102 protein-coding genes, 1 pseudogene and 1 riboswitch (1 of these 104 only partly in view) are annotated in these 114423 nt (G+C 71.7%); of the genes and pseudogenes, 69 read left to right on the top strand and 34 right to left on the bottom strand.

The annotated features are described in order from the left end of the window. From gmd to ACIPYQ_RS20215, 4 genes are all read left to right on the top strand, one after another. Window positions 1–818 carry the 3' portion of a GDP-mannose 4,6-dehydratase gene (gene gmd / locus ACIPYQ_RS20230; protein WP_361755047.1) on the top strand. The gene continues 196 nt to the left of window position 1, outside the view, so the window shows 818 of its 1014 coding nt (coding positions 197–1014); its start codon lies beyond the left edge, outside the window; its stop codon occupies window positions 816–818. Window positions 819–1062: 244 nt separating this feature from the next. After that, the gene (locus ACIPYQ_RS20225; RefSeq protein WP_401252911.1) at window positions 1063–3840 is read left to right on the top strand and encodes a DNRLRE domain-containing protein; all 2778 of its coding nucleotides are present in this window, start codon (window positions 1063–1065) and stop codon (window positions 3838–3840) included. Between the two features lie 101 nt (window positions 3841–3941). Then, on the top strand, window positions 3942–4619 hold the full coding sequence (locus tag ACIPYQ_RS20220; protein ID WP_401252908.1) for a hypothetical protein: 678 nt from the start codon (window positions 3942–3944) through the stop codon (window positions 4617–4619). 125 nt (window positions 4620–4744) lie between these two features. Beyond that, entirely contained in the window at window positions 4745–4960 is a 216-nt protein-coding gene (locus ACIPYQ_RS20215; protein ID WP_361768468.1) for a DUF6458 family protein, read from the top strand. 15 nt (window positions 4961–4975) lie between these two features. On the opposite strand, the gene ACIPYQ_RS20210 is transcribed toward ACIPYQ_RS20215, so the two are convergent. Both ACIPYQ_RS20210 and ACIPYQ_RS20205 read right to left on the bottom strand, forming a co-directional pair. Next, entirely contained in the window at window positions 4976–6091 is a 1116-nt protein-coding gene (locus tag ACIPYQ_RS20210) for a glycosyltransferase (RefSeq protein ID WP_401253411.1), read from the bottom strand. Window positions 6092–6099: 8 nt separating this feature from the next. After that, complete coding sequence (locus ACIPYQ_RS20205; protein ID WP_361768466.1) at window positions 6100–6639, bottom strand: WcaF family extracellular polysaccharide biosynthesis acetyltransferase; 540 nt, start codon at window positions 6637–6639, stop codon at window positions 6100–6102. 96 nt (window positions 6640–6735) lie between these two features. On the opposite strand from ACIPYQ_RS20205, the gene ACIPYQ_RS20200 reads away from it, so the two are divergent. After that, complete coding sequence (locus tag ACIPYQ_RS20200; protein WP_361768464.1) at window positions 6736–8259, top strand: hypothetical protein; 1524 nt, start codon at window positions 6736–6738, stop codon at window positions 8257–8259. A 331-nt stretch (window positions 8260–8590) separates the two neighbouring features. Here ACIPYQ_RS20200 and ACIPYQ_RS20195 read toward each other — a convergent pair whose 3' ends face one another. Genes ACIPYQ_RS20195 through ACIPYQ_RS20185 form a run of 3 tightly spaced genes read right to left on the bottom strand, consistent with a single transcriptional unit; the run spans window position 8591 to window position 12770 of the window. Beyond that, entirely contained in the window at window positions 8591–9817 is a 1227-nt protein-coding gene (locus ACIPYQ_RS20195) for a hypothetical protein (protein WP_401252904.1), read from the bottom strand. Beyond that, complete coding sequence (locus ACIPYQ_RS20190; protein WP_361768460.1) at window positions 9814–11562, bottom strand: lipopolysaccharide biosynthesis protein; 1749 nt, start codon at window positions 11560–11562, stop codon at window positions 9814–9816. Before ACIPYQ_RS20190 ends, ACIPYQ_RS20195 begins: the two co-directional genes overlap by 4 nt. Then, the gene (locus ACIPYQ_RS20185; RefSeq protein ID WP_401253409.1) at window positions 11559–12770 is read right to left on the bottom strand and encodes a glycosyltransferase; all 1212 of its coding nucleotides are present in this window, start codon (window positions 12768–12770) and stop codon (window positions 11559–11561) included. Before ACIPYQ_RS20185 ends, ACIPYQ_RS20190 begins: the two co-directional genes overlap by 4 nt. A gap of 150 nt (window positions 12771–12920) precedes the next feature. On the opposite strand from ACIPYQ_RS20185, the gene ACIPYQ_RS20180 reads away from it, so the two are divergent. Further along, window positions 12921–13424 (top strand): adenylyltransferase/cytidyltransferase family protein, encoded by a 504-nt coding sequence (locus tag ACIPYQ_RS20180; protein ID WP_401252901.1) that lies wholly within the window; start codon window positions 12921–12923, stop codon window positions 13422–13424. On the opposite strand, the gene ACIPYQ_RS20175 is transcribed toward ACIPYQ_RS20180, so the two are convergent. Then, window positions 13405–14127 carry a CDP-alcohol phosphatidyltransferase family protein gene (locus tag ACIPYQ_RS20175; protein ID WP_361768456.1) on the bottom strand — a complete coding sequence of 241 codons (723 nt, stop codon included), beginning with the start codon at window positions 14125–14127 and terminating at the stop codon, window positions 13405–13407. The two genes, ACIPYQ_RS20180 and ACIPYQ_RS20175, sit on opposite strands and share 20 nt — an antisense overlap. A 158-nt stretch (window positions 14128–14285) precedes the next feature. Beyond that, window positions 14286–16658, bottom strand: coding sequence for a glycogen debranching protein GlgX (glgX, locus tag ACIPYQ_RS20170; protein WP_401252898.1), 2373 nt, complete (start codon window positions 16656–16658; stop codon window positions 14286–14288). A gap of 182 nt (window positions 16659–16840) precedes the next feature. Here glgX and ACIPYQ_RS20165 point away from each other — a divergent pair, with 182 nt between their 5' ends. The 6 genes from ACIPYQ_RS20165 (at window position 16841) to ACIPYQ_RS20140 (ending at window position 23548) form a co-directional block, all read left to right on the top strand. After that, a complete protein-coding gene (locus tag ACIPYQ_RS20165; protein ID WP_401253406.1) occupies window positions 16841–18061 on the top strand; it encodes an Ig-like domain-containing protein in 1221 nt (406 codons plus the stop codon). A 293-nt stretch (window positions 18062–18354) separates the two neighbouring features. After that, window positions 18355–19584, top strand: coding sequence for an Ig-like domain-containing protein (locus ACIPYQ_RS20160; protein WP_401252895.1), 1230 nt, complete (start codon window positions 18355–18357; stop codon window positions 19582–19584). A gap of 86 nt (window positions 19585–19670) precedes the next feature. Beyond that, window positions 19671–20438 carry an enoyl-CoA hydratase-related protein gene (locus tag ACIPYQ_RS20155; RefSeq protein ID WP_361768452.1) on the top strand — a complete coding sequence of 256 codons (768 nt, stop codon included), beginning with the start codon at window positions 19671–19673 and terminating at the stop codon, window positions 20436–20438. A gap of 241 nt (window positions 20439–20679) precedes the next feature. Beyond that, a complete protein-coding gene (locus tag ACIPYQ_RS20150) occupies window positions 20680–21192 on the top strand; it encodes an ATP-binding protein (RefSeq protein WP_319723615.1) in 513 nt (170 codons plus the stop codon). A 365-nt stretch (window positions 21193–21557) separates the two neighbouring features. Then, entirely contained in the window at window positions 21558–22364 is an 807-nt protein-coding gene (locus ACIPYQ_RS20145; protein ID WP_361768450.1) for a polysaccharide deacetylase family protein, read from the top strand. Then, window positions 22361–23548: a YncE family protein gene (locus tag ACIPYQ_RS20140; protein ID WP_401252890.1), complete on the top strand. Its 1188-nt coding sequence runs from the start codon at window positions 22361–22363 to the stop codon at window positions 23546–23548. The genes ACIPYQ_RS20145 and ACIPYQ_RS20140 overlap by 4 nt, the downstream gene beginning before the upstream one ends. 108 nt (window positions 23549–23656) lie before the next feature. Here the strand turns inward: ACIPYQ_RS20140 and ACIPYQ_RS20135 are convergent, their stop codons facing one another. Both ACIPYQ_RS20135 and ACIPYQ_RS20130 read right to left on the bottom strand, forming a co-directional pair. Continuing rightward, window positions 23657–24913 carry a cytochrome P450 gene (locus ACIPYQ_RS20135; RefSeq protein WP_401252888.1) on the bottom strand — a complete coding sequence of 419 codons (1257 nt, stop codon included), beginning with the start codon at window positions 24911–24913 and terminating at the stop codon, window positions 23657–23659. Next, window positions 24894–25649, bottom strand: coding sequence for a tRNA-dependent cyclodipeptide synthase (locus tag ACIPYQ_RS20130; RefSeq protein ID WP_401252885.1), 756 nt, complete (start codon window positions 25647–25649; stop codon window positions 24894–24896). The genes ACIPYQ_RS20135 and ACIPYQ_RS20130 overlap by 20 nt, the downstream gene beginning before the upstream one ends. Before the next feature lie 254 nt (window positions 25650–25903). Here ACIPYQ_RS20130 and ACIPYQ_RS20125 point away from each other — a divergent pair, with 254 nt between their 5' ends. Next, the gene (locus tag ACIPYQ_RS20125; protein ID WP_319722101.1) at window positions 25904–26116 is read left to right on the top strand and encodes an EF-hand domain-containing protein; all 213 of its coding nucleotides are present in this window, start codon (window positions 25904–25906) and stop codon (window positions 26114–26116) included. Between the two features lie 55 nt (window positions 26117–26171). On the opposite strand, the gene ACIPYQ_RS20120 is transcribed toward ACIPYQ_RS20125, so the two are convergent. Further along, window positions 26172–26720, bottom strand: coding sequence for a PadR family transcriptional regulator (locus ACIPYQ_RS20120; protein WP_361768442.1), 549 nt, complete (start codon window positions 26718–26720; stop codon window positions 26172–26174). 81 nt (window positions 26721–26801) lie between these two features. Between ACIPYQ_RS20120 and ACIPYQ_RS20115 the strand changes: the two genes are divergently transcribed. Together ACIPYQ_RS20115 and ACIPYQ_RS20110 are read left to right on the top strand one after the other, a co-directional pair. Continuing rightward, window positions 26802–27515: a flavodoxin family protein gene (locus ACIPYQ_RS20115; RefSeq protein ID WP_401252881.1), complete on the top strand. Its 714-nt coding sequence runs from the start codon at window positions 26802–26804 to the stop codon at window positions 27513–27515. 52 nt (window positions 27516–27567) lie between these two features. After that, window positions 27568–28212 (top strand): dihydrofolate reductase family protein, encoded by a 645-nt coding sequence (locus tag ACIPYQ_RS20110; protein ID WP_401252878.1) that lies wholly within the window; start codon window positions 27568–27570, stop codon window positions 28210–28212. A 66-nt stretch (window positions 28213–28278) separates the two neighbouring features. Here ACIPYQ_RS20110 and ACIPYQ_RS20105 read toward each other — a convergent pair whose 3' ends face one another. Then, entirely contained in the window at window positions 28279–28812 is a 534-nt protein-coding gene (locus ACIPYQ_RS20105; RefSeq protein WP_401252876.1) for a hypothetical protein, read from the bottom strand. Window positions 28813–28976: 164 nt separating this feature from the next. Here ACIPYQ_RS20105 and ACIPYQ_RS20100 point away from each other — a divergent pair, with 164 nt between their 5' ends. Continuing rightward, a complete protein-coding gene (locus ACIPYQ_RS20100) occupies window positions 28977–29597 on the top strand; it encodes a hypothetical protein (protein WP_401252873.1) in 621 nt (206 codons plus the stop codon). 76 nt (window positions 29598–29673) lie between these two features. Here the strand turns inward: ACIPYQ_RS20100 and ACIPYQ_RS20095 are convergent, their stop codons facing one another. The 4 genes from ACIPYQ_RS20095 to gcvT all read right to left on the bottom strand — a co-directional run bounded on the left by ACIPYQ_RS20095 (window position 29674) and on the right by gcvT (window position 34327). Continuing rightward, window positions 29674–31056: an L-serine ammonia-lyase gene (locus tag ACIPYQ_RS20095; RefSeq protein ID WP_401252871.1), complete on the bottom strand. Its 1383-nt coding sequence runs from the start codon at window positions 31054–31056 to the stop codon at window positions 29674–29676. Between the two features lie 390 nt (window positions 31057–31446). Beyond that, on the bottom strand, window positions 31447–32703 hold the full coding sequence (gene glyA / locus ACIPYQ_RS20090; RefSeq protein ID WP_401252868.1) for a serine hydroxymethyltransferase: 1257 nt from the start codon (window positions 32701–32703) through the stop codon (window positions 31447–31449). 15 nt (window positions 32704–32718) lie between these two features. Next, the gene (gcvH, locus tag ACIPYQ_RS20085; protein ID WP_361768428.1) at window positions 32719–33099 is read right to left on the bottom strand and encodes a glycine cleavage system protein GcvH; all 381 of its coding nucleotides are present in this window, start codon (window positions 33097–33099) and stop codon (window positions 32719–32721) included. Between the two features lie 112 nt (window positions 33100–33211). Further along, a complete protein-coding gene (gene gcvT / locus ACIPYQ_RS20080; protein WP_351584754.1) occupies window positions 33212–34327 on the bottom strand; it encodes a glycine cleavage system aminomethyltransferase GcvT in 1116 nt (371 codons plus the stop codon). 140 nt (window positions 34328–34467) lie between these two features. Then, a riboswitch (glycine riboswitch) is annotated at window positions 34468–34571 on the bottom strand. Between the two features lie 206 nt (window positions 34572–34777). Between gcvT and ACIPYQ_RS20075 the strand changes: the two genes are divergently transcribed. The 10 genes from ACIPYQ_RS20075 (at window position 34778) to ACIPYQ_RS20030 (ending at window position 45549) form a co-directional block, all read left to right on the top strand. Then, the gene (locus tag ACIPYQ_RS20075) at window positions 34778–35446 is read left to right on the top strand and encodes an AAA family ATPase (protein WP_401252864.1); all 669 of its coding nucleotides are present in this window, start codon (window positions 34778–34780) and stop codon (window positions 35444–35446) included. Window positions 35447–35656: 210 nt separating this feature from the next. Then, the gene (locus ACIPYQ_RS20070; RefSeq protein WP_361765130.1) at window positions 35657–36391 is read left to right on the top strand and encodes an enhanced serine sensitivity protein SseB; all 735 of its coding nucleotides are present in this window, start codon (window positions 35657–35659) and stop codon (window positions 36389–36391) included. Window positions 36392–36447: 56 nt separating this feature from the next. Continuing rightward, a complete protein-coding gene (locus ACIPYQ_RS20065; RefSeq protein ID WP_361765133.1) occupies window positions 36448–37188 on the top strand; it encodes an enhanced serine sensitivity protein SseB C-terminal domain-containing protein in 741 nt (246 codons plus the stop codon). A gap of 445 nt (window positions 37189–37633) precedes the next feature. Continuing rightward, a complete protein-coding gene (locus ACIPYQ_RS20060) occupies window positions 37634–38632 on the top strand; it encodes an ABC transporter permease (protein ID WP_319722088.1) in 999 nt (332 codons plus the stop codon). 131 nt (window positions 38633–38763) lie between these two features. After that, entirely contained in the window at window positions 38764–40464 is a 1701-nt protein-coding gene (locus ACIPYQ_RS20055; RefSeq protein WP_361765230.1) for an ABC transporter substrate-binding protein, read from the top strand. 141 nt (window positions 40465–40605) lie between these two features. Next, window positions 40606–41613, top strand: a complete 1008-nt coding sequence (locus tag ACIPYQ_RS20050; protein WP_361765137.1) for an ABC transporter permease — start codon at window positions 40606–40608, stop codon at window positions 41611–41613. Between the two features lie 131 nt (window positions 41614–41744). Beyond that, window positions 41745–42755 (top strand): ABC transporter ATP-binding protein, encoded by a 1011-nt coding sequence (locus tag ACIPYQ_RS20045; RefSeq protein ID WP_401253402.1) that lies wholly within the window; start codon window positions 41745–41747, stop codon window positions 42753–42755. Window positions 42756–42763: 8 nt separating this feature from the next. Further along, complete coding sequence (locus ACIPYQ_RS20040; RefSeq protein WP_401253399.1) at window positions 42764–43858, top strand: ABC transporter ATP-binding protein; 1095 nt, start codon at window positions 42764–42766, stop codon at window positions 43856–43858. A gap of 132 nt (window positions 43859–43990) precedes the next feature. Next, window positions 43991–44647 carry a trimeric intracellular cation channel family protein gene (locus ACIPYQ_RS20035; RefSeq protein ID WP_327416555.1) on the top strand — a complete coding sequence of 219 codons (657 nt, stop codon included), beginning with the start codon at window positions 43991–43993 and terminating at the stop codon, window positions 44645–44647. A 47-nt stretch (window positions 44648–44694) separates the two neighbouring features. Further along, entirely contained in the window at window positions 44695–45549 is an 855-nt protein-coding gene (locus tag ACIPYQ_RS20030; protein ID WP_401252859.1) for a thioesterase family protein, read from the top strand. Here the strand turns inward: ACIPYQ_RS20030 and ACIPYQ_RS20025 are convergent. Further along, on the bottom strand, window positions 45437–46435 hold the full coding sequence (locus ACIPYQ_RS20025; protein ID WP_401252856.1) for a BTAD domain-containing putative transcriptional regulator: 999 nt from the start codon (window positions 46433–46435) through the stop codon (window positions 45437–45439). The genes ACIPYQ_RS20030 and ACIPYQ_RS20025 overlap by 113 nt on opposite strands. A 193-nt stretch (window positions 46436–46628) precedes the next feature. Here ACIPYQ_RS20025 and ACIPYQ_RS20020 point away from each other — a divergent pair, with 193 nt between their 5' ends. Both ACIPYQ_RS20020 and ACIPYQ_RS20015 read left to right on the top strand, forming a co-directional pair. After that, window positions 46629–47543, top strand: coding sequence for a BTAD domain-containing putative transcriptional regulator (locus ACIPYQ_RS20020; protein ID WP_401252854.1), 915 nt, complete (start codon window positions 46629–46631; stop codon window positions 47541–47543). Beyond that, window positions 47458–48621 carry a cysteine desulfurase family protein gene (locus ACIPYQ_RS20015; protein ID WP_401252851.1) on the top strand — a complete coding sequence of 388 codons (1164 nt, stop codon included), beginning with the start codon at window positions 47458–47460 and terminating at the stop codon, window positions 48619–48621. Before ACIPYQ_RS20020 ends, ACIPYQ_RS20015 begins: the two co-directional genes overlap by 86 nt. On the opposite strand, the gene ACIPYQ_RS20010 is transcribed toward ACIPYQ_RS20015, so the two are convergent. Further along, on the bottom strand, window positions 48614–49285 hold the full coding sequence (locus ACIPYQ_RS20010; RefSeq protein ID WP_401252848.1) for an N-acetylmuramoyl-L-alanine amidase: 672 nt from the start codon (window positions 49283–49285) through the stop codon (window positions 48614–48616). The two genes, ACIPYQ_RS20015 and ACIPYQ_RS20010, sit on opposite strands and share 8 nt — an antisense overlap. Window positions 49286–49354: 69 nt before the next feature. On the opposite strand from ACIPYQ_RS20010, the gene mnmA reads away from it, so the two are divergent. After that, on the top strand, window positions 49355–50491 hold the full coding sequence (gene mnmA / locus ACIPYQ_RS20005; RefSeq protein ID WP_401252846.1) for a tRNA 2-thiouridine(34) synthase MnmA: 1137 nt from the start codon (window positions 49355–49357) through the stop codon (window positions 50489–50491). Window positions 50492–50501: 10 nt separating this feature from the next. On the opposite strand, the gene ACIPYQ_RS20000 is transcribed toward mnmA, so the two are convergent. Next, window positions 50502–51425: an NADP-dependent oxidoreductase gene (locus ACIPYQ_RS20000; RefSeq protein ID WP_401252843.1), complete on the bottom strand. Its 924-nt coding sequence runs from the start codon at window positions 51423–51425 to the stop codon at window positions 50502–50504. Window positions 51426–51552: 127 nt separating this feature from the next. Here ACIPYQ_RS20000 and ACIPYQ_RS19995 point away from each other — a divergent pair, with 127 nt between their 5' ends. The 12 genes from ACIPYQ_RS19995 to ACIPYQ_RS19940 all read left to right on the top strand — a co-directional run bounded on the left by ACIPYQ_RS19995 (window position 51553) and on the right by ACIPYQ_RS19940 (window position 65001). Further along, complete coding sequence (locus ACIPYQ_RS19995; protein ID WP_401252840.1) at window positions 51553–52578, top strand: GlxA family transcriptional regulator; 1026 nt, start codon at window positions 51553–51555, stop codon at window positions 52576–52578. Window positions 52579–52667: 89 nt separating this feature from the next. Further along, a complete protein-coding gene (locus tag ACIPYQ_RS19990) occupies window positions 52668–53015 on the top strand; it encodes a DUF1330 domain-containing protein (protein WP_401252838.1) in 348 nt (115 codons plus the stop codon). Next, window positions 53012–53965 (top strand): hypothetical protein, encoded by a 954-nt coding sequence (locus ACIPYQ_RS19985; protein WP_401252835.1) that lies wholly within the window; start codon window positions 53012–53014, stop codon window positions 53963–53965. Before ACIPYQ_RS19990 ends, ACIPYQ_RS19985 begins: the two co-directional genes overlap by 4 nt. Window positions 53966–53996: 31 nt before the next feature. After that, window positions 53997–54686, top strand: coding sequence for an SDR family oxidoreductase (locus ACIPYQ_RS19980; protein ID WP_401252832.1), 690 nt, complete (start codon window positions 53997–53999; stop codon window positions 54684–54686). Continuing rightward, window positions 54683–55666, top strand: a complete 984-nt coding sequence (locus tag ACIPYQ_RS19975) for a methionine synthase (protein WP_401252829.1) — start codon at window positions 54683–54685, stop codon at window positions 55664–55666. Before ACIPYQ_RS19980 ends, ACIPYQ_RS19975 begins: the two co-directional genes overlap by 4 nt. 30 nt (window positions 55667–55696) lie before the next feature. Beyond that, on the top strand, window positions 55697–57898 hold the full coding sequence (gene ligA / locus ACIPYQ_RS19970; protein ID WP_401252826.1) for an NAD-dependent DNA ligase LigA: 2202 nt from the start codon (window positions 55697–55699) through the stop codon (window positions 57896–57898). A gap of 407 nt (window positions 57899–58305) precedes the next feature. After that, on the top strand, window positions 58306–60486 hold the full coding sequence (locus tag ACIPYQ_RS19965) for a putative bifunctional diguanylate cyclase/phosphodiesterase (protein ID WP_401252823.1): 2181 nt from the start codon (window positions 58306–58308) through the stop codon (window positions 60484–60486). A 292-nt stretch (window positions 60487–60778) separates the two neighbouring features. Beyond that, window positions 60779–61075 (top strand): Asp-tRNA(Asn)/Glu-tRNA(Gln) amidotransferase subunit GatC, encoded by a 297-nt coding sequence (gene gatC / locus ACIPYQ_RS19960; protein ID WP_030010586.1) that lies wholly within the window; start codon window positions 60779–60781, stop codon window positions 61073–61075. Window positions 61076–61080: 5 nt separating this feature from the next. Beyond that, window positions 61081–62574 carry an Asp-tRNA(Asn)/Glu-tRNA(Gln) amidotransferase subunit GatA gene (gene gatA / locus ACIPYQ_RS19955; RefSeq protein ID WP_361763703.1) on the top strand — a complete coding sequence of 498 codons (1494 nt, stop codon included), beginning with the start codon at window positions 61081–61083 and terminating at the stop codon, window positions 62572–62574. Then, a complete protein-coding gene (locus tag ACIPYQ_RS19950) occupies window positions 62571–62816 on the top strand; it encodes a hypothetical protein (protein ID WP_361763700.1) in 246 nt (81 codons plus the stop codon). The genes gatA and ACIPYQ_RS19950 overlap by 4 nt, the downstream gene beginning before the upstream one ends. Before the next feature lie 16 nt (window positions 62817–62832). Next, complete coding sequence (gene gatB / locus ACIPYQ_RS19945; RefSeq protein WP_361763697.1) at window positions 62833–64344, top strand: Asp-tRNA(Asn)/Glu-tRNA(Gln) amidotransferase subunit GatB; 1512 nt, start codon at window positions 62833–62835, stop codon at window positions 64342–64344. A gap of 117 nt (window positions 64345–64461) precedes the next feature. Next, window positions 64462–65001: a hypothetical protein gene (locus ACIPYQ_RS19940; RefSeq protein WP_401252818.1), complete on the top strand. Its 540-nt coding sequence runs from the start codon at window positions 64462–64464 to the stop codon at window positions 64999–65001. On the opposite strand, the gene ACIPYQ_RS19935 is transcribed toward ACIPYQ_RS19940, so the two are convergent. Then, window positions 64991–66886: a protein kinase gene (locus ACIPYQ_RS19935; RefSeq protein ID WP_401252815.1), complete on the bottom strand. Its 1896-nt coding sequence runs from the start codon at window positions 66884–66886 to the stop codon at window positions 64991–64993. The genes ACIPYQ_RS19940 and ACIPYQ_RS19935 overlap by 11 nt on opposite strands. Window positions 66887–67022: 136 nt before the next feature. Here ACIPYQ_RS19935 and ACIPYQ_RS19930 point away from each other — a divergent pair, with 136 nt between their 5' ends. Then, window positions 67023–67835, top strand: coding sequence for an alpha/beta fold hydrolase (locus tag ACIPYQ_RS19930; RefSeq protein ID WP_401252812.1), 813 nt, complete (start codon window positions 67023–67025; stop codon window positions 67833–67835). On the opposite strand, the gene ACIPYQ_RS19925 is transcribed toward ACIPYQ_RS19930, so the two are convergent. Beyond that, window positions 67801–68412, bottom strand: a complete 612-nt coding sequence (locus tag ACIPYQ_RS19925) for a GNAT family N-acetyltransferase (protein ID WP_401252809.1) — start codon at window positions 68410–68412, stop codon at window positions 67801–67803. The two genes, ACIPYQ_RS19930 and ACIPYQ_RS19925, sit on opposite strands and share 35 nt — an antisense overlap. Then, window positions 68409–70550, bottom strand: coding sequence for a penicillin acylase family protein (locus tag ACIPYQ_RS19920; protein WP_401252806.1), 2142 nt, complete (start codon window positions 70548–70550; stop codon window positions 68409–68411). The genes ACIPYQ_RS19925 and ACIPYQ_RS19920 overlap by 4 nt, the downstream gene beginning before the upstream one ends. A gap of 76 nt (window positions 70551–70626) precedes the next feature. On the opposite strand from ACIPYQ_RS19920, the gene ACIPYQ_RS19915 reads away from it, so the two are divergent. Beyond that, the gene (locus ACIPYQ_RS19915) at window positions 70627–71367 is read left to right on the top strand and encodes a siderophore-interacting protein (RefSeq protein ID WP_401252804.1); all 741 of its coding nucleotides are present in this window, start codon (window positions 70627–70629) and stop codon (window positions 71365–71367) included. Window positions 71368–71439: 72 nt separating this feature from the next. Here the strand turns inward: ACIPYQ_RS19915 and ACIPYQ_RS19910 are convergent, their stop codons facing one another. After that, entirely contained in the window at window positions 71440–71940 is a 501-nt protein-coding gene (locus ACIPYQ_RS19910; protein WP_401252801.1) for a DinB family protein, read from the bottom strand. 107 nt (window positions 71941–72047) lie between these two features. After that, window positions 72048–72851 (bottom strand): GNAT family N-acetyltransferase, encoded by an 804-nt coding sequence (locus ACIPYQ_RS19905; protein ID WP_401252798.1) that lies wholly within the window; start codon window positions 72849–72851, stop codon window positions 72048–72050. Between the two features lie 60 nt (window positions 72852–72911). On the opposite strand from ACIPYQ_RS19905, the gene ACIPYQ_RS19900 reads away from it, so the two are divergent. From ACIPYQ_RS19900 to ACIPYQ_RS19875, 6 genes are all read left to right on the top strand, one after another. Then, complete coding sequence (locus ACIPYQ_RS19900) at window positions 72912–73307, top strand: signal peptidase I (protein WP_361763673.1); 396 nt, start codon at window positions 72912–72914, stop codon at window positions 73305–73307. A gap of 223 nt (window positions 73308–73530) precedes the next feature. Then, on the top strand, window positions 73531–75780 hold the full coding sequence (locus ACIPYQ_RS19895) for an MMPL family transporter (protein ID WP_401252795.1): 2250 nt from the start codon (window positions 73531–73533) through the stop codon (window positions 75778–75780). A 39-nt stretch (window positions 75781–75819) separates the two neighbouring features. Further along, a complete protein-coding gene (locus ACIPYQ_RS19890; RefSeq protein WP_401252793.1) occupies window positions 75820–76374 on the top strand; it encodes a GNAT family N-acetyltransferase in 555 nt (184 codons plus the stop codon). A 109-nt stretch (window positions 76375–76483) separates the two neighbouring features. Next, complete coding sequence (locus ACIPYQ_RS19885) at window positions 76484–77068, top strand: hypothetical protein (protein ID WP_361763664.1); 585 nt, start codon at window positions 76484–76486, stop codon at window positions 77066–77068. Window positions 77069–77235: 167 nt separating this feature from the next. Next, on the top strand, window positions 77236–77427 hold the full coding sequence (locus ACIPYQ_RS19880; protein WP_401252790.1) for a hypothetical protein: 192 nt from the start codon (window positions 77236–77238) through the stop codon (window positions 77425–77427). Between the two features lie 58 nt (window positions 77428–77485). Further along, on the top strand, window positions 77486–80554 hold the full coding sequence (locus ACIPYQ_RS19875; RefSeq protein ID WP_401253396.1) for an AAA family ATPase: 3069 nt from the start codon (window positions 77486–77488) through the stop codon (window positions 80552–80554). On the opposite strand, the gene ACIPYQ_RS19870 is transcribed toward ACIPYQ_RS19875, so the two are convergent. The 3 genes from ACIPYQ_RS19870 to ACIPYQ_RS19860 form a co-directional block, all read right to left on the bottom strand. Further along, window positions 80517–80687 (bottom strand): DUF6191 domain-containing protein, encoded by a 171-nt coding sequence (locus ACIPYQ_RS19870; RefSeq protein ID WP_361763709.1) that lies wholly within the window; start codon window positions 80685–80687, stop codon window positions 80517–80519. The genes ACIPYQ_RS19875 and ACIPYQ_RS19870 overlap by 38 nt on opposite strands. 51 nt (window positions 80688–80738) lie before the next feature. Beyond that, entirely contained in the window at window positions 80739–81971 is a 1233-nt protein-coding gene (locus ACIPYQ_RS19865) for a PQQ-dependent sugar dehydrogenase (RefSeq protein WP_401252787.1), read from the bottom strand. Between the two features lie 105 nt (window positions 81972–82076). After that, entirely contained in the window at window positions 82077–83084 is a 1008-nt protein-coding gene (locus ACIPYQ_RS19860; RefSeq protein ID WP_361763655.1) for an aldo/keto reductase, read from the bottom strand. A gap of 73 nt (window positions 83085–83157) precedes the next feature. Between ACIPYQ_RS19860 and ACIPYQ_RS19855 the strand changes: the two genes are divergently transcribed. The 6 genes from ACIPYQ_RS19855 to serA all read left to right on the top strand — a co-directional run bounded on the left by ACIPYQ_RS19855 (window position 83158) and on the right by serA (window position 92893). Then, entirely contained in the window at window positions 83158–84105 is a 948-nt protein-coding gene (locus tag ACIPYQ_RS19855; protein ID WP_401252784.1) for a 2-hydroxyacid dehydrogenase, read from the top strand. A 348-nt stretch (window positions 84106–84453) separates the two neighbouring features. Beyond that, on the top strand, window positions 84454–87285 hold the full coding sequence (locus ACIPYQ_RS19850; protein WP_401253393.1) for a putative bifunctional diguanylate cyclase/phosphodiesterase: 2832 nt from the start codon (window positions 84454–84456) through the stop codon (window positions 87283–87285). 204 nt (window positions 87286–87489) lie between these two features. Then, window positions 87490–89376: an acetolactate synthase large subunit gene (locus ACIPYQ_RS19845; protein WP_362238943.1), complete on the top strand. Its 1887-nt coding sequence runs from the start codon at window positions 87490–87492 to the stop codon at window positions 89374–89376. A gap of 31 nt (window positions 89377–89407) precedes the next feature. Beyond that, window positions 89408–89932, top strand: a complete 525-nt coding sequence (gene ilvN, locus ACIPYQ_RS19840; protein WP_030010002.1) for an acetolactate synthase small subunit — start codon at window positions 89408–89410, stop codon at window positions 89930–89932. Between the two features lie 128 nt (window positions 89933–90060). Further along, the gene (ilvC, locus tag ACIPYQ_RS19835; RefSeq protein ID WP_361763641.1) at window positions 90061–91062 is read left to right on the top strand and encodes a ketol-acid reductoisomerase; all 1002 of its coding nucleotides are present in this window, start codon (window positions 90061–90063) and stop codon (window positions 91060–91062) included. A 241-nt stretch (window positions 91063–91303) separates the two neighbouring features. After that, complete coding sequence (serA, locus tag ACIPYQ_RS19830) at window positions 91304–92893, top strand: phosphoglycerate dehydrogenase (RefSeq protein WP_361763638.1); 1590 nt, start codon at window positions 91304–91306, stop codon at window positions 92891–92893. A gap of 69 nt (window positions 92894–92962) precedes the next feature. Here the strand turns inward: serA and ACIPYQ_RS19825 are convergent, their stop codons facing one another. Then, entirely contained in the window at window positions 92963–94516 is a 1554-nt protein-coding gene (locus ACIPYQ_RS19825; protein WP_401252779.1) for an MFS transporter, read from the bottom strand. An 89-nt stretch (window positions 94517–94605) separates the two neighbouring features. On the opposite strand from ACIPYQ_RS19825, the gene ACIPYQ_RS19820 reads away from it, so the two are divergent. Both ACIPYQ_RS19820 and ACIPYQ_RS19815 read left to right on the top strand, forming a co-directional pair. Next, complete coding sequence (locus tag ACIPYQ_RS19820) at window positions 94606–95199, top strand: TetR/AcrR family transcriptional regulator (RefSeq protein ID WP_401252776.1); 594 nt, start codon at window positions 94606–94608, stop codon at window positions 95197–95199. A gap of 188 nt (window positions 95200–95387) precedes the next feature. Beyond that, on the top strand, window positions 95388–96263 hold the full coding sequence (locus ACIPYQ_RS19815) for a hypothetical protein (protein WP_401252774.1): 876 nt from the start codon (window positions 95388–95390) through the stop codon (window positions 96261–96263). Here the strand turns inward: ACIPYQ_RS19815 and ACIPYQ_RS19810 are convergent. Both ACIPYQ_RS19810 and ACIPYQ_RS19805 read right to left on the bottom strand, forming a co-directional pair. Next, window positions 96253–97227 (bottom strand): NAD(P)-dependent alcohol dehydrogenase, encoded by a 975-nt coding sequence (locus ACIPYQ_RS19810; RefSeq protein WP_401252771.1) that lies wholly within the window; start codon window positions 97225–97227, stop codon window positions 96253–96255. The two genes, ACIPYQ_RS19815 and ACIPYQ_RS19810, sit on opposite strands and share 11 nt — an antisense overlap. Before the next feature lie 155 nt (window positions 97228–97382). Then, a complete protein-coding gene (locus tag ACIPYQ_RS19805; RefSeq protein ID WP_401252768.1) occupies window positions 97383–98702 on the bottom strand; it encodes a PucR family transcriptional regulator in 1320 nt (439 codons plus the stop codon). A 160-nt stretch (window positions 98703–98862) separates the two neighbouring features. On the opposite strand from ACIPYQ_RS19805, the gene ACIPYQ_RS19800 reads away from it, so the two are divergent. From ACIPYQ_RS19800 to ACIPYQ_RS19785, 4 genes are all read left to right on the top strand, one after another. Then, the gene (locus tag ACIPYQ_RS19800; protein WP_361763620.1) at window positions 98863–99789 is read left to right on the top strand and encodes a proline dehydrogenase family protein; all 927 of its coding nucleotides are present in this window, start codon (window positions 98863–98865) and stop codon (window positions 99787–99789) included. Window positions 99790–99820: 31 nt separating this feature from the next. Next, a complete protein-coding gene (gene pruA, locus ACIPYQ_RS19795) occupies window positions 99821–101452 on the top strand; it encodes an L-glutamate gamma-semialdehyde dehydrogenase (protein ID WP_401252765.1) in 1632 nt (543 codons plus the stop codon). A 251-nt stretch (window positions 101453–101703) separates the two neighbouring features. After that, window positions 101704–102597: a hypothetical protein gene (locus ACIPYQ_RS19790; protein WP_401252762.1), complete on the top strand. Its 894-nt coding sequence runs from the start codon at window positions 101704–101706 to the stop codon at window positions 102595–102597. Then, window positions 102597–102812 carry a hypothetical protein gene (locus ACIPYQ_RS19785; RefSeq protein ID WP_362238700.1) on the top strand — a complete coding sequence of 72 codons (216 nt, stop codon included), beginning with the start codon at window positions 102597–102599 and terminating at the stop codon, window positions 102810–102812. The genes ACIPYQ_RS19790 and ACIPYQ_RS19785 overlap by 1 nt, the downstream gene beginning before the upstream one ends. Here ACIPYQ_RS19785 and ACIPYQ_RS19780 read toward each other — a convergent pair. Next, the gene (locus ACIPYQ_RS19780) at window positions 102796–103497 is read right to left on the bottom strand and encodes a nitroreductase family protein (protein ID WP_401252758.1); all 702 of its coding nucleotides are present in this window, start codon (window positions 103495–103497) and stop codon (window positions 102796–102798) included. The two genes, ACIPYQ_RS19785 and ACIPYQ_RS19780, sit on opposite strands and share 17 nt — an antisense overlap. 109 nt (window positions 103498–103606) lie before the next feature. On the opposite strand from ACIPYQ_RS19780, the gene ACIPYQ_RS19775 reads away from it, so the two are divergent. Together ACIPYQ_RS19775 and ACIPYQ_RS19770 are read left to right on the top strand one after the other, a co-directional pair. Beyond that, the gene (locus ACIPYQ_RS19775; protein ID WP_401252755.1) at window positions 103607–104125 is read left to right on the top strand and encodes an SMI1/KNR4 family protein; all 519 of its coding nucleotides are present in this window, start codon (window positions 103607–103609) and stop codon (window positions 104123–104125) included. Further along, entirely contained in the window at window positions 104122–104664 is a 543-nt protein-coding gene (locus ACIPYQ_RS19770; protein ID WP_401252752.1) for a GNAT family N-acetyltransferase, read from the top strand. Before ACIPYQ_RS19775 ends, ACIPYQ_RS19770 begins: the two co-directional genes overlap by 4 nt. Before the next feature lie 10 nt (window positions 104665–104674). Here the strand turns inward: ACIPYQ_RS19770 and ACIPYQ_RS19765 are convergent, their stop codons facing one another. Both ACIPYQ_RS19765 and ACIPYQ_RS19760 read right to left on the bottom strand, forming a co-directional pair. Then, entirely contained in the window at window positions 104675–106705 is a 2031-nt protein-coding gene (locus ACIPYQ_RS19765; RefSeq protein ID WP_401252749.1) for a phosphocholine-specific phospholipase C, read from the bottom strand. A gap of 119 nt (window positions 106706–106824) precedes the next feature. Next, complete coding sequence (locus tag ACIPYQ_RS19760; protein WP_401253390.1) at window positions 106825–107265, bottom strand: hypothetical protein; 441 nt, start codon at window positions 107263–107265, stop codon at window positions 106825–106827. Between ACIPYQ_RS19760 and ACIPYQ_RS19755 the strand changes: the two are divergent. The 4 genes and pseudogenes from ACIPYQ_RS19755 to ACIPYQ_RS19740 all read left to right on the top strand — a co-directional run. Continuing rightward, window positions 107209–107930: pseudogene (locus tag ACIPYQ_RS19755) on the top strand (LysR substrate-binding domain-containing protein); the annotation flags it as partial. The gene ACIPYQ_RS19760 and the pseudogene ACIPYQ_RS19755 overlap by 57 nt on opposite strands. Window positions 107931–108190: 260 nt before the next feature. Next, on the top strand, window positions 108191–108322 hold the full coding sequence (locus ACIPYQ_RS19750) for a hypothetical protein (RefSeq protein ID WP_361763596.1): 132 nt from the start codon (window positions 108191–108193) through the stop codon (window positions 108320–108322). Between the two features lie 78 nt (window positions 108323–108400). Continuing rightward, window positions 108401–109441 carry a 3-isopropylmalate dehydrogenase gene (locus ACIPYQ_RS19745; protein ID WP_319722205.1) on the top strand — a complete coding sequence of 347 codons (1041 nt, stop codon included), beginning with the start codon at window positions 108401–108403 and terminating at the stop codon, window positions 109439–109441. 229 nt (window positions 109442–109670) lie between these two features. Beyond that, the gene (locus ACIPYQ_RS19740) at window positions 109671–110756 is read left to right on the top strand and encodes a branched-chain amino acid aminotransferase (RefSeq protein WP_361763593.1); all 1086 of its coding nucleotides are present in this window, start codon (window positions 109671–109673) and stop codon (window positions 110754–110756) included. A 90-nt stretch (window positions 110757–110846) separates the two neighbouring features. Here ACIPYQ_RS19740 and ACIPYQ_RS19735 read toward each other — a convergent pair whose 3' ends face one another. Both ACIPYQ_RS19735 and ACIPYQ_RS19730 read right to left on the bottom strand, forming a co-directional pair. Further along, window positions 110847–110999, bottom strand: coding sequence for a hypothetical protein (locus tag ACIPYQ_RS19735; protein WP_401252744.1), 153 nt, complete (start codon window positions 110997–110999; stop codon window positions 110847–110849). Window positions 111000–111033: 34 nt separating this feature from the next. Next, on the bottom strand, window positions 111034–112461 hold the full coding sequence (locus ACIPYQ_RS19730; RefSeq protein WP_401252741.1) for a cytosine permease: 1428 nt from the start codon (window positions 112459–112461) through the stop codon (window positions 111034–111036). 155 nt (window positions 112462–112616) lie between these two features. On the opposite strand from ACIPYQ_RS19730, the gene ureA reads away from it, so the two are divergent. Next, window positions 112617–113390, top strand: a complete 774-nt coding sequence (gene ureA, locus ACIPYQ_RS19725; protein WP_401252738.1) for an urease subunit gamma — start codon at window positions 112617–112619, stop codon at window positions 113388–113390. 56 nt (window positions 113391–113446) lie between these two features. Beyond that, the coding region (locus tag ACIPYQ_RS19720) for an urease subunit alpha (RefSeq protein WP_401253388.1) at window positions 113447–114423 on the top strand (977 nt) is incomplete at its 3' end.

Below are 114423 nucleotides of genomic sequence, written 5' to 3'. Positions count from 1 at the left end.
CCGACGGCGTCGCGCTGGTGAACCTGCTCCGTGACATACGCCCCGACGAGGTCTACAACCTCGGCGCCCAGTCCCACGTCCGCGTCTCCTTCGACGCCCCGCTCTACACGGGCGACGTGACCGGCCTCGGCGCGCTGCGACTGCTGGAGGCCATCAGGGCCAGCGGCGTCGACACCCGCATCTACCAGGCCTCGTCCTCGGAGATGTTCGGGGCCACCCCGCCCCCGCAGAACGAGGGGACCCCGTTCCACCCGCGCAGCCCGTACGGCGCCGCGAAGGTCTTCGCGTACTGGACCACGGTGAACTACCGCGAGGCGTACGACATGTTCGCCGTCAACGGGATCCTCTTCAACCACGAGTCCCCGCGCCGCGGCGAGACCTTCGTGACGCGCAAGATCACCCGCGCGGTCGCCCGCATCAAGGCCGGTCTCCAGGACCACCTCTACCTCGGCAACCTCGACGCGGTGCGCGACTGGGGCTACGCCCCCGAGTACGTGGACGCCATGTGGCGGATGCTGCAGCAGGACGAGCCCACCGACTACGTCGTCGCCACCGGCGTGGCCGCGACCGTCCGCGAGTTCGTCGAGTCGTCCTTCTCGCACGCCGGCCTCGACTGGAACGAGCACGTGCGCTACGACGCCAAGTACGAGCGCCCCAGCGAGGTCGACGCCCTCATCGGCGACGCCTCGAAGGCCCACGACCTGCTTGGCTGGAAGCCATCGGTCCTGGTGGAGGAGCTGGCGCAGATCATGGTCGACGCGGACATCCGTCAGGTCGAGGACCAACTGGCGGGCGTGACGGTCCGAATCGACCGCTGAGGCCTTATATTTCCCCTACGATTTGCCGTGTCCCGGCCATTCGCGCACTTCTCTGCGGGTGTGGCCGGTTCAAACCTGCTATATGTCCGTTGTGCACCCTCCATGCTGAACCGTTGATTCCAAGTTGGTATGCAATGGGTCAAGAGAGGTGACCAGGCCCTCGCGTGAGCCCTAGTCTGCGCCCGTACATATGGCTGTTCGGATAGTTCCAGCCATCAAACCGGGCGATTGCCCTGGGGGGCTCATGCGTAGATCCAGAGGGCTGACTGCTGCCCTCGTCCTGTCACTGGCCGGTGCCGGCACAGGCATAGGCCTGGTGCTGATGCCTCAGGCGTCCGCCATCACGCCGCCGGTGGCATTCACCGCCGATGAGCTGCCCACCTGGCAGCCCGACGGCATCGTCTTTGCGATGGCCCAGGCGAACGGCACCGTCTTCGCCGGCGGCACCTTCTCGGCGGTCCGTCCGCCCGAGGGCGCCGCGGGAGCCGAGCAGGAGGCCGTGAACTTCGTCGCGCTCGACGCCGCGACGGGCAAGCCCACCGCCTGCAAGCTCGCCTTCACCGTCGGCGACGGCACGGCGACCGTGCGCACCCTGGTCGTCTCCAAGGACAACAAGACCCTGTACGCGGGCGGCTACTTCGGCGCCGTCAACGGCACCCCGGTCTCCAGCCTCGCGGCGATCGACATCGCGAGCTGCACCCCCAAGGCAGCGTTCCACCCGGGCTTCCCCGCCACCGTGCGCGGGCTCGCGGTCACCGACGACACCCTGTACGCGGCCGGCGACTTCAACGCCGTCGACGGCCAGACCCGCGAGCGGTTCGCCGCTGTGGACGCCGGCACCGGTGCGCTCAAGCCCTTCGTCGCCAACGTCGACGAGCCGGGCCGCGCGGTCGAGGTCACCCCCGACGGCAAGAACGTGCTGCTGGGCGGCGACTTCTTCACGGTCAACGGCACCAACAGCCACGCCCTGGCCGTGGTCAACGCCACCACCGGCGCGGTCACCAAGACGTACAGCAACATCCCCTCGAACTCGGTCGTCAAGGACATCTCCACCGACGACACGGGCTTCTACACGGGCCACGAGGGCTCCGGCGGCGGCGTCTTCGACGGCCGCATCGGCCTGCGCCTGAACGACTTCACCGAGAAGTGGCGCGACCGCTGCCTCGGTGCCACCCAGTTCGTCCTGCCGTACGAGGGAGTGCTCTACAGCTCCTCGCACGCGCACGACTGCTCCACCGAGCTGGAGTTCCCCGACGGCAAGCGGAACTTCCTGCTGGCCCAGCCGACCAACCACGAAGGCGCCGCCCCCGCGCCCGTGGACGGGTTCGTGCGCGGCCCCGGCAAGCTCGGCTGGCACCCCACGGCCAACGACGGCCTCGGCGAGGGCATCGGCCCGCGCGTCATGGCCGTGGCCGAGAAGAACGACGTCAAGTACATGTGGGTCGGCGGTGAGTTCACCCTCATCAACGGCAAGGCCCAGCAGGGTCTGACCCGCTTCGCCTCCACCGGCGACGTCGGCGCCCCGACCACCCCGGTGGCCAGCGCCTCGAGCGTCAAGCCCGGCGAGGCCCAGGTCCGCTGGCGCACCAGCTACGACGCGGACGACAGCAAGCTGACGTACCGCATCTACCGCAACGGCTCGGCCACCCCGGCCGCGACGGTCACCGCCAGCTCGCTGGAGTGGGAGCGCCCGCAGGCCTCCTGGACCGACGCCACGGTCAAGGCCGGCCAGTCGTACAGCTACCGGGTGACCGCGACCGACGACGCCGGCAACACCAGCGCCCTGTCGGCCGTCGCCTCGGTGACGATCCCGACCTCGGTCCAGTCGTACCCGAACCAGGTCCGCGCGGACGGCGCCAACCTGTACTGGCGCTACGACGACACCGTCAGCCCGTACGTGGCCGACTCCTCCACCGGTGGCAACTACAGCGGTGTCCAGGTCAACGCCCCGGCCCTGCGCCAGACGCCCGGCGCGGTCTCCGGCGCCGGCACGGCGATGGGCTTCAACGGGACCAGCCAGCAGGTGCACGGCGACCGCCGCCAGACGGTCGGCAACACCTTCACCGTCGAGACCTGGTTCAAGACGAACACCACGCGCGGCGGCAAGCTGATCGGCTTCGGCAACAACACCACGCGCAACAGCGGCTCGTACGACAAGCACATCTACATGACCAACACCGGTCGCCTCGTCTTCGGTGTCTACAACGGCTCGGCGCGGACCGTCTCCACGGGTCTGTTCGAGACGTACAACGACAACAAGTGGCACCACGTGGTCGGCACCCAGGGCCCCGGCGGCATCACGCTGTACGTCGACGGCCAGAACAAGGGCTCGCTGAACGCCGCCAGCAACGCCACCTACGCGGGCTACTGGCACGTCGGCGGTGACAACCTCTCCGGTTGGCCGACCCGCCCGACGAGCAACTTCTTCGCCGGTCAGCTCGACGAGACGGCCGTCTACCCGACGACGCTCACCCAGGCCCAGGTCAAGAACCACTTCGACCTGGCCAAGGCGCCCACCGACTCGGTCTCCGCGGTCAAGGCGACCGAGGACACCTACATCAACCAGGGCGCCCCGAGCACGGCCTACGGCACGTCCACCTCGCTCGCGGTGCGCGGCACCTCGGCGTACGAGACGTACCTGCGCTTCGACCTGCCGGCCGCCCCGGCCGGCCAGGTCCTGAAGTCCGCCTCGCTGCAGATCAAGACCTCCACGCAGGCGGGCGCCGGCACCGCCGACACCGTCTCCGTGGTCCCGGTCACCGGCACCTGGAGCGGCGCGGGCACCAGCTTCAACACCAAGCCCACCCTCGGCACCACCCCGCTCGGCAGCATCGCGGGCGTGCCGGACGGCTCGGCGGTGCACAGCGTCGAGCTGGACACCGCCGCGCTCTCCGCGGTACTGGGCGGCAGCTACAGCCTGGGCCTGACGAGCACGGGCACCGACCCGCTGTGGATCTGGTCCTCGGAGTCCACGGCGGCGGAGGGCACTCCGCAGCTGGTTCTGACCTTCGGCGCGAAGTAGCGACCACCGAAGCAACCGCCTGACGGCGTGCGGGGCCCGGCTCTACGTGGCCGGGCCCCGCTCGCCTGTCCCACCCCTGTAAGTAGTACGGGAGCCATCCGATGTACCGACGCTCCGCGGCGGCCGCTGTCCTGCTGACCGCCGCCCTGACCCTGACCGCCTGCAGTTCGGGCGGGGACGACTCCGGGGTGAAGGCGAAGCCTCCGGCCTCGTCGGCGGCCCCCGACCCCGCGGACACCCCGGCCACCCCGGCCGCGGCGGATCCCGCGGCCGACGCGAAGCCGACGGGCCCGGTCCTCCCCGACGCGAAGCTCACCCCGAAGACGGGCAGCTTCACGGAGCAGGAGAAGAAGTACCTGAGCGGGCGGGTCCCCGAGAAGATGGACCCGGCGGCCGTCCTGCAGACCGGCCAGGAGGCCTGCCAGCGGGTGGCGCGCACCGCGAAGCGCGACAAGGACGCCGCGACCGGCGCCGTCATCACCGGGGAGATCCCGGGGGCCAAGGACGCGATCACGCACCTGTGCCCGGACCAGAAGCCGGTCCTCGCCGCGGCGGAGAAGGGCTTCGCAGAAGGCCCCAGGAAGTCGCCCGCGGCGGGCAGCTACCGGGCGCTGACCCAGGCCACGAACTGCACCTGGGAGGCCAAGGGCAAGGACGGCGCCGTCCTCGCCTCGGGCCCCGAGACCCCGCTCAAGGCCGGCGACAAGATCACGGCGACGATCCCGGCGGGCACGGCGGAGTTCAACTCCTCCGGCTGCTACGCCTGGATCCCCGCGTAGCACCGCGAACGCCGCTGGAGCGCGAGAACGCCCCCGAGGACCGGACTCCCGGCCCCCGGGGGCGTTTTCGTGCTCCGGACCCGGGTACCCGCGCGGTCACAGCCACGACGGCGGAAGGCGGACTCATGGGCATCGGCGGATGCATCGGTTTGATCGTGGTGGGCGCCATCCTCACCTTCGCCAGCGACTGGGAGATGGAGAGCGTCAACCTCGACCTGGTCGGTCTGATCATGATGGCGGTGGGCGGGATCGGCCTTGCCGTCTACACCAGCATCTACAAGCGGCGCCGGACCGCGGGCGCGATACCCGTGGTGCAGGAACACCGCCGCGACGTCATCTGACGCCGCGGCGGGGACTCACCCGCGCAGCGCGCCCCCGTACACCGGGATCAGGGTGTCCAGGACCGCGTCCATGGAGAAGGAGTCCGCGGCCAGGGCGCGGGCCGCCAGCGAGGCCTCGCGGTTGGCCGCCGGGTCCAGCAGGGCCACGACGGCCGCGGCGACGCCCGCCGGACCGGGATCCACCGCGTGTCCCGCGCCGGCCCCCGCTAGGTCGCGGGCCAGGCCGTTGGAGTGCGTGACCACCGAGGGGACGCCCACCGAGAGCGCCTCCAGCACCGACATCGGGAACGGCTCGTCCACCGAGGGCAGTACGTACACGTGGGCCCGCCGCAGCTCCGCGAGGACCTCCGCGCTCGACAGCGCCCCCGTCACCGTGAACCGGTCCGTCAGGCCCAGCGCACCGATCCGGGCGCGTACGGCCCCCAGTTCGCCCTCGTCCGGGCCCGCGACCACGAAGTGCGCGTCCGGGTGCGCCGCCAGGACCGCCGGGGCCGCGTCCACGAAGTCCACCGGCCGCTTACGGGCCTGCAGGCGCGCCGAGTACAGGATCCGCGGCGGGCCGACCGGCTGCGGCCGCTCCTCCTGCGCCGGGGTCCCGTTGACCAGGCGGACCGCCTGCGCCAGCGGCGCACCCACCACCGCGTCCAGGCCCTCCCGCTCGTGCGGGGTCAGGTACAGCAGGGCGTCCGCGCCGCGCAGCAGCCGGCGCACGGCCACCGCGTCCAGCACCTTGGCGAGCAGCTTCTCGCTCGGGTCCACCATCCCGTGGGTCTGCAGCACCAGCGGCTTGCCCGCCCGCAGCGCGGCCAGGGCCACCGGCAGGGTCACCAGATCCCGGGCCAGGTGGACGTGGACGACGTCCGCGTCGCGCACGAGGCGCCCGGCCGAGGCCAGCAGCGCCGGCGAGGTCATCCCGCTGAAGCCGAGGGGGAGCAGGCGGCGGGCCGGGAACAGCTTCGCCGGCACGCCCTCCACCGAGGTGGGCCACGGGTCGAAGCCCTCGCCCAGCGCGAGCAGCCGGGCCTCGTGGCCCCGGGCGCGCAGCCCCTTCGCCAGGTTCAGCGCGACCCGGACCGGCCCGCCGAAGGCGTGCGAGGGGGAGTGCAGGGTGACGGCGTGCAGCACGCGCAGCGGGGTACTCACTTGGGCTCCTCCACCGGGCGGCGCTGCCCGTCCTGGGTCTGCAGGGTCAGCTCCGGCAGGTCCTTGTGCACGACCGAGCCCGCACCGGCGACCGCGCAGCGGCCCACCGTGACCCCGGCCAGCACGGTCGCCCGTACCGCCACCCACGCGCCGTCCTCGACGGTGACCGGGGCGTTGCGGTAGCGGAAGTCGGCGGCCCGGTGGTCGTGCGAGCCGGTGCACAGCATCGCCTCCTGCGAGAGGCACACGTGCGAACCGATCGTCACCGGCTCCAGGTTCAGCAGCCAGGCGCCCTCGCCTATCCAGGTGTGGTCCCCGACGGTGAGCTTCCACGGCCACAGCACGCGCACCCGGTGCCGGATCAGCACACCCTCGCCGATCTTCGCCCCGAAGGCCCGCAGCAGCGCCACCCGCAGCCGCGCCGGACAGAACCAGCTCATGAACAGCGTGTTCATCACGGCGAACCAGAGCGCCTGCGTCAGCAGCCCGCGCCCCTTGTCGTATCCGGCCAGCGTGAAGGCAGGAAGATCACGCAACAGAAGCCCCCATCGTGCTCTCGGCCACGGCCTCCCCGGGCGCGGCCCGCTCAGACTAGACTGCGCGCGGACCAGGCACATCGGGTGGGGGCGGCAGTGACGACGGACATACGCAAGCCGCCCGCGACGCCCGCGAAGCAGCCCGTCCCGTCCCCCTTCGAGGACGAGAGCCTGTGGGGCCGGGCCACCCTCCCGCGCACCCTGCTCTCGCGCGCGCTGTCCGTCCCGCTCGCGCTCGGATTCACCGTCTTCCTGCCGTTGTTCGTCGCCGTCCAGACCGGCGCGGGCGCCCGTGACGCGGCCTTCTGGCTCCAGCTGCTGCTCACCATGTACGCGGGCGCCCGGCTCTCCGCGATGGTGCTCACCAGCCGCCGCAAGCTGCTCCAGGGCTCCTTCTGGCTCTTCGTCTACATGGCCATGGGCGTGGCCCCGCTCGCCCAGGCCGTCCTCGGCCAGGTCCCGACGCCGGTCGTCGGCCCGCGCTCCGACCTGACCGCCGCCATCGGACTCGTCCTGCTCGGCTGCACGGCCTTCGACGTCGGCGTGCTGCTGGCCCGTCACCGGCCGGCCGGGCGCGCGGGCGGCTCCCAGAAGGAGTCGCGCCCGGTCATGGCGCACCGGCGCCGGCTCCAGCTCCTGACGGCCCTGTCGTTCCTGTGCAGCGCCGCCTTCATCATGAAGCTGGGCGGCCCGGCGGTCTTCTTCTCCAGCCGCCAGGAGATCATCGCCGGCATCGAGGAGGCGGGCGTCTCCAACGGCGACGGCCAGGCCGGGCAGGCCCTGCTGCGCGGCTTCGGCACCGTACCGGCCCTGCTCGCGCTGCTCCTCTACACCCGCTGGCTGATCACCTCGAAGTTCGCCCGCCGCAAGGTGTCGGTCATCGTCACGTGGGCTGCGCTCGCCGGCCTCAACCTGATCGTCAACAACCCGATCTCGAACCCTCGGTACTGGTTCCTGACGGTCATGTTCGCGCTGCTCTTCACCGTCTTCCCGGTGAGCGCGGCGATGTACCGGGTGGCGCTGTCGATGGCGGTGGTCGTCGCGCTCCTGATCTTCCCCTTCGCCGACCGCTTCCGGTACGACGAGAAGAACTACCGTCCGGTCGAGACCACGTCCTTCCTGGAGCCGATGGCCCTCAAGGACTACGACCAGATCGGCATGTTCGCGAACACCATCACCTTCTCGGAGTCGGGCCCCGGGCACTTCTACGGGCGCCAGCTGGCCGGGTCGATCCTGTTCGCCGTGCCGCGCTCGGTGTGGGCGGGCAAGCCGCGGGACACCGGCGTGATGGTCGGCCAGTGGATGGGCACGGTCAACACCAACCTCTCCTCCCCGATCTGGGCGGAGCTGTGGCTCGACTTCGGTCCGCTGGGGATGGGCGCCGGGCTGCTGGGCATGGGGTACGCCTCCGCCCGCGTCGACCGGCGCTACGCGAAACGGGCCACGCGGAGGTCTCCGCCGGGCAGCCTGATCTCGGTGGTCGTCCCGCTGGTCGCGGGCTACTCCTTCATCCTGCTGCGCGGACCGCTGCTCCAGGCGTCTGGGCGGGTGGCGATCGCCGCCCTCTGCCTCGCGCTGGTCGCCACACACCGCACGGACAAGTCCACCACCCTGCGCTGAGCGCGCCACCCCCACTGGGGCTCCGCCCCAGACCCCATACGGCGCTCCGCGCCCGCGCCTCAAACGCCGGCGAGGCTGAACTACCGGGGCTCCGCCCCGAACCCCGCGCCTCAAACGCCGGCGAGGCTGAAAGATCGCCTCAAACGCCGGCGGGGCTGTCTTTCAGCCCCTCCGGCGTTTGAGGAGCGGGGTCTGGGGCGGAGCCCCAGGGCTTTTCAGCCCGTCCGGCGTTTGAGGACCGGGTCCGGGCGGAGCCCGGGTGGGGGCCCCTCCCGGACGAAGTCTGGGGGAGGTGGAAGGGCGGGGCGGGGAGACGGCTCCGCGCAGCGGGTCAGTTCGCGGCGGGGGCGGGCTCGCGGTCCTGCGCAGCAGGGACTCGCAGGCGGGTGACGCGCCACCAGGCGGCCGCGGCCTTGAGGGCTGAGCCGGCCGCCAGGCCCCACGCGGCGCCCGCCACACCCCCCACCGCGTAGCCGCCCAGCAGCAGCCCCACGGACAGCAGCGAGAAGACCACCTGGAGGGAGAGGGTGGCCTTCGGCGCGAGGACCCGCAGGGTCAGCAGCGCGCAAGTGCCGAGGCCCATCACGGCGTACTGCGCCCCCGTCGCCGGCAACAGCCCGGCCGTCGCCGCCCAGGTGTCGCCGAGCAGCTGACGGCCCATCCGGTCGGGCAGTGCGTACAGCACGGCCCCCCAGCCCGCGCCGACCGCGGCCAGCACCAGGCCCAGCAGCGCGGTCGCCCGCACGGTGGCCCGCTTGCCGCCGAGCCGCCCGAGCACCGGCGGCCCGAAGGCGTTCGCGGAGTTGAACAGCACGTTCAGCGGCCCGAAGAGGGTGGTCGCGCCCCGCAGCGCGCCGACGGCCAGCGGCGTCGCGAAGACGCCGAGGCCCAGTACGGCGAGCTGGCTGGAGCCGTTGCCCACCGCGAACTCGACCACGAACCGCTGCCCGAGGTGACCCCGCCGCAGGTACGGCCGCAGGTCACCGCGCGCGCCGCGCACGTACGGCCGCAGCAGCCACAGCCCGAGCCCCAGCGCGGGCAGCGCGGAGAGCCCCCAGGCGAGGACCAGCCGCCCGGCCGAGGCCCCCTCGGGCTGCACGGCCAGCGCCGCGACCACGCACACCAGCCGCAGCGCGTCCGCGGCCAGCGCCCGCTCGGGGGCGCGCAGCGCGGAGAAGCAGTACCGCAGCCCGTCCTGGAGGAGCACCAGCGGCAGTACGAGACCCAGCGCGAGGAAGGCCCGTCCGGGCGTGCCGGGGAGCGCGAGGCCCACCACCACGAGCAGCGCGCCCACGCCGGCCGACGCGGCCCCGGTGAAGCCGACGGCGGAGCGGCACATCGCACCGAGGCCTTCGCCCTTCTCCAGGACCAGGCTCTGGCCGACGTAGGCCATGTTCAGACCGAGGAGCACGCTGAAGGTCACGTACACCATCGAGAAGTCGGCGAACCCGGCCGCCGAGGACAGCCGGGCGGCCAGCACCAGCACCAGGATGTTCGTGGCGCTGGAGGCGGCCTGGTCCAGGACCGACGCGACGGCGGCGAGGCCGCGTCGGCTCATCTGCGGCCCATGCGCACGGTGCGCAGCGCGACGGTGTCGGTGCCGTCACCGGGGATGTGCTGCTCGGGCTCGGCCACCTCGTACGGGATCGGCTGCGGCGGCTTCGGCCCGCCCGCCGGGGGGCCGGCGTCGGGGGCGGGGGCGGGGTTCTTGTCCTTGCCGCGGCCGCGCTTCTCGCCGGGCAGCGGGGCGTGCAGCACCGCGCCGAGCACCGTGCCGCCGGCGCCGCTGATCAGCTCGCGGATCCGGATCAGGTCGGTGCGGTGGACGCCGCGCGGGTTGCAGACGACGAGGACGCCGTCGACGCGGTCGACGAGGGCGAGGGCGTCGGCGTACGAGAGCACGGGCGGCGCGAGCACGACGACGGTCGCGTTGGGGGAGTCGGCCTCGGAGATCAGCCGGGTGGCGCGGGGGGAGGTCAGCGCGCGCGGCACGTTGCGCGCCCGCTCGCCGGGGATCAGGTCGAAGGAGCCGGACTCGCCGGCGTCCACGACGAGCTGGCGGCCGTCGGGCCACTCGGAGTCGGAGTGCCGTCCGCCGCCGCCCTTCTGGCCGCCCGGGGTCTGGCTCCAGCGCGGCCGGCCGCCGGCGTCCGTCGGCAACTGGCTGGCCAGGACCGGGGTGCGCAGGTCGGCCTCGATGAGCAGGACGTCCTTGCCGGTCTCCGCGAAGGAGGCGGCGAGGTTCACGGCCACCGCGGCGGCGGTCTCGCTGCTGCCGCGCGGGGCGACGACGAGCAGCCGGCGCCGGTCGGCGAAGCGGGCGTCGTAGGCGAGCCGGAAGGCCACCGAGCGGTACTCCTCGGCGAGGCGGGGATCGGCCTCGCCGGCGGCGAGCAGCGGCCCGCCGCCCGTGCGGTCCCGGGGCAGGTAGCCGAGCACGGGGGCGCGCAGGGCGCGTGCCACGTCGCCCTCGGAGCGGGGCGCCGGGTCGAAGACGAGCCGGACCCAGGCGGCGAGCAGGCCGAGGGCGAGGCCCACGGCGGCGCCGAGCGCGAGGGACATCAGGATGCCGGGGCCGTCGGCTCCGGGGGGCGCGGTCGCGGCGCTGGTGACGCGGCCCGGGGTCATGTCGAGGGCTTCGAGCTTGGTGATCTTGGTGTTGTACCCGCCGACCTCGCTCTGCAGGTCGGTCTTCGAGGAGGTGGCCGCGTCGCGCCCGGCGCCGGCGGGCATCCGTGCGATCTCCTTGGAGAGCTCGTCGAGCTGCTTGGCGATCGGGTCGCGCTGATCCTTGTAGCCCTTGACCATCTTGTCGCGGGTGGCGTCGAGGGACTCCTGCCGCTTGAGCAGGTACGCCTCGGTCATCGCGTTGGCGCGCTTGGCGGCCTCCTTGGGGGAGGACGCGGTGTAGGTGAAGCGCAGCACCATGGTCTGCGGCGGGTTGGTGACCTGCAGCCCGCTGCGCAGGGCGGCGAAGCCGGACGCGGTCACGCCGAGCTTCTTCGCCGCCTCGTTGGCTATGGAGGAGCTGAGCGCGACCTGGCGCTCCGAGCCGATGTTGATCGCCTTGTCGGGGGCGAGGCTCGGGTTGAACGGGTCGTCGGTGGGCGCGCGCAGCACGACGTCGGCCGTCGCGACATAGGTGTCGGCCGTGGAGATGCCGAGGTAGACGCCGCCCAGCAGGCCGATCCCGATGCCCGCGCCGATGAGCCTGCGGTAGCGCAGGAGCTGGCGGAACTGGTCTCTGAGGAGATCCGGTTCGTCGTCGGCCGGTGCCGCTGCAGGGCGGTTCGTCTCGATCACGGCCGGGGTCCCCCAAGTGCTTCGTCTATCAGTGCGTCGATGCGGGCCAGGCCCGCCTCACGGCTCAGATGGGCCGCCACGTGGCGGGGTCCGGCCGCTCCCAGTGCGTCCGCGCCTTCGGGGTCCTCGGCCAGGGCCCGTACGGCCTTCAGCAGGGCTTCGGGGTCCTCCGGCGGTACGAGCACCCCTGCGCCCGAGCGTTCCACCTCCTGGGCGGTGCCGCCCTCCGCCGCCACCGAGGCGACGACGGGACGGCCGGTCTGGAAGTAGGAGGTGAGTTTCGACGGCACGCTCATGTCCAGCACGGCAGCGTGCTGCGTGACCGCGAGTACGTCCGCCGCGGCGAGGATATCCGGGAACTCGCCGTCCGCGGCAGGGGGGATGATGTCCAGATTCGGCACATCGGCCGAGAGGTCGGCGAGCGCCCCGCGCTGACTGCCGTCTCCCATCAGGACGAAGCGGACATTCGGATCCAGGCGGGCGGCGCCCACGAGGACCTCCAGCCCCTGCTTGAGGCCCATGTTCCCGGAGTGCAGGACCACGGTCTCGCCGGGGCCCCAGCCGAGGTGGCGACGGGTCTCGCCGCGCGGCTTCGTGGGCACGGACACGTGGGACCAGTTGGGGACGAGGCGGATCTTCTCCGGGTCCACGCCCATGCCGACGACCCGGTCCACGAAGGTCTCGTGGATGACGCCGACGAGGGTGGCCCGCTTGAGGGCGTAGGCCTCGGCGCGGCCGGCGATCGCGGCCGCCTTGTCGCCGCCGCTGATACCGCTCTGCGCGGCGGCGGCCCCCATCAGGTCCTGGACGACCGGGACGTACGGGACCTTCCAGCGCGCCGCGAGCCGGGCGGCGAGCACCCCGCCGGCCAGGCTGGGCATCTGGGCGAGGACCGCGTCCGGCTTCGGCATCCGGGGCGGGGCCACGGCGCCGTGCAGCAGAATCGATCCTTCGAAAAGGGCCCGCTTCACGGCGGTCTGGCGCGGCGGAACGGTGTGCGCGCGCCGGTGCACGGTGACGCCCGCGCGCTGTTCCGTGCGCTGGAGCGCCCCCTTGTACTCCGGCTCGACCGACCATGCCGGGTAGTGCGGCATGCCGGCGAGGACGTGGGTCTCGTGGCCGAGATCCGCCCAGTGCTCCGCGATCTGGGTCGCATACGGGCCGATCCCCGCGTGCTCCGGAGCGTAATTGGTGGAAACCAGCAGCATGCGCCGCTGACCGGATCTGGACACCGAGCGTCCCCTCTTCCCCTGGATGATGCGCACGTCACCCTATTCGTTCACCCGCGTGCTGCGGAACGTGCACGCTATTGTCTGCTAATCAGCTGCACCGGGGGGTGCGGCCGCTGGGGATAAAAGATGACGGAGCACGAGATGTCCGACTTTGGCGTGCCAGGACGTAGACCGTACCGAGTCGGCTATGCGCCGGGAGCCTACGACCTGTTCCACATCGGACACCTCAACATCCTTCGGCACGCCCGCAGCCAGTGCGACTACCTCGTCGCGGGAGTGGTCTCCGACGAGATGGCCGAACTCGCCAAGGGGCGCCGCCCGATGATCCCGCTCGTCGAGCGGCTGGAGATCGTCCGCAGCGTGAAGTACGTCGACGCCGCCTTCGTCGAGACCGTCCCGGACAAGGTGGAGACCTGGAAGCAGGTCCGCTTCGACGTCATCTTCAAGGGCGACGACTGGCGCGGCACGCCCAAGGGCGACCGGCTGGAGAAGGACTTCGCCGCCCACGGCGTCGACGTCGTCTACTTCCCCTACACCGTGCACACCTCCAGCACCCAGCTGCGCCGGGCGCTGGACGCGCTCGCGGAACCCCCCGCCCTCCCCGGTCAGGTCACCGGGGAACGGCGCTGAGCTCCCGGAACCACTTCGCGAGGAACGCCAGCAGGAACAGCCCGGCGACCACGCCCAGCCCCGCGTACGTCCAGGCGAACAGCTTCCCGCCGCCGAGCAGCAGGAACACCAGGCAGAACACCCCGTAGTCCACGGGCAGCAGGGCCACCGCGCGCAGGGTCGACGGGGCGGCGGCGGGGCTGCCCGGGGCCGGCTTCGGCTTGAGCTTCTCGGTCAGCAGCCCGCCGAAGAAGGTGACGACCGAGGCGAACTGGAAGCCCAGCGGCACCAGCAGCCAGATGTCGGCCGTCGTTCCGTACTCCTCCGGGAACCGGTAGAAGGCGATCAGCACGCACGAGTGCAGCGCCGTGAGCTTGGCCGCGTCCACGACGTGGTCCAGCCACTCGCCGGCCGCGCTGCCGCCCCCGCGCAGCCGGGCCAGCTGCCCGTCCGCGGAGTCGAAGGCGAACCCGACGGCGAGCGCCGCCCATACGGCGATCCCCAGCCCCCACGAGGGCGCGCACAGGGCCACCGCGGCCACGGCGGCGAAGCTGAAGGCGGCACTGACCAGGGTCACCTGGTTCGGGGTGAGTCCGAGCGCGTACGAACCGGCGGCCAGGTACCGCCCGGCGGGCCGGTTGACGAACCGCGAATAGAGCGACACCCCCTTCGCCGACTTCTGCGCCCCGCGCAGTTCCTGCAGCGCGGTGTTGACTCTGCCCATGCAGGACCCCCTCAGAACGATGTCGAACACATCATCGCAGGGCGAACAGGGGTGTCGTTCCGGGTGTCCGCGGACGCGCGGAAGCGCCGCCGTCGGCTCCACGGCGGCGGGCGGGGCGGCGGCGGGCGGGGCGGCGCGCGGGGCGGGCCGCCGCCTCCTCACACGGCGGTCCCCCGCGGCGGGGACCCGCAGACCCGCAGCAGCAGGACCGAGCGGGCCGGGACCGTAAGCGTCTCCCCGCCACGGTGACGGGTGCGCGGCGCCGCGGACTGGCTCTCCAGGGAGGTGTCCAGGACGAGCTCGTACGCCTCCGCCCACGGCGCCCCCGGCAGGACCCACGCCAGCGGCCGGTCCCCGGTGTGCAGCAGCGCGAGGAAGCTGTCGTCCGTCACCTGCCGGCCCCGCTCGTCACGGCCCGGGATGTCCCGGCCCGACAGGAACATCCCCAGCGCGGCGGCCGGCGCGTACCAGTCCCGCTCCGTCATCTCCGCGCCCGCCGGCGTGAACCAGGCCAGGTCCCGCAGCCCGTCAGCCCCCTGCGGCCGCCCCGAGAAGAACGCCCGCCGGCGCAGCACCGGATGGGCCTGCCGCAGCGAGATCAGCCGCTCCGTCAGCGCGAACAGCTCCCGCCACGCCGGGTCCTCCAGCAGCGACCAGTCCACCCACCCCGTCTCGTTGTCCTGGCAGTAGGCGTTGTTGTTGCCGCCCTGCGTGCGCCCGAACTCGTCGCCCGCCACCAGCATCGGCACCCCCGTCGACAGCAGCAGGGTGGTCAGCAGGTTGCGCAGCTGGCGGCGGCGCAGCGCCCCGATCCGCGGGTCGTCGCTCTCGCCCTCGGCCCCGCAGTTCCACGAGCGGTTGTCATTGGTCCCGTCCCGGTTCGCCTCCCCGTTCTCCTCGTTGTGCTTGCGCTCGTAGGACACCAGGTCGCGCAGGGTGAAACCGTCGTGCGCGGTCACGAAGTTCACCGAGGCGTACGGGCGCCGCCCGCCCCAGGCGTACAGGTCGCTCGACCCCGACAGCCGGTACCCGAGATCCCGTACGTCGGGCAGCGCGCCCCGCCAGAAGTCCCGTACGGCGTCCCGGTAGCGGTCGTTCCACTCCGTCCACAGCGGGGGGAACGCGCCCACCTGGTAGCCGCCCGAGCCCACGTCCCACGGCTCGGCGATCAGCTTCACCCGCCGCAGCACCGGGTCCTGGGCGATCACCGCCAGGAACGGGGACAGCATGTCCACGTCGTGCATCGAGCGCGCCAGCGCCGCCGCCAGGTCGAAGCGGAAGCCGTCCACCCCCATCTCGGTCACCCAGTACCGCAGCGAGTCCGTGATCAGGCGGAGCACGTGCGGGCGCCCGGCGTGCAGGGTGTTCCCGCAGCCCGTGTAGTCGGCGTAGCGGCGCTGGTCGGACTGGAGCCGGTAGTAGCCCCGGTTGTCGATCCCGCGCAGCGACAGGGTCGGGCCCAGCTCGCCCGCCTCCGCCGTGTGGTTGTAGACCACGTCGAGGATCACCTCGATGCCCGCCGCGTGCAGGGCCCGGACCATCCGCTTGAACTCCCCGACCTGCTGGCCGGTCGTCCCGCTCGACGAGTACCCCGCGTGCGGGGCGAAGTAGCCGATCGAGTTGTAGCCCCAGTGGTTGCGCAGCCCCCGGCGCAGCAGGTGGTCCTCGTGCGCGAACTGGTGCACCGGCAGCAGTTCGACCGCCGTGACGCCCAGCTTCACCAGGTGCTCGACCGCCGCCGGATGGGCGAGTCCCGCGTAGGTGCCGCGCAGCTCCTCCGGAACACCCGGATGGCGCATCGTGAAGCCGCGCACGTGCAGCTCGTAGATCACCGAATCGGCCCACGGGGTCTTCGGCCGGACGTCGTCCGCCCAGTCGTCGTCATCGTGGACGACCACGCCCTTCGGGACGTGCGGCGCCGAGTCCCGGTCGTCGCGCACGGTGTCCGCGATGTACTGCTGAGGCCAGTCCCGGACGTGCCCGTACACCTCCGGCGGCAGGGTGAAGTCCCCGTCGACGGCCCGCGCGTACGGGTCCAGGAGCAGCTTCGCCGGATTGAACCGGGCGCCCGTCCAGGGGTCCCAGCGCCCGTGCACCCGGAATCCGTACCGCTGCCCGGGGCGCACACCCGGCACGAAGCCGTGCCAGATCTCGTGCGTGAGCTCGGTGAGCGAGCACCGGGTCTCCGCGCCCTCGGCGTCGAACAGGCACAGCTCCACCGCCTCCGCGCCCTGCGCCCACAGGGCGAAGTTGGTGCCCGCGGTCCCGTCCGGGCCACGGTGGAACCGGGCGCCCAAGGGATGCGAGGACCCCGGCCACACCGGTGGTCCCGGGCGCGTGGGGGTCCGTAACACCTGCCCCCTGACCTGGCCGTTCGGATGACCGCCCGGACGGCCGTTCGGATGACCGCCGTTCGGCCGCCCGTCCGGATGGCCGTCGACCTGCGGTACGGGCGCGGCCTGGCCGCCCCGCACCGCGTCGACGGCGTTGCCGACGGCTTCCACCGCCTCTTGCTCGGCTGCGCTCGACACTGCCCGCCTCCACGGCTCCTGGGTACCTGCGGGGGGAGGGGGAGTGCGGCCCCGGCGTCCCGGCCTGGGCCCGCCCCCGTCTGGTCCTTCACACTGTTCTGCCCGGACTGTTCTGCCCGGAACGTGCCACGCCCTCACGTTTCCCCCGGAGGGGCCCGGTCGTTGGAGGGATCGTGACACTTCTGACGAAGCGGGCAGGGGCGGGCTTGGCCGCCGTGGCGGCATGGGCGGGCCTGCTGGGCGGGCTGGCCGGATGCACCCAGGACGGCAAGTCGCCGGTCGAGATCCAGCTGCCCGGCAAACCCCGCTCGCCGGACGAGGCCATCCGCATCACCCCCGACGACAACGCCAAGGGGGTCCAGGCCGACGCGCGGCTGACGGTCACCGTGCCGGAGGGCCGGCTGGAGCGGGTCGTCGTCACCAAGGTGGAGGACGCGCAGCAGGAGGAGGTCCCCGGCGCCATCGCCGACGACGGGCTGAGCTGGAGCCCCGACCCGGCCTCCGGACGGCTCGCACTCGCGGCCAAGTACACCGTGGACGCCGTCGCCCTCGACGGCCACAACCGCCGCCAGGCCCGGCACACCACCTTCACCACCTACGTTCCCGAGGAGCGGTTCATCGGCTACTTCAAGCCCGAGAACCGCTCCACCGTCGGCACCGGCATGATCGTCTCCTTCAGGTTCAACCGCCCGATCGAACGCCGCGCGGAAGTGGAACGGGCCATCACCGTCACCTCCGACCCGGCCGTGCAGGTCGTCGGCCACTGGTTCGGCCGGGACCGGCTCGACTTCCGGCCCAAGGAGTACTGGAAGGCCGGCACCAAGGTCACCGTGAAGATGGACCTGCGCGACATCGAGGGCGCGCCCGGCTCGTACGGCATCCAGTCCAAGACCGTCACCTTCACCGTCGGCCGCTCCCAGATCTCCCGGGTGGACGCGGCCGCGCACACCATGGAGGTCCGCCGGGACGGGGAGCTGCTGTCGACCGTGCCGATCAGCGCCGGGGCGCCCAAGACCACGACGTACAACGGGAAGATGGTGGTGATGGAGCTCTTCGACGTCACCCGCATGAACGGCCAGACCGTCGGCTTCGGCGGCGAGTACGACATCCCCGACGTTCCGCACGCCATGCGGCTCACCTCCTCCGGCACCTTCCTGCACGGGAACTACTGGTCCAGCCCCGACACCTTCGGCACCACCAACGTGAGCCACGGCTGCGTGGGCCTGCGCGACGACAAGGGCGGCGGCTCCGACACCCCGGCCGGCTGGTTCTTCGACCGGACCCTGATCGGGGACGTGGTGGAGGTCGTCAACTCGCAGGACAAGACGGTCGCCGCCGACAACGGACTGGGCGGCTGGAACATGTCCTGGGCGGACTGGGTCGCCGGTTCCGCCATCGTCTGAACGCCGCACGGCGCCGCCGTACGAGTGACCCGTGCGGCGGGCGGCGACAGCCGCTACAACGTCGGGATCGTCGGCGCCGGATCGCTCGTGCCGCCGCCGAGCGGAGCCGACTTCCTCACCAACCCAGGACCGAGGACCGGCCCCGTCGGCCGTCCCCGGCGACCGAAGCGGCCGCTGATCAGCAGTTTGGGACGGAACGGTGACATGACCGTGGCTCATCGTGATCTGCCCATGTGATTTCCTGTCGACAAGCGCGCGATTGTCCGCGCGCGGGGGACATGGGGAGAACAAGAGTGAACCTGCAGCCGATACGCGGCCGCGCCCGCACCGGCCTGCCGGCCCTTCTGCTGGGGGCGGCCCTGCTGTTCACCACCGCCTGCAGCGGTGGTGGCGGGAGTAACAGCAGCGGCAGCGGCGGCGGCGACAACGCCGGGGGCGGCGCCAAGAACGGGACCGAGGCGTCGAAGGCGGTCGTCAGCATCAAGCCGGACGACGGGGCCAAGGAGGTCGCGACCAGCGGCGTCCTGAAGATTTCCAGCACCGGCGGCAAGCTGACCACGGTGACCGTCGCCGACACCAAGGGCAACGCGGTCGAGGGCAAGCTCACCGACGACGGGGCGAACTGGGAGCCGGCCCGTCACCTGGCCTCCGCCACCGAGTACAAGGTGCACGCGGTCGCCAAGGACGAGGCCGGCCGGGAGTCGGCCAAGGACACCACCTTCACCACGCTGACGCCGACCAACACCTTCGTGGGCCACTACACGCCCGAGGACGGCGCGACCGTCGGCGTGGGCATGCCGGTCTCGATCAACTTCACCCGCGGGATCACCAACCCCGAGGCCGTCGAGAAGGCGATCACCGTGACCGCCGAGCCGGCCGTGCCGGTCGAGGGCCACTGGTTCGGCAACGACCGCCTGGACTTCCGCCCGGAGAAGTACTGGGCCGCGGGCACCAAGGTCACCGTGAAGCTCGCCCTCGACGGAGTCGAAGGCCGCCCCGGCGTGTACGGCAAGCAGACCCGTACGGTCACCTTCAACATCGGCCGCTCCCAGGTCTCCACGGTGGACGCCAGCGAGAAGGAGATGCAGGTCGTCCGTGACGGCCAGGTCATCAAGACCATCCCGATCACCGCGGGCGCCCCGTCGACCACCACCTACAACGGGCAGATGGTCATCAGCGAGAAGTACAAGGTCACCCGCATGAACGGTGCGACCGTGGGCTTCGGCGGCGAGTACGACATCTCCGACGTCCCGCACGCGATGCGCCTGTCGCAGTCGGGCACCTTCGTCCACGGCAACTACTGGGCCTCCGCCGGCACCTTCGGCTCGGCGAACGTCAGCCACGGCTGCGTCGGCCTCAAGGACGTCCGCGGCGCCGGCGACAACGACCAGCCGGCCGCCTGGTTCTTCAACGAGTCCCTGATCGGCGACGTGGTCGTCGTGAAGAACTCCAAGGACAAGCAGATCGCCCCGGACAACGGCCTCAACGGCTGGAACATGGACTGGGCGGAGTGGATCAAGTAAGCGGGTCCCGTACCCCGTGAAGTGGCCCGGTGCTGTGACCCACAGCACCGGGCCACTTCACGTTAACCGGCGCTAACCTGACCCGTATGACCCTCTCTCTCGAAGTCTCCGAAGGCGTCGGCACCATCCGCCTGGACCGGCCGCCCATGAACGCCCTGGACATCGCCACCCAGGACCGGCTGCGCGAGCTCGCGGTGGAGGCGACCGACCGGGCCGACGTCCGCGCGGTCATCATCTACGGCGGCGAGAAGGTGTTCGCGGCGGGCGCGGACATCAAGGAGATGCAGACGATGGACCACGCGGCGATGGTCGCCCGGTCCCGCGCGCTCCAGGACGCCTTCACCGCCGTCGCCCGCATCCCCAAGCCGGTCGTCGCGGCTGTCACCGGGTACGCGCTGGGCGGCGGTTGCGAGCTCGCCCTCTGTGCCGACTACCGGATCGCCGCCGACAACGCGAAGCTCGGCCAGCCCGAGATCCTGCTCGGCCTGATCCCCGGCGCGGGCGGCACCCAGCGGCTGTCCCGGCTGATCGGCCCGTCCAAGGCCAAGGACCTGATCTTCACCGGACGCATGGTGAAGGCCGACGAGGCGCTCACCCTGGGCCTGGTCGACCGGGTCGTGCCCGCCGCCGAGGTGTACGAGCAGGCACACGCCTGGGCCGCGAAGCTGGCGCAGGGGCCGGCGATGGCGCTGCGCGCCGCCAAGGAGTGCGTGGATGCCGGCCTGGAGGCCGACATCGACACCGGTCTCACCATCGAACGCAACTGGTTCGCGGGCTTGTTCGCCACCGAGGACCGCGAGCGCGGCATGCGCAGCTTCGTCGAAGAGGGCCCGGGCAAGGCGAAGTTCGTCTGAGCGCGGCGCCGGTCCTCCCTGTGGGTGGATTAGCCAGGCCTTAAGGCAGCCTTAAGCGGAAATGGTGATCCACTCACGGTGATCAATTCCCTGCGGTGTGTCACCGCAGGTCAAACTGGGTATTGAGGCCCCCTTGTTGCCTCCCGCATATGACAGGGCGCCCCCTTGGATTCGTTGAATCCGGGGGGTGTTTTCCTCTGGAACGGCCCGGAGCGACAGGGCGGCCGTCCATGATGGGTGCATGGCGGGCCTGGAGGGTGTGGAACAGCCGCGGCAGCGCGGCAGCGCTTCGGCGGTACGGCTCACGGCGGCTCTTGAGGACGAACAGGGTCTCAAGGCGCTGGAGTTGTACGGGAATCCGGCCGAGGCGGAAGTGACACTGCCGTCCATGCCGGAGTCGGCGAGCACGGCGCGCCGGCTCACCCAGTGCGTGGTGATCCGCCTCTGGGGTCTCTCGCCGCAGATCGCCGAGCACGCCGTCCTGCTCGTCTCGGAACTCGTCGGCAACGCGGTGCGGCACACGGGGGCCCGCTCCTTCGGTTTACGCATGCTGCGCCGCCGCGGCTGGATCCGGGTGGAGGTGCGCGATCCCTCGCGCGGGCTGCCCTGTCTGATGCCGGTCCACGAACTCGACACCACCGGCCGCGGGCTCTTCCTCGTCGACAAGCTGTCCGACCGCTGGGGCGCCGACCTGCTGCCGCGCGGCAAGATCACCTGGTTCGAGATGCGGGTGGCCGACCGCCAGAACGCCTGAAGCCCCCGGGCGCCGTGATGGGGCGGTGTGGGGGCTTCATGGGTGCGCCGAGGATCGAAGGGGGTGTGATCCTCGGCGTGGCGACTTCGCTCGGGTCAATGGGGAAGTCGTGCTTCCGACTATGGCAGACGAGGGTCCAAACGCCAAAAGTCCCTAGTTGGACATAAGTGTGCAAATCGTAAGACTTTCTAGCTAAATCCTAGGTGAGGTGGGCCACTCACCTCGCAATCGATGAATAACTATCGAAACCTCTGAGTGAATCGTTGATCACATAGAGGATCGGCCACCCGTTCGGCCCCTTCTGATGAACGTCCCGAATTGGGTCAATCATTACCTTCCGGGTCATCCACCCCTTAAATGGGCAGGTGCTCTCACAACCAGGCCGCCGCGCGGCCCTGCGCGGGGCCCTGCGTGCGGCCGGTCTCGGAGCGGCCGGCGCTGCGGCGGCCGGTCTGACCGCCGCCTGCGGACCGGGCCGCCCCGCCACCCCGTCCTCCGCTCCGCCCCCCGGTCCGGCCCGGCCCGAGCGGCCCGCCAAGGCGGCCGCCGCCCCGCGCCGGTTCGCCGGGCAGCCCGTGGAGATCGGCCACGGCCCGCGCGACCGCCCCGCAGTCGCCCTCACCTTCCACGGCAACGGCGACCCCGCCCTCGCCAAGGCGGTCCTGGCCGAGGCCGAACGCGGGGGCGCGCGGGTCACCGTACTGGCGATCGGCAGCTGGCTCGACGCCCACCCGGACATGGCCCGCCGCGTCCTCGACGGCGGCCACGAGCTCGGCAACCACACCCAGCGCCACCTCGCGGTCAACGACCTCCCCGAGGCCGAGGCCTACGCCGAGATCACCGGCTGCGCCCAGCGGCTCAAGCGGCTCACCGGCTCCATCGGCACCTGGTTCCGTCCCTCCCAGACGCAGTACGCGACCCCGCTCGTCCAGAAACTGGCCCAGCGGGCCGGTTACCCGCACGTCCTCTCGTACGACGTGGACTCCCTCGACTTCACCTCGCCCGGCGCCGCGGCCGTCATCCGCACCGTCACCGGGACGATCCAAGGCGGATCGGTGGTGAGCCTGCACTTCGGCTACGCGGACACGGTCGACGCGATGCCTCCCCTCCTCGAAGAACTCGCGCGCCGCAAGCTGCGCGCGGTGACCACCACGGAGCTGCTGACCCAATGACGACCACCCGCCTTCCCCGGAAGGTCACCGTGCTGCTGGCCGGTCTGGTCCTCGCCGCCCTGGCCGGCTGCGGAGCAGCCGAAAAGGGGCCCGCCGAGGCGCTCGGCACCAAGGGACCGGCCAAGCCCGTCAAGGCCGTCCCGGCCCTCCCGCCCGGCCTGCCCGGCATGCCTCCGGTCCTCGATCCGAAAGACGTCTACGCGGCGGACCGGCCGAACAAGCTCTCCCCGGTGGTCAAGGACTTCCCGTCGCGCGTCTACGTGCCGAACACCAACTCCAACACGGTGTCCGTCATCGACCCGGTGACCTACAAGGTCATCGACACCATCCCGGTCGGCGTCCAGCCCCAGCACGTGGTGCCCTCCTGGGACATGAAGACCCTGTGGGTCAACAACAACCGCGGCCACACGCTCACCCCGATCAACCCGGCCACCGGCGAGGCCGGAAAGCCCGTCGAGGTGCACGACCCGTACAACCTGTACTTCACGCCGAACGGCAAGTACGCGATCGTCATGGCCTCGATGGACAAGGAGCTCGTCTTCCGCGACCCGCACACGATGGACCGCGTGAAGACCGTCCCGGTGACCTGCTACGGCGTCAACCACGCGGACTTCTCCGCCGACGGCCGCTACTTCATCGTGAGCTGCGAGTTCTCCGGCGAACTGCTCAAGGTCGACACCGAGCGGATGGAGGTCATCGGCCAGCAGAAGCTCCCGTTCGAGGGAGCGATGCCGCAGGACGTCAAGGTCTCCCCGGACGGCAAGACCTTCTACGTCGCGGACATGATGGCGCACGGCATGTGGGTGCTGAGCGGGGACAAGTTCGACATTCCCAAGCTGCTGCCCACCGGCAAGGGCTGCCACGGCCTGTACGTGAGCCGCGACTCCAAGGAGATGTACGTCTCCAACCGGGGCGAGGGCACGATCTCGGTCTTCAACTTCCCCGAGAACAAGCTCACCAAGAAGTGGACCTTGCCGGACGGCGGCAGCCCCGACATGGGCGGGGTCTCGGCCGACGGCAAGGTGCTGTGGCTGTCGGGCCGCTACAACTCCGAGGTGTACGCGATCGACACCGTGACCGGCGAGCAGCTCGCCCGGATCCCGGTCGGCGGCGGCCCGCACGGGCTCGCCGTCTACCCGCAGCCCGGCCGCTACTCGCTCGGCCACACCGGGATCTTCCGGTAGCCGAAGGCTGCGATGTCCGAAGGCTGCGCTGCCCGAAAGAAGTGACGACGGTGCCCCGGGAGCTCGCACGACTCCCGGGACACCGTCATCGACCCGTCGGGCCGCGGACTACCAGGCGACCGGAAGACGCTCCGGAAGTCGCTTGATGAAGCCCGTGCGCCAGACGAGGTTCTCGGCGGGCACCGCGAGGCGCAGCCCGGGCAGCCGCTCGACCAGCACCTCCAGCGCGATCTCGGCGTGTGCCCGGCCCAGCGCGGAGGCCGGGCAGAAGTGCCGCCCGGCGCCGAAGGCGAGATGGGCGTTCGGGCCCTCGCGCTCCAGGTCCAGCTCGTCCGGGTGCTCGAAGGCCGCCGGGTCGAAGTTGGCCCCCTCCAGGAGGACGAGGACGAGCTCGCCCTCCTTCACCAGCACGTCGCCGACCCGTACGTCCGCCAGGGCGATGCGCGGCAGGCCGTCGCCGACGGACAGGTTCCAGCGCAGCAGCTCGTCCACCGCCCTGCCCATCCGCTCCGGGTGCGCGCGCAGGTACCCGATCAGCTCGGGCCTCTGGAGCAGCGCGAGGACCGCGAGGGTGAGGAACGCCGAGGTGGAGACCGCGCCCGCGCCGAAGAGCGAGACGGCGACCGTCGCGAACATGTCGTCGGTCAGATGGGCCGACTCAGGGTCCGCCTCCTTCAGCCCGGCGAACCTCCCGAGGAGCCCCGTACGCTCCTCGGGGGCCAGCGCGAGCTGCACGCCCAGCTGCTTGGCGAAGTAGCCCACGTCCTTGTACCAGTTGAGGGCCGAGTCGGCGAACGGCTCGCGCGCGGTCATGAACGCGACGTCCAGCCCCGACATCAGCCGGCGCCAGTCCTCGAAGGGCACCCCGAGCACCTGGCAGTGCAGGGCCGCCGAGAAGGGGTCGGCGAACCCCGCCCGGAGGTCGGCCGGGCCGCCCTCGGCCACGATGCGGTCGACGAGCTCGCCGGCCTTGGCGCGCAGCAGGTCCTGCAGCCCCTTCTGGCGCGGGTTGAGCGCCTTCATCACGGCGTTGCGCAGGCCGGCGCTGTTGATGTTGCCCATGTTGTTGACGACCTCGGGCGGGATCGTCAGCGCGTACTGGCGCGGGACGCCGGCGTTCGCCGTGTCCTTGAGGCTGAAGCGCTCGTCCTCCAGCACCTGCTTGGCCAGTGCGTAGCTGCTCACCAGCCAGGCCGGGTCCCCGGTGAGGGTGCGGACCCGGGCGACCGGGGCCTTCTCGCGCAGCCACCCGCACTCCTCCGGGAGCACGTCACCGCGCCGCGAGAGCGGGAAGTCGAGGAGCGGCTGCGGCTGCGGCTGCTGCGGCTCCCGGTTCTCCCGGCCCTCAAGCTGCTCGACGCTCATCGGCGGTCCTTTCGGCAGGTGCGTGGTGGGGTGCGGCGGCCGCGGCCTGCTCGGGCCGCACGACGGCGTAGGCCTGGTTGCGGGTCGCGCGCAGGCCCCCGCCGCGTGCGAAGAGGACGTCGGTCAGCGGCATCTTGACGTGGTAGGCCGCCACCGAGGAGGGCACGTCGAGAATGCTCGGGGTGTCCACGAAGAAGGGCAGCTCGGCCGCCATGTAATCGAAACAGACCTGCAACTGGTCGTCTGTGATCGATTCACCTTCAGGCAACTTGGAGCCGATAAAATGCTGGGCCATCTCCTCGCAGCCCTTGCGGAATTCGGCGTCGGTTTCCAGGAAATGCAGGACGCGGCGGTGCAGCAGTTGGTACACCGGGTTCGACTGGAACTCCGACAGGGCCCGCACACGAATATCGGCCGGTCCGGGCCCTGATTCCTCCACGCCCTTGACGATCCGCCGCCGGACCGCCTTGATTTCCTTCGAGGCGCGCTTCTCCGCGTGCTCGCTGCTGTAGCCGAAGGCGGCGAACATCCGGTCCACGTGGAGGTCGGCGTAGACGAAGTCGACTTGTGCGAAGCGGGTCGTGGCCCACCGGGCGAGGCCGGCGATGCGCTCGGAACTGAAGTAGCTGTTTCCGGGACTCACTCCGATGAGCACATGGTCGCCGTCTTCCCAGATATGGCGGCAGGTGCGGGTGAAGGGCAGAACTTCGAATGATGCGTCAGCTGTGATCGTCACCTGTGTGATCGCCCTTGTTGCCGCTTGTCCCTGGGAGCCCTGCGCTCCTGGTGTGGCGGCAATGCCGTTACGTTATGCCGTGGCCCCGGAGCGTGACAAGTGGAAACCGGATTTGTTGTCCAGAATTATCACTTCCGTATTACGGAAGGGTAATTGAAGATATTTCTGCCGCTCGAACGGGACCCGCGGCGGGGGCCGGCGGGGCAGACCGCTACCCTGAGCCGGTCAACAGGCATCAAGAAGGAGTGGACCCAGTGGCGGACATCGAGAACGCACGGACGACGTTCGGCAAGTTCGACGTGAACGGTGACGGCTTCGTCACGGCCGACGAGTTCAAGGCGGCCATGGCGGCCATGGGCGACCCGTTCGTCACCGGCCCGGTCGCGGACGCCGTGATCGCCGCCAAGGACGCGAACGGCGACGGCCTGCTGAGCTTCGACGAGTTCTGGGCCTCCCTGAACAAGTAGTCCCTCCGCTCCCGCCCCGCCGACAGGCCGGGGCGGGAGCGCGCGTGAGCAGGCGTCAGGCCTCCGGCCCGGACATGTCCCCGACCTCGGCGAGGGCCTCCTCCAGCCAGGTCAGCCAGAACGTCTCCAGGGCGATCCCGCCGTGCAGGACGAGCCGGCGCAGCCGGTCCTCCACGGCGTCGCGCCCCGGCGGGAAGTCCTTCTCCTCGATGGCCTCGTACTGCGCCAGCTGGCGCCGGTGCAGGTCCAGATGGCGCCGCAGCTCAGGGCCGAGCCCCTGTGGCCCCACCACGCCCGCCGCCCGGATCCGCAGCAGCAGCGGGTCGCGCATCGGCTTCGGATCCTGGCTCTCACCGACCCACCGGGCCAGCTCCGCACTGCCGGCGGGCAGCACCTCGTACTCCTTCTTCTGCCCCCGCACCGGCACCTCGCTGGGCAGCGCGCGGATCAGCCCGGCCTCCTCCAGCCGCCCGAGCTCGCGGTAGATCTGCTGGTGCGTCGCCGACCAGAAGTACCCGATCGACTTGTCGAACCGCCGGGTCAGCTCCAGCCCCGACGAGGGCTTCTCGAGCAGGGCGGTGAGGATGGCATGCGGGAGGGACATGGCGCCATCCTAGATTTCCGGGCGCCCCCGGACGGCCGCCCCCGGCTGGCGGCCGGGTCCGGCGGTCCACAGGCTGGGGGAGTGTCCGCCGACTTCGAGTACCCCGACCTCACCGCCGTGTACGTGAACTGCACCCTCAAGCGCTCGCCCGAGACCAGCAACACCGAGGGCCTGATCGCGAAGAGCCGCGCGGTCATGGAGGCGGCCGGCGCCCGCACCTCGCTCATCCGGGCCGTCGACCACGACATCGCGACCGGCGTCTGGCCGGACATGACCGAGCACGGCTGGGATAGCGACCAGTGGCCGGTCCTCTACAGCCAGATCATGGACGCCGACATCCTCGTGCTGTGCGGCCCCATCTGGCTCGGCGACAACAGCTCCGTGATGAAGCAGGTCATCGAGCGGCTCTACGCCTGCTCCTCCCTGCTGAACGAGCAGGGCCAGTACGCGTACTACGGGCGGGTCGGCGGCGCGCTGATCACCGGCAACGAGGACGGCGTCAAGCACTGCGCCATGAACGTCCTCTACAGCCTCCAGCACCTCGGCTACGCGATCCCGCCGCAGGCCGACGCGGGCTGGATCGGCGAGGCCGGGCCCGGGCCCTCCTACCTCGACCCGGGCTCGGGCGGTCCCGAGAACGACTTCACCAACCGGAACACCACCTTCATGTCGTGGAACCTGATGCACCTGGCCGCCCTGCTCAAGCGCTCGGGAGGCATCCCGGCCCACGGCAACCAGCGCTCGCTCTGGGACGCCGGCTGCCGCTTCGACTTCCCCAACCCCGAGCACCGATGAGTTCTCCGCGTCCGGACGGTCTCATGAAGGAAGACACGACTGGAGGAAGCCCGTGGAGCAGTTGCTGAGAGTCCAGAACTTCACCGTTTCGCGCGACGGATTCGGCGCCGGCGAGCCCCAGAGCCTGGAGCGGCCCTTCGGCCACGCCGACCCCGGTGCCATGTTCGCCTGGGCCGGGGCCACGGCGAGCTGGCCGAACCGCACCGATCCCGGCGGCAGCCGGGGCCTGGACGACTACTTCACGCGCGACTTCGCGCACAACATCGGCGCCGAGATCATGGGCCGCAACAAGTTCGGGCCCCAGCGCGGGCCCTGGGCCGATCACGACTGGCGCGGCTGGTGGGGCGAGGAGCCCCCGTTCCACACCCCCGTCTTCGTCATGACCCACCACACGCGTCCCTCGTTCACGCTCTCGGACACCACCTTCCACTTCGTCGACGCCGACCCGGCGACGGTCCTCGACCGGGCGCGGGAAGCGGCGCAGGGCAAGGACGTCCGGCTCGGCGGCGGAGCCACCACCATCCGCGAGTTCCTCGACGCCGGCCTCGTCGACACCCTGCACGTGGCGGTCGCGCCCGTGGACCTCGGCTCCGGGGTGAGGCTCTGGAAGTCGCCCGAGGAGCTGCTCGACCGGTTCCACCTCGACGTCGTGCCCAGCCCCAGCGGTGTGACGCACCACCTGTTCTGGCGGAGGTGACGCAGGCGGCGGGCCCGGGGCGTGTGCGACGCCCCGGGCCCGTCGGCCCGTGGGCCGCAGTGCTCGTCACCGGGTGACGTGCGAGATGTCCACGACGAACCGCTCCGGGGAGTGCAGGGTGTAGGCCCGGTAGTACGGCACGGTGTCGAAGGCGGCGCCGAAGGTCACGTACCCCTCGTAGTCGCCGGTCAGGGCGATGCCCTTGAGCTTGCTGAGGTAGATCTTCTGGAGCTTGGGTCCCTGGTAGACGCTCTGGCCCGCGTCGTTGTGCGCGGCGGCGGGGTTGAAGCGGATCTCCAGGAAGTACTTCCCGGCCAGCGGCACGGGCTTTCCGGACCCGTCGTAGACCAGCTGCGGGACGGGAGTGACGGTCACGTCGGGGACGTACCCCTGCAGGTCGATGACGATCCGGTCGTACGTGGCGTGCCCGCCCCAGCGGGCATTGACGACGAGCGGGGTCTGGCTCTGGGCGACGGTGGCGGCGGTAGGGGCGGCGGCGGTGGAGGTGGCGGCCGAGGCAGGTGCGGCGAAGGAGAGGCAGGCGGCGAGCAGAGCGCCGGAGGCCAGGGCCACGATCTGCCGGAGACGTGCGTGGATCATGACGTCCCCTCGATTCCTGAGAGACGGGGACTGGTGGCACAGCCTAGGACGCCACGGCGGATACGGCGGTTCCCGTTCTCCTTTGGCCAATCCCCCGCTGCGCAACTGCCTTGGGTGGCAGGGTGGTCGACCGGGAACTGGCCCGCTCGACAGGAGTGAACCGGATGCGTCTTCACCGCTTTTCCCGTCAGGGAACGGTCGCCGTGGCCCTCGTCCTGGCGGCCACCGCCTGCGCCGGCGACGCGGACCGCGAGGTCTCGCAGGAAGGAAAGGGCGGCTACCGCTGGGTGGCCACGGACGAGATCTGCAACGTGCTCCCGTACGGCGAGCTCGCCGACCCGCTCGGGGCGCGCGAGGAGGCCGCGGACCGGGTCAAGCGGTCCGGTGAGGGGGCGCCCGGCATCAAGTGCGTCCAGCCGCTCGTCGAGACCGGCCCGGCGAAGTACGGCAACGTCAAGGTGGAACTGGACCTCGCCTACACGGAGAGCGTCGACTTCTCCAAGGACGTCTTCGCCCGGGCCCGCGCGAACACGGCCGAGGACATGCCGGACAGCGGGCTCACCGAGGTGAAGGGCGTCGGCAAGGAGGCCTACCGGTTCGCCTTCACCAAGCCGACCGAGCTGCGCCAGGTGCGCGCGCTGCGGCTGCGCGACAGCAACATGATGATCGACGTGACGGTCACGGCCGAGGCCCGCACCCCGCCCACCGCCGAGAGCCTGAAGGCGTACGACGCGTCCGTGGACGACTTCGCCAAGGGGGTCCTCAAGGCGCTGCGCCGCGGATAGCGGAGGGCAGCCGGCGGGAACGGAAAGGGGCCCGGCGCATACGGTGCGCCGGGCCCCTTCCGTCAGCTGTCGCCGATCAGCACTCGATGACGTTGACCGCGAGGCCGCCGCGGGCCGTCTCCTTGTACTTGACCTTCATGTCCGCGCCGGTCTCCTTCATGGTCTTGATGACCTTGTCGAGGGAGACCTTGTGGGTGCCGTCGCCGCGCATCGCCATCTTGGCGGCGGTGACGGCCTTGACCGCGGCCATGCCGTTGCGCTCGATGCAGGGGATCTGGACCAGGCCGCCGACCGGGTCGCAGGTCAGGCCCAGGTTGTGCTCCATGCCGATCTCGGCCGCGTTCTCGACCTGCTCCGGGGTGCCGCCGAGGACCTCGGCGAGCGCGCCGGCCGCCATCGAGCAGGCGGAGCCGACCTCGCCCTGGCAGCCGACCTCGGCGCCGGAGATCGAGGCGTTCTCCTTGAAGAGCATGCCGATCGCGCCCGCCGCGAGGAGGAAGCGGACCACGCCGTCCTCGTCCGCGCCCGGCACGAAGTTCATGTAGTAGTGGAGGACGGCCGGCAGGACGCCCGCGGCGCCGTTGGTCGGGGCGGTCACGACGCGGCCGCCCGCCGCGTTCTCCTCGTTGACCGCCATCGCGTAGATCGTGGCCCACTCGCTGCGGTGCAGCATCGGGTCGCCCTCGGTGCGCAGCTGGCGCGCCGTGGAGGCGGCCCGGCGCTTGACCCGCAGGCCGCCGGGGAGGATGCCCTCGCGGGACATGCCGCGCGAGACGCAGGACTGCATGACGCGCCAGATCTCCAGGAGGCCCTCGCGGATCTCCTCCTCCGTGCGCCAGGCCTTCTCGTTCTCCAGCATCAGCGAGGAGATCGACAGCCCGGTCTCGTTCGCGAGACGCAGCATCTCGTCGCCGGAGCGGAAGGGGTACTTCAGCACCGTGTCGTCGAGCTTGATCCGGTCCTCGCCGACCGCGTCCTCGTCCACGACGAAGCCGCCGCCGACCGAGTAGTACGTCTTCTCCAGCAGCGGGGCGCCGGCCTCGTCGTACGCGAAGAGCGTCATGCCGTTCGCGTGGTACGGCAGGGAGCGCCGGCGGTGGAGGATCAGCTGGTTCGGCTCGTCGAAGGCGATCTCGTGTCCATCGCCTATCTCCGCACCCAGCAGCCGCAGCCGGCCGCTCTTGCGGATGCGCTCCACCTCGTCGTCCGCCGTCTCGACGTTCACCGTGCGGGGGGAGTGGCCCTCCAGGCCCAGCAGGACCGCCTTGGGGGTGCCGTGTCCGTGGCCGGTCGCGCCGAGGGAGCCGAAGAGCTCGGCCCGGACGGAGGCGGTCTGGGCCAGCACGCCGTCCTTCTTCAGCCGCATGACGAACATCCGCGCGGCGCGCATCGGACCGACCGTGTGGGAGGAGGAGGGACCGATGCCGATGGAGAAGAGATCGAAGACGGAGATGGCCACGGTGGCGGACTCCCTTGTCTGCTCGTGGGGTGGGAGGGGGCAGGAGAGGTGGATTGATCGGATTTTGTCCGACAGACGAGCTTAACGCGGTGAGGTGAACGGCTCGGCTGCCGGACGAGGTGGGAAGGATTACGTGGACAGGTCGGGCGGGTGCCGACTCACACTCCGGAGCCGCCTCGTGGTCCCGTACGGCCGTGGCCGCGGCGGGCCCGCGCCGCCGGGCGGCGGAAGGGGTGGGGGAGGGCCCCTGCGCCGTGCGGGGGCTGGGGCCGGGGCAGGTGTGCAGGCGCGGCGACGGGGGTGCGGGGTGCCGTCCGCCTGGTACTCCTGCTGGTCATGGGAAGGGCCCGGCCCTGTCCGCGAACAAGACCGGGCCCTTCACGCCGTCGCTTAGAGCGACGGGTACAGCGGGAACTTCGCGGCGAGCGCCGAGACGCGCGCCTTGAGGGACTCGGCGTCGTACGTCGGCTTCAGCGCCTGCGCGATGATCTCGGCGACCTCGGTGAAGGCCTCGGCGTCGAAACCGCGGGTGGCGAGGGCCGGCGTACCGATCCGCAGACCCGAGGTGACCATCGGGGGCCGCGGGTCGTTCGGGATGGCGTTGCGGTTGACCGTGATGCCGACCTCGTGGAGGCGGTCCTCGGCCTGCTGACCGTCGAGCTCGGAGTTGCGCAGGTCGACCAGGACCAGGTGCACGTCGGTGCCGCCGGTGAGGACGTCCACGCCCACGGCCTTGACGTCGTCCTGGACCAGGCGGGCGGCGAGGATCTTCGCGCCCTCCAGGGTGCGCTCCTGGCGCTCCTTGAACTCGGGCGAGGCCGCGACCTTGAAGGAGACGGCCTTGGCCGCGATCACGTGCTCCAGCGGGCCGCCCTGCTGACCCGGGAAGACCGCGGAGTTGATCTTCTTGGCCAGCTCCTGCGTCGACAGGATGACACCGCCGCGCGGACCGCCGAGGGTCTTGTGCGTGGTGGTGGTGACGACGTGGGCGTGCGGCACCGGGTTCGGGTGCAGCCCCGCGGCGACCAGGCCGGCGAAGTGCGCCATGTCGACCATCAGGTACGCGCCGACCTCGTCCGCGATGCGGCGGAAGGCGGCGAAGTCCAGCTGGCGCGGGTACGCGGACCAGCCGGCGACGATCAGCTGCGGCTTGGACTCCTTGGCGAGGCGCTCGACCTCGGCCATGTCCACCTCGCCGGTCTCGTCGACGTGGTACGGGACCACGTTGTAGAGCTTGCCGGAGAAGTTGATCTTCATGCCGTGGGTCAGGTGACCGCCGTGGGCCAGGTTGAGGCCCATGATCGTGTCGCCCGGCTTCAGCAGCGCGAACATCGCGGCGGCGTTCGCCTGCGCACCCGAGTGGGGCTGCACGTTCGCGTGCTCGGCACCGAACAGCGCCTTGATGCGGTCGATCGCGATCTGCTCGACGACGTCGACGTGCTCGCAGCCGCCGTAGTAGCGGCGGCCCGGGTAGCCCTCGGCGTACTTGTTGGTCAGGACCGAGCCCTGGGCCTCCATGACGGCGACCGGAGCGAAGTTCTCCGACGCGATCATTTCCAGGGTGGACTGCTGGCGAACGAGCTCGGCGTCGACGGCGGCGGCGACGTCCGGGTCGAGCTCGTGGAGAGGGGTGTTCAGTACAGACATCAGGGTCCCCTGGGGTCAGTTACCGGCGGTGAGCTGGGTGTACTCCTCGAAGGACAGGGTGTCCTTCGGCTCCTCCGAGAGGCGCACCTTGAACAGCCAGCCGCCCTCGAACGGGGCCGTGTTCACGAGCGCCGGGTCCTCCACGACGTCCTGGTTGGCCTCGACGACCTCGCCGGAGACGGGGGAGTACAGGTCGCTGACCGACTTCGTCGACTCCAGCTCGCCGCAGGTCTCGCCCTCGGTCACGGTCTCGCCGACCTCGGGGAGCTGGGCGTAGACGACGTCACCGAGCGCGTTGGCCGCGAACTCCGTGATGCCGACCGTCGCGACGCCGTCCACGGCGTCCGACAGCCACTCGTGCTCCTTGGTGTAACGCAGCTTCTCGGGGTTGCTCATGACCTGATTCTCCTGGATGCGGGGGAGTGGATACGAACGGTGGTCTCGGGTACTGAGACGCTGCCGGACGGGGTTCCCGTACGGCTCGTGCACGGCTGGACCGTGTGCGGAACTACTTCTGCCGCTTGTAGAACGGCAGCGCCACGACCTCGTACGGCTCATGCGTACCGCGAATGTCGACGCCGACGCCGGAGGTGCCGGGCGCGGCGTGCGCCGCGTCCACGTACGCCATCGCGAGCGGCTTGCCCAGCGTCGGGGACGGGGCGCCCGAGGTGACCTCGCCGATGACCTGACCGTCGGCGACGACCGGGAAACCGGCGCGCGGGACGCGGCGGCCCTCGGCGATCAGGCCGACCAGCTTGCGCGGCGGGTTGGTGGCGGCGCGCTCGGCGGCGGCCTCCAGCGCGGCGCGGCCGACGAAGTCCCCCTCCTTCTCGAACTTCACGACCCGGCCCAGCCCCGCGTCGAAGGGGGTCAGGGAGGTGGTCAGCTCGTGCCCGTACAGCGGCATGCCCGCTTCCAGGCGCAGGGTGTCGCGGCAGGACAGGCCGGCCGGCACCAGGCCGACGCCCTCGCCCGCCTTGGTCAGCGCCTGCCACAGCTCCACGGCGTGTTCGGGGGCGACGAACAGCTCGAAGCCGTCCTCGCCGGTGTAGCCCGTACGCGCGATCAGCGCGGGCACGCCCGCGACGGTGCCCGGCAGGCCTGCGTAGTACTTGAGGCCGTCCAGATCGGCGTCCGTGAGGGACTTCAGGATGCCGGGGGACTCCGGGCCCTGCACCGCGAGCAGCGCGTACGCGTCGCGGTCGTCGCGGACCTCGGTGTCGAAGCCGGCGGCGCGCTCGGTCAGGGCGTCGAGGACGACCTGCGCGTTGGAGGCGTTGGCGACGACCATGAACTCGGTCTCGCCGAGGCGGTAGACGATCAGGTCGTCGACGATCCCGCCGTCCTCCTGACAGATGTGCGTGTAGCGGGCGCGGCCGACGCCGACGGTGGAGATGTTGCCGACCAGCGCGTAGTCGAGGGCCTTGACGGCCTCCGGGCCGGTCAGCGTGATCTCGCCCATGTGGGAGAGGTCGAAGAGACCGGCCTTGGTGCGTACGGCGTTGTGCTCGTCGCGCTCACTGGCGTACCGCAGCGGCATGTCCCAGCCCGCGAAATCGGTCATGGTCGCACCGAGCGAGCGGTGCAGCGCGTCGAGGGCGGTCAGACGGGGGGCAGTGCTCATGGGTGTGGCTCCCGAGTCCCAGGGCATGACATGACGAGGAGGGTCCTCCCCATCTGTCATCGGAACCTGAGAGGTTCGCCGAGAGTTCCTCGGCTTGCACCTTGGGTGGAGCTGCCGAGCAGCTCGCTTTTCAGATCTGCCTCATCCACGCGGTACGGGGCCTGAGAGATTCAAGGGAGGATCTTGCTCCTTCGGCGCCCGCGCACGGCCTTGCGGCGTGCCGGGACTCTCCCGCGCGGATTCAAGCGGCCGGTATGCAGTTGGTCCAGATGGCGCACATCATTGCACGCCATGCCCGTGATCGGGCGGAGGGGTCCGAAAGTTCGTACGGTACCCCGAGAGGACGGACCGGAACCGGGGCTGCCGGATTACCGTCTCTTTACACTCAGTGGGCAAGGGTCCTGGTGACCCGATTCGGGGGAGGCGAACACTGTGCGGAGATTCGGAGTGGTGACGACGACGGGAACCGTGGACGCGGTGCCGGCGCAGCGCGGCGCGCGCGGACGGGACCACGAGCGCGAGCGGGCGGCGGGCCCCGGCATCCGCCCCGTACGCGACCTGCGCGGCCCCGCCGTGCACGGTCCGCAGCGGCTCGCCTTCGCGGACGGGGACATCGTCGTGGTGTCCGGCCTGCCCGGCGGCGGCAAGAGCACGCTGATCAAGCGGGCGGCGGCCGAGGGCGGCGCCGTCGACTCCCAGGACACCCGTGAGCGCTGGGAGCGGCGGATGCCGGCCGCGCTGCCGTACGCGGTGTACCGGCCGCTGGTGCGCGCCGCGCACTACTGGGGGCTGGTGCGGCTCCTGCGCTCCGGAGCCTCCGTGGTCGTCCACGACTGCGGTACGCAGAGCTGGGTGCGCGGCCTGCTGGCGGCGGCCGCGCGGCGCCGGGGGCGGGCGCTGCACCTGCTACTCCTCGACAGCAGCCCCGAGGAGGCCCTCTCCGGGCAGGCCGCGCGGGGGCGGCGGGTCTCGGCCTACGCCTTCGCCCGCCACCGCGGAGCGGTGGGCCGCCTCCTGCGCGAAGCCGAGGCGGGCCGCCCGCCGCACGGCTGCGCCTCGGTGACCCTGCTGGACCGCCGCTCGGCCGCCGCCGTGACGGGCATCGCCTTCCACACGTGAGCCGGGCTGGATCATCCAGCCTCGCCGGCGGTTGAGGCGCGGGGTCTGGGGCGGGGCCCCGGGCTTTTCAGCCCCGCCGGCGATTGAGGCGCGGGGTTCGGGGCGGAGCCCCGGTCTTTTCGGCTCCGGCGGCCCCCCGGCGGCGGCGCGCCGCGCGGGGCCGGTACCCTGCGGGGCGACACGCGCGGGATCAGGCAAAGGCAGGGGCACATGCAGGGCAGCGGCTGGCCGGGGAATGAGCTGGAGCAGGTGCTCGGGGCGGCGCTCGGGCACCCGGACGCCGGCGGGCGGATCCTGGAAGTGCTCGGACGCAGCCAGGTGTGGGTCCCCCTGCCCGGCGGCGGCGGCCCGGACTCGGCCGATCTCACCCTGCCCACGATGGACATCGGCGGGGCGGCGTACGTCCCCGTCTACACCTCCGAGGCCCAGTTCCTCGCCTGTGCCGGCCCCGGCATGGCCTTCGCCGTGGCCCCGGCCGTGGAGTTCGCCCGCGGCCTGCCCCCGCAGCTCGGCATCGCGCTCAATCCCGACGGCGCCGTCGGCGTCCCGCTGCCCCCGCCCGCCGTCGCGGAGCTCTGCCGTACCGGCCGGACCCCGCTCGACGGCCCCTCCACCGGCGGCCGCGTCCGGCTCTACGAGCCCGACTGGCAGGAGGACCCGGTGGACTTCCTGGCCGCCGCCACCGAGGAGTTCCGGGCCACCGGCGTGGTCGCGGCCGCGCACCGCTGCCTCGCCAGCGTCGAGGGCGGGGCGCCGGAGCTGTTCATCGGTGTCCGCCTGGTGGGATGGGAACCCGAGATGCGCGAGGCCCCGATGGAGGCCCTCGGGCGGGCCCTGACCCGCGTCCCGCCGCAGTGGCCCGTGCAGTTGATCCTCCTCGACGCCGCCCAGGACCCGGTCACGGACTGGATTCGTGAGCGCGTACGCCCCTTCTACGTCCCGTAGGGCCGCTTAAGCTGAGGGGCACGCGTGGACGACGGGCGGACGAAGAGGGGTACCGGGTGAGTGCGTCAGGCACGGCCGCGGCCGGGCAGGTCGAGCACATGATGCGCCAGGTGACTCCCGGGCGCTATGAGAGCTACGAGTCACTCCTGCATGCCCTGTCCGAGGGCCGGCTCTGGATGCTGCTGTGGCAGGGGCAGCCGGGTTCCCCGGACGCCCAGTACGGCGGCATGGAGGTCGAGGGCCTCGGTTACGCGCCCTGCGTCACCTCCCCGCAGGAGCTGGCCGCCAGCGGCTGGAACCGGGGCTACGAGGTGGTCACCGGGCGGGACATCGCCCGCGCGCTCTACCCGGACCGCTGGGGCCTGTGGCTCAATCCGCACGCCCAGGGCGGCGGCCTCGGCGTGCCGTGGGCCGACCTGCGCCGGATCGCCACCGGCCTGGACCGGATGCCGGCCGGCCCGCTGCGGCTCTCCGAGCCCGCCATCGAGCTCCCGCAGTTCTACGGGCTGCTGACCCAGCACGCGCACCGCACGCCCGCCGTCCGGTCGTTGCGCCGCGCCTGGGTGCAGCCCGCGCTCGGGTCCCCGTACCTCGCGGTCGGGCTCGACCTGTACGACGCCTCCGCGCCCGCGCTGGAATCCGTACGGGAGATGATGCGGCAGTCCGTCGGGGTGGTCCCCGAGGGCGTTCCGGTGTGCACGGTCGCGCTGGCCGACGAGCACGACCCGGTGGCGATGTGGCTGCGCGCGCAGACCCGCCCCTTCTACGACCGCGAGGGCCAGGCGCCGGCGTACTGATCGCCTCACCCCCGCATCCGCATATCGAGACATCCGCCTCGAAGGCCGCACCGGACCCATCGGTGCGGCCTTCGGCATATCCGCTGAATAGACCCAAGATCCATGCACGAAAAGGCAGTTGGGACGGATGTCCGTTCCGCGCCGAACGTGAGCTCTTGAACCGCTCAGGCGGGTGCGCCGTTCGGATAACGGAAGTCGACACGTCACATCACGGTTGCGCATCACATCCCCGTCGGGTCTGGCGGGTGATCGAGAGACCGTTGAAGACTCCCCCCACTGAGAGGGCCCAACCAGCGGGTGCCCACTCTTCATCCGCATTTCGCGAGCAGTATCCGTAGCGACGAACCGCCGGCAACCAGCGACAACCGCGCCATGAAGTGAACCAGGCCGTCACAGCGGCTGGCAGGGGCCGGCCACCAGCCGGCCGAGAGGGGTCCCCACCACGATGACGGCACCTACCGAGACCAGCGGGCCCGCGCGGCCCCAACCCGGCGCCAGCCCGGACGGGGCGAAGCAAGGGGCGATTGAGGGCCGCTCGCTCGGCCGGATCGCCTGGACCCGCCTCAAGCGGGACCGGGTCGCGATGGCCGGCGGGATCGTCGTCCTCGTCCTGGTCGTGCTGGCCGTTCTCTCGCAGCCGATCCAGGCGATCTTCGGCCTCGATCCCGACGCCCTGCACCAGGACCTGATCGACCCGTCGCTCGCGACCCCCATCGGCTCCTTCGGCGGCATCAGCTGGTCCCACCCGCTGGGCGTGGAACCGAAGTTCGGCCGTGACATCGCCACCCGCATCCTGGAGGGCTCCTGGGTGTCGCTGCTCGTGGCCTTCGGTTCGACGCTGCTGTCCGTGGTCATCGGCTCGGTGCTGGGCGTCGTCGCCGGTTACTACGGCGGCTGGGCCGACACCGTCATCAGCCGGATGATGGACACCTTCCTCGCCTTCCCGCTGCTGCTGTTCGCGATCTCCATCTCGGCCGCGCTGCAGGGCGGGGCGTTCGGACTGGAGGGGCTGCCGCTCCACATCAGCGTGCTGGTGTTCGTGATCGGCTTCTTCGGCTGGCCCTACATCGGGCGCATCGTGCGCGGGCAGACACTGTCGCTGCGCGAACGGGAGTTCGTCGACGCGGCCCGCTCCCTGGGCGCCCGGGGCCCGTTCATCGTCTTCAAGGAACTGCTCCCGAACCTGGTGGCGCCGATCCTCGTCTACGCGACCCTGCTCATCCCCACCAACATCCTTTTCGAGGCGTCCCTGAGCTTCCTGGGCGTCGGTATCCAGCCCCCGCAGGCCTCCTGGGGCGGAATGCTGAGCGAGGCCGTCAGGTACTACAAGGTCGACCCGATGTACATGGTCGTGCCGGGCCTGGCGATCTTCATCACCGTGCTCGCCTTCAACCTGCTCGGCGACGGTCTGCGGGACGCCCTGGACCCCAAGAGCCGCCGCTGAACCGTTTCCTCGGGCGCGGCCGGGCCACCGCCCACCCCATCACCACTCCACTCTGAATCAGGGGGCTTAACTCCACCATGAAAAGCAGGTCGAGATCAGCTGCGGTGCTCGTGGCCGCCATCAGCATCGCCATGGCCGCCTCCGCGTGCAGCGGCGGGGACAAGACGGGCGAGGGTGACGGCAAGGGTTCCGCCGCCGCCAACGCAGCCGTCACGGGTGTCGTCAACGCCTCGGACAAGAAGGGCGGGACGCTCATCTACGAGGCGTCCGACACGCCCGACTCCTTCGACCCGGGCAACACGTACTACGGCTTCGTCTTCAACTTCAGCCGCCTGTACGCGCGTCCGCTGACCACCTTCGCCCCCGCGCCGGGCGCCGAGGGCAACAAGGTCGTTCCGGACCTCGCCGAGTCCCTGGGCGTCGCGAGCGACGGCGGCGCCACCTGGACGTACAAGCTCCGCAAGGGCGTGAAGTACAGCGACGGCGCCGAGGTCACCTCGAAGGACGTCAAGTACGCCGTCGAGCGCAGCAACTTCGCCCGCGACGTCCACTCCAACGGCCCGAGCTACCTGGCCCAGTACCTCAAGGACAACGAGCCGAAGTACGAAGGCCCGTACAAGGACAAGAGCGCCGAGGGTCTGAAGTCCATCGAGACCCCGGACGACCACACCATCGTCTTCAAGCTCAAGCAGCCCTTCGCGGAGTTCGACTACCTCCTCGCCAACCCGCAGTCGGCCCCGGTGCCGAAGGCCAAGGACGACGGCGCGGACTACGTCAAGCACATCATCTCCTCCGGCTCGTACATGTTCGAGAGCTACGAGCAGGACAAGCAGGCCGTCCTGGTCCGCAACCCCAACTGGGACGCCGGCAACGACCCGCTCCGCAAGCAGCTGCCGGAGAAGATCGTCGTCAAGCTGAAGGTCAACCAGGAGACGATCGACTCCAACCTGAAGGCCGGCAACTCGCACATCGACATCGTCGGCAACGGCGTCGCCCAGCAGACCCAGTCGGAGCTGCTGAGCTCGAAGGACCCGAACACCGACAACGCGCAGGGCGGTCGCCTGGTCTACATGGCGATCAACACCAAGGTGGCGCCCTTCGACAAGGTCGAGTGCCGCAAGGCCGTCCAGTACGCCGTGGACAAGGTCTCGGTGCAGACCGCGTTCGGCGGACCGGTCCGCGGCGCCGTCGCCAGCACGGTGCTGCCGACGGACATCCCGGGCCACGTCGACTTCGACACCTACAAGACCCCGGACAACAAGGGTGACGAGGCCAAGTCCAAGGAACTGCTGACCGCCTGCGGCCAGCCGAACGGCTTCGAGACCACCATCACGGCCCGCAACGACCGTGCCGGTGAGGTCGACATGGCCACCGCGATCCAGGCCTCGCTGAAGAAGGTCGGGATCACCGTCAAGATCCAGCAGTACCCGGCCGGCAAGTACTTCAGTGACTACGCGGGTGTCCCGAAGTTCACCGAGGACAACAAGATCGGCCTCATGATGATGCAGTGGGGTGCCGACTGGCCGACCGGCTTCGGTTTCCTCCAGCAGGTGGTCCACGGCGGTGCGATCGGCAAGACCGGTAACACCAACCTGTCGCAGCTGAACAGCCCCGAGATCAACGGGATGCTCGACGCCAACATCGCCAACACCGACCCCGCCGCCCGCGAGAAGGTCTACGGCGACATCGACAAGAAGGTCATGGATGAGGCGGTCATCGTGCCGCTGACCTACTTCAAGGTGCTGCACTACCGCTCGCCGAAGATCACCAACGCGGTGTCGAACCCGGCCTGGAGCGGCCAGTACGACTACCTCAACGTCGGCCTGAAGTAAGTCCGAACCCAGTAAGGCCCGACCTTTCAGCCCGATCTGCCAGAACCGTGGAAGGCAGGTGAAGGCAGCAGTGCACGCCGGCTCGTGCGGCTCCCCCGACCGGGGAGCCGTACGGGCCGGCGGACGCCGAAGCCGACCCTCGTGTTTGTGTACATCGTCCGGCGGATGATCGCCGCGGTGGCCCTGCTGCTCGTCGTCAGCGCGATCACCTTTGCGATTTTCTTCCTGCTGCCCAGGCTGGCCGGCGGCACCGTCGACTCGCTCGCCACCCAGTACATCGGCAAGAACCCCTCACCGGAGTCGATCGCCGCGGTCAAGAAGAACCTCGGCCTCGACCAGCCCCTGCACCAGCAGTTCTGGGAGTTCCTCAAGGGGATATTCGTCGGCCGCGAGTTCAACTTCGGCCCGCAGCCCTCGCAGTGCCACGCGCCCTGCCTCGGCTACTCCTTCAAGGACCACGTCGAGGTCTGGCCCCAGATGGTGGAGCGCCTGCCGATCACGGCCTCCCTGGCCTTCGGCGCGGCCGTCGTCTGGCTGGTCACCGGCGTGACCACCGGCGTCATCTCCGCCCTGCGGCCGGGCTCGCTCTTCGACCGCGTGGCCATGGGCGTGGCGCTGGCCGGCGTCTCGCTGCCCATGTTCTTCACCGGCGTCCTGTCGCTGGCGCTGTTCGTCTTCAACTGGCCGATCTTCACCAACGTGTACGTCGACTTCTCCGACGACCCGGCCGGCTGGTTCCAGGCGCTCGTCCTGCCCTGGTGCACCCTCGCCTTCCTCTACTCGGCGCTCTACGCCCGCCTCACCCGGGCGGGAATGCTGGAGACGATGAGCGAGGACTACATCCGTACGGCCCGCGCCAAGGGCCTGCGGGAGCGCGTGGTGGTGACCCGGCACGGACTGCGGTCCGCGCTGACGCCGATCATCACCATCTTCGGCATGGACTTCGGTCTCCTCCTCGGCGGCGCCATCGTCACCGAGACCGTCTTCTCGTACCACGGGGTCGGCGAGTACGCCTATCAGGCGATCGCGGTCAACGACCTCCCGAAGATCCTCGGCGTGACGCTGTTCGCCGCGTTCTTCATCGTGTTCTGCAACCTGGTGGTCGACCTCGTCTACGCCATCATCGACCCGAGGGTGAGGCTGTCGTGACCGACCCGACGAAGCCCGTCAGCGGTGCCGGTCAGGGCACCGAAACCGGCACCGGAACCGGCACCGGAACGACCACCGGCACTGCGGCGGCCCCCGACGCGTCGCCCGGACCCTTCCTCGACGTCCGCGACCTGCGGGTCCACTTCCCCACGGACGACGGCCTGGTGAAGTCGGTCGACGGTCTCTCCTTCCAGCTGGAGAAGGGCAAGACCCTCGGCATCGTGGGCGAGTCGGGCTCCGGCAAGTCCGTCACCTCCCTGGCCCTCATGGGCCTGCACCGCGTCGGCAAGGGCGGCCGCTCCAGCGCCTCCCTCTCCGGCGAGATCTGGCTCAACGGCAAGGAGCTGCTCTCCGCCGACCCGGAGGAGGTGCGCCGGCTGCGCGGCCGGGAGATGGCGATGATCTTCCAGGATCCGCTCAGCGCGCTGCACCCCTACTACACCATCGGCTCCCAGATCGTGGAGGCCTACCGGGTCCACCACCAGGTGAGCAAGAAGACCGCCCGCGCCCGGGCGGTCGAGATGCTGGACCGCGTCGGCATCCCCGAGCCCCACAAGCGGGTGGACAACTACCCGCACGAGTTCTCGGGCGGCATGCGCCAGCGCGCCATGATCGCGATGTCGCTGGTGAACAACCCCGAGCTGCTCATCGCGGACGAGCCGACGACCGCCCTCGACGTCACCGTCCAGGCGCAGATCCTCGACCTCATCCGGGACCTGCAGAAGGAGTTCGGCTCCGCGGTCATCATGATCACGCACGACCTCGGCGTGGTGGCCGAGATGGCCGACGACATCCTCGTGATGTACGGCGGCCGGTGCGTGGAGCGCGGTTCCGCCGAGAAGGTCTTCTACGAGCCCCGGCACCCGTACACCTGGGGCCTGCTCGGCTCGATGCCCCGCATCGACCGCGACCAGACCGAGCGGCTCATCCCGGTCAAGGGCTCGCCGCCCAGCCTGATCAACATCCCGAGCGGCTGTGCCTTCAATCCGCGCTGCCCGTACGCCGACGTGCCCGACGACGGGATCACCCGCACCCTGCGGCCCGAGCTGACGGAGGACGGGAACAAGCACTGGTCCGCCTGCCACATGTCGACGGAGCAGCGGACCCGGATCTGGACCGAAGAGATTGCGCCGAAGCTGTGACCGAGGACATGAAGAAGAAGGACGCCCCCGGTGTCCCCGCGCAGCGGGCGGAGCAGGAGGGGCCGCTGCTCAAGGTGTCCGGGCTCACCAAGCACTTCCCGATCCACAAGGGACTGCTGCGCCGCCAGTCCGGTGCGGTCCAGGCCGTCGACGGCCTCGACTTCGAGGTGCGGCGCGGTGAGACCCTCGGGGTCGTGGGCGAGTCCGGTTGCGGCAAGTCCACGATGGGCCGGCTGATCACCCGGCTGCTGGAACCCACGGGCGGGAGCATCGAGTTCGAGGGCCGGGACATCACCCACCTCGGGGCCTCGGCCATGCGGCCGCTGCGCCGGGACATCCAGATGATCTTCCAGGACCCGTACGGCTCGCTGAACCCGCGGCACACGGTCGGCACGATCGTCAGCACCCCCTTCAAGCTCCAGGGCGTGCAGCCGGAGGGCGGGCTCAAGGCGGAGGTCCAGCGGCTGCTGGCGCTGGTGGGCCTCAACCCGGAGCACTACAACCGCTACCCGCACGAGTTCTCCGGCGGCCAGCGCCAGCGCATCGGCATCGCCCGCGCCCTGGCCCTGAACCCGAAGCTGGTCGTCGCGGACGAGCCGGTCTCGGCGCTGGACGTGTCGATCCAGGCCCAGGTGGTCAACCTGCTGGACGACCTCCAGGAGGAGCTCGGCCTCACGTACGTGATCATCGCGCACGACCTGTCGGTCATCCGGCACGTGTCCGACCGCATCGCCGTGATGTACCTCGGCAAGCTCGTCGAACTGGCCGACCGGACCGCGCTCTACGAGAACCCGATGCACCCGTACACCAAGGCGCTGCTGTCGGCCGTACCGGTGCCGGACCCGCGCCGGCGGGGCGCGAAGAGCGGGCGCATCCTGCTCAAGGGCGACGTGCCCTCGCCGATCTCGCCGCCGAGCGGCTGCCGCTTCCACACGCGGTGCTGGAAGGCCACGCAGATCTGCACGACGCAGCAACCGCCGCTGCTGACCCTGAAGACGGGCCACCAGGTGGCCTGCCACCACCCGGAGAACGCCCCCGACCAGGCCCCGGGCGACAAGCCCCTGCCGGGCGCGGCGGACGCGGTGACGAAGGCGACGGAGTAGCAAACCGGCGGGGCTGGACCATCCAGCCCCGCCGGCGTTTGAGGCGCGGGGTCTGGGGCGGAGCCCCAGGTCCTTGAGCCGCGCAGACCCCACCCGTCACCCCGGTGGGAGCCAAGGGGCGACAATGAGCCCGTGCTCCACGATCTCTTCCCGCCCGGGGTCCAGCATGCGCTGGACCTCGCCGGCATCTTCGTCTTCGCCACCGCCGGCGCCCTGCTCGCCGTCCGCAAGAACTTCGACGTCTTCGGCATCGCCGTCCTCGCCCTGGTCACGGCCCTCGGCGGCGGCCTCTTCCGCGACCTCGTCATCGGCGCCGTCCCGCCGGCCGCCTTCGGCGAGCTCAGCTTCTTCGTCACGCCGCTGATCGCCGCCGCGCTCGTCTTCTTCCTGCACCCCGAGGTCCAGCGGATCAACCGGGCCATCAACGTCTTCGACGCCGCCGGCCTCGCGCTGTTCTGCGTGACGGGCACGACCAAGGCCTACGAGTACGGCCTCGGCCTCACCGCGTCCGCCGCGCTCGGTCTCGCCACGGCCGTCGGGGGCGGCGTACTGCGCGACGTCCTCGTCAACGAGGTGCCCTCGCTGCTGCGCGACCGCGAGATGTACGCCGTGCCCGCCACCGTCGGGGCCGCGATGGTCGCCGTCTTCATCGCCCTGGACTCCCTCAACGCCGTCACGACCGGCCTGGCGATCGTCACCACGTTCGTCCTGCGGATCCTCGCCATGCGCTACCACTGGCGGGCCCCGCTGGCCTGGAACCGGCGCTCTTCGGTGGCCGAAGAGCCGTAACAGAAGAAAGCTACCGCTTAGTAGCAACCCGGTGTACCGTCGTTTACATGTCACACGCAGCTGCCAAGGCATCCATCGGCGACAGTGAGTTCGACCGCGACACCAGCATCACCGCACGCGCGGGCGAGCCCGGGGTGTACGACGCGGAACTCTCCGCCGGGTGGACGATCATCGCCGCCGTGAACGGCGGCTACCTGCTGGCCCTGGTCGGCCGGGCCCTCTCCGCGGCCCTCCCGCACCCGGACCCCTTCACCGTCTCCGCGCACTACCTGACCTCCTCCGTGCCCGGCCCCGCCGTGATCCGCACGCAGGTGGTACGGGTCGGCCGCACCCTCTCCACCGGCCAGGCCTCGCTCTTCCAGTACGACGAGAGCGGCGCCGAGGTCGAGCGCATCCGCGTCCTCGCCTCCTACGGCGACCTCGCGGCCCTGCCGGACGACGTGCGCACGGTCGCCGCGCCGCCCGTCATGCCCGCCTACGAGGACTGCATCGGCCCCGAGGCCGGCCCGGCCCCGATCCCCGGCAGCTCCGCCATCGTGGACCGGCTCCGGCTCCGCCTGGACCCGGCGACCGCGGGATGGGCCGTCGGCGCGCCGTCGGGCAAGGGCGAGATGCGGGCCTGGTTCGAGCTGGCCGACGGCCGCGACGCCGACCCGCTGTCCATGCTCCTCGCGGTGGACGCGCTGCCGCCGACTGCCTTCGACCTCGGCCTGGTGGCCTGGACCCCGACGGTGGAGCTCACCACCCACGTCCGCCGCCGCCCGGCCCCCGGACCGCTCCGGGTCTCCATCACCACCCGCAACCTGGCCGGCGGCTTCCTGGAGGAGGACGCCGAGGTCTGGGACTCGACCGACCACCTGGTCGCCCAGTCCCGCCAGCTGGCCCGCGCCCTCCGCGGCTGACGCGGTACACCGCGCACAGCCGGGCGAGCGGGTTCAGGACCCGCTCGCCCGGCACATCCAGCCGTTGATGGCGAAACGACTGTCCTCGTAGGCGCGGGTGGGACAGATCACGGGCCGCACCTCGTGCAGGGCGGTGGGCCGGAAGAACACGATGGAGCCGCCGGAGCTCTTCGCCGGGATCGAGCCCCAGCTCGCGGACCAGCCCCGTCCTCGTCTCGTCGTACACGCGCAGCGCCTCGCCACGGCGGTCCGAACGGTAGAGGGCGACCATGCGCAGCGCGGTCAGCCGCTCATGATGCGGATGTTCCGCGGCCGCCCGCGCCAGCTCCTCGAGCATGGTGCTCCACTGGCCCAGCGCGAGCCGCGCCTCGGCGCGCTGAGTGATCGCCGACAGGTGCAGTTCGTCGTACGCGGCGCCGAGGCGGCGCACCAGCGGCTCCGGTGCGGTGCCGGCCAGCACCGGACCGCCCCACTCCGCGAAGGCCCGGGCAAGATGCCGCAGACGCCGTGCGGGATCGTCGGTCTGCTCGGCCTCCTGCAAGGAACAGCGGAAGCGGTGCACGTCGACGGCCATCTCCTCGCCGGACAGCGCGTATCCGCCGTCCGCCATGGACAGCACGAAACCGTGCTGATGGGCCCCCGCCTCCAGGAGACGGCTGCGCAGCCGCGAGACGTGAACCTGCATGCTGGAGCGGGCGCTTGACGGCGCGCTGCCGTCCGCCCAGAGCAGCTCGACCAGCCGGCCGGCCGGAACGGTCCGGCCGATGTCCAGGAGCAGCAGACCGAGCAGGATCCGCTCCCGCCGCCGTCCGATCTGCAGCGAAACGCCGTCAAGGTGCCATTCGAGCCCCCCGAGAATCCGGAACCGCATCCCGTCCAGCGTCATCCGCTCATGATCCGGTCCACCAGGACGAGGAGCAAGGGGCTTTGGCAAGGCGTTGGCAAGGCCGTGGCTGGTCGGTGGCCAGAACGTCTTGCGAACCTCGCACTCTCCTGAGCCAGGGAGGGCAGTGGCCGGTTCGTGCCGTCGCGGATGTACGCCGGCGCTTGCCAAACGGGCGAGACGAGAGGATGTCGACATGAGCACAGACATCGAGTTCCGGGTGCTGGGCGTGGTGGAGGTACGCGCGGGCTCGGAATGGGTGTCCCTGAGCGGCAAGCAGAGATCCCTTCTGGCCGCCTTGCTGCTCCAGGCCAACCGCACCGTCACCAACGCCCGCCTCATGGACGCCGTGTGGGGCAGACCACTGCCCGTCTCGCCGGAGACCCGGGTGCGCACGCTCGTCTGCGAACTGCGCCGGTCGCTGGGCTCGATGAGCCGGAACCCGATCACGACGCGGCCCTCCGGATATCTGATCAGGGTCGAGCAGGGCCAGCTCGATCTGGACACGTTCACCCAGGCCGTCGCCGAAGGCCGGCGGGCCGCGGCGGAAGGCCGGACCGAAGCGGCGGCGGCCGCGTACGGCCGGGCCCTCGCGCTGTGGCGGGGATCCGCTCTGGGCGGGGCCAGCGGGCCGTGTGCCGAGGCGGAGGCCGCGCGGCTGGAGGAGATACGCATGAGCGCCCAGGAGGAGCGGTTCGAACTGCTGCTGAAACTCGGGCGTCACGCCGAGCTCATCGCGGACCTCGGGCCGCTCGTGCAGGACCATCCCCTGCGGGAGCGGCTGCACGCCCAGCTCATGGCCGCCCTGTACCTGAGCGGACGCAGGAGGGACGCTCTGGACCTGTACCGGGGGCTGCGCAACAAGCTCGTGGCGGAGCTGGGCATGGAACCCATGCCGGAAATGAAGCGGCTCCAGCAGCGGATCCTCTCGGGCGATCCCTACCCCGGGGGTTCGCTGCTCGTGGCGGACCCTGTAGGGCCTCGGCGGCAGCCGGCGCCCGCGCAGCTCGTAGAATCGGGGGATCATGGCCTACCTCGACCACGCCGCCACCACCCCGATGCTGCCGGAGGCCGCTGCGGCGATGACCGCGCAGTTCGCCGCCACGGGTAACGCGTCCTCCCTGCACGCCGCCGGCCGACGGGCCCGCCGTACCGTCGAGGAGGCCCGCGAGGCCCTCGCCGAAGCGGTCGGCGCCCGCCCCAGCGAGGTGGTCTTCACCGCCGGCGGCACGGAGGCCGACAACCTCGCCGTGAAGGGTCTCTACTGGGCCCGGCGCGACGCCGACCCGGCCAGGACCCGGATCCTGGCCAGCCCCGTCGAGCACCACGCCGTACTCGACGCCGTCCACTGGCTCGCCGAGCACGAGGGCGCCCGCGTCGAGTACCTGCCCGTGGACCGCTACGGCCGCGTGCACCCCGAGGCCTTCCGCGAGGCCGTCGAGCGCAACCCCGACGACGTGGCCCTGGCCACCGTGATGTGGGCCAACAACGAGATCGGCACCGTCATGCCGGTCCGCGAACTGGCCGCCGTCGCGAGCGAGCACGGGATCCCGCTGCACTCCGACGCCGTCCAGGCCTTCGGCCAGCTCGACGTCCGGTTCGCCGACAGCGGCCTCGCCGCCATGACCGTCAGCGGCCACAAGGTCGGCGGACCCTACGGCATCGGCGCCCTGCTCCTCGGCCGCGACCAGACCCCCGTACCCGTCCTGCACGGCGGCGGCCAGGAGCGGCACGTCCGTTCCGGCACCCTCGACGTGCCGGCCATCGCCGCCTTCGCGGTGGCCGCGGTCCTCGCCGCCGAGCGGCGGGAGCGGTTCGCCACCGAGATCGGCGCCCTGCGCGACGAGCTGGTCGCCGCCGTCCGCGCGGCCGTGCCCGACGCCGTGCTCGGGGGAGACCCCGACGGGCGGCTTCCGGCCAACGCCCACTTCAGCTTCCCCGGCTGCGAGGGCGACTCGCTGCTGCTCCTGCTCGACGCCCAGGGCATCGAATGCTCCACCGGCTCCGCCTGCACCGCCGGCGTGGCCCAGCCGAGCCACGTCCTGCTGGCCACCGGCACCGATCCGCAGCTGGCCCGCGGCACCCTGCGCTTCTCCCTCGGCCACACCTCCACCAAGGAGGACGTCGCCGCCGTGGCCGCGGCCATCGGCCCGGCGGTGGAACGCGCCCGCACGGCCGGCCTCAGCTAGCGGGGCCCGCCGCCAGGGCTTCCCGGACGAGGCGTATGTAGCGGTTCCAGTCCCAGTGGGGGCCCGGATCCGTGTGGTCGGCGCCCGGGACCTCGGAGTGCCCGACGAGGTGGGCGCGGTCCGCCGGTATGTCGTACCGGCGGCAGATGTCGGCCGCCAGCCGGGCCGAGGCCGCGTACATCGCGTCCGTGAAGTCCTGCGGGCGGTCCACGAAGCCGACGTGCTCGATGCCGATGCTGCGCTCGTTCATCGAGCGGTTCGCCGCGTGGAAGGCCACGTCCATCTCGCGCACCAGCTGCTCCACGTGACCGTCGCCGCGCACCATGTAGTGCGCCGAGGCCCTGTGGAACGGGTTCTGGAAGGCCCTCACCGAGCCCTCGAAGCTGCCCTGTGTGACATGCACGACGATCCGGTCCACCCGGTAGTCGTCGGGCCGGTCCGCCATCCGCCAGTTCGCCGGCGAGGCCGATGTCCAGCTCGCGCCCACGTGGTCGAGCTCGCCCTCCTTGCGCGGCTTGGCCACCCCCGGCAGCAGCCACCAGGCCCGGCCGATCTCGTCCCGGCCCGCGACGGCCGCGGCCGCGACCACCCCGAGCCCGCCGAACAGCACCGCCCTGCGGGTCCGGTTCCGCGGTTTCGATCTTTTGTTCCCGAGCTCGGTCATGTGATCCACCCCCCGTAGGCGATAACGCGCTGTGACCCCGCCCGGTTCCCCCGTACTCTGGACGGTGCTATGACTGAGAACCTGCCGCGCACCGCCCGCCCCCTTCGCGTCCTGGCCGCCATGTCCGGCGGAGTGGACTCCGCCGTCGCCGCCGCCCGCGCGGTCGAAGCCGGGCACGACGTGACCGGTGTCCACCTCGCGCTCTCCGCGAACCCGCAGTCCTTCCGGACCGGCGCCCGCGGCTGCTGCACCATCGAGGACTCCCGCGACGCACGCCGCGCCGCCGACGTCATCGGCATCCCGTTCTACGTCTGGGACCTGGCCGAGCGCTTCCGTGAGGACGTCGTCGAGGACTTCATCTCCGAGTACGAGGCCGGGCGCACCCCGAACCCCTGCCTGCGCTGCAACGAGAAGATCAAGTTCGCGGCGCTGCTCGACAAGGCCCTCGCCCTCGGCTTCGACGCCGTCTGCACCGGCCACTACGCCACCGTCGTGCTGAACGAGGACGGCTCCCGCGAGCTGCACCGCGCCTCCGACATGGCCAAGGACCAGTCGTACGTCCTCGGCGTCCTCGACGAGAGGCAGCTCGCCCACGCGCTCTTCCCGCTCGGCGACACCCTCACCACCAAGGAAGAGATCCGTGCCGAGGCCGAGCAGCGCGGCCTGGCCGTCGCGAAGAAGCCCGACAGCCACGACATCTGCTTCATCGCCGACGGCGACACCCAGGGCTTCCTCGCGGACCGCCTCGGCAAGGCCGAGGGCGACATCGTCGACGAGGCCACCGGCGAGAAGGTCGGCACCCACGAGGGCGCCTTCGGCTTCACCATCGGCCAGCGCAAGGGCCTGCGCATCGGCCACCCCGCCCCCGACGGCAAGCCGCGCTACGTCCTCGACATCTCCCCGGTGAACAACACCGTCACCGTCGGCCCAGTCGAGGCCCTCGACGTCACCGCCCTCACGGCGATCCGCCCCCGCTGGTGCGGCTCCACGGCCGCGGCCCCGGGCACGTACACCGCCCAGCTGCGCGCCCACGGCGGCGAGACCGAGGTCTTCGCCGAGATGGTGGACGGCGAGCTGCGCGTCTCCTTCACCGAGCCGGTCCGCGGCGTGGCCCCCGGCCAGGCGATCGTGCTCTACGACGGCACCCGCGTGGTCGGCTCCGCCACCATCGCCACGACCACCCGGGCCACGACCGCCTCCGTCTAGCTCCCGCGGCTCACGCCACCGTCAGGACGATCTTGCCGGTGGTACGGCCCAGTTCGCCGATCTCGTGGGCCTTCGCGGCCTGCTCCAGCGGGAGCACCGTGTCGATCACCGGCTTCAGCAGGCCCTGCTCGACCAGGGCCGCGATCTCCCGCAGGCCCTGCAGGTCGGGCTCCACGAGGACCCAGGAGGCGTGCACGCCCTCCGCGTCGGCGGGCAGGCCGTCCGGGCCCGGCAGGGTCACCAGGTGGCCGCCCGGCTTCAGCACCTTCAGCGAGCGCTGCCCGTAGTCCCCGCCGATGGTGTCGATCACGACGTCCACGTCCGTGACGGCGTCCTCGAAGTCAGTCGTGCGGTAGTCGATCACCTCGTCGGCACCCAGCTCGCGCAGCAGCTCGTGCTTGGCGCCGCTCGCGGTGCCGATCACGTACGCGCCCCGGGCCTTGGCGATCTGCACGGCCAGGTGCCCGACCCCGCCCGCCGCCGCGTGCACCAGCACCCGCTGCCCGGCCGTGATCCCGGCCGTGTCCACCAGCGCCTGCCAGGCGGTCAGCGCCGCCAGCGGCAGTGCGGCCGCCTGCACGTGGTCGAGGGAGGCCGGCTTGCGGGCGAAGTGCCGGGCCGGGCCCGCCACGTACTCGGCGTAGCCGCCCGCCTGCCGCGGGAAGCTCGGCATCCCGTACACCTCGTCGCCCGGGCCGTAGAGGGTCACGCCGGGGCCGACCGCCTCGACGGTGCCGGAGACGTCCCAGCCGACGATCGGGACCTCGCCCCAGGTGATCAGGCCCCCGCTGGCGCGGGTCTTCCAGTCGGCCGGGTTCACTCCGGCCGCGTGGACCCGTACGAGGATCTCGTTCCGGCCGGGCTCCGGCCGCTCGATCTCCCGCTCGACCAGGTTCTCGGGGCCGCCCCATCCGTTCACGACGATCGCGCGCATGCTGTTCCGCCTCATTCCATCCGAATCCATGCCGTACCGGGTGGATCCCCGGCGACACGTCCCACAGTCGGGCATCGCGGCGCCCGATGGTGTTGGCCGAATGGCCACTATGTGACAGGATCTGGCCATGAGCGAGGTGCGGACGACACGAACCGGGACGGCGGCGGAGGAGAGCGGCCCGCGGGACCGCCATCGCATCGCCGTGCTCGCCCTGCCGGGCGTTCCCCCCTTCGAGCTGGGGATCCCCTCGCGGGTCTTCGGCAGCGCGGTGGACGAGACCGGCGAGGCCCTGTACGAGGTGGTCGTCTGCACCGCCGACGGCCGCCCCGTGCTCAGCGACGCCGGGTTCACCGTCCAGCCCGCCGCCGGCCCCGAGGCCCTCGCCGCCGCCGACACCGTCATCCTCCCGCCCACGCACGCCATGCCCGAGCTGGCCCGGGGCGGCCCGCTGCCGCCCGAGGTGGCCGCGGCCATCGCCGGCATCCGCCCCGGCGCCCGCCTGGTCTCGATCTGCACCGGCTCCTACGTGCTCGCCGCCGCCGGACTGCTCGACGGCCGCCCGGCGACCACGCACTGGAACCTCGCCCCAGAGTTCCGCCGGGCCTACCCCCGGGTCCTCGTCGACGAGGACGTCCTGTTCGTCGACGACGGCGACGTCCTGACCTCCGCCGGGGTCGCCGCCGGCGTCGACCTGTGCCTGCACCTGATCCGCCGCGACCACGGCGCGGCCGTCACCAACCGGGCCGCCCGGATGTGCGTCGTACCGCCCTGGCGCGACGGCGGGCAGGCCCAGTACATCGACCGGCCCGTCCCCGAACCCACCGTCGCCACCACCACCGCCACCCGCGCCTGGGCCCTGGAACGCCTCGCCGAACCGATCACCCTCGCCGAGTTGGCCGACCACGCCCGGATGAGCCTGCGCACCTTCACCCGGCGGTTCCGCGACGAGGTCGGCATGACCCCGGTGCAGTGGCTCACCGCCCAACGCCTCGAAGTGGCGCGCCACTTGCTGGAGTCCAGCGACCTGCCGGTCGACCTGGTCGCCCACCGTTCCGGCTTCGGCTCCGCGAACTCCCTGCGCCAGCACATGCGGACCGCCCTCGGCGTCTCCCCGATCGCCTACCGGCGCACCTTCCAGCCCGCACCGGCATGACACCGCAGGTAATCGCCGCCGCGGCCGCGCCCTGACAGGATCGGGTCAACGGCCCGCACCGGCGGGCCCGTCGACAGGGGGAGCCGACCATGACCGCATACGCCATCGCCCACATACGCCCCGAGCCGATGAACGAGGACATCCTCCGCTACATCGAGGAGATCCAGTCGACCATGACACCCTTCGGCGGCCGGTTCCTCGTCCACGGCGCGGAGGTCGAGGTCCTGGAGGGCCCCTTCCCCGGGACCATCGTCATGATCGGCTTCCCGGACATCGAGCAGGCCCGCGCCTGGTACGCCTCGCCCGCCTACCAGGCCATCCTCCCGCTGCGCACCGACCACATCGCCGGCGAGGTCATCCTCGTCGAGGGCGTCCCCGCCGGATACGACGCCACGAAGACGGCCGCCGCCCTGCGCGAGGCGGCGGGGCTCCGATGAACCCCGCCGTCTACGTCCTCGGCGGACCCGACGGGTACCGCGCCATCACGGACGACTGGGGCGCCGCCGGCCTGGACCTCGACCTGCTGGCCGGCCCGGACACCATGATGCTGCTGATGGACCACGCCTCCGCGTACGGACAGCCCCTGTCCGGGACCGGCGAGGGCGACGACGACGTCCAGGGGGGCGTCCTCGTGGACCCCGAACACAAGGCCCTGCTGTTCTTCGCCCTGGAGGGCCTCTCCGTCGACATGCGCACCCGCCGGGCCACCCTCGCCCTCGTGCGCGCCGCCTGGCCCGGCTGGGACGTGCGCTGGGCCTACGGCGGCCGGACCGACCTGCGCGCCCACGCCGGCCTCGACCCGGCGGACGACCCCGACCGGGACAAACGCGTGTGGGAAAGCGACTTGTCCGAGACGGACGGCGTCGTGCTGCCGTACCAGGGCGCCGAGGTCACCGTGGTGACCCTCGACGGCGCGGACCGCTGCCACCTGGTCTGCTACGCCTTCGACCACCCGGTGATGTACGGCCCCGCCGTGCTCGACTGGCTGGCCGCGACCACCGACCACGGGGCGTACCACGAGCCGACCGTGGCGGGCCTGCACGTCGACACGGAGCGGCGCCGGGTCGGCTGGTGGCTCACCGGCAACCAGCCCCACCACGACATCGCGGCCGCCCGCTGGCCCGGCTGGACCGTGGAGTTCTGGGAGGACCGCTGGGCCGAGCACCGCACGGCCTCCGGCGGCCGCTTCGACCCGACCGAACCGGACGACGCCGCCGCGCTGACCGACGTACGGGACGCGGCGCTGCAGCACTGGACGCCGATTCGCCCCGGCCAGGACGGGATCCCCGGCCTGGCCGGCCTGGACCATCGGGGTCCCGCCTCCCGGCAGGGCCCGGCCGCCCGCGCGGCGATCGAGGAGGCGTACCGCTCGGCCACCGGGGGCTGACGGGCACCGGCGGGGTGCGAGCATGGGCGGTATGGCTACTCACTTGATCACCGGTGCCGGATCCGGCATCGGCGCGGCCGTCGCGGCCCGCCTGCACGCCCGCGGCGACGACCTCGTCCTGCTCGCCCGTGACGCCGCCCGCGGCAAGCAGCTCGTCGAGCGCTTCCCCGGCTCGCGCGCGCTCGTCGGGGACCTCGCCGATCCCGACCGGCTCTCGTGGGCCTTCTCCAAGCAGGCGATCCCCGAGCGGATCGACTCCCTGCTGCACGTCGCCGGGATCGTCGACCTCGGGCCGGTGGGGGAGCTGCGCCCCAAGACCTGGCACCAGCAGCTCAACGTCAACCTGATCGCGCCCGCCGAGGTCACCCGGCTGCTGCTGCCCACCCTGCGCGCCTCCCGGGCCACCGTCGTCTTCGTGAACTCCGGCGCCGGCCTGACCGCCCACGCCGACTGGAGCGCGTACGCCGCCTCCAAGCACGGGCTGAAGGCCCTCGCCGACTCGCTGCGCGCGGAGGAGAAGGCCAACGGGATCCGCGTCACCTCCGTGTACCCGGGACGGACCGCCAGCCCCATGCAGGCCAAGGTGCACTCCCAGGAGGGCAAGGAGTACGACCCGGCCGCCTGGATCGACCCCGAGTCGGTGGCGACCACCATCGTCATGGCCGTCGACCTGCCGCGCGACGCCGAGGTCAACGATCTGAGCGTCAGGCCGGGCCGGTGACCGCGAGCGCCACCGGCGTCGGCTCGCTGCCCGGCGGCGACGCCCGCGAGGCCGCCAAGACCGTCACCGGCTCCTTCGAGGAGTTCCCGCACCTCCCCGAGCTGCCCGCCCGCGGGCCCGGCGCCGACATGATCGGCCGTTCCCTCGGACTGCTCGTCGACATGTACGCGCACGTCGAGCCCAGCGGCTGGCGCATCAGCGACCGCCCCGGACGGGACTCGAAGCGGGCCCGGTCCTGGCTCGGGGAGGACCTCGACGCGCTGGAGGAGTTCACCCAGGGGTACACGGGGAAGCTCAAGATCCAGGCGGTCGGGCCGTGGACGCTCGCCGCCGCCCTGGAACTGCACGGCGGCGAGGCCATGCTCCAGGACGCGGGCGCCTGCCGGGACCTGGCCGGATCGCTGGCCGAGGGGCTGCGCGACCACCTGGCCGACGTGCGCAAGCGGATCCCCGGCGCCGACATCGTGCTGCAGTTCGACGAGCCGTCCCTGACGGCCGTCCTGCTCGGCCGGGTCCGCTCCGCCAGCGGTTACCGCACCTACCGCGCCGTCGACCGGCAGGTCGTCGAGGGCACGCTGCGCGACCTCTTCGCCGTGCACGACGGGGACGTGGTCGTGCACTCCTGCGCGCCCGAGGTCCCCTTCGGCCTGCTGCGGCGAGCCGGGGCCACGGGCGTGTCGTTCGATTTCTCGCTGCTCACCGAGCGCGAGGATGACGCCATCGGGGAGGCCGTCGAAGGCGGTGTGAAACTCTTCGCCGGAGTGGTGCCGGGCACCGACGGTCCGTTGTCAGACCCTGCCGGTAGCGTCATGGGTGTCAGGAAGCTTTGGCGCAGGCTGGGGCTGGCCCCGGGGACTCTGGCGGAGTCCGTCGTGGTCACCCCCTCGTGCGGTCTGGCGGGCGCCTCGCCCGCCTACGCCCGCGCGGTGCAGGCGCATTGCGTCAGGGCGGCGAGGTCGCTCGCCGACAACCCTGAGTGACGGTCGAGACGGGGCACGGGAGGACACGGCATGGCAGCCGAACAGCAGGACACGGCAGTACCGGCGGCGGTGCGCGAGCAGCACCAGCTGCTCGCCGAGCAGGTCGAGGAGCACCGCTTCCGGTACTACGTGAACGACCAGCCGGTCGTCAGCGACGCCGAGTTCGACAGGCTGCTGCGCTCGCTGGAGGCACTGGAGGAGCAGTACCCGGAGCTGCGCACGCCCGACTCGCCCACCCAGAAGGTGGCGGGGGCGTACGAGACGGACTTCGCCTCCGTCGAGCACCGGGAGCGGATGCTCTCCCTCGACAACGCCTTCGACGACGAGGAACTGGCCGCCTGGGCCGAGCGGGTGGCCCGGGACGTGAACACCTCGGACTACCACTACCTGTGCGAGCTGAAGGTGGACGGCCTCGCCGTCAACCTCACCTACGAGCACGGCCGGCTCACCCGTGCCGCCACCCGCGGCGACGGCCGCACCGGTGAGGACATCACGCCCAACGTCCGCACCATCGCCGACATTCCGGACCGCCTCAAGGGCGACCGGATCCCGGCCCTCGTCGAGATCCGCGGCGAGGTCTACTTCCCGATGGAGAAGTTCGAGGAGCTCAACGCCCGCCTCGTGGAGGCGGAGGGCAAGCCCTTCGCCAACCCGCGCAACGCCGCGGCCGGTTCGCTGCGCCAGAAGGACCCGAAGGTCACGGCGAGCCGTCCGCTGCACATGGTGGTCCACGGCATCGGCGCCCGTGAGGGCTTCGAGATCGAGCGCCAGTCGCAGGCGTACGAGCTGCTGCGCGAGTGGGGCCTGCCGACCGCCCGGCACAACAAGGTGGTCGCCTCCCTCGCCGAGGTCCGTGCGTTCATCGCGGAATTCGGCGAGAACCGGCACTCGGTGGAGCACGAGATCGACGGCGTGGTCGTCAAGCTCGACGAGATCGCGCTGCAGGGCCGGCTCGGCTCCACCGCGCGCGCCCCGCGCTGGGCGATCGCCTGGAAGTACGCCCCCGAAGAGGTCAACACCAAGCTGATCGACATCAAGGTCGGTGTCGGCCGCACCGGGCGCGTGACCCCGTACGCGCAGGTGGAGCCGGTGACGGTGGCGGGCTCGGAGGTCGAGTTCGCCACCCTGCACAACCAGGAGGTCGTCAAGGCCAAGGGCGTGCTCATCGGGGACACCGTCGTCCTGCGCAAGGCGGGCGACGTCATCCCCGAGATCCTCGGACCGGTGGTCGACCTGCGGGACGGCAGCGAGCGGGAGTTCGTGATGCCCGCCGAGTGCCCCGCGTGCGGGACGGCGCTGCGGCCGATGAAGGAGGGGGACATCGACGTCCGGTGCCCCAACGGTCAGACCTGCCCCGCCCAGCTGCGCGAACGGATCTACTACCTCGCCGGCCGGCAGTCCCTGGACATCGAGAACTTCGGCATCGTCGCGGCGGCCGCGCTGACCGCCCCGCTGGAGCCGGCCCAGTCGCCCCTGCTCGACGAGGGCGACCTCTTCGGCCTGACCATCGAGCAGCTGCTGCCCATCAAGGCGTACGTCCTGGACCCGGACAGCGGTCTGCCCAAGCGGGACCCGAAGACCGGCGAGGAGAAGATCGTCACGGTCTTCGCCAACCAGAAGGGCGAACCGAAGAAGAACGCCCTGGCGATGCTGGAGAACATCGCCGCCGCCAAGGAGCGACCGCTCGCCCGCGTCATCAACGGTCTGTCGATCCGTCACGTGGGACCGGTCGCCGCGGAGGCCCTCGCCCGCGAGTTCCGGTCGATCGAGCGCATCGAGCAGGCCACGGAGGAGGAGCTGACCGCCACCGACGGGGTCGGGGCGATCATCGCCGCCTCCCTCAAGGAGTGGTTCGCCGTCGACTGGCACCAGGAGATCCTGCGCAAGTGGCGGGAAGCCGGGGTACGGATGGAGGAGGAAGGTTCCGCCGAGGAGGAGGGACCGCGGCCGCTGGAGGGGCTCACGGTCGTCGTCACCGGCACGCTGCAGAGCCACACGCGCGACGGCGCGAAGGAGGCCCTGCAGAGCCGCGGCGCCAAGGTCACCGGCTCCGTCTCGAAGAAGACCTCGTTCGTCGTCGTCGGCGACAACCCGGGCTCCAAGTACGACAAGGCCGTGCAGTTGAAGCTGTCCATCCTCGACGACGCAGGCTTCGCGGTGCTGCTGGAGCAGGGCCCGGACGCGGCGCGGGAGGCCGCGCTCCCGGTGGACGGCGAAGGCGAAGCGGAGTAATACCGGGTAGTACCGGGGAAAGCCCGTGAGGGGAATCGCCGAGGGGGAGTAGCGAAGGCGAACGGATGCGTGGCGTGCGGCCGTACGGGCGGGCGCACGCCAGGCGCGGCGGACGGTGGTAAACGGCTGGTACAAGGCTGGTCGCAGGGCGGTGACCTGTCGGATCATCGGATGGGTGACGTGGGGGGCCCGGTCCAAACTCACCCGTTCGGCGGATACCGTACTGATGAGGATGGCTGGGTCGCATTCGGGCAACCACTGCCGACCGCTGCCCCTGGGAGCCTCCCGCGTCCTACTGTTGAGGGGTGCGCCTGTCGTGCACGGCTGCAGGATGCGATCCGGCCGTGGTGGCATGACATCGGGGCCATCGCGTGACATCGGCATCGCCGGCTGTGAGAGGTACGGGCATGAAACCCACCGAAAGCGCCGACCCGTCACCTGAATTCGGCGGGGAACTCCCGTCCATGCGGGCGGGCAGGCTCGGAGTCCTGGGTGCCAGGAATCCGGAGACCCGACCGATCGACACCGACGCGGGCGGACAGGGGCGGCGCGGCGTGCTGCCCTTCCTCGTCGTGGGCCTCTCGGTCGTGGCCCTCGGCGCCGGCATCGTGTCCGCGCTGAACGGCCGTCATGCGCTGTTCCCCGGCGGCACGGTCGGCTGGGCGCTGGCCCTCCTCACCGGCATCATCGTCGGCCACCTGGTCGCGCTGGGCCGTGACCGCTGGTGGGGCGGCACCGGATCCGGCGCCGCGCTCACCCTCGGCGTGCTCCTCCTCTACGGCTGGGTGCCCGCGGGACTCGTCTCCCTGGCCGTCGTCTCGCTGGTCGGGGCCGCGCGCCGGCACCGCTGGCGGCAGGGTCTGCTGCACGGCTCCGTGGACATCCTCGGCATCGGCGCGGGAGCCCTCGTACTCGCCGCCTTCGGGGTGGCGCCCTCCGTCGAGACCCCCTGGCTGCCCACCGCCTGGGAGCTGGAGGCGGTCCCCGAGGTCGTCCTCGTCGCCGTCACCTACCTCCTCGTCACGCGCGTCCTGCTCTGGATCGCGCTGAACCCGCGCGGTGACGGCCTGCCGACGGTCGCCCGCACCGCCCTGCTCCGGCAGGCCTTAGTCGCCGTGGCACTGCTCGGCATCGCCCCCCTGATCTGCGTCGTCGCGGTCACCCAGCCGGTCCTGCTGCCGCTGTTCGCCGTACCGCTGATCGCCCTGGACTCCACCCTGTGGATCGCCCGGGCGCGCGCCGAGGAGCAGCTGCGGGACCCGCTGACCGGGCTGCCGAACCGGCAGTGGCTGCTGGAGCGCGCCTGGTCCGCCCTGGACGAGGCTGAACGTTTGGGCACCCGGGCAGCTCTTGTGCTGATCGACCTGGACCGCTTCCGCGCGGTCAACGACACCCTCGGCCACCTGGCGGGCGACCGGCTGCTGCTCCAGATCGCCGACCGGCTGCGCCAGGCCCTGCCCGAGGAAGCCGAGGCGGCCCGGCTCGGCGGCGACGAGTTCGCCGTGCTGCTCCCCGTCACCGACTCCACCACGAGCGCCCAGCGGGTCGCCCGCCACCTGGTCGCGGAGCTCAGCTCCCCCCTCGACCTGGACGGCCTCACCCTCGTCCTGGAGGCCAGCGCCGGCCTCGCCGTCTTCCCCGACCACGCGCTGGACGCGGAGGGGCTGCTGCGGCGCGCGGACGTGGCGATGTACCAGGCCAAGCGCGACCGTACGGGCGTGGAGGTGTACGAGTCCAAGCGGGACAGCAACACCCCCGACCGCCTGGGCCTCCTCGGCGACCTCCGCAGGGCCCTGGACGCCGGCGAAGTGGAACTCCACTACCAGCCGAAGGTCCGCTTCGACGGCCAGGTGGCCGGGCTCGAAGCCCTGGTGCGCTGGGTGCACCCGGAACGCGGACGGGTGTCCCCGGACGAGTTCATCGCGATCGCCGAGACCTCCGGGCTGATGCCGCACCTGACGGAGTACGTACTGGAGACCGCCCTCGCCCAGGTGGCACGCTGGCGGGCCCAGGGCCTGAAGGTCCCCGTGGCCGTCAACGTCTCGCCGCGCGACGTCCACACCCCGGGCTTCGCGGGTGCGGTGGCCGCGCGACTGGCCCGGCACGGGGTCCCGGCGAGCGGGCTGCAGCTGGAGATAACGGAACACGTGCTGCTGGAGGACCCCCAGCGGGCGGCCGACACCATGGCGGGGCTCACCGGCCACGGCGTGAAGATGTCCCTGGACGACTTCGGCACGGGCTACTCCTCGCTGGTCCACCTGCGGCGGCTGCCGGTCAGCGAGCTGAAGATCGACCGCTCCTTCGTGGGCCGGCTGGCCGTCGACGCGCAGGACGCGGAGATCGTCCGCTGCACCGTGGACCTCGCGCACTCGCTCGGCCTGCTGGTCGTCGCCGAGGGCGTGGAGGACGACGAGACGTGGGAGCGGCTGCGGGACCTGGGCTGCGACGCGGTGCAGGGGTGGCTGGTGGCCGCCGCGATGCCGCCGCAGGAGGCCACCGCCTGGCTGCTGGCCCGCGGAGAACGCGGCTGGCGCCGCCCGGCCGACATCTCGGCCGAACTCGCCGCCGCCGAGGCCGACGCGGTCTGACCGCCGTCGGCCCGACCGGGTACGGCGCCGCTGCCGGGCGTGCACCGGAGGGGCTGGATTCGGCTGACGCCGGCACCATCCAGCCCCTCCGGCGTTTGAGGAGCGGGGTGCGGGGCGGAGCCCCGGTCTTTGAGCCGCGCCGGCGATTGAGGCGCGGGTCCGGGCGGCGCCCCGGGGCTCCGTGCAGCGGCCCCGTTCAGACATCGGGCCAAACCGTTTCGTGGGTCGGGGGCCGGGCCCCATAGGATTGGGTCCGAAACCAAACATCCACCCACCCCCAGAGGATCGCTGCATGCCTGGCATTACGCGCGAGGAGGTCGTCCACCTCGCTCGGCTGGCGCGCCTTGAGCTGTCCAGCAACGAGCTGGATCACTTCGCCGGACAGCTCGGCGACATCATCGGCGCGGTCGCCCGCGTTTCCGAGGTCGCCGACCAAGACGTCCCGCCGACCTCCCACCCGCTGCCGCTGACGAACGTCATGCGCGCGGACGAGGTCCGTCCGTCGCTCACCCCCGAGCAGGCGCTCTCCGGTGCTCCCGCCCAGGAGCAGCAGCGTTTCAAGGTGCCGCAGATCCTGGGGGAGGACTAACAGCCATGACCGACATCATCAGGCTCACCGCCGCCGAGACCGCCGAGAAGATCGCCTCCGGCGAGCTCACGGCCGTCGAGGTGACCGAGGCCCACCTGGCCCGCATCGACGCCACCGACGAGAAGGTCAACGCCTTCCTGCACGTGGACCGCGAGGGCGCCCTCGCGCAGGCCCGCGCCGTCGACGCCAAGCGCGAGCGCGGCGAGAAGCTCGGCCCGCTGGCCGGCGTCCCGCTCGCCCTCAAGGACATCTTCACCACCGTCGGGGTCCCGACCACCGTCGGTTCGAAGATCCTCGAAGGCTGGATCCCGCCCTACGACGCCACCCTGACGCGCAAGCTGAAGGAAGCCGACGTCGTCATCCTCGGCAAGACCAACATGGACGAGTTCGCCATGGGGTCCTCCACCGAGAACAGCGCCTACGGCCCCACCGGCAACCCCTGGGACCTCACCCGGATCCCCGGCGGCTCCGGCGGCGGCTCCGCGGCCGCCCTCGCCGCCTTCCAGGCCCCGCTGGCCATCGGCACGGACACCGGCGGCTCCATCCGCCAGCCCGCCGCCGTCACCGGCACGGTCGGCGTGAAGCCCACGTACGGCGGCGTCTCCCGCTACGGCATGGTGGCCTTCTCCTCCTCCCTCGACCAGGGCGGGCCCTGCGCCCGTACGGTCCTGGACGCGGCGCTCCTCCACGAGGTCATCGCCGGCCACGACCCGATGGACTCCACCTCCATCGACGCGCCGGTTCCGCCGGTCGTCGAGGCCGCCCGCAACGGCTCGGTCGCCGGCATGCGCGTCGGCGTGGTGAAGCAGTTCGCCGGCGAGGGCTACCAGGCCGGCGTCGTCCAGCGCTTCAACGAGTCGGTCGAGCTCCTCAAGGAGCTGGGCGCCGAGATCGTCGAGCTGGACTGCCCGTCGTTCGACCTCGCGATGGCCGCGTACTACCTGATCGCGCCGTCCGAGTGCTCCTCCAACCTGGCCCGCTTCGACGCCATGCGCTACGGCCTGCGCGTCGGCGACGACGGCACCAAGTCCGCCGAGGACGTCACCGCCCTGACCCGCGAAGCCGGCTTCGGCGACGAGGTCAAGCGCCGCATCATCCTCGGCACGTACGCGCTCAGCTCCGGCTACTACGACGCGTACTACGGTTCCGCCCAGAAGGTCCGCACCCTCATCTCGAAGGACTTCGAGAAGTCCTTCGAGCAGGTCGACGTGATCGTCTCCCCGACGACCCCGACCACCGCCTTCCCGATCGGTGAGCGCACCGACGACCCGCTGGCGATGTACCTCGCGGACCTGTGCACCATCCCGACCAACCTGGCCGGCAACTCCGCCATGTCGCTCCCCTGCGGCCTGGCACCGGAGGACGGTCTCCCGGTCGGGCTGCAGATCATCGCCCCGGCGATGAAGGACGACCGGCTCTACAAGGTCGGTGCGGCCGTCGAGGCCGCCTTCGTCGCACGTTGGGGTCACCCGCTGCTTGAGGAGGCACCGTCGCTGTGAGCACCAGTGCACTGTCCAAGGCCAAGGGCTTCAAGAAGTCCAAGACCGGCACCTACCTGTCGATCGGCACCACCGCTTTCGGTGCCGTCAGCGTGTTCAAGCAGGTCAAGAAGGCCCGCGTCGAGCACGACACGCTCAAGCTGATCGACGCCGCCGTGTCCGCCGCCGCCATCGTCACCGGCCTCGCGATCCTGTACCGCGAGCTGAAGCGCCTGGGCGACGACGACGTCCTGCTGGGCTGAGAGGGAAAGTTTCACCGTGACCTTCACCGAACTGCTGTCGTACGAGGACGCTCTCGCCTCGTTCGACCCCGTCATGGGCCTTGAGGTCCATGTCGAGCTCGGCACCAAGACGAAGATGTTCTGCGGCTGCTCCACGGAGCTGGGCGCCGAGCCCAACTCGCAGACGTGCCCCACCTGCCTCGGCCTGCCCGGCTCGCTCCCGGTCGTCAACGCGATCGGCATCGAGTCCGCCATCAAGATCGGCCTCGCGCTGAACTGCGAGATCGCCGAGTGGTGCCGCTTCGCCCGGAAGAACTACTTCTATCCGGACATGCCGAAGAACTTCCAGACCTCCCAGTACGACGAGCCCATCGCCTTCAACGGCTACCTGGACGTCCAGCTGGAGGACGGCGAGATCTTCCGCGTGGAGATCGAGCGCGCCCACATGGAGGAGGACACCGGCAAGTCGCTGCACGTCGGCGGCGCCACCGGCCGTATCCACGGCGCGTCCCACTCCCTGCTGGACTACAACCGCGCAGGCATCCCGCTCATCGAGATCGTCACCAAGCCCATCGAGGGCGCGGGCGAGCGGGCCCCCGAGGTCGCCAAGGCGTACGTCGCCGAGCTGCGCGAGGTCATCAAGGCGCTCGGCGTCTCCGAGGCCCGCATGGACAAGGGCCAGATGCGCTGCGACGTGAACCTGTCGCTGCGCCCGACCCCCGAGTCCGAGTTCGGCACCCGCAGCGAGACCAAGAACGTCAACTCGCTGCGCTCCGTCGAGCGCGCCGCGCGGTTCGAGATCCAGCGCCACGCGGCCGTGCTGACCTCCGGCGGCTCGATCGTGCAGGAGACCCGGCACTTCCACGAGGAGGACGGCTCCACCACGGCCGGCCGCATCAAGGACAACGCCGAGGACTACCGGTACTTCCCGGAGCCCGACCTGGTCCCCGTGGCCCCGGCCCGCGCATGGGTCGAGGAGCTGCGCAACGGTCTGCCCGAGATGCCGCGCGTGCGCCGCAACCGGCTCCGCGAGGAGTGGGGCGTCACCGAGCACGACATGCAGTCGATCCTCAACGCGGGCGCGGTGGACTCCATCGTCGCCACGATCGAGGCGGGTGCCGACTCGGCCGCCGCGCGCAAGTGGTGGATGGGCGAGCTGGCCCGCAACGCCAACGAGCAGGGCGTCGTGGTCGACGAGCTGCCGATCACCCCGGTCCAGGTGGCCCGGGTCGCGGCGCTGGTCGCCGACGGTTCGCTCAACGACAAGCTGGCCCGCAAGGTCCTCGAAGGCGTCCTCGCCGGCGAGGGCACCCCGGACGAGGTCGTCGAGAAGCGCGGCCTGAAGGTCGTCTCGGACGAGGGCGCGCTCGGCGCGGCCGTGGACGAGGCCATCGCCGGCAACGCGGCCATCGCGGACAAGATCCGCGGCGGCAAGATCGCCGCCGTCGGCGCCCTGGTCGGCGCGGTCATGAAGACCACCCGCGGCCAGGCCGACGCGGCCCGCGTCAAGGAACTCATCCTGGAGCGCCTGGGCGTCTCCGAGGGCTGAGCCCTTCGGCCCTGACAGCCCGAACGCCCCGAGGCCCCGCACCCGTTGGTGCGGGGCCTCGGCCGTCTCCCGCACACTGGACAGGCCAAGGCCGTCGAAGGACGAGGGGAGTTGCGGGTGGAGATCGGTGCGATGGTCGTCGCGGCCGTGGGTGTGGCGGGCACGCTGGGCGGGGCGCTGCTCACCCAGCGCGGTGCGGCGCGGGCGAAACGTCGGGAGATGGAACTCCTGCGAGGTCACGAGGAGACCCGCGACTACCTGACGCTGCGGCGGACCTGCTACGCAGACCTCAACCGGGACTCCCGGCAGTTCACCACCGCCCTCAACCGGCACCTGCACGTCATGCGGGAGCGCACGGTCGAGGGTGCGGACCGGGAGGCGCTCGACGAGGCGAAAGACGCCCAGCGCGACCGCTACTCCGAGGCGCAGATGATCGCCCCGGACGCCGTGCTCGGGCCTGCGAGCGCCGTCAACCACGCCCTGAGCAAGGTCTACGGCCAGGTCAAGCGCCTGGAACGGGGCGGCCCCGAGGAGGGCGAGACGATGGCCACCGTCTCCGCGGCCCAGCAGGAGATCTGGGCCCTGCTCCGGGAGATGCGTGCGGCCATGCGGGCCGACCTCGGGGTGCCGGACGGGACCGGCTCCGTCAGCGCTTGAGGACCGGCGCCGCGAGCACCGCGTTGCCGCGGCCCTTGCAGCTCTCCTCCACCTTGATGCGCAGCCGAAGGGCCCCTTCGATGTTCAGGGACTTGGTGACCGGCTTGCCGAGGTGGACGAGCTCGGAGAACAGCGCGGGCTTGTCGTCCACGGAGATGGTGAGCCGGGCCTGCTCGACGGTCGAGCCGTCGTCGATGCCCGCCGTGAACTCCAGGGTCTTCCAGGCGCGGTTCACGTCGTACTCGACGGCCGCGCCGTAGTAGCAGCTGCCGAGCAGGGTCGCCCCGTACTCCTTCGTGTTCAGCTTGGCGGAGCCGACCTCGAAGTTGTCGGCCGAGCCCACCGAGGACAGCACGGTCAGGTCGGCGACGTTGCTGTCCTTGACCGAGCCCGGGTCGGCCGGGCCGGCGGAGGCATCCGGGCTCGTGGAGGACTCCGGGGATGCCTCCGGGGAGGCCTGCGTGGACTTGGTGGCCGCGGGCGACGGGGTGGAGGGGGTCTGGGCCGAGCTCGTCGCGCCGGGCTTCCCGTCCGCCGCGGTGCTCTCCTTGTCCTTGTCGTCGAGGAACCGTACGCCGGCCACCGCGAGCGCCGCGATGACCACGACGGCGGCCACCGAGCCCAGGATCAGCCCGGTGCGCCTCCGCTTGGCGGGGCGGGGAGGCTCCGGAGCGGGGGACGGAGCCGCTTGGTACGCCGCGGGGCCGTACCCGGGCGGTACGGAGCCGGGAACGGTGGCCGGCCCGGGATCGGGGGCCGTGACCGGCGCCGTCGGCACGTACGCCTCCGCGGGCGCCGGCGCCGGCGTTGGCGTCGAGGTCGTCGTCGGGGCCGGGGCGGGCGGGGCGGCCGAGGCGGGCGGGGAGGCGGGCAGCGGCGGCAGCACCGGCTGGGGCGGCGCCGCCGGCTTGGCCGGAGCCGCGTCCTGCACGGTGGCCGCCCGCTGGGAGGTGGAGGCGGTCGTGGAGACCACGGCGTGGCGGACGTCCTTCATCCAGCCGGCCAGGTTCACCGGGCGCTTCCCCGGGTCGGCCGCATAGATCGAGGCGATCCGCGCCCGCTGCTCGGTGTCCAGCACGGCGATCTGCGGCAGCTCCGTCAGCGCGTGCGCCAGCTGTTCCGGGGTGGCGGGCGGCGACTGCCCGCTCAGCAGGAAGTAGGCGATCGCCCCGAAGGCGTACCGGTCCGTGCCCGGGGTCCGCTTGCCGTCGAAGACCTCGGGCGCCGCGTAGCCCGGGGTGAACCAGACCTCGGCGGTCTGGTGGTCGGCGGTCAGCTTGCTGAGGCCGAAGTCCACGAGCGTGGCCTGCCCGTGGGCGTCGACCATCACGTTGCCGGGGGAGAGGTCGCCGTGGATGACCTGGCGTCCGGACGGGGTGGCCTTCCCCGAGTGCAGCCAGTCCAGTACGTCGGCCAGCTGCTCCAGGGTGCGCATCACCTCGCGCCGCTCGGCGGCGGTGGCGAGCGTCCGCTCGGCCCGCCAGTCCCGCAGGTCCAGGCCGTCGACGTGGTTCATCACGAGGACGAGCGCCCGCCCGGTCAGGGTCGAGGACTCCCCGGGCCGGTGGATCGGCGGCCCCTCGAAGTGCTCGCGCACGCCCACGACGCCGGGGCGGTGGACGAACCGCAGCAGTTCGGCCTGCTCGTTCCACTTCTGGCTGATGCGGTCGAAGACGTCGGGCGTGATGGTCGTCTTGGAGTCGAGCACCTTGACGACCACGGGCTCGGATCCGCCGGCGAGCTCGATCTCCGCGAGATAGAGCACGGCCTCCCCGCCGCGCCCGATGGACCGGAGGAGACGGTACCGGTCAGCCGCTGAGTCTGGTCCGATGTGCAGGTTCTGACTGGTCAATGTCCCCCACCTCAACCCACTTTGAGTGGGCATCAGCTTCCCGGGGCGGGGTGTGCGGGGTCAATGGGAATCGGGATTCCGGTGGGGGGCCTTCTTTCTGTAGCGATCGTTAAGGCGTTCGGGTACCGTTCTTTATGTAGTGACCGCTATCGAAATCAGGGGTACCGTCATGTCCGTCACCAGCACCAGCACCAGCACCAGTACCGAATACGCGCGTACGGTCCGCAAGGAGAGCGGCGGGCCGGGGCTCCTGCTCGCCCACGGCGCCGGCGGTTCGGTGGAGTCGAACTTCGGGCCGGTCCTGGACGCCCTCGCCGTCACGCACAGCGTCGTCGCCGTCGACTACCCCGGCGCCGGCGCGACGCCGCAGGCCACCGGTCCGCTCGAACTCGACGAGCTGGCCGACCGGTTGGTCGCCGCCGCCGACGCCGAGGGCCTGGAGCGCTTTGCCGTCCTCGGCTACTCGCTCGGCGGGAACGTCGCCGTACGGGTCGCCACGCGCCACCCCGGACGGGTCACGGCACTCGTGCTCACCGCGAGCTTCGCGCGGGCCGACCACGCCTTCGGCCTCGTCGGCGAGCTGTGGTCCGGGCTGGCCCGGCTCGGGGAGAACGAGCTGCTCGCGCGGCTCCTCGTACCGCTCGTGCTGAGCGCGGAGCAGCTGGCGGCGCTGGACCCCGGGCAGGTGGAGGCCGTCGTACGGGAGACCGCGGCGACCGTGCAGCCCGGGGGCGGGGACCATGCCGCGCTGATCAAGGGCGCCGACCTGCGGGCCGAGCTGGCCCGGATCGACGTACCGGCCCTCGTCATCGCGACGACCGGGGACCGGCTCGTACCCCTTGCGTCCCAGCGGGAGCTGGCGGACGCGCTGCCGGGCGCACGGCTCGCGGAACTGCCCACGGGGCACCTTCCGTTCGCCGAGCGCCCGGCCGAATGGGCGGCTCTGGTCAGTGAGTTCCTGACGCGGAACCCGGCGCGGTGAAGAACGCCAGGCGGGCCTGCTTGGCGGGGAGGTAGACCTCGGGCAGGTCGATCTCCGGGAGTTCGACCTCCGGTCCGAGCTCGAAGCCGGTGCGCTCCATGAGGGCGATGGCCTTGACGTTGCGGGCGTCCGGTTCGACGACCACGCGGCGGGTCGAACCGTCGGCGAACACGAACGCGATGAACGCGGTCATCAGGGCCGCGGTGTAGCCGTGCTGGACCGCTCCCTCGGCCGGGCCGATCAGCAGGTGCGCGCCGACGTCCCCGGGCTGGACCTCGTAGCACTCGCTGACCCGGTCCTCGGCGCAGTCGTACGTCTGGAAGAGCGCGACCCGCTCGCCGTCGCGGCTGACCATGAACGCGTGGTGGGTGGTGCGCCGGTCGACGTCCTCGTAGATCTCCTGGACCAGCTCGCGGCTGGCCTCGCCCATGCCCCAGAAGCGGGCGCGCTCCTGCGTGACCCAGCTGTGGATCAGGGCGGAGTCGGCGGCCGGGTCGACGGGGGTGAAGACGACGGTGCCGAAGCCCTCGACGTGCTCGGTGTGAACGGGCTGTCTGACGGAGACGGGGGAGGTCATATCGATTCCTTGGTGAGCCGGGTCCAGTCGGTGACGACGGGGACGAGTTGGCAGTCAGCCCACAGCGGGAGCTGATCGCGGTGGTGGGGTGAGCCGGTGACGCCGTCCGCACCGAGCGGGACGGCCCAGAGGCTGTCCTCGCGGCGGGCGAGGTCCCAGACGTAACGGGCCGCCGATGCACGGGCCGTGCGGTCGGTGAAGCCCGGGACGGAGGAGGTGGCGTTCACGCAGTCGTGGTCGCCGCCGAGGCCGGGCCAGTCCGCGGCCTCCTGGTCGGGCAGGGCCTGCCAGGGGGTGAGGCGGTGCACCTCCGACCAGGCGGCGTCGGGGGCGCCGGCGGCCGCCGTCTCCTCCAGGGCGGCGCGGACGTGCGCCGCCCGGTCGAGGCCGGGGACGAGGGAGGTGGTGAGCAGGCCTTCGAGGGCGTAGCCGATGCGGGGGACCAGGTACAGCCAGGGGTGGAACACGTCCGGGCCGGTCGGCGCCCCCCACAGCTCCGCGAAGACGGGGTCGGCGGCGAAGCGGCGCACGGTCGCGGTCCGGAAGGCCGAGAAGACGGTGGCGTCCGTGCTGTCGGCCGCCATGTGCCGGTCCCAGGCCAGCAGCCGCTCGCGCAGGGCCCGCGCCGCCGGCGTCAGGTCCTCGAAGCCGGGCAGCAGGGCGAGCAGGGGCGCGGCCGAGGCCAGGTGGGTGTCCCGGTGTACGTCGGCCATCGCCTTCGGGGACCAGTCCGCGGAGCCGCTGAGCAGCTCGCGGATGCGGTTGGCGCGGTGCGGGGGCGCGAACTCCACGCCGAGCGGGGAGGCGATCCCGCGTGCGTTGGCCATCACGGCGAAGCCCTGCACGGGCTCGGCGGGGGTCGGGGCCCAGCCCTGCCAGGCGTGCCCGGGCTCCCAGGCGGGCACCGGGCGCAGCCGGTTCGTGCGGTGGCGCAGCGGCACCGCGCCCGCGACGCGGTGCAGCAGCCCGCCCGAGGTGTCGGCGGCGTGCACGACGTTGACCGGCTCGGCCCAGCCGTCGAGGGCGCGGTCGATGTCGGCGACCGTGCGGGCGCGCAGGAGGGCGGGGAGGGCGGCGAAGCCGAGGTCCCGGCGGACCCGGGGCGGGTAGCGGAGGGAGAGGGTCTGCGCGCTGCCGTCGGCGTGGGCCTCGGCGAGCGCGTCGGCCCCGGTGTCCCCGTCCGCGTGGATGATCACGGGGCCGCGGGCGGTCTCCAGGATCTCCACCTCGACGTCGTCGCCGCCGGCCACGGTGATGGTCTCGGTGTGGCGGGCGACGGGCTCCCAGGCGCCGTCCGGGCCGAGCGCCTCGACCGCGGAGCCGGCGCCGCGGCGCAACTGCTCGACGTACAGGTCCTGGTAGTCGGCCATCGCATTGGTGATGGCCCAGGCGGCGGTGCCGGTGTGCCCGAAGTGGGCGAGGCCGGGGACGCCGGGGACGGCCAGGCCGAGGACGTCGTAGCCCGGGCAGGAGAGACGTATCTGCTGGTAGACGCCCGGGTCCTCGATGAACCGGTGCGGGTCGCCCGCGATGATCGCCGAACCGGTGGCGGTGCGGTCGCCCGGCACCAGCCAGCCGTTGCTGCCGGCGGTGCCGGGGCCGTCGGTGGCGAAGAGGGTGACCGCCTCGTCGCCGAGAGCGCGGGCCACGCGCTCGCGCCACAGCTTGGTGGCGAAACCGGCGAACAGGATGTGGGTGGCGATCCAGATGGCGAGCGGCACCCACGGCTCCCAGGGAGCGGGGGTGAGGCCGGTGCGGGCGAAGCGCTCGTCGCGGGCGGCGCCGGCGGCGAGCCCGTCGTTGACGCCGTCCACGTACGCGCGGACCCAGGCGGCGGTGCCGGGATCATCGGCCTCCAGGGCCTCGTAGCAGAGGCGGGCGGTGTCGGCGAGACGGCACTGGCGGGCGAAGCGGTCCCAGCCGACGGAGTCCGCGCCGAGGAAAGAGGCGCTGGAGCCCTGGGCGCGGTGCCGTTCGACCTCCAGCTGCCAGGCGCGGTCGAAGGCGGTGACCCGGCCCTGGGCGTGGGCGAGCCGGAGCTCGTCGGATGCGCGGAGGTGGGGGATGCCCCAGGGGTCGCGGAAGACCTCGTACGATTCGGAGGTCTCCGAGTCGTTCTCGCTGCTCACACTGCTCACGCTGCTCACACTCTTCCCCAGGGTGCATTAGGTTAGGCTGCCCTAACTATAGACGCGTACAGGGGAGGGGCTGGACATGGCGGTCGGCAAGGGCTGGGAGGGCGTGGTCCTGAAGCTCATGCGGGGCAAGGACTTCACGTTCACGGTCACGGGGGCGGAAGACGTCACGGAGCACTACCGCCGGGTGTACTTCACCGACGGCGGACTGCTGGCGGCCGCCGGTGAGTCGCTGCATCCGACGATGTGGGTGCGGGTCTGGTTCGAGGGCGCGGGCCGTCCGCACCAGCGGGCCTACACGCTCGTCGACCCGGATCCCGAAGCGGGCACGTTCTGCTTCGAGTTCGCCCTGCACGACGGGGCCGCCAGCGCCTGGGCGCGCGGCGCCAAACCGGGCGACACGATCGAGGCCACCGTGCAGGGCACGGGATTCACCGGACCCGTCCCGTCCCCCGAGCGCCTGCTGGTCATCGGCGACCCGGCCTCCCTCCCGGCGATCAACTCGCTGCTGGACACGTACCCGCAGACACCGGCGACGATCTGGTTCGAGACGCAGCACGACTCGGACGAGCAGCTGCCGATGCGCGTGGAGCAGGGCCGGCACGACATCCGCCGGGTACGGCGCGACGGTACGGCCCTGGCCGACCGGGTGCGGGCCGAACTCCCCGAACTGCTCGGGGACCCGGAGTCGGCGTACGTCTGGCTGGCGTGCGACACGGTGACGACGCGCTCCCTGACGGCGTACCTGCGCAAGGAACTCGCGCTGCCGAAGCATCGGGTGAACGGGCTGGGCTACTGGCGGCCGGGCACGGGCGGCTGAGACGCGGCGTGCGCGGTGCGGCGCGATGCGATGCGGTGCCGTGCCGTGCCGCACGCCCGCGCCCTGTGCGCCCTACGCCCCCGTGGTGCCGTCGATCGCCTCGCGAAGGAAGTCGGCGTGGCCGTTGTGGCGGGCGTACTCGTGGATGAGGTGGAGCATGACCAGGCGCAGCGAGGCCTCCTCCTGCCAGCTCGGCACGTACGCCTTCACGTCCAGGGACTCGGCCGCCGCCTCGATCCGGCGGGCGTGCGCGACCTCGTCCCGCCAGGCGGTGAAGGCCTCGGCGCGGCTGGAGCCGGAGGCGTCGTAGGCGGCCTGGAAGTCGTGGGTGTCCGACCACAGGTGCGGGAGGTCCTCGCCGCCCAGGACGCGGCGGAACCAGTGCCGCTCGACCTCGGCCATGTGCCGGACCAGGCCCAGCAGGGACAGTGTGGACGGGGGCATCGAGCTCCGGCGCAACTGCTCGTCGGTGAGGTCCTCGCACTTCCAGGCGAGGGTGGCCCGGTGGTAGTCGAGATAGGCCCGGAGGGTTTCGCGCTCGTTGCCGGTCAGGGGCGGGCTGATGCGTTCCATGCGGGCGATCCTGCCCGCTGATCCCGGGCGGTGGAACCCCGTCGGGGAGCCGCCCCCCCCGCGACCGCACGCAGCGGCGCCGGCGCGGAGGTGCGGAGGTGCGGAGGTCAGGCGGTGCCGGGGGCCGTCCACAGGTACGGCACCGTCACGCCCAGGACCCCGAAGCCCAGCCGTTCCAGGATCGGGCGGCTGTCGTCCGACGCGTCCACCTGGAGGTACGGGATGCCGCGCTCCGCCGCCAGGCGGGCGCGGTGGGCCACCAGCAGCCGGTAGATACCGCGGCCGCGCCACTGCGGGAGCGTGCCGCCGCCCCACAGGCCCGCGAAGGCCGATCCCGGCCGCATCTCCATCCGGGCCGCGCTCACCGGGGTGTCGCCGGCCATGGCCAGCACCGCCTCGATGCTCTCCGGCTCGTTCCGCAGCTGGTCGAGCAGGTGCTCCCGGATCCGCGGCCGCTCGGTCCCGAAGGCCCCCGCGTGGACCTCCATCATCAGGTCGACCCCGGCCTCGTCCGTCACCACCCGCAGCGTGATCCCCTCCGGCGGCTCCACCGGCAGCCGCGCGAGCTCGGCCGCCCGTCCCACCAACAGGGTCTCCGGCGGCTCCGGTACGAAGCCCGCCGCCCGCAGCCGCTCCCCGAGATCGGCCGGCCCGTCGTGGCCGTACAGCTTCCACTCGAACTCGGGACACCCGCGTCCCGCGAAGAACGCCACCTGCGCGGCGATCTCCGCATCCGCGTTCTCCTCGTCGAGGTCCGACCAGAGCACGCCGTTCCACCCGGGCCCGGGCACGCTCTGCCGTACGACCCGGCCCGCCCGCTCCACCCGGGCCTGCGCGCTGTCCGCCTGCGCCCCCTCGCGCACCTCCGCGTCGTAGCGGGCGCGCACCTTCAGAAGCTCATCAAGATCCATCGTCATCGTCCCAGCTCACCAGTGTCCGACCGGCCGGCACAACTGCATTAGCCTCACCCCGTGAACGACGACTCCACCATCTACACCGGCAAGGCCACTCCCGATGCCGCCGCCGACCGCGGCTGGCTGCTGGGCCACTTCAAGGACCCCGCCGATCCCCGTCACAGCGAGGACGTGGAGATCAAATGGGGTGTCCACCCGAAGGGCGACGAACGGGAGCGGTGGGCGACCGCCGAGAAGCGCACCGCACTGCTGGTGCTGATCAGCGGACGCTTCCGGCTGGAGTTCCCGGGGCGGACCGTCGTCCTCGCCGAGCAGGGGGACTACGTGCTCTGGGGCCGCGGCGTCGACCACTCCTGGTACGCGGAGGAGGACGCGGTGGTCCTCACCGTCCGCTGGCCCTCGATCCCCGGCTACCGGGTGGACGAGCCCGACGACCGGCCGGCCGCCCGCTAGGCCGTCCCCGCGACCGAGGCCGCGCGCCTTCCCCGGCTCCCTGTGACGATGCACACGAAAAGGGCCAACGATCACGAAACGCTGAGATCGTGTAGGTGTAGACCATCTGGGCCACATCCCCGGGGCGATCCCCCGGGCAGTCGGTCGTGTCTGCACGAGTTCATGCGTTCTTTGCGACGGGCCGCCTCCCGGTGAAGACCCGAACCATCAGGGAGCACGTCCGTTGGCAGTAATCGCACGCTGGTGCATGCGCCACCGTCTCCTCACCGTCCTGATCTGGCTGCTCGCCTTCGGCGGGACCGCGGCGGCCGCAGGCACCGCCGGAGCGGCGTTCTCCAACGACTACGAGGTCCCCGGCACCGAGTCCGGGAGGGCGAACGACCTCCTCCGCGAGGGCTTCCACGGCCAGGGCGGCGACACCGACACCATCGTGTGGCGGGCCCCGGACCATCAGAGCGCGCGCACCCCCGACATCGAGCAGCGCATGACCCGGGCACTCGACGCGGTCGCCGCACTGCCGGGCGTCGGATCCGTCGCCGGACCCTACGGCCCGGGCCCCGAGAGCGCCGCACGGATCAGCCCCGACGGGCGCACCGCCTATGCCGTGGTGACCTTCGACCAGCAGGCGGACTCCGTACCCAAGGCCCAGGCCCGGGCCGTCGTCGACGCGGTGAAGAACCCCGCCACCGAGGCCGGCGGTCTGCAGGTCGAACTGGGCGGCCGCGCCATCCAGCTCACCGAGGCCCCCACCGCACACCTCGCCGAGGTCATCGGCGTGGCCGTCGCGGCCCTGGTCCTCTTCCTGGCCTTCGGCTCGCTCGCCGCGAGCCTGCTGCCCATCGCGACCGCCCTGGTCAGCGTGGGCACCGCCTATTTCGGCATCACCCTCCTCGGGCACGCGATGCCCGTCGCCGACTTCGCGCCGATGCTCGGCACCCTCATAGGCCTCGGCGTCGGCATCGACTACGCCCTCTTCATCGTCACCCGGCACCGCAAGGGCCTCGCGCGCGGCCTCCCCGTCCACGAGGCGGCCGAGAACGCCGTCGCCACCACCGGCCGGGCCGTCGTCTTCGCCGGTGCCACCGTCTGCATCGCCCTGCTCGGCATGCTCGTGCTCAGGCTGAACTTCCTCAACGGCGTCGCGATAGCGGCCTCCGTGACGGTCGTCCTGACGGTCGCCGCCTCGGTCACCCTGCTGCCCGCCCTCCTCTCGTACATAGGCACGCGCGCCCTCTCGCGCCGCGAGCGCCGCAGACTGGCCGCCGAGGGCCCGATGCCCGCGCAGACCTCCGGCTTCGCCGTCCGCTGGTCCGCCTTCGTGGAACGCCACCCCAAGCTGCTCGGCCTCCTCGCCACCGCGGTCATGGTGGTGCTGGCCCTGCCCACCCTCTCCCTCCACCTGGGCACCTCCGACCAGGGCAACAACCCGGCCACCTCCACCACCCGCAAGGCCTACGACCTGCTGGCGGACGGGTTCGGGCCCGGCACGAACGGACCGCTCACCGTCGTCGCCCGGCTGGACGGCGCAGGCGACCGGATCGCCGTCGACCACCTGGCACAGGCGCTCCGTACGACCAAGGGCGTCGCCTCCACCGGCCCCGCCGTCCTCAACCGCAGCGGGGACACCGCCGTCCTGACCGTCGTACCGGACTCCGCCCCCCAGTCCCGGGCCACGAGCGACCTCGTCGACACCCTCCGCCAGGACGTCATCCCGCGCGCCGGACACGGCAACTCCATGGAGGTCCACGTCGGCGGTGTGACCGCCGCCTACGACGACTTCGCCGAGGTCATCATCGGCAAGCTGCCGCTCTTCGTCGGCGTGGTCATCGCCCTCGGCTGCGTGCTCCTGCTGCTGGCCTTCCGCTCCATCGGCATCCCGGTGAAGGCGGCGGCCATGAACGTCGCCGCCGTCGCCTCCTCCTTCGGCGTCGTCGTCGCGATCTTCCAGTGGGGCTGGGGGAGCGAACTGCTGGGCCTGGGCAGCGCCGGCCCCATCGAACCCTTCCTCCCCGTGATCATGGTGTCCGTCCTCTTCGGACTGTCGATGGACTACCAGGTCTTCCTCGTCAGCCGGATGTACGAGGAGTGGCTGGAGACCGGCGACAACCGGCGGGCCGTGCGCGTGGGCCTCGCCGAGACCAGCCGGGTCATCAACTCGGCGGCCGTGATCATGATCTCCGTCTTCCTCGCCTTCGTCCTCAGCGGCGACCGGATCATCGCGATGTTCGGCATCGCGCTCGCGGCGGCCGTGGCCCTCGACGCCTTCGTGCTGCGCACCCTCCTCGTCCCGGCCCTCATGCACATGCTCGGCGGCGCCAACTGGTGGCTGCCCGCCTGGCTCGACCGGCGGCTGCCCAGGATCAGCATCGAGCCCCCCGAGCGCCGCTCGCATGCGAAACTTCCGGCACAGCGGACCGCCGCCGTCCCCGTCACGAGCGAGGACGGCGCCGAGCCCGCCACCACCTCCAGGTGATCCGGCCACCCGCCGCCCGAGACCCAAGGAAGACCGAGCATGTTCTCGATAGCCCTCGCCGACGACGCCCAGCTGTTCCCGCTGGAGGCCCGGCACGCCGAGGAGTTCTTCGCCCACATCGAACGCGGCCGCGAGTTCATCGGCCAGTACGTCGGCTTCCCGGACCGGTCGCCCGACCTCGACTCCGCCCGGGCCTTCCTGGCCAAGTACGCGGTGAAGGCGGGGGAGGACGGCGCCCGGTTCTTCGGCATCCGGCTCGACGGCACCCTCGTGGGCGGGGTCCTCTTCCCGGCCTTCGACGCGGACGGCGGCAACTGTGAGATCGGCTGCTGGCTGGAGCCCGCCGCGGCCGGCCGGGGCCTGGTGACCAAGGCCTGCCAGGTCCTCATCGACTACGCCTTCGGCGAGCGCGGCATGCACCGCGTCGAGTGGCACGCCGCCACCGGAAACAAGAAGAGCCTCGCCGTGGCCGAGCGCCTCGGCATGACCCGTGAGGGCGTCATGCGGCAGAACTACCTGCACCGCGGTGTCCGCCAGGACACCGAGGTCTGGTCGCTCCTCGCCCACGAGTGGTCCGCGGCCCGCCCGGCCTAGACCGGATCGACCGGGTTTCGGCCGGGGCCCCGCAGACCGCGGGGCCCGTAGTGCCCACGACCAGCGGATTCTCAGAAAACTCTCAGACAGGGCGCCTACGGTGCCCCGCATGGACACCACGAAGACCCCCGCCGCGAACGCCACCGAGGCGGACGCCGCCCCGGTCGACCTCGAAAAGACCGAGGTCACCCAGCCCGCCGAGGCCGAAGCCGCCTCCGTACCCACCGACGCGGCCCTTGAGGACGAGACCTTCGCCGCTGACGAGGACGAGGACGACGAGACCGAGGCCGCGCAGCCGGGCCACGTCGGGTCCGCGGCCTTCGCGATCGTCTCCGCGGGGCTCGGCGTCGTCGCCCTCAGCGGCAGCTGGGTCGCCGGCATCGTGTCCGAGCGCGCGAGCATCGCCGCCCGCCTGGAGCTGAGCCAGGCCGCCGACGCCAACGCGCAGATCGCCGCCCAGTTCGTCGACCCGTGGCACACCACCGCGATGGTGAACGGCGTCTTCTCCGCCCTCGCCCTGATCATCGCCACCTTCGTGCTGGCCCTCCCGGCCTTCAGCACCCCCGAGCGCAACCTCCCCACCTGGGTGCGGTCCGTCTCCTGGGCGGGCATCGGACTGGGCGCCCTCGGCGTACTCCTCTTCGTCCTCATGTACTTCGACCTCCTCCTCGCCATCCCGAAGGCGGCGGGCTAGGTACTGCCTTAGGCGAACTCGGCCTGGTCCGGGCACCCCCGCGCCCGGACTAAGGCCCCCTGCCCCCGGCAGATGCGGCATGCGACCGATGTGCCGGCACCCCCTGGGACGCGAATCTTGGATCACACCGAACGAGGTGACCGAGAAACGCCACCAGGGAGTACGAGATGTACGAGTACGAGATCGCCGCCACCGTCCGCACCGCCGACCTCCTCCGCGAGGCCGCCGCGTACCGCACGGTCCGGGACGCCGGGAAGGCGCGCCGCGCCTCCTTGCGAAGCCTCGAACCGCGAGGGCCGGTGAGAGCACTCCGGAGCCGCCTCGCCCGCACCGCGGGCCACGCGCCCCGCACCGCGTGAACCGATGCGTGATGAGGAGCGCCCGATATCGACTGCCGCCGCACCGGACGGCTGTGCGATGCTCGGCGGCGTGGAGACCAGATCTGTCAGCCCGGTGTTCGTCGGCCGCGCCGACGAACTGGCCGTACTCACGGGCGCACTGACCCGCGCCGCCGGCCAGGAGCCGCAGGCGATGCTCATCGGCGGTGAGGCGGGGGTCGGAAAGACCCGCCTCACCGAGGAGTTCATCTGCGCGGCAGAGCGCCGCGGCGCCGTCGTCGCCGTCGGAGGCTGTGTGGAGATCGGGGCGGAGGGACTTCCCTTCGCCCCCTTCTCGACGGCGCTGCGCGCACTGCACCGCATGCTCCCCGAGGAACTGGCCGCCGCCACCGCCGGCCAGGAGGACGAACTCGCCCGGATCCTCCCCGAACTCGGCGACACCCCGCGCGGCCCGCACGACGAGGAGAGCACCGCCCGGCTCTTCGAGCTGACCGCCCGGATGCTGGAGCGGCTCGCCGCCGAGCGCACCGTCGTCCTCGTCCTGGAGGACCTGCACTGGGCGGACACCTCCACCCGGCACCTGCTCTCCTACCTCTTCCGCACCCTCGGCAGCGGCCGGCTCGTCGTCGTCGCCACCTACCGCGCGGACGACGTCCACCGCCGCCACCCGCTGCGCCCCCTCCTCGCCGAACTCGACCGGCTCCGCACGGTCCACCGGATCGAACTGGCCCGCTTCAACCGGGCGGAGGTGCGCCGCCAGCTCGCCGGCATCCTCGCCGCGCAGCCCGACGAGGACTTCGTCGACTCCGTCTTCGACCGGTCCGACGGCAACGCCTTCTTCGTCGAGGAACTCGTCGCCTCCCGGGAGAGCGGCTGCGTCACCGGGCTCACCGAATCCCTGCGCGATCTGCTCCTCGTCCGCGTCGAGGTCCTGCCTGACGAGACCCAGCGCCTGGTGCGGATCGTCGCCGAGGGCGGCTCCACCGTGGAGTACCCGCTGCTGCGCGCCGTCGCCGGGCTCACCGAGGACGAGCTGATCGAAGCGCTGAGAGCCGCGGTCGGGGCCAACATCCTGCTCGCCACCCCCGACGGCGACGGCTACCGGTTCCGGCACTCGCTGGTCCGCGAGGCCGTCAGCGACGACCTGCTGCCCGGCGAACGGGCCCGGGTCAACCGCCGCTACGCCGAGGCCATGGAGGCCGACGAGTCGCTGATCCGCTCCGGCGAGCGGGTCATCCGGCTGGCCAGCTACTGGTACCAGGCGAACGACCCCGCCAAGGCGCTGCCCGCCGTACTGGCCGCTTCCGTGGCGGCCCGCCGCCGGCACGCCTACTCCGAGCAGCTGCGCCTGCTGGAGCGGGCCATGGACCTGTGGGACAGCGCTCCGGAGGAGGTCCGCGAGGCGCTCCGCCCGGCGGACTACACCGAGGTGTACCCGCCGTGCGGCTGCGGCGACTCGGCCGCCACCCCGCTCCGGCGGATCGACCTGCTGGCCGAGGCCACCGTCGCGGCACGCTACGGCGGAGAGCGCGAACGCGCCCTGAAGATCACGAAGACGGCGCTGCGCCTGCTGGAGGAGGAGCGCGACTCCCTGCGGGCCGCGTGGTTCTGGACCGAGCGGTCCCGGCTGGTCGCCAGCCTCGGCCGCGGCGACGGCTGGGAGGAGATAGCCAAGGCGCAGGACCTCGTCCGGGGGCTGCCCCCGTCCCAGGTGCACGCCGAGGTCCTGGTCCGGGCCGCGAGCTGGGGCATGCTCCACCAGCCGGGCCCCGACAACCTCGCCGCCGCCGAACGCGCCGTCGAGTACGCGCGCATGCTCGGCGCCGAGGACACCGAGCTCAACGCCCGGATCACGGTCGGCTGCCTGCTCACCGACTCCGGCGACGGCTCGGCCGGACTCGCCGAGCTGAACGCGGTCAAGGAACGGGCCATGAAGCTCGGTCTCGCCAAGCTGGCAGGGCGCGCGCATGTCAATCTCACCTCTCAGTTGGAAAGCATGGGCCGGTCCCGCGAAGCCGTGGAACTGGCCGAACAAGGGGTCGAACTGGTAAGCAGGTCAAGGCTGTTGGACAGTGAGGCCTGGGTCTGCGGAAACATGGCCGAGAGTCTCTACAGCCTCGGCCGCTGGGACGAGGCCGCCGAGGCGGCCCGGCGCGCCCTGCTCGTCAGCCAGAGCGCGGCCCCACGCGGCTCCGGCTCCGCGCGGCTGGCCTACCTGGCCCTGGCCCGGGGCGAGTTGACCGAGACGGCCCACCAGCTCGCAGCCGCCCACGCCCACTTCGGCACCCACGACGTCCAGCCCCAGCACCGGATACCGCTCTACCGCCTCGCGATCGGGCTCGCCGCGGGGGAGGGCCGGATCGCCGACGTGCGCGCCGAGACGGCCGCCGCCATCGCCTACGGGTTCCCGCTCGGCCAGCACCGTTACGCCTGGCCGCTGCTGCTCGCCTCCGCCTCCGCCGAGGCGGACGCCCGCGGCCTCCCGGCCGCCGACGCCGGCCGGGACTGCGCCGTGGGCGTGCTGCGCGCCGCCGCCCGTTCCCTCGCCACCCCGGTCCCGCTGTGGACCGCCCACGCCGAGTACCTCCGGGCCGAGCTGCTCCGGGCCGAGGCCCGTGACACCCCCGCCGACTGGACCGCCGTAGAGGAGGCCGTCCGTCCGCTGGAGCGCCCGTACCTGCTGGCCAGGGCCCGCCACCGGCTCGCCGAGGCGCTGCTGGCCGCAGGCGGCGAACGGGAGCCCGCGGCCGCCCTGCTCCGCGAGGCCTACGCCACCGCCGAGCGGATCGGTTCACGCCGGCTGCGCGAGGACCTGGCCCTGCTCGCCCAGCGCGCCCGGCTCCCGCTGACCGACGCCGACGAGCCCGTCGCTCCACCCGCCCCGCAGACCGACCCGGCCGAGGCCCTCGGCCTGACCATCCGCGAGCGGGACGTCCTGCGCCTGGTGGCGGCCGGCAGTACCAACCGCAAGATCGCCGAGGAACTCTTCATCTCCCCGAAGACGGCGAGCGTGCACGTCTCGAACATCCTGGCCAAGCTGGGCGTCGCCGGCCGCGGGGAGGCTGCCGCCCTCGCCCACCGGCTGCGGCTCTTCGCCCCGCCCGTCCCGGTCAGCTCCCGTCCGGAGGCTGCTCGGCAGGACGTATGAGCACTCTGCCGGAGTCGAGGTCTATCGGCCCCCGCCCCGGATCGTTGTCATTGACATCGGTCCGGGACAGCTCCAGCCGCTTCTTCTCCTCGTTCGTGTGCTTGCGCCCCGGGTTGAACAGCTCCTCGATCATGTTGAACACCGCGCCCACCGTCCCTGTGGTCCCCTTCCGGGGACGTGCTGGTCACCGCACCGTCAGTGTCAGGATCCTGTCGTCGCCCGCCTCCGGCGATCCGCGGCCGTCCGTCTCGCTCGTGACCAGCAGCAACCGGTCCCCGCCGAGGGCCACCACCGTCCGCAGCCGGCCGTACTGGCCCTCCAGGAAGGCCTCGGGCTCCGCCACCGGCTCCGTGCCGGCCAGGGGTATGCGCCACAGCCGGTTGCCCTTCAGCGCGGCCATCCACACCGAACCCTCCGCCCAGGCGATCCCGCTCGGTGAAGCCTCGTCGGTCTTCCACACGGCCACCGGATCCCGGAAGCCGGGTTTGCCCGCCTTCCCCTCGGCCTCGGGCCAGCCGTAATTCACCCCGGGCTCGATCAGGTTCAGCTCGTCCCAGGTGTTCTGGCCGAACTCGGCCGCCCACAGCCGTTTGTCCTTGTCCCAGGCAAGGCCCTGCACATTGCGGTGCCCGTAGGAGTAGACGACCGAATCCGCCTCCGGGTTGCCGTGCACCGGATCCCCGTCCGGGGTCATCCGCAGGATCTTGCCGCCCAGGGACTTCTTGTCCTGTGCGAGCCCCTTGTCGCCGGTCTCGCCCGTCCCCGCGTAGAGCATCTTGTCCGGGCCGAAGGCGATCCGGCCGCCGTTGTGCACGAGGCCCTTGGGAATGCCCCGGAACACGGTGTCCGGTGCGCCCAGTTGCTGTCCGGCGGCTCTGTGCTCGTCGTACCGCAGCCGGGCGATGCGGTTGTCGGACTCGGTCGTGAAGTACACGTACACCAGCCGGTCCGAAGCGAAGGACGGCGACAGCGCGAGGCCCATCAGCCCGCCCTCGCCTCCCGGGGCCACCCCCGGCACCTCACCGATCTGCGTCACCGTGCCCGAGCCCACCGCGACCCTGCTGATCGTCCCCTTGTCCCGCGAAGCGACCAGCAGGTCCCCGCCCGGCAGCTCGGCCACGCCCCACGGGGACTCCAGACCCTTGGCGACCTCGCCGGTGACCGTCACCGCGCCCTTCGCCGGCGGCCCGGTGGCCTCCGGTGTGGCGGACGCGCTCCCCGAGGGGCCCGCCGACCCGGCGCCGGCCGCCGCCGTGCCCGGTGGAGAGCTTCCCCGCTCCGCCCCGGGGGCGCCGGCCGGCGAGCATCCCGCCGCCAGCAGAGCGCCGCACCCCGCCAGCGCCACCGCCGCCAGCGCGCCCCGGCGCCGCGCGCCCGGCTCCTCGCACCCCACCTGCCGAGAACTTCCGTATCGCATCGCCCTGCTCCCTTCCGGTCCTCCGATCGTGCCCTTCACCACTCTCAACAGCTGCGGCAGTTCCCGAAGTTCCACCACTCGTACACTCGATCGAGTGGTTGCCGGTCAGTCCCAGGCTCCCACCTCGACCGGCAGGGCCGCGATCTCGGCCAGGTCACCGGCCGAGAGCCGCACCTGCGCCGCCCGCGCGTTCTCCGCCGCCCAGTGCGCCCGGTCGGCCCCCGGCACCGGCACCACCTGCGGACCCTGCGCCAGCACCCACGCCAGGGCCACCTGCGCAGCCGTGACCTCCGCCCCGTGCCGCCGCGCCACCCGCCGCAGCCCCGCCACCAGCACCTGGTTCGACGCCATCGCCTCCGCCGTGAACCGCGGATGCCGGGCCCGCACGTCCTGCGGCTCGAAGCCCTCACCCGGAGTGAGCGTCCCCGTGAGGAACCCGCTGCCCAGCGGCATCGCGGCCAGGAACCCCACCCCGCGCGCCGCACACCACGGCAACAGCTGCCAGGCCGCCTCCGGGGACCACACCGACAGCTCCGCCTGCACCGCGCTCACCGGGAACACCTGCTGCAGCCGCTCCAGGTGCCGCAGCGTCGTCCGGTACCCCCGGTCACCGCGCCGCCCCGCCCCGGGACCGGCCGAGGCCCCCAGCGCGCAGTAGCCGAGGGCGCGCACCTTCCCCGCGCCCACCAGCTCCGCCATGGCGCCCCAGGTCTCCTCCACCGGCACCTCCGGATCCACCCGGTGCAGCTGGTAGAGGTCTATGACATCGGTCCGCAGCCGCCGCAGCGAGGCGTCGCAGGCCCGCCGCAGATAGCCGGGCCGCCCGTCCGCGACCACGTGCTGGTCGCCCGCCCGCAGACCCACCTTGGCCGAGACGAACGCCTCGGACCGCCGTTCCCGCAGGACCCGCCCCAGCAGCAGCTCATTGGTGAACGGCCCGTACACGTCGGCCGTGTCCAGCAGGTTCGCCCCCAGGTCCAGCGCCGCGTGCACCGCCGCCAGCGACTCCTGTCCCCGCCGCCGCGAAGGCGCGTACGCCCAGCTCATCGGCATACAGCCGAGGCCGACCGCGCCCACGGTCAGTGCCCCCGCCCCGATCGACCTGCGCTCCACCGCTGCGTCCCCCTCCCGCTCCGGCCACCAAACTAACGGCTTGATCAAGACGGCTTGGCATAGCCTCGTGATCATGACTGCTACGCCCCAGGACGTCTGGCTCCCCTTCCCCGCCGAGGAGGTCGCCGGCCTCCCCGATTCCTTCCGGTACCGCGTGTGGGACGGCGAGGACGCCTTCCCGGCCGACCCCGCCGAATGCGTCTTCTACGTGGCCCCCTACATGAAGTCCGCCGAGGTCACCGTGCGCCCGCTCGCCGCGATGACCGCCGTCCGGGTCGTCCAGACCCTGACCGCCGGCATCGACGACGTGCTGGGCCGCCTCGGAGACCTGCGCCCCGGCGTACGGCTGTGCAACGCCGCCGGGGTCCACACGGCCAGCACCGCCGAACTCGCCCTCGCCCTGACCCTCGCCTCCCTGCGCGGCATCCCCGGCATGGTCCGCGGCCAGGACCGCGAGCAGTGGCGCTCCGGCTTCTACGACGCACTCGCGGACAAGAACGTTCTGATCATCGGCTACGGATCGATCGGCTCGGCCATCGAGGACCGGCTCGTGCCCTTCGAATGCGGGCGCATCGCGCGCGTGGCCCGTACGGCGCGGGCCACCGGGCGCGGGCCCGTGCACGCCCTCGCCGACCTGCCCGGCCTCTTGCCGCAGGCCGACGTGGTGATCCTCGTGACACCGCTGACGGACGCCACCCGGGGCCTGGCCGGCGCCGACTTCCTGAGCCGCATGAAGGACGGCGCCCTGCTGGTGAACGTGTCCCGCGGCCCCGTCGTCGACACCAAGTCCCTCCTGGCGGAGGTCGAGTCGGGCCGCCTGCGCGCGGCGCTCGACGTCACCGACCCGGAACCGCTGCCCGCCGGCCACCCGCTCTGGCACGCTCCGAACGTCCTGATCACGCCTCATGTGGGCGGCAGCAGCACGGCGTTCGAGCCACGCGCCAAGCGCCTGCTGGCACGCCAGCTCGGCCTGTTCGCCGCCGGCGAGCCCCTGGAGCACACGGTGCTGATCACCGAGTGACGCACGATGCGCACGCTCCGCATTCACCCGGACGCGCACAGTGGACATCCCTCCCCGATCGGTAACGGAGAGTAGAGGAACTATGTCCCTGAGTGACGAAAGTGGTGTATCGTCCGGAACAAGGGGCTGCGCCACGAACGTCTGGCGCTGGGGAGTGATCGGACACTTTGGGGGGCGACGGGCGATGCACGGCCAATGGACGAAGGATCCGATGCGGCACAGCCGCCGGAGGCGACGCTGCCGAGACTGGGCTGCACCGGAACCAGCCAGCGAGGGGGACCGGTGAGTGCCCCGGGGGCGGCGCTCCTGAACCGCCCGTCCGTCTCGGGCGGAGGCAGGGGCCTGGCGATGCAGGTGCTCCTCGCGGTGATCAGCGGCGGGTACGCCGTCGGCGCCGCCCTCAACTGGGGCTCGGAGGAAGTCGCCGAGATCATGGGCGACTTCGGACTGAGCGCAGCCGGCTTACTCGCCGCCGTCTCCTGCTACTCGTACGCGCGCGCCATCGACAGCCGCGAACGCCCCGCCTGGCTGCTCTTCGCCTTCTCCTCGCTCATGGGTGCCGGCGGCAACGCGGTCTGGGGCTGGTACGAGGTGGTCCTCGGTCAACCCGTCCCGAAGCCCTCGCTCGCCGACTTCGCCTTCCTCTGCTTCGCCCCGCCCGCCATCGTGGGCCTGCTCGTCCTCGCCAAACGCCCCGTCACCCGCGCCGGCTGGGTGTGCCTCGGGCTCGACTCCTGGCTCATCGGGGGTTCTCTGCTCACCCTGTCCTGGAGCCTGGCCCTGGCCCACGCGGCGCGGACCGCCCAGTCCGGTGCCCCGGGCAGCGTTCCGCGCGCCGCGCTCTCCCTCGCCTACCCGCTCCTGGACATCGCGCTCGTCTCGATGGTCCTGGTCCTGCACTTCCGGCGGAGCGAGAGCAACCGCTCCGCCGTCAACACCGCCATCGCGGCTCTCGCCCTGACCGTGCTCAGCGACGCGCTGTTCACCTCGCCCCTGCTGAGCGCCGAGTACCAGTCCGGACAGCTGCTCGACGCCGGCTGGTTCGCCGGCTCGCTGCTGCTCGCGTACGCGCCCTGGGGCGCCCGGCGCATCCATCCGGGACTGGAGCCGGCCGGGCACGCGCGCGGGGACCGGCCGCACAGCCGCCCGATCACCGGCTCCCTGCCCGCCCTCACTCCGTACCTCGCGGCCGCCGTGTGCACGCTCGGCATCCTCTACAACGTCGTGGACGGCCGGAAGGTCGACAGGATGGTCGTCTTCACCGGCTGCACGGTGGTCCTCGCCCTGGTCATCCGGCAGGGCATCATGCTCCTCGACAACATCGCGCTCACCCAGGAACTGGCCCAGAAGGAGAACCACTTCCGCTCCCTGGTCCAGGGCTCCAGCGACGTCATCATGATCGCCGCGCCCACCGGGACCCTGCGCTACGTCAGCCCCGCCGCCGCCGGCGTCTACGGCCGCGAGGCCGAGGAGCTGGTCGGCACCGAGCTCGCCACCCTCATTCATCCGGACGACCTCGGCCGGGTGGTCCACGAGGTACGCCGCTTCCTCGCCGCACCGCCGACCGAGGAGCCCACCACCCGCATCGAGTGCCGCTTCAAGTCGGGCGGAGGCGAATGGCTCAACGTGGAGTCCACCGTCAACCGCCACCAGGGCGGGCTCATCCTCAACAGCCGGGACGTCACCGAGCGGGTCCGGCTCCAGGCCCAGCTCCAGCACAGCGCCGAACACGATCCGCTGACCGACCTGCCCAACCGCGCCCTCTTCACCCGGCGGGTGCGTCAGGCCCTGACCGGCCGGCGCGCGGGCGACCACAGCACCGCGGTGCTCTTCATCGACCTCGACGGTTTCAAAGCGGTCAACGACACCATCGGCCACCAGGCCGGCGACGAGCTGCTCATCGAGGCCGCGCGCAGGCTCCAGGACTCGGTCCGGGCCGGGGACACCGCGGCCCGCCTCGGCGGCGACGAGTTCGCCGCGCTGATCCTGGGCGACGGGAACCGCGACCGCAGCGCCCGCGAGTACCAGGTGCGCGAGATCGCCGACCGGCTGCGCACCACCCTCTCCCAGCCGTACCGGATCGGCGGCAGCGAGGTGCGCGTCGCCGCCAGCATCGGCGTGGCCTTCGCCGACCCCGGCATCACCCCTTCGGACCTGATGCGCAACGCGGATCTCGCGATGTACCGGGCCAAGGCGGGCGGCAAGGACCGCGTCGAGATGTACGCCCCCCAGATGCAGGCCGAGGTCGTGCGGAAGGCCGAGCTGGCGGGCCGGCTGCGGACCGCACTCCACGAGGGCGAGTTCGCCCTGCTGCACCAGCCCGTGGTCTCGCTGTCCACCGGCGAGGTGGCGGCCGTCGCCGCGCAGGCCCGCTGGCGTTCCGCCCAGGGCATCCTCTTCACGCCGGCCGAGTTCCTCCGGGTCGCCGAGTACAGCGAGGGCGGCGCGGGAGGGGCGGGAGGCCCCGGCGGCGCCGGCCCGGACCCTTCGCGCACCGCCGAGCTGGGGCGCTGGCTGCTGGAGGAGGCCGTGGAGCAGGCCGCCGACCGGCACCGGGCCGGGCACGACGTGCCGGTGGCCGTGCGGATGACCGCCCAGCGGCTCCTGGACCGTGCGATGCCGCTCGGCTCCGTGGAGGCCCTGCTGACCCGGCACGGCCTGCCCTCCGGCTCCCTGGTGCTGGAGCTCGCGGTATCCGACCCCAGAGTGCCCTTCGACGACCTGGAGCGCCGTCTGACGGCCCTGCACCGGCTCGGGGTGGGTATCTCCCTGGACGGCTTCGGCAGCGGCTACGCGGCCATCAGCGCCCTGCGCCGGCTTCCCGTGGACATGCTGAAGCTGGACCGGGGCCTCGTGGAGGGGGTGGTCGAGTCGGCCCGCCTGCACAAGATCACCGCCGGTCTCCTGCGGATCGCGAACGACCTGGGCATGCGCTCGGTGGCCGACGGGGTCGACCTCCCCGAGCAGGTGTCGGCCCTGCGCGCGATGGGGTGCACGCACGGCCAGGGAATGGCGTTTTCCGGCCCCCTCGACGAGTACAGGCTGCGCCGTGCCCTGGTGCGCGGTACGTTCCCAGTACCGGGCGGAGCAGCCCAGCCGGCTCTGGCCGGCGGCTCCCCCGGGGGCTCGATGGCCATCCGCAGAGGCTCACATAATGAGACGCCCGTCCCACCTACTTGACATCACCCTCCCGCCAGAGGGAGGGTCAGTGCCATGCGCACCCGAATTCTCGTACTTGGAAAGCGCGTCGGCTGAAGCAGGGACCTGCATGTCCCCGCTCAACACCTCCGACGCGCTCCCCTCGCTTGCCTCCTGGCACGAGGGGTTTTTTGTTGCACTGGCACAGAGCCGAATCCGCGTAAAACCCTCAGCTTCGAGAAGAGAATGCCGATGACCGAGCAGGCCACCGGGGCCCACCATCCGCAGCCGCGGCCCCGTTCCGGCGGACAGCAGTCCGCCGCAGTTGAGCACGTCACGGGTGCGCAGTCCCTCATCCGCTCTCTCGAAGAGGTGGGGTGCGACACCGTCTTCGGGATTCCGGGAGGTGCCATCCTTCCCGCGTACGACCCGATGATGGACTCCAAGAAGGTCCGTCACATCCTGGTCCGCCACGAGCAGGGGGCCGGCCACGCCGCCACCGGCTACGCGCAGGCCACCGGCAAGGTCGGCGTCTGTATGGCCACCTCCGGCCCCGGCGCCACCAACCTGGTCACCCCGATCGCCGACGCGCACATGGACTCCGTCCCGCTCGTCGCGATCACCGGCCAGGTCTCCTCCAAGGCGATCGGCACCGACGCCTTCCAGGAGGCGGACATCGTCGGCATCACCATGCCGATCACCAAGCACAACTTCCTGGTCACCAAGGCCGAGGACATCCCGCGGACGATCGCCGAGGCCTTCCACATCGCCTCCACCGGCCGCCCGGGCCCGGTCCTGGTCGACATCGCCAAGGACGCCCTGCAGGCGAAGACCACCTTCTCGTGGCCGCCCGCCCACGACCTCCCCGGCTACCGGCCGGTCACCAAGCCGCATGCCAAGCAGATCCGCGAGGCCGCCAAGCTCATCTGCCAGGCCAAGCGCCCGGTGCTCTACGTCGGCGGCGGCGTCATGAAGTCCGGCGCGACCGCCGAGCTGAAGGTCCTCGCCGAGCTGACCGGCGTGCCGGTCTGCACCACCCTGATGGCGCTGGGCTCCTTCCCCGACAGCCACCCGCTGCACGTCGGCATGCCGGGCATGCACGGCAGCGTCACCGGCGTCACCGCGCTGCAGAAGTCGGACCTGCTGATCGCCCTCGGCACCCGGTTCGACGACCGCGTCACCGGCAAGCTGGACAGCTTCGCCCCCTTCGCCAAGATCATCCACGCGGACATCGACCCGGCCGAGATCGGCAAGAACCGCGCGGTCGACGTCCCGATCGTCGGTGACGCCCGCGAGGTCATCGCCGACCTGATCCAGGCCGTCCAGGCCGAGCACACCGAGGGCAACGCCGGGGACTACACCGCCTGGTGGAACGACCTCAGCCGCTGGCGCGACACCTACCCGCTGGGCTACGACCTGCCCGCGGACGGCAGCCTCTCGCCGCAGCAGGTCATCGAGCGGATCGGCGCGCTCGCGCCGAAGAGCACGATCTTCGCGGCCGGTGTCGGCCAGCACCAGATGTGGGCCTCGCACTTCGTCAAGTACGAGGAGCCCCGCACCTGGCTGAACTCCGGCGGCGCCGGAACCATGGGCTACGCGGTCCCGGCCGCGATGGGCGCCAAGGTCGGCATGCCCGAGCGCACGGTCTGGGCGATCGACGGCGACGGCTGCTTCCAGATGACCAATCAGGAACTGGTCACCTGCGCCCTGAACAACATCCCGATCAAGGTCGCGATCATCAACAACGGTGCGCTGGGCATGGTCCGCCAGTGGCAGACCCTGTTCTACAACCAGCGGTACTCCAACACCGTCCTGCACGCCGACGAGACCGGTCACGACACCGTCGGCTCCCAGCTCGGCGAGTCCATCGCGCCCCGCAAGGGCACCCGCGTCCCGGACTTCGTCAAGCTGTCGGAGGCCATGGGCTGCGTGGCGCTGCGCTGCGAGGACCCGGCCGACCTGGACAAGGTCATCGCCGAGGCCAACGCGATCAACGACCGTACCGTCGTCATCGACTTCATCGTCCACGAGGACGCCATGGTGTGGCCGATGGTCGCCGCCGGCACCTCCAACGACGAGGTCATGGCAGCCCGGGGCGTCCGTCCCGACTTCGGCGACAACGAAGACGACTGAGCCGAGAGAGCCGAGAGAGAGAACGCCCCACATGTCCAAGCACACGCTCTCCGTCCTGGTCGAGAACACGCCGGGCATCCTCGCCCGGATCGCCGCCCTGTTCTCCCGCCGCGGGTTCAACATCGACTCCCTCGCGGTGGGCGTCACCGAGCACCCCGACATCTCCCGCATCACGATCGTCGTGAACGTCGAGGACCTCCCGCTGGAGCAGGTGACCAAGCAGCTGAACAAGCTGGTCAACGTGCTCAAGATCGTCGAGCTGGAGTCGCACAACGCCATCGAGCGCGAACTCGTCCTGGTGAAGGTCCGCGCCGACAACGAGACCCGGTCGCAGATCGTCGAGATCGTCCAGCTCTTCCGCGCCAAGACGGTCGACGTCTCCCCGGAGGCCGTCACCATCGAGGCCACCGGCGGCAGCGACAAGCTCGGCGCGATGCTCAAGATGCTGGAGCCCTTCGGCATCAAGGAGCTCGTGCAGTCCGGCACGATCGCCATAGGGCGTGGCGGACGGTCCATCACGGACCGCAGTCTGCGCGCGCTCGACCGCAGCGCCTGACCCGGCCGGCGCAGCGGCCGCCCAAGCCGCGTCAGACACGCTCGGCTCGCATAGCGAGACCGGCGAACTCAGATTCCGTTCCCCGCCGTACGGTGGGAGCAACACCAGCGCACCAAGGAGATATCCCAGTGGCCGAGCTGTTCTACGAGAACGACGCCGACCTGTCCATCATCCAGGGCCGCAAGGTCGCGGTCATCGGTTACGGCAGCCAGGGCCACGCCCACGCGCTGTCGCTCCGTGACTCCGGCGTCGACGTCGTCGTCGGCCTGAAGGAGGGCTCGAAGTCCAAGGCCAAGGCCGAGGAGCAGGGCCTGAAGGTCGTCCCCGTGGCCGAGGCCGCCGAGTGGGCGAACGTCATCATGATCCTCACCCCGGACCCGCTGCAGGCCGAGATCTACGAGGAGTCCATCAAGGACCACCTCAAGGAGGGCGACGCGCTCTTCTTCGGCCACGGCTTCAACGTCCGCTACGGCTTCATCAAGCCCCCGGCCAACGTGGACGTCGCCCTGGTCGCCCCGAAGGGCCCGGGCCACCTGGTCCGCCGCCAGTACGAGGAGGGCCGCGGCGTTCCGTGCATCGCGGCCGTCGAGCAGGACCACTCGGGCAACGCCTTCGCCCTCGCGCTCTCGTACGCGGCCGGCATCGGCGGCACCCGCGCCGGCGTCATCAAGACCACCTTCACCGAGGAGACCGAGACCGACCTGTTCGGTGAGCAGGCCGTCCTCTGCGGTGGCGCGTCCGCCCTGGTCAAGGCCGGTTTCGAGACGCTGACCGAGGCCGGCTACCAGCCGGAGATCGCGTACTTCGAGTGCCTGCACGAGCTGAAGCTCATCGTCGACCTCATGTACGAGGGCGGCCTGGAGAAGATGCGCTGGTCGGTCTCCGAGACCGCCGAGTGGGGCGACTACATCACCGGCCCCCGCGTCATCACGGACGCCACCAAGGCCGAGATGAAGAAGGTCCTCGCGGAGATCCAGAGCGGCGAGTTCGCCAACACCTGGATGGCCGAGTACAAGGCCGGTCTGCCGAAGTACAACGAGTACAAGAAGGCCGACGAGGCGCACCTGCTGGAGACCACCGGCAAGAAGCTGCGCAAGCTGATGAGCTGGGTCGACAGCGACGAGAGCTGATCGTGGACGGCGGGGCCGGGACGGTGTGTCCCGGCCCCGCCGCGCGTCGCTTGTCCACCACGGCCAACCCCGGAAGGGTGATCCTTCCGTACAGGCGGAAATCCGGTCCGTCAGCGCCACTACACTGCTCAACACATACGCGTCAGGCCCACAGTGTCGTGCGTCTTCCACGCGGCTACCCCCTCCACCGCCTGCGGCCGTCGGGACGGCCGTCCGCACTGGACTTGTGAGGATGACCCACGTGAGCTCGAAACCTGTCGTACTCATCGCCGAAGAGCTGTCGCCCGCCACGGTGGACGCGCTCGGTCCGGACTTCGAGATCCGGCACGTCAACGGAGCCGACCGCGCGGAGCTGCTGCCCGCGATCGCCGACGTCGACGCGATCCTCGTCCGCTCCGCGACCAAGGTCGACGCCGAGGCCATCGCCGTCGCCAAGAAGCTGAAGGTCGTCGCGCGCGCCGGCGTCGGTCTGGACAACGTCGACGTCTCCGCCGCCACCAAGGCCGGCGTGATGGTCGTCAACGCCCCGACCTCGAACATCGTGACGGCCGCCGAGCTGGCCTGCGGTCTGCTCGTCGCCACCGCCCGCAACATCCCGCAGGCCAACACCGCCCTGAAGAACGGTGAGTGGAAGCGGAACAAGTACACGGGCGTCGAGCTCAGCGAAAAGACCCTCGGCGTCGTCGGCCTCGGCCGCATCGGCGTCCTGGTCGCGCAGCGCATGTCGGCCTTCGGCATGAAGATCGTCGCGTACGACCCCTACGTACAGCCTGCGCGCGCCGCCCAGATGGGCGTCAAGATGCTGACGCTGGACGAGCTGCTGGAGGTCGCCGACTTCATCACCGTGCACCTGCCCAAGACCCCCGAGACCCTCGGTCTCATCGGGGACGAGGCCCTGCACAAGGTGAAGCCGTCGGTCCGCATCGTCAACGCCGCCCGCGGCGGGATCGTGGACGAGGCCGCGCTGTACTCGGCCATCAAGGAGGGCCGCGTCGCCGGCGCCGGCCTCGACGTGTACGCGAAGGAGCCCTGCACGGACTCCCCGCTCTTCGAGCTCGACCAGGTCGTCTGCACCCCGCACCTTGGCGCGTCCACGGACGAGGCCCAGGAGAAGGCCGGTGTCTCGGTCGCCAAGTCGGTGCGCCTCGCGCTCGCCGGCGAGCTCGTGCCGGACGCGGTCAACGTCCAGGGCGGTGTCATCGCCGAGGACGTCCGTCCCGGCCTGCCGCTCGCCGAGAAGCTCGGCCGCATCTTCACCGCCCTCGCGGGCGAGGTCGCGGTCCGCCTCGACGTCGAGGTCTGCGGCGAGATCACCCAGCACGACGTCAAGGTGCTCGAACTCTCCGCGCTCAAGGGTGTCTTCGAGGACGTCGTCGACGAGACGGTCTCCTACGTCAACGCCCCGCTGTTCGCACAGGAGCGCGGGGTCGAGGTACGCCTGACCACCAGCTCGGAGTCCCCGGACCACCGCAACGTGGTGACCGTCCGCGGCACCCTGTCGGACGGTCAGGAGGTCTCGGTCTCCGGCACGCTGGCGGGCCCGAAGCACCTGCAGAAGATCGTGGGCATCGGCGAGTACGACGTGGACCTGGCGCTCGCCGACTACATGGTCGTGCTGCGCTACACCGACCGCCCGGGCGTGGTCGGCACCGTCGGCCGCGTTCTCGGCGAGGCCGGTCTGAACATCGCGGGCATGCAGGTCGCCCGTGCGGAGGAGCACGGCGAGGCGCTCGCCGTCCTCACCGTCGACGCCGAGGTGCCGGCGAACGTCCTCGCGGACATCTCCGCCGAGATCGGCGCCGCTTCGGCGCGTACGGTCAGCCTCGGCTGACCCGAGTCACACGGCGAAGGGCCCGGGGGATTCCCCCGGGCCCTTTCACGTGGTGCCGCCCCGTCCCGATCAGTTGTACGCCACCGCAGCGCCGTCCGCGGGCGCCTCGGCCCGCTCCGCCGCGGGCGGGGCCGGGGCCTGGATGCCCCGCATCAGCGCCGCGGCGAGCACGGCCGCCCCGAGCATCAGCGCCGCGCCGCCCCAGGCCGCGTACTGCATCCCGTGGACGAAGGCCTCCCGGGCCAGGGCCAGGACCTGCTCGCCCGCCTCCCCGCCGATCCGGTGGGCGGCGGCCACGGCCCCGCCCAGGGTCTCCCGCACGGCGGGCTCGGAGTCCGCCAGGTCGCCGCGGTAGACCGCGGTGCCGAGGCTGCCGAGGACCGCCATGCCCAGCGCGCCGCCGAACTCCGTTCCGGTCTCCAGCAGGGAGGCGGCGGAGCCGGCCTTCTCGGCGGGGGCCGCGGCGAGCGCCATGTCGGAGACCAGGGACATCACCGTCACGACGCCCGAGGAGAGCACCCCGGCGCCGGTCAGGATCAGCCACAGGGAGTCGGTGTCCACCAGGCTGAAGAGGGCGAAGCCGGCGGCGGCGAGGGCGAACCCGCCGGCGATGACGTAGCCCCGGTCCACCTTCTGGGCCAGGGCGGCCGAGACGGGGGCCGCGGCGCCGATGACGACCGAGGGGGCGAGGCTCCACAGGGCCGCTTCCAGGGTGCCCATGCCGAGCACCGACTGGAGGTACTGGGTCGTGAAGTAGGCCGAGCCCATCACGGCGAAAGCGGCGAGGGTGTTGAGGGCGATCCCCGCCCCGAAGCCGCGGCCCCGGAAGAGGGCGCGGGGGATCATGGCGTCGTCGCGGGTGCGCTGGCGGCGGACGAAGACGTACGCGAAGGCCAGGCCGGCGGCGAGGCAGCCCAGGTGGAGCGGCTCGAAGCCCTCGGCGGCGATCTCCTTGAGGCCGTAGACGACCGGCAGTACGGCGGCCATGGACAGCGGGACGCTCAGCAGGTCGAAGCGGCCGGGGGCCGGGTCCTTGAACTCCGGGACCAGGACCGGGACCAGGAGCAGCAGGAGCAGCATCGCGGGCACGTTGACGAGGAAGACCGAGCCCCACCAGAAGTGGTTCAGCATCACACCGCTCAGCACCGAGCCGAGGGCGATCCCGCCGGTCATGGCCCCGGACCAGATGGCGATGGCCTTGCCGCGCTGCTTGTCGTCCTGGAAGAGGTTCCGTACGAGGGCCAGCGTGGAGGGCATCAGGGTCGCGCCGCCGATGCCGAGCAGGACGCGGGCCGCGATGAGCATCTCGGCGCTGGTGGCGTAGCCGGCGCAGACCGAGGCGATGCCGAAGGCGGTCGCGCCGATCAGCAGCAGCTTGCGGCGGCCGATCCGGTCGCCGAGCGAGCCCATCGTGATCAGCAGGCCGGAGAGGGCGAAGGCGTAGCTGTCGAAGATCCAGAGCTGCTGGGTGGCGCTCGGGGCGAGCTGGTCGGTGATGGCCGGGATGGCGAAGTAGAGGACGGAGACGTCCATCGACACCAGGAGCAGGGGCAGCAGGAGGACGGTGAAGGCGGTCCATTCGCGGCGGCCGGCGCGGCGCGCTGTGGCGGCGGGAGTTGTCATGAGCAGGAATATACACACGTCTTAAACGCTCGTCTATGACAATTGTATAAAACTGTTGTCTGGGACGGTTGTCTTGCTACCTTGTGGCCATGGGACATCGCGAAGATCTGCTCGAAGGCGCCAAGAAGTGCCTGGTCGAGAAGGGGTTCGTGCGCACGACCGCGCGCGACATCGTCAGCGCCTCGGGAACCAACCTGGCGTCCATCGGCTACCACTACGGCTCGAAGGACGCCCTGCTCGCCCAGGCCTTCATCGGCCTGATGGAGGAATGGGGCGCCGGCTTCCAGACAGGCCTGGACGGTGAGGGAGGGTCGCTGGAGCGGTTCCGCGCGCTCTGGGAGGGCGTCCTCGCGGCACACGAGACGTCGGGTCCGGTCTTCGCGGCCAGCCTGGAGGTGGCGCTCGGCAGGGACCAGCGGCCGGAACTGCGGTCCATGCTCGCCGCGTTGCAGGCCGAGGGGCGCCGCGGCCTGATCTCCATCCTGACCGGCACCCCCGAGGACCAGCTCGACGACCGGGACGTGCGCACGCTCGGCGCCTTCTACCAGGCGCTGCTGAACGGCCTGATGATCCAGTGGCTGTTCGATCCGGAGTCGGCGGCCACGGCGGAGGAGTTCACCGAGGGCATGCGCCGGGCGGCCGAGGCGATGACGCGTCCGAGGGGTTCAGGGGACGGGGAGTAAGCGGAGCGGGAACCGCCGCCGGCGGCGCCCCGTCGCACCCCCGGATCGGCCCGAGACGAGGGGGAGTCGACATGGCGAGAGCCGGTGCGGGAGCGGGAGCGGGAGCAGGGGCGGGAGCAGGGGCGGGTACGGAAGCGGGAACGCAGGCGGGAGCGCGGGGCCGGGCGAGGGCCGGGTCCGGGCCCGCGGTGCGCGCGGGCGTACTGGCGGCCGGCCTGGCGGCGGTGGTCCTGACGGCCGGATGCGGTGCGCCGCAGGCACAGCCGGACAACCGGCCGCGCATGAAGCAGGTGGCGGCGGCCTGGGAGGGCTCGGCGGCCCTCAAGCAGTGGCGCGAGGGCTTCCACCCCCTGGACCGGCAGGAGTGGAAGCCGCCGGAGGGCTTCCACTCCGAGGAGGACAAAGACGCCTACGCCGCCAAGAACTTCGTCCTGCGCACCGAGCTGCCCGCCGCGCCGCCGCCCGCCACCGCCATCCGGTGGCCCGACGACAAGGGCGGCGCCACGCTCACGCTGCCGCTCCAGAACGCGGCCCAGGCGTACGGGGAGCTGGACCAGGGCCCGGACGGAGGACCCGCGCTGGCGGTCACGGGCGTCCGCTTCGAGGAGATCGCCGTACGCACCAGCCGCGGCCCGGCCCGGGCACCGGCCTGGCTGTTCACCGTCGAGAGGTACGAGACCCCGCTCGTCCGGCTCGCCGTCCCCCCGCAGGAGCTCCCCGAGGCCCCCGTCGAGCCCCTGGCCACCTTCGACGAGGGCACGGCACCCCTGTTCGTCTACCTGGGCACACCGGACGCGACGCGGCTCACCGTGCAGGCCGGCCACGGCAGCTGCGACGGCGGGGTCGCCGTGGACGTCCTGGAGGGGGCCGACACCGTGGTGCTGGCCGGCCGGATCGTGGCCGGCGCCGAGCCGGGAACGGCCTGCGACGCGGCGATGCGCATGGAGATGGTTCCCGTCGCGCTGGCCCGGCCGCTGGGCGCCCGGCTCGTCGTGGACGCCGCGACGGGCGGACCCCTCTGGGAGCCGCGGCCGGTGGCGGCTCCCGCGACCGTCACACCGTGATGACCACCTTCGCCCGCGCGTGCTCCACTTCGAGGTACCTGATGGCCTCGGGCACCTCGCGGAGCGGATAGGCCCGGTCGATCACCGGGGTGACCTCGCCGGGTTCGACGAGGTCCCGGAGCGCCTCCAGGTTCTCCCTGCGGGGCGTGGCCGTGAGCACGAGCAGACGCTGGCCGACGAACAGGGACAGCGCCTGGCCCTTCACGAGCAGGGCCATCGGCCCCACCAGGCTGCCACCGTCGGAGACACCGCCACCGGAGAGGACGAGCGTCCCCGCGGGGGTCAGTGCGCGCCGGCAGTCGGCCAGCGACCGGTTGCCCACCAGGTCGAGCACGAGGTCGTGGCGCGGGCCGCGGCGGGTGAAGTCCTCCCGGGAGTAGTCGACGACGTGATCGGCGCCGAGCGACCGGACCAGGTCCACGTTCCGCGGACCGCACACACCGGTCACTTCCGCGCCGAACGCCTTGGCGATCTGAACGGCGAAGGTGCCCACCCCGCCTGACGCCCCGTTGACCAGGACCCTCTGCCCCGGCCGTACGCGCCCCAGATCGCGCAGGCCCATCAGGGCGGTGTTCCCCGCCAGCGGGAGCGCGGCCGCCTGTTCGTACGTCAGACCGGCCGGCATCGCCGCGACCGCCTCGGCGGGGGCGCACACGTACTCGGCGAAGGCCCCCTCGGCCTCGCCGAACACCTCGTCACCGGGGCGCAGCCCGGTCACGTCCTTGCCCACCGCCTCCACCACGCCCGCGAAGTCCGTGCCCCGGACCTTCACCTTCGGGGCGCCGAGCCCGAGTACGAGGCGCGCCAGGTACGGGTCGCCCCGCATGAGGTGCCAGTCGCGCGCGTTGACCGCGGCCGCGCGGACCCGCACCAGCACCTGGTGGTCGCCGGGCACCGGCCGTTCGACCTCCCTCAACTCCAGTACGTCGGGGGAGCCGTACCGGTCCTGGACGATCGCCTTCATCGGGCCTCCGTGGCGCACCGGTCCGGTGCGGAAGGGGTCGGCTGACCGGCAGGCCAACGCTGTACGCGACGCTAGGCGCCGGGCGGCGGCGCGGGCATCGGGGACGATCCCTGGACCGGCCCGGAGATCACCCTCAGAGATCCCCCAGAGATCCCCTACGTCAGGCGGGCGGCTTTCAGGGCCATGTGGAGCAGCAGGCGGTCCTCGCCCTCGTCCAGATCGAGCCCGGTCAGCTGCTCCACGCGGGCGAGGCGGTAGTAGAGGGTCTGGCGGTGGATGCCCAGGGCGGCCGCCGCGCGGCCCGCCTGGCCGGCGCAGTCCAGGAACACCTCGGCGGTGCGGGCGAGTTCGCGGTGCGCCGGGGCCAGCAGGGCGCGCGCCGCCGGATCGTCCACCGGATCGGCGGCGAGGGTCGCCAGCAGCCGGTACGGGCCGATCGCCGACCACTGGGCGACCGGGCCGAGCCGGGGCTGCGCGACGGCCGCCCGGGCCGCGGCGACGGCCTGCTCCCAGGCGGCGGGCAGCTCCGCGAGGCCCCGGACGGGGTCGGCGACGCCCGCGGTCATCCGGCGGGCCGGCCCGGCCGGGGGCCTGGCCCGGGCCTTGGCCGCCGCGGTCGCCCCGGCCGCCTTGCCCGCTGTGCCCGCCTTCGCGGCTGAGCCTGGGCCGGCGGCTCCGGCGGAGCCGCCCGCTCCGGCCGCTCCCGCCGTCCCCGCCGGTTCCGCCGCGCGCGGCAGCAGCCGGGCCACCGCCGTCAGCGCCGGGGCCAGCGCGTCCGTCGAGCGCAGCCGGAGCAGGACCGCCAGGGCCAGGTCGCCGGCCGCGCCCGCCTCGTCCCCGCCGGCGCCCCGCCGCGGTACGAGGCACACGGCCGCCGCGCCCGGTACCGACGCGGGAGCCTCCCCGGACCAGGGCGCCACGCAGACGGCCGCGTGCAGCCCGTCCCCGCCCGGGCCGAGGGCGGCCCGCAGCGCGGCCACCGCCATGTCCTGCTGCCAGCCCCGCCCGGCCGTGAGCACCGCCTGGAACTCCCGCGACAGGTCCGCCCCCGCCTTCGCCTCCTCGGCGAGCAGCACCCCGATCCGCTGGGCCACCTCCATGGCCGCGGCCAGGGCCGCCGGCTCGGGGCCGGGCGTGCCGGGCTCCTGGTCGAGGAGCCACACGTAGCCCTGCACGATGCCCCGGAACCGCACCGGCAGGCAGATCCGCCCCCGGAACACCCCCGCGTCGGGCGCCGCCGGGATGCGGACGGGGCCGGTGGCACGGGCGATGCCGAAGCCCTCGAACCAGGACCGGACGGCCGCCGTCGACTGCCGCGTCAGGATCGAGCGGGTCCGTACCGGGTCCATCGCCAGATCGTCGTCGCTGTCGTGCGCGCCGAAGGCGATGAGGCGGAAGTCCCGGTTCTCCAGGGTCGCCGGGGCGCCGAGCAGCGCCGAGATCTCGTCCACCAGGTCCTGGTAATCGCCCTTCACCCCGACATTCTCCCACCCCGGGACCGGCCCTTCATACAGATGTATGAGATCCGGGACACGGATGCGTGACAGCTGTCGATGGCAGAGGATCAAAGCGATCCTTAGGTTTCACGGTGGTTTTACTTGCGCTTTTCTTCTGCCACCCGCTGGAGGTGCCCCCGTGCTGGGTCCCGTGATCCTCGCCGCTTCGCGCAGCGACAAGATGCGTCGTATCGTCTCTGCCGCCCCGGTGACCAAGCCCGTGGTGAACCGTTTCATCCCCGGCGAGACGGTCGACCAGGTCATCCCGATCGTCGAGGACCTCACCCGCGACGGCCTCGAGGTCACCCTCGACGTCGTCGGCGAGGACATCACCGCGGTGGAGCAGTCCTACGCCGCCCGGGACGCCTACCTCCAGCTCATCGAGCGTCTCGCGGAGCTCGGCCTCGGCGAGAAGGCCGAGATGTCCGTGAAGCTGTCGATGTTCGGCCAGGCGCTGGAGGGCGGCCACGAGCTGGCCCTCGCCAACGTCCGCCCGGTCGTCGAGGCCGCGGCCGCCATCGGCACCACCGTGACGCTCGACGCCGAGGACCACACCACCCTCGACTCGATGTTCGCCATCCACGAGGAGCTGCGCCGGGACTTCCCGCAGACCGGCTGCGTGATCCAGGCGTACCTGTTCCGCACCGAGGCCGACGCCCGGCGCCTGGCCGCCGCGGGCAGCCGCGTCCGGATCGTCAAGGGCGCCTACAAGGAGCCGGCCGAGGTCGCGTACCAGGACAAGGCGGAGATCGACAAGGCCTACGTCCGGATCATGAAGATCCTGATGGAGGGCGAGGGCTACCCGATGATCGGGTCCCACGACCCGCGGCTGATCGCCATCGGCCAGGAACTGGCCCGGCAGGCCGGGCGCAAGCTGGACGAGTACGAGTTCCAGATGCTGTACGGCATCCGCAGCGAAGAGCACCTGCGGCTCGCCGCCGAGGGCCACCGGATGCGGGTCTACACCGCGTACGGGACGGACTGGTACGGCTACTTCATGCGCCGCCTCGCGGAGAAGCCGGCCAACCTGCTGTTCTTCCTCCGCTCGATGATCACCAAGAACTAGCCAAGAACTAGGTCAAGGAGTTACCAGCCCCATGGATGCTGTGACCCAGGTCCCCGCGCCGGTCAACGAGCCGGTCCACTCGTACGCCCCCGGCACCCCGGAGCGCGCGCGGCTCGAAGCACAGCTCAAGCAGCTGTCCGAGAACCCGATCGACCTCCCGATGACGATCAACGGCGTCAAGCGGATGGGCGGCGGCGAGCGTTTCGACGTGGTCCAGCCGCACGACCACAAGTCGGTGCTCGGCACCTTCGCCAACGCCACCCAGGCCGACGCGCAGGAGGCCATCGACGCCGCCCTCGCCGCCGCCCCGGCCTGGCGCTCGATGTCCTTCGACGACCGCGCCGCGATCATCCTGCGCGCCGCCGAGCTGCTGTCCGGCCCGTGGCGCGAGAAGCTCGCCGCCTCGACCATGCTGGGCCAGTCGAAGACCGCCCAGCAGGCCGAGATCGACACCCCGTGCGAGCTCGTCGACTTCTGGCGCTTCAACGTCCACTTCGCCCGCCAGATCCTGGCCGAGCAGCCGGTCGCGAACTCCGCCGGCGTGTGGAACCGCAGCGACCACCGCCCGCTCGAGGGCTTCGTCTACGCGATCACGCCCTTCAACTTCACGGCCATCGCCGGCAACCTGCCGACCGCCCCCGCCCTCATGGGCAACGTGGTCCTGTGGAAGCCGTCCCCGACGCAGACCCACTCCGCGGTCCTCCTCATGGAGCTCCTGGAGGAGGCCGGCCTGCCCAAGGGCGTCATCAACCTGGTGACGGGCGACGGCATCGCCGTCTCCGAGGTGGCCCTGAACCACCCCGAGCTGGCCGGCATCCACTTCACCGGCTCGACCAAGACCTTCCAGTACCTGTGGAAGACGGTCGGCAACAACATCGAGAAGTACAAGTCCTACCCGCGCCTGGTCGGCGAGACCGGCGGCAAGGACTTCGTCGTCGCGCACCCGTCCGCGGACCGCGCCGTCCTGAAGACCGCCCTGACCCGCGGCTCCTTCGAGTTCCAGGGCCAGAAGTGCTCGGCGTCCTCGCGCGCCTACGTCCCGGCCTCGATCTGGAACGACGGCTTCAAGGAGGCCTTCGCGGCCGAGGTCGACGGCATCGCCATGGGCGACGTCCGCGACCTGACCAACTTCATCGGCGCCGTCATCGACGAGCGCTCGTTCGCGAAGAACAAGGCCGCGATCGACCGCGCCATCGCCGACCCGACCTGCGAGATCATCGCCGGTGGCACCTACGACGACTCGGAGGGCTACTTCGTCCGCCCGACCGTCATCGCGTGCACCGACCCGGAGAACGAGGTCTTCACGACCGAGTACTTCGGCCCGATCCTCGCCGTGCACGTCTACGAGGACGCGAACTTCGACGCGATGCTGGCGCAGATGGAGTCCGTCTCGGCGTACGCCCTGACCGGCTCGATCATCGCGGCGGACCGTTACGCGGCGGCGGACGCGATGGAGAAGCTCCGCTTCGCGGCGGGCAACTTCTACATCAACGACAAGTCCACGGGCGCCGTGGTCGGCCAGCAGCCCTTCGGCGGCGGCCGTGCCTCGGGCACGAACGACAAGGCGGGCGCGGCGACCAACCTGCAGCGCTGGACCTCGACCCGCTCCATCAAGGAGACCCTGGTCGCGCCGACCGAGTACGGCTACCCCCACATGGGCTGATCCCCGGCCCCGCCTGACCCCGCCCCCGCTCCGGTACCCCCAAGTCCGGAGCGGGGGCGGTATCCATTTCCCCACCGGGCAACTGCTGCTAGCCTGGCCCCAGTTGTCGTGTACGGCGACCAGCTCCAGGACTCGGGCCCGGCTTCCCGAGGGAGCCGAGGGCTCTCACGAGCTCCCGTACGGGGTGGGATCTTTGCCAGGAGATACGAGACCTCTACGCGTCCGTGCCGGGACGACGCCCGGGGAGACGTATGTCCAGGCGCACCGACAACCGCCACCGTGTCGCGACCCTCTGCCGCGCAGCCACCGGCCTGCCGCGCCGCACCTGCCTCGGATGGGCCGAAACGGGCCTGATCGACCGCAGCCAACCGGTCCCGGACGCCGAGGGCGAGGGGCAGCGCCTCCTCGAGTCCCTCATGGTGGCCGAGCTTGCCGACGGGCTCCGGGAGAGCGACCTGCGGGACGGCGCCCTGCTCGGCTTCACCTCCGCCCGGCCGACCCGGACCGGTCTGGCGCTCGGGCTGCACCCGGCCATGGCCGACCGGGTCCTCGCCACGGTGCTGCCGCGCATCGACGAGCACCACGGCGGACTGCGCGGGGTGCCCGGGCTGCGTATCGTCCCGGCGGGCCGGAGCTGGTCGCTGAGCCACCTGCAGGGCCCGGCCGCGGTCCATCTGGTGCATCCCGACCCGGACTGGCGCCCGGTGCTGCCGGAACACGGCGACGGGCTGACGCAGCTGTGGCGGCGACACCGCCACCGCCTGCACCCCGCCGAGGCGGCGGAGCTGCGGGGCCGCACCGGGGCGGGGGACGATCCCGGATCGGTCACGGCGCAGGACTGGCTGAACAGCAGGCTCCTGAGGCGCCCACGACTGCTGGGCGAGGCCGGGGCCGCGCACGGGTCGGCGAACGTCTACACCCACGGCGGCGGGGACGTGGTCGTCGAGTGGTGCTGTGCCGTGGAACGGGACGAACTGGAGCGGCGGCTGCGCCGGAGCGGCCTGGCGCAGCGGCCGGGCCGGATCGCCGAGCGGCTCCGGGACCAGCCGTGGTTTCCCGGAGAGATCGCGATGGGCGGAGCCTTCGTCACCCTGCGGCGCGGGCACTGTTACGCCACGGCCCCCTCGGCGCGGAGGGGGTTCTGATGCTCACCGCGGTGATCGTGACGGCGGCCGTGCTCGGGGTGAGCAAGGTGGTGCGGGACTGGCTGATCCTGCGGCAGGTGCGGGCGGCCATGGAGGCGGGGACGTCGGAGGACCGGGTGCGGATCGGGATGCGGCTCGCGGAAGCGCTCGGCGGCGGGCAGTCCGGGCCGCCCCCGGAGCCGCCCGCCCCGGAGGGCGTCACACCTCCACGATGACCTGGTCGAGGGACTTGCGGACCAGGTCGGGGACCTCGCAGTCGGCCGCGGGGTAGCCGACCGGGATGACCGCGAAGGCCTTCTCGTTCTCCGGGCGGTTCAGGACGTGGCTCAGGAAGCGCATCGGGCTCGGGGTGTGGATCAGCGCGGCGAGGCCCGACAGGTGGAGGGCGGACAGGAGCATGCCGACCGCGATGCCGACCGACTCGTCGACGTAGTAGTGCTTGCGCTTCGTGCCGTCCGGGCCGAGCCAGTACCGCTGCTGGAAGACCACGATCAGCGCCGGGGCGTCGGTGAGGTGGGTCTTGACGGCGTCGGTGCCGAGCGGGCGCAGGGCGGCGAGCCATTCGTCGCCGAGGCGGCCGTCGTAGGAGATCAGCTCCTCCTGCTCGGCGGCGGCGCGGATCTGCTCCCGTACCGCCGGGTCCTTGACCAGGACGAAGGTCCACGGCTGCTGGTGCGCTCCGGACGGCGCGGTCGCCGCGCACGCGATCGCGTCCCGGACGACCTGTTCGGGCACCGGGTCGGGGGAGAAGTGGCGTACGGTCCGCCGCTCGTCCATGCGGGCCCGCAACTCGGCGGCGCGCGCGAGCGATTCGGCGCCGGACATCCGCTCGGGCCGGTAGGGGGCGGGACGGTACGGCTGGCCGTGGATCGGGGTCCACTGCTGGGTTTCGGGCGACATGGGGCGAGTCTGCCGAGGCAATGGTCCAGACCGCCAGGGCCGCGTCGGCCGATTCCGGCCGGTGGACGGCGTACGGCGTCCGCAATGCGGTCCTTGGTACGGTCGCGGGATGAGCGACTGGGACGCCGAGGCCGTACGGGCGCGGCTGCGCGCGAAGATCCTCCGGTACGAGCTGCGCGCGCCGCTCCCGGAGGCGGAGGTCCGGGCCTTCGAGGTGGAACACGGCATCCGGCTGCCCGAGGAGTACCGGACGTTCGTCACGACGGTCGGCGACGGCCCCGCGGGCCCCCACTACGGGCTGATGCCGCTGGTCACCCGGCGCCAGGACGTCGACGACGACTGGGCTGTGGACGGGGAGTGGGAGGACGACCGCCGCCCGGGGCGGCTGGCCGCGCCGTGCCCGATCCGGAAACCCCGTCCGTTCGACGAGAACCGGAGGTTCGACGAGCGCGAGGGGCTGACCCTGGGCACGCTCATGCTCGCCGAACAGGGGTGCGGCATCTATACGAGGCTGATCCTCACCGGGCCGCTGGCCGGTCAGGTCTGGCACCTGGACCAGGACTTCGGGAGTTGCGTGCCCGAGAGCCCCGACTTCCGCACCTGGTACACCGACTGGCTGGAGAAGTGACGGGCGTGCACGTCGCACACACCGCCGGGCTGACCGGCGACGAGCTCCGCGAGGTGCGGGCCCTGCTCGACGAGGCCTTCGAAGGGGACTTCGGCGAGGAGGACTTCGAGCACGCCCTCGGCGGGATGCACGTGCTGGTCCGGGACGCGGGCGGCGTACTCGTCGCGCACGGCAGCGTGGTGCAGCGCCGGATCGTGCACGGCGGGCGGGCCCTGCGGACCGGGTACGTCGAGGCCGTCGCCGTACGGGCCGGCTCGCGGCGGCGGGGCCTCGGCGGGCAGGTCATGGCCGAGCTCGAACGGATCATCGCGCGGGCCTATGTGCTGGGCGCGCTGTCGGCGTCGGAGGCCGGGGCCGGGCTCTACCTGGCCCGAGGCTGGGCGGTGTGGCCGGGCCGGCTCGGGGCGCTGTCGCCGGACGGGCCGGTGCGCCTCCCCGACGAGGGGGCCTCCACCTACGTGTGGGTGCCGCCCGGCGGGATCCGGCTGGACACCGGCGGGCGGCTCGACTTCGACTGGCGGAACGGGGACGTGCTCTAGCGGGCGGGGATCAAGAGCCCGAGATGCTCGGCGCCCCCGACTCGATGTGGCCCGTGTAGCGGCGCGACCAGGTGCCGTCGGAGTCGGCCAGGACCGTGAAGTCGTACCAGCCGTTGCTGTAGGCCACGGCGTTGAAGTAGTCCTCGCGCGAGGAGTTCGCCGGGACGGTGTAGGTCCAGGGGCCGTCCGTGCGGTAGGCGTTCGAGCGGATCGTGAAGGTGACGGGGGAGGCGGAGGAGTTCGTCATCTTGAAGTAGACCGCCGTCTTGCCGGTCCCCGGCTCGACCGCGAAGCGGGCCGCCACCTCGATGTCCTTGCCCGCCTTCGACGCGTCGCCGATGAAGCGGCGCAGGAAGCGGTTCGGCCCGTACATCGAGATGTCGTACTTGCCCGAGCCGTGGCCGAGGCCGATGTTGAAGTAGTCGGTGCCGGTGGCGCCCGGGTCGACCGTGTACTGCCAGGCCGCCGTGTCCCGGTGCTGGTGCGGGTGGATCGAGAAGTGCGCCGGCCGCTTCGCCTCCGCGCCCTGGTTGGTCATCGAGAACCACGCCAGGATCTTGCCGGCCGCCCCGAACTCGAAGCGGTCAAGGTTGCCGTTCACCTGGTACGGCAGGGCCCGCGCCGGGCGGCTGCCGGGCTCCTGCGCCGGGAGGGCGTTGTCCTGCGGCGCCGGGTTGGGCAGCGGGCCGCAGGTCGCCTGGCCGATGACCTTGGCGGTGGAGGGGAGGCCGGCGGGGACCCCGTAGACCGGGTGCGCGAAGTCGAAGACGCCGGTCAGGTCGCCGACCACCTTCCGGCGCCAGGCGCTGATGTTCGGACAGGTGGCCGGGGTGCCGATCGCGGCCGTCCACCGCTCCATGAACCGCAGGACGGAGGTGTGGTCGAAGACCTCCGAGCTCACCCAGCCGCCGCGGGTCCACGGGGACATCACGATCATCGGGACGCGGAAGCCGAGCCCGATCGGGACGCCGTCCAGGTACTCGCCGGGGGTGCCGGGCGGGGCGATGGGCGGGGGCACGTGGTCGAAGAAGCCGTCGTTCTCGTCGTAGTTGAGGAAGAGGACCGTGGAGTCGAAGACCTCCGGGTTCGCGGCCAGGGCGCGGTAGACCAGGTCGACGAAGTGCGCGCCGTCGCCGGGCGGGGCGTAGGGGTGCTCCGAGAAGGCCTCGTTGGCCACGACCCAGGAGACCTGGGGGAGGGTGCCCGCGACGGCGTCGGCGCGGATCGCGGCCGCGATGTCGTCCGGGGTGGAGCCGGTGACCCTGGGGACCGAGCCCATGCCCCGGTCCCACAGCGGGTTGCCGGGGGCCGCGTCCGTGAACTTCTTGAAGTAGGCCAGACCGTTGTCCCCGTAGTTGTCCTGGGCGTTCTGGTAGACCTTCCAGCTCATGCCGGCCCGCTGGAGGGCCTCCGCGTACGTCTCCCAGGTCAGCCCGGACTCGTCGCCGCCGTCCTTGCTGGAGGCGTCGATCTTGCCGCTCCACAGGAAGGTGCGGTTGGGGCCGGTCGCGCTGAGGGTGGAGCAGAAGTACGCGTCGCAGATCGTGTAGTTGTCGGCGAGGCCGTAGTGGAAGGGGATGTCCCCCCGGTCCAGGTACCCGAGGGTGCGGGTGTTGCCGACGCCGGTGACCCAGTTGTCCATCCGGCCCTTGTTCCAGGCCGCGTGCTGCGAGCTCCAGCTGTGCGGGAGGTCGCCGTTGCACTGGGCCAGGGTCTCGCCGTCGACGCCGCCGGCCGGCGGGGTGGAGCTGAGCTTCCACGGGTACTGGCGGCCGCCCCAGTTGGGCTGGTTGAACATGCCCCAGCCGCCGGGGATGTTGCCGGCGGCGCGGTCGCCGAACCCGCGGACGCCCTTCAGCCTGCCGAAGTAGTGGTCGAAGCTGCGGTTCTCCTGCATGAGGATCACCACGTGCTTCACGTCGGTGATGGTGCCGGTCGCGGCGGCCGCGGCCGCCGTCGCCGGCAGCGCCGCGGGCAGCGCGGCCCCCGCCATGAGCCCGGCGCCGATTCCCACGAACCCTCTGCGGCTGATCGGTGTCACTGGCCCCTCGCCTCCAACTCAAGTGCCCCGCTGGCACATCGACGGCAAGAGTGACGGGGGTCGCGCCAAAGGTCTACATCCGTGCGGTAAGAGTTCGGTGAACATAAGGGTGGCTGGAATCAGCCGTCGATCCGGACCAGCATCTTGCCCAGGTTGTCCCCGCGCAGCATGCCCAGAAAGGCCTCCACCGTCCGGTCGAAGCCCTGGGCAACGGTGGTGTCGGTGCCGATCCGGCCACTGCGCAGATGCGGCACGAGGAGGTCCTCCATCTCTTCCTGCAGATTGGTGTGATTGCGAACCAATACCCCTTCCAGCCGTAGCGACTTGTGTACGACTTCGAAGAGGTTGCGGGGTGCGACGGGCGAACGGTCCCCGTTGTACGTCGAGATCGCGCCGACCTGGGGGCACCTCCCAGCGGTAGCTGGGGGAGGGTCCACCGAGGGCAGCAGGTTCTCGACGAGCGCGGCGCCGGGTGCCGGCTCCGGAACCGGGGAGGCGGCGCAGGTGAAGTCTCCGCCGCCGCCACCGCGCTCGGCCTCACCCAGTCGGCCGTCTCCCACTCCGTGCGCGGCAGCGAGGCGAAGGTCGGCGCGGTCCTCTTCGAGCGCGGCCGCGGCGGGGGCCGCGGCGCGGTGGAGGGGTGCTCCGGATCGCCGCGTTCCGCAGTGCGGCCCTGCACCTGCTGCCGCCCGCGCCGGAGCGGCTGACGGCCCGGCACCCGGGCATCCGCCCCGAGGTCCGCGTGGTGCGCGAGATCGGCGCCGGGGCGGCCGGGGAAGTGGCGGCGGGCCGCGCCGACCTGGGCATCGCCACGCTGGGCGGCTCGCAGGAGGTGACGCCCGGCCTGCTGACCGGGGTGCCGGCGCAGGAGGCGTACCGCCTGGTCCACCCGGCCGGGCACCCGGACCCGAAGGGCCTGCCGCTGATGGACTGGGACGAGAACTGCGGTTCCTGCACCCGATCCTGGTGGCGGTCCCAGGACTGGATCCCGCGGGCCACGGTCAAGGCGGAGGACGACGCGATGGTGCTGACCATGGTTGGCCGCGGGCTCGGCATGGCGATCATGCCCGAGCTGTCGCTGCGGGAGGCCACCGAGGCGGTGGACATCACCCATCTGGGCCCCGGGGGGCCGGTGAGGCAGGTGGGATACGTCACTACGGCGGAATCGGCCTCGACTCTCGCTGTACGGGCTCTGATCAGGGAACTTCGTTCCGAGAAGGGCTGAAACGGACCCTCGGGGCAGGGCCTTTCGAGGGGGCGCCCGTCTCAGATAGTAGGAAGTCCGAGTAATTGCCGAGACATACAGCGGGACCTGCCCTAGCTTTGTAGAAGCCGAACGTCTCGCCGATCAGGCGAATGGCGGTCGAGAGCGCGCGCCCCTGGCAGGCAACCCCTGCGGCGCACTGCTCCCCGCCTCTTCCGGCGCCTTGAAGGAACCCCTCATCCGCGGCCTCGCCGCGCCGTGATCTCAAGGAGTCGATCACCATGAACGCAACCACCACCGCCGTCCGTCGCGTCCGCCACACCTCCGCCTCGGCCGCCGACCGCAAGAACGCCGCCGCCGCCCTCCAGCGCGCCCTCGACCGCCGTGACAACGGCGGGTCGACCGGCCACTGAGCCATCCCGGCGGACATATTGCGTCCACATGATGGACGCAATATGTCTGAGGGCTGGGACAGGGAGTACGGTTTCGCCATGTCGACCAGCATCAATCTCGCAGTGATCCCCGGTGATGGCATCGGCCAGGAAGTCGTGGCTCAGGGACTCAAGGTCCTTACCGCGGTCCTGCCCCAGGATGTGAAGCTGGAGACCAAGCAATACGATCTCGGCGCCCAGCGCTGGCACCGCACCGGTGAGACCCTCCCGGACGCCGAACTCGAAGCCCTCAAGCACCACGACGCGATCCTCCTCGGCGCCATCGGCGACCCGTCGGTCCCGTCCGGCGTGCTGGAGCGCGGTCTGCTGCTGAAGCTCCGCTTCGCCTTCGACCACTTCATCAACCTGCGCCCGTCGAAGCTGTTCCCCAACACCGCCACCCCGCTGGCCGGCCGCCCGGACATCGACTTCGTCGTGGTCCGCGAGGGCACCGAGGGCCCGTACACCGGCAACGGCGGCAGCCTGCGCACCGGCACCCCCGCCGAGGTGGCCACCGAGGTCAGCCTCAACACCGCGTACGGCGTGGAGCGCGTGGTCCGCGACGCGTACGAGCGGGCCAACTCCCGCCCCCGCAAGAAGCTGACGCTGGTCCACAAGAACAACGTCCTCGTGTACGCCGGTCACCTGTGGAAGAACATCTTCGACAAGGTCGGCCAGGAGTACCCCGAGGTCACCACCGACTACCTGCACGTCGACGCCGCGACGATCTTCTTCGTCACCCAGCCCGACCGCTTCGACGTCATCGTCACGGACAACCTCTTCGGTGACATCCTCACCGACCTGGCCGCCGCCGTGACCGGCGGAATCGGCCTCGCCGCCTCCGGGAACATCAACCCGACCGGCGCCTTCCCGTCCATGTTCGAGCCCGTCCACGGCTCGGCCCCGGACATCGCCGGCACCGGCAAGGCCGACCCGACCGCGACGATCCTCTCCGTCGCCCTCCTGCTGCGCCACCTCGGTTACGAGGCCCAGGCCGCCCGCATCGAGGACGCGGTCTCCGCCGACCTGGCGGAGCGCGACGGCACCTTCCGCTCCACCGACGCGATCGGCGACGCGCTCGCCGCTCGAGTAGCCGGCTGACCCGGCAGCTCCACCTCAGGAAGGAAGCCGCCGGGTCACAATGGGACCTGGCGGCTTTTCCTGTGCGGCCCCGGGTGCCACCATCTCCCCTGGGCCGCAGTTCCCGCTTCTCCGTAGCCTCTTCGCGCGCGATAATCGAACGCGAGGCCGCGGAATGCGGGGAAGCTCGGACGTCCTAGTACGCCGTGAGCGCGGTCCGCCATACACAACCGGTGAAGGACAAGCACTCATGACGACGCCCACGATCGAGCTCAAGCCCTCCTCGAACCCGCTGTCCGATGCGGAGCGCGAGGCGATCCTGGCCAGCCCCGGCTTCGGCCGCCACTTCACCGACCACATGGTGACGATCAAGTGGACCGAGGGCCGCGGCTGGCACGATGCAGAGCTGGTCCCGTACGCGCCGCTCGCGATCGACCCGGCGAACATGACCCTGCACTACGCGCAGACGATCTTCGAGGGCCTCAAGGCCTACCGCCAGCCCGACGGCACCGTGGCCACCTTCCGCCCCGAGGCCAACGCCGCCCGCTTCCAGGCCTCCGCCCGCCGCATGGCGATGCCCGAACTGCCGGCCGAGCTGTTCATCGAGGCCTGCGACGCGCTCATCAAGCAGGACCGCGCCTGGGTGCCGGACTCCGGTGAGGCCTCCCTGTACCTGCGGCCGTTCATGTTCGCCTCCGAGGTCGGCCTCGGAGTCCGCCCGGCCAACGAGTTCCTCTTCATCGTCATCGCCTCGCCCGCCGGCGCGTACTTCCCCGGTGGCGTCAAGCCCGTCTCCGTCTGGCTCTCCGAGGACTACGTCCGCGCGGTCAAGGGCGGCACCGGCGCGGCCAAGACCGGCGGCAACTACGCGGCCTCGCTGGTCGCGCAGGCCCAGGCGGCCTCGCACGGCTGCGACCAGGTGGTCTGGCTCGACGCCGTCGAGCACCGCTGGATCGAGGAGATGGGCGGGATGAACCTGTACTTCGTGTACGGCGACCGCATCGTCACCCCGGAGCTCACCGGCTCGCTCCTTCCCGGCATCACCCGCGACTCCCTCCTCACCATCGCCCGCGACCTCGGCTACACCGCCGAAGAGGGCCGCCTGACCACCGAGGACTGGCAGCGCGACAACGCGAACGGCACCCTCACCGAGGTGTTCGCCTGCGGCACCGCCGCCGTCATCACCCCGGTCGGCTCGGTCAAGTCCGAGGGCGCCGACTGGACCCAGGGCGACGGTGAGCCCGGCGAGGTCACCATGCGGCTGCGCAAGGCGCTCCTGGACCTCCAGACCGGCCACAGCGCCGACACCCACGGCTGGATGCACCCGCTCGGCTAGTCCGCAGCGCCCCGGAAACGGACCGAAGGCCCCCCGCAGGTGGAGCGGGGGGCCTTCGGCCGTTCCGGTGGGGCGGGGGCGGGGGCGTGGTCAGCGCTTCCCGTCCGCCTCGTCCTCGTCCGGCCGCGGCTTCCGGTTCGCCGCGTCCGGGCCGCCGACGGCCAGCACGCTGTCGCCGAGGACGTAGGCCAGGCCCGCGAACCCCTTGACGATCTTCGTTGCCACGTATGCGAGCTCTTCCACGACGTCTCCCCATGTTCTCCGTGGCGGCCCTTCCCTATTCGGCCGCCACCAGTGCCTGACCCGCCGGATCGGCGGCCGGTGCCGCCTGCGGCCGGGCCGTCAGCGCGGTGTAGACCGCGCCGCCGACCAGCCCCGACAGGATGAAACTGCAGTCCACCCCGCCGGTGAGGGCCAGCAGGGGGCCCTCGTACACCGGGGTCGACACGGCGGCCAGTCCCACGGCCGCGCCGGCCGCCCAGGAGACGGTGGCGCGGAGGTTCCAGCCACCGCTGTACCAGTAGACGCCGCCACGGGCCCGACGGTTGAACACCTGGAGGGCATCGGGGTCGTAGACCCCGCGGCAGCGCACGTACCCGATGAGGGTGATGACGGCCCACGGGGTGCCGATCGCGGTCAGCAGCAGCACGAAGGAGGTCATCGCGGACTGTACGTCCCACTCGAAGGAGCCGAAGAAGACGAAGGCGGTGGCGACGGCCGCGGCGACCAGGGTGGCGGTGGTGCGGGTGGCCTTGGGGACGATGGCGTCGAGGTCCAGGCCCATGGAGTAGAGCATCAGCCCGGCATTGCCCACCGAACCGGCCGCGGCGGCGACCAGCAGCGGGACCAGGTACCAGAACGGCGCGGTCTCGACGAGCGGGCCGGCGTAGTCCAGCCCGGCCCTGGCGGCCAGCGCGGTGTACGTACCGAACAGCTGCGGTATCAGCAGGCCGATCAGCAGGCCGAAGGCGGTCGACCAGAGCACCTTGCGGGAGCCGTGCCGGCGCGGGGAGATGTAGCGGGTGTAGTCGCCGAGCAGGGTGATGAAGGCGACGGGCCCGCTGAGCCCTGCGGCGACGGCGGCCAGCAGCCACGTCGGCCAGAAGGAGCCGAGCAGGTACGGGGTCTCCGGCGGGGCGGCGGTGGTGAAGTCCGGGGCGTAGGCGAAGAAGCCGAGGGCCAGCAGGACCACCATGCCGATGGAGAGCACCTTGCTCATGCGCAGCAGCAGCCGGTAGCCGAAGACGGCCCCGACGACGGTACAGGCGGCGAGCACGCCGTACATCGCCGCCCGCGAGACACCGGTGTCCGGCAGCCCGGTGAGCCGCGAGAGGGCGCCCACCATCACGTCGCCGCCGATCCACAGGGTGAGCGCCGTGTAGCCGAGGGAGAGCAGCAGGCCCACCACCGAGCCGACGAGCCGGCCGCGGACACCGAACTGGGCGCCGCTGGAGGTGGAGAGGTTGGTCGCGGTGCGCAGGGAGACGAGTGCCAGCGGCGCGGTGAAGGCGATACCGACGAGCGTGCCGGTCACGATGGCGGTGACCGAGGGCCACAGGCCCAGTCCGAAGGACGGGGGCAGCCAGCCGAAGACGATCACACCGAGGCAGAGGTTGGAGCCGAGGAGGATCGAGATCAGGTCACGGGGACCGCTCGTCCGCTCCTCCTCCGGGATGGTGTCGACTCCGCGCTGTTCGATGGGCATGGGGGACTCCCTTGGCAGGGCGGGGGGTGGTTCGCACTTGTTTGAGCGACACTCAATGTGACTCAAGCCCATGTCCCAGGTCAATGATTCCCTACAACGAAATGAAGAGTTAGAGTGATGCTCTAACCCATCGACTCAAGAGGTGGTGGATCGGCGTGCGGCTGACCCCTACGGAGCGCGACCGGCTGCTGCTCCGCAGCGCAGCGGAACTGGCCAGGGCCCGGCGGGCCCGTGGCCTGAAACTCAATGTCCCGGAGGCCACCGCGCTGATCGCGGACACGGTCTGCGAGGCCGCGCGCGACGGCAAGCGGCTCGCGGAGGCCATCGAGGAGGCCCGCAGCGTGCTGGGCCCCGACGACGTCCTGCCGGGCGTCGCCGACGTGGTCACCGAGGTGCACGTGGAGGCCGTCTTCGACGACGGATCCCGCCTCGCGGTGGTCTCGTCGCCCATCCGGGGCGCTCAGCCGCTCGGCGACGACGCCCCGGGCGCGGTCGTCCCCGGCCCCGGCGTCCCCCAGCCGGAGCCGGTGGTGCACCTGCGCGTGCGCAACACCGCCGCCGTGCCGGTGAGCGTCACCTCCCACTTCCACTTCTTCGAGGCCAACCCGCGGCTCGACTTCGACCGCGCCGCGGCCTACGGGATGCGGCTGTGCGTGCCCGCGGGCTCGTCCGTACGGTTCGACCCGCACGGCGAGGGCGAGGTCGGCCTCGTCCCCATCGGCGGCGACCGCATCACGATCGGCTTCGCGGGACTGGTCGACGGCCCGCTGGACGCCCCCGGAGCCAAGGCGCTCGCGCTGGCTCGGGCCGAGGCGTGCGGCTACCTGGGCGCGTCCGCCGAGGAGCCGGCACCTGCTTCCCCCACCACTCAAGCCGGACGGGCCGGACAGGCCGACGGCACCGACCGAGCGGACGGAGCGCAGGCGTGAGCAGGCAGACCCCCCACAGCGATCACAGCGCACACTGCGCTCCCGGCAGCCGGCACATCGACCCGCACGAGTACGCCTCCGTCTTCGGCCCCCGCGCCGGGGACCGGGTCCGGCTCGGCGACTCCGGACTGACCGTCCGGGTGGAGTCCGACGCCCAGAAGCCCGGTGACGAGTTCCTGGCCGGTTTCGGGAAGACGGCCCGGGACGGCCTGCACCTGAAGGCGGCCGCGGTCCGCGAGACCTGCGACGTGGTGATCAGCAACGTGCTGGTCATCGACGCCGTCCTGGGCATCCGCAAGGTGTCGATCGGCATCCGCGAGGGCCGGATCCACGCGATCGGCCGGGCCGGCAACCCCGACACCCTCGACGGCGTGGACGTCGTCGTCGGCACCGGCACGTCGATCGTCTCCGGCGAGGGGCTGATCGCCACCGCCGGCGCCGTGGACACCCACGTGCACCTGCTCTCCCCGCGGATCATGGAGGCCTCGCTCGCCGCGGGCGTCACCACGGTCATCGGCCAGGAGTTCGGCCCGGTCTGGGGTGTCGGCGTCAACTCCCCGTGGGCGCTGAAGCACGCCTTCAACGCCTTCGACGCCTGGCCGGTGAACATCGGTTTCCTGGCCCGGGGTTCCTCCTCGGACGCGGCTCCGCTGGTGGAGGCCCTGGCCGAGGGCGGGGCGTCCGGTTTCAAGGTCCATGAGGACATGGGTGCGCACACCCGTGCGCTGGACACGGCGCTGCGGGTGGCCGAGGAGCACGATGTGCAGGTCGCCCTGCACAGCGACGGTCTCAACGAGTGCCTTTCGGTCGAGGACACCCTGCGCGTGCTGGACGGGCGGACCATCCACGCCTTCCACATCGAGGGCTGCGGCGGCGGGCACGTGCCCAACGTCCTGAAGATGGCGGGCGTGCCGAACGTCATCGGCTCCTCCACCAACCCCACGCTGCCCTTCGGCCGGGACGCGGTGGCCGAGCACTACGGCATGATCGTCTCCGTCCACGACCTCAAGCCGGACCTCCCCGGCGACGCCGC

This window comes from Streptomyces sp. NPDC090045 (assembly GCF_044747975.1).
In the GTDB taxonomy this organism is placed as follows: domain Bacteria; phylum Actinomycetota; class Actinomycetes; order Streptomycetales; family Streptomycetaceae; genus Streptomyces.
Note: the sequence above shows the minus strand (reverse complement) of the source record. Positions and strands in the feature narration are given on the sequence as shown.

Bases quoted from the DNA above. Each gene is read 5' to 3' on its own strand.
- ACIPYQ_RS20225 (WP_401252911.1), top strand. From the start codon at position 1,063: ATGCGTAGATCCAGAGGGCTGACTGCTGCCCTCGTCCTGTCACTGGCC.
- ACIPYQ_RS20220 (WP_401252908.1), top strand. From the start codon at position 3,942: ATGTACCGACGCTCCGCGGCGGCCGCTGTCCTGCTGACCGCCGCCCTG.
- ACIPYQ_RS20215 (WP_361768468.1), top strand. From the start codon at position 4,745: ATGGGCATCGGCGGATGCATCGGTTTGATCGTGGTGGGCGCCATCCTC.
- ACIPYQ_RS20195 (WP_401252904.1), bottom strand. From the start codon at position 9,817: ATGAGCCGACGCGGCCTCGCCGCCGTCGCGTCGGTCCTGGACCAGGCC.
- ACIPYQ_RS20185 (WP_401253409.1), bottom strand. From the start codon at position 12,770: ATGCTGCTGGTTTCCACCAATTACGCTCCGGAGCACGCGGGGATCGGC.
- ACIPYQ_RS20180 (WP_401252901.1), top strand. From the start codon at position 12,921: ATGACGGAGCACGAGATGTCCGACTTTGGCGTGCCAGGACGTAGACCG.
- ACIPYQ_RS20175 (WP_361768456.1), bottom strand. From the start codon at position 14,127: ATGGGCAGAGTCAACACCGCGCTGCAGGAACTGCGCGGGGCGCAGAAG.
- ACIPYQ_RS20155 (WP_361768452.1), top strand. From the start codon at position 19,671: ATGACCCTCTCTCTCGAAGTCTCCGAAGGCGTCGGCACCATCCGCCTG.
- ACIPYQ_RS20150 (WP_319723615.1), top strand. From the start codon at position 20,680: ATGGCGGGCCTGGAGGGTGTGGAACAGCCGCGGCAGCGCGGCAGCGCT.
- ACIPYQ_RS20140 (WP_401252890.1), top strand. From the start codon at position 22,361: ATGACGACCACCCGCCTTCCCCGGAAGGTCACCGTGCTGCTGGCCGGT.
- ACIPYQ_RS20135 (WP_401252888.1), bottom strand. From the start codon at position 24,913: ATGAGCGTCGAGCAGCTTGAGGGCCGGGAGAACCGGGAGCCGCAGCAG.
- ACIPYQ_RS20120 (WP_361768442.1), bottom strand. From the start codon at position 26,720: ATGTCCCTCCCGCATGCCATCCTCACCGCCCTGCTCGAGAAGCCCTCG.
- ACIPYQ_RS20105 (WP_401252876.1), bottom strand. From the start codon at position 28,812: ATGATCCACGCACGTCTCCGGCAGATCGTGGCCCTGGCCTCCGGCGCT.
- ACIPYQ_RS20100 (WP_401252873.1), top strand. From the start codon at position 28,977: ATGCGTCTTCACCGCTTTTCCCGTCAGGGAACGGTCGCCGTGGCCCTC.
- glyA (WP_401252868.1), bottom strand. From the start codon at position 32,703: ATGTCTGTACTGAACACCCCTCTCCACGAGCTCGACCCGGACGTCGCC.
- gcvH (WP_361768428.1), bottom strand. From the start codon at position 33,099: ATGAGCAACCCCGAGAAGCTGCGTTACACCAAGGAGCACGAGTGGCTG.
- gcvT (WP_351584754.1), bottom strand. From the start codon at position 34,327: ATGAGCACTGCCCCCCGTCTGACCGCCCTCGACGCGCTGCACCGCTCG.
- ACIPYQ_RS20070 (WP_361765130.1), top strand. From the start codon at position 35,657: ATGCAGGGCAGCGGCTGGCCGGGGAATGAGCTGGAGCAGGTGCTCGGG.
- ACIPYQ_RS20060 (WP_319722088.1), top strand. From the start codon at position 37,634: ATGACGGCACCTACCGAGACCAGCGGGCCCGCGCGGCCCCAACCCGGC.
- ACIPYQ_RS20055 (WP_361765230.1), top strand. From the start codon at position 38,764: ATGGCCGCCTCCGCGTGCAGCGGCGGGGACAAGACGGGCGAGGGTGAC.
- ACIPYQ_RS20040 (WP_401253399.1), top strand. From the start codon at position 42,764: ATGAAGAAGAAGGACGCCCCCGGTGTCCCCGCGCAGCGGGCGGAGCAG.
- ACIPYQ_RS20030 (WP_401252859.1), top strand. From the start codon at position 44,695: ATGTCACACGCAGCTGCCAAGGCATCCATCGGCGACAGTGAGTTCGAC.
- ACIPYQ_RS20025 (WP_401252856.1), bottom strand. From the start codon at position 46,435: ATGACGCTGGACGGGATGCGGTTCCGGATTCTCGGGGGGCTCGAATGG.
- ACIPYQ_RS20020 (WP_401252854.1), top strand. From the start codon at position 46,629: ATGAGCACAGACATCGAGTTCCGGGTGCTGGGCGTGGTGGAGGTACGC.
- ACIPYQ_RS20015 (WP_401252851.1), top strand. From the start codon at position 47,458: ATGGCCTACCTCGACCACGCCGCCACCACCCCGATGCTGCCGGAGGCC.
- ACIPYQ_RS20010 (WP_401252848.1), bottom strand. From the start codon at position 49,285: ATGACCGAGCTCGGGAACAAAAGATCGAAACCGCGGAACCGGACCCGC.
- mnmA (WP_401252846.1), top strand. From the start codon at position 49,355: ATGACTGAGAACCTGCCGCGCACCGCCCGCCCCCTTCGCGTCCTGGCC.
- ACIPYQ_RS20000 (WP_401252843.1), bottom strand. From the start codon at position 51,425: ATGCGCGCGATCGTCGTGAACGGATGGGGCGGCCCCGAGAACCTGGTC.
- ACIPYQ_RS19995 (WP_401252840.1), top strand. From the start codon at position 51,553: ATGAGCGAGGTGCGGACGACACGAACCGGGACGGCGGCGGAGGAGAGC.
- ACIPYQ_RS19990 (WP_401252838.1), top strand. From the start codon at position 52,668: ATGACCGCATACGCCATCGCCCACATACGCCCCGAGCCGATGAACGAG.
- ACIPYQ_RS19985 (WP_401252835.1), top strand. From the start codon at position 53,012: ATGAACCCCGCCGTCTACGTCCTCGGCGGACCCGACGGGTACCGCGCC.
- ACIPYQ_RS19980 (WP_401252832.1), top strand. From the start codon at position 53,997: ATGGCTACTCACTTGATCACCGGTGCCGGATCCGGCATCGGCGCGGCC.
- ligA (WP_401252826.1), top strand. From the start codon at position 55,697: ATGGCAGCCGAACAGCAGGACACGGCAGTACCGGCGGCGGTGCGCGAG.
- ACIPYQ_RS19965 (WP_401252823.1), top strand. From the start codon at position 58,306: ATGAAACCCACCGAAAGCGCCGACCCGTCACCTGAATTCGGCGGGGAA.
- gatC (WP_030010586.1), top strand. From the start codon at position 60,779: ATGCCTGGCATTACGCGCGAGGAGGTCGTCCACCTCGCTCGGCTGGCG.
- gatA (WP_361763703.1), top strand. From the start codon at position 61,081: ATGACCGACATCATCAGGCTCACCGCCGCCGAGACCGCCGAGAAGATC.
- ACIPYQ_RS19935 (WP_401252815.1), bottom strand. From the start codon at position 66,886: ATGCCCACTCAAAGTGGGTTGAGGTGGGGGACATTGACCAGTCAGAAC.
- ACIPYQ_RS19930 (WP_401252812.1), top strand. From the start codon at position 67,023: ATGTCCGTCACCAGCACCAGCACCAGCACCAGTACCGAATACGCGCGT.
- ACIPYQ_RS19925 (WP_401252809.1), bottom strand. From the start codon at position 68,412: ATGACCTCCCCCGTCTCCGTCAGACAGCCCGTTCACACCGAGCACGTC.
- ACIPYQ_RS19915 (WP_401252804.1), top strand. From the start codon at position 70,627: ATGGCGGTCGGCAAGGGCTGGGAGGGCGTGGTCCTGAAGCTCATGCGG.
- ACIPYQ_RS19910 (WP_401252801.1), bottom strand. From the start codon at position 71,940: ATGGAACGCATCAGCCCGCCCCTGACCGGCAACGAGCGCGAAACCCTC.
- ACIPYQ_RS19905 (WP_401252798.1), bottom strand. From the start codon at position 72,851: ATGGATCTTGATGAGCTTCTGAAGGTGCGCGCCCGCTACGACGCGGAG.
- ACIPYQ_RS19890 (WP_401252793.1), top strand. From the start codon at position 75,820: ATGTTCTCGATAGCCCTCGCCGACGACGCCCAGCTGTTCCCGCTGGAG.
- ACIPYQ_RS19885 (WP_361763664.1), top strand. From the start codon at position 76,484: ATGGACACCACGAAGACCCCCGCCGCGAACGCCACCGAGGCGGACGCC.
- ACIPYQ_RS19880 (WP_401252790.1), top strand. From the start codon at position 77,236: ATGTACGAGTACGAGATCGCCGCCACCGTCCGCACCGCCGACCTCCTC.
- ACIPYQ_RS19875 (WP_401253396.1), top strand. From the start codon at position 77,486: ATGCTCGGCGGCGTGGAGACCAGATCTGTCAGCCCGGTGTTCGTCGGC.
- ACIPYQ_RS19870 (WP_361763709.1), bottom strand. From the start codon at position 80,687: ATGATCGAGGAGCTGTTCAACCCGGGGCGCAAGCACACGAACGAGGAG.
- ACIPYQ_RS19865 (WP_401252787.1), bottom strand. From the start codon at position 81,971: ATGCGATACGGAAGTTCTCGGCAGGTGGGGTGCGAGGAGCCGGGCGCG.
- ACIPYQ_RS19855 (WP_401252784.1), top strand. From the start codon at position 83,158: ATGACTGCTACGCCCCAGGACGTCTGGCTCCCCTTCCCCGCCGAGGAG.
- ACIPYQ_RS19850 (WP_401253393.1), top strand. From the start codon at position 84,454: ATGCAGGTGCTCCTCGCGGTGATCAGCGGCGGGTACGCCGTCGGCGCC.
- ACIPYQ_RS19845 (WP_362238943.1), top strand. From the start codon at position 87,490: ATGCCGATGACCGAGCAGGCCACCGGGGCCCACCATCCGCAGCCGCGG.
- ilvN (WP_030010002.1), top strand. From the start codon at position 89,408: ATGTCCAAGCACACGCTCTCCGTCCTGGTCGAGAACACGCCGGGCATC.
- ACIPYQ_RS19825 (WP_401252779.1), bottom strand. From the start codon at position 94,516: ATGACAACTCCCGCCGCCACAGCGCGCCGCGCCGGCCGCCGCGAATGG.
- ACIPYQ_RS19820 (WP_401252776.1), top strand. From the start codon at position 94,606: ATGGGACATCGCGAAGATCTGCTCGAAGGCGCCAAGAAGTGCCTGGTC.
- ACIPYQ_RS19810 (WP_401252771.1), bottom strand. From the start codon at position 97,227: ATGAAGGCGATCGTCCAGGACCGGTACGGCTCCCCCGACGTACTGGAG.
- pruA (WP_401252765.1), top strand. From the start codon at position 99,821: ATGGATGCTGTGACCCAGGTCCCCGCGCCGGTCAACGAGCCGGTCCAC.
- ACIPYQ_RS19790 (WP_401252762.1), top strand. From the start codon at position 101,704: ATGTCCAGGCGCACCGACAACCGCCACCGTGTCGCGACCCTCTGCCGC.
- ACIPYQ_RS19785 (WP_362238700.1), top strand. From the start codon at position 102,597: ATGCTCACCGCGGTGATCGTGACGGCGGCCGTGCTCGGGGTGAGCAAG.
- ACIPYQ_RS19780 (WP_401252758.1), bottom strand. From the start codon at position 103,497: ATGTCGCCCGAAACCCAGCAGTGGACCCCGATCCACGGCCAGCCGTAC.
- ACIPYQ_RS19775 (WP_401252755.1), top strand. From the start codon at position 103,607: ATGAGCGACTGGGACGCCGAGGCCGTACGGGCGCGGCTGCGCGCGAAG.
- ACIPYQ_RS19750 (WP_361763596.1), top strand. From the start codon at position 108,191: ATGAACGCAACCACCACCGCCGTCCGTCGCGTCCGCCACACCTCCGCC.
- ACIPYQ_RS19745 (WP_319722205.1), top strand. From the start codon at position 108,401: ATGTCGACCAGCATCAATCTCGCAGTGATCCCCGGTGATGGCATCGGC.
- ACIPYQ_RS19740 (WP_361763593.1), top strand. From the start codon at position 109,671: ATGACGACGCCCACGATCGAGCTCAAGCCCTCCTCGAACCCGCTGTCC.
- ACIPYQ_RS19730 (WP_401252741.1), bottom strand. From the start codon at position 112,461: ATGCCCATCGAACAGCGCGGAGTCGACACCATCCCGGAGGAGGAGCGG.